Origin of the sequence: Nocardioides sp. AE5, from assembly GCF_031844485.1 — a bacterium.
Classification (GTDB): domain Bacteria; phylum Actinomycetota; class Actinomycetes; order Propionibacteriales; family Nocardioidaceae; genus Nocardioides.
This window is the reverse complement of the sequence record NZ_JAUZVI010000012.1, coordinates 1-113301: the sequence shown is the minus strand read 5'-3', so window position 1 is coordinate 113301 and position 113301 is coordinate 1. Positions and strand designations below refer to the sequence as shown.

Here is a 113301-nt window from a genome sequence, read left to right as displayed (position 1 = left end):
GTCGTTCACCACCTTCCTGGTCGGCTGGGCGCTCCAGGGTGCGTACGTCGTGTGGTTGCCGCTGGAGGTGGCGATCATCCACCGCCGCACCGCCAACACCGGGCAGCAGGCGCTGCTGACCCGCCGTGCTGCGGCGATCCTGGTGGCCGGGCTCGAACTCGGCGTGATCGCCGGGGCGCTGACCAGTGGCGCACTGGTGGAGAAGACGTCGATGTCGTTCCTGCTGGCCCTGCCGGCGATCGTGGTCACGCTCTGCTTCTTCGTGATCTGGTTCGGCATCGAGGACGTGCGCGGCGAATCCACCGGCGGCGTGGACCTGCCCGGGCTGGCCGCGATCACCGGCGTGCTCGCCCTGGTGATGGGTGGCCTGATCACCATCCGCCTGCAGGGCGTCGACAGCCTGCTCGCCTGGGCCCTGATCGTGGGTGGCGCGGTGGCGCTGGTGCCGTTCGCAAAGCTGGAGAACAGCAAGGACGAACCCCTGGTCGACGTACGCCTGCTCGGCAAGCCGGGCCAGTGGCCGGTGCAGTTGACCGCGTTCCTCTTCGGGATGTCCGTGCTCGGCGCCCAGATCCCGCTCTCCACCTTTGCCCGCACCGACCCGGCGGTGGGCTACGGCCTGGGCGCCAGCGCCGGTTTCGTCTCCACCCTGATCGGCCTGTACGTCGTCTCGCTGGTGGTCGGCGCGCTCTCGTTGCCGCTGCTGTCGCGGGCGGCCGGCCCCCGCGGCGCGCTGATCATCGGCTGCCTGCTGGTAGCCGTCGGCTATGCGATGTGGTTGCCGATGCACGACACCACCACCCAGGCGCTGGCGAACATGGCCGTGGCCGGGATCGGTTCTGGCGTCCTGGTGGCCGCCCTGCCCGCGGCCGCAGCGGCCGCGGCGCCGCCGGACCGGACCGGCTTCGCCACCGGGATGACCAATGCCACCAAGACCGTCGGTGGCGCCATCGCCTCGGCGGTCTTCGCGATCGCCCTGGCTGCGACGGGCTCGATCAGCGGCCCCGAGGAGGGGCACGCCCCGCTGAGCGGCTACCTGACGGTGTGGGGAGTCTGTGCCGGTGCCGCCCTGGTCGCGGCGCTGGCCCTGTTGCTGCTGCCGCGGGACCAGCTCGACGACGCGACCCGTGCCCCGGAGGAGCAACTCGCCTCCTGACGGCCTCGGGGGACACGGCGTAGGCTGATGGGAACGGCACGTCGATCGTCGGGAGGCGCGATGCCCGAGAAGCCGGAGCGGCCCGGGAGCGAGGCCGGCAAGGCCGTCGCCGCAGCCCGGATGCAACAGCAGCACCTGTGGGTGGACCTGCAGGTGCGCCAGGCCATGGAGCGCGGCGAGTTCGACAACCTGCCCGGTGCCGGCAAGCCGATCGAGGGCCTGGGCGGCGACGACGACCCCGACTGGTGGCTCAAGCGGCTCGTGGAACGGGAGAAGGTCAGCGTCCTGCCGCCAGCCCTGGCGCTGCGTACCGAAGACCGCGAACTCGATGCGCGCCTGGACGAGGAGAACACCGAGACAGCCGTGGTGAAGATCCTCGAGGACTTCAACCGCCGCATCGTCGAGGCACGGCGCCAACTGCAGGGCGGGCCGCCGGTGATCACGCCCCTGCGCGAGATCGACGAGGAGCTGGCCGCCTGGCGGGAACGGCGTACGGCGAGGCGGGAGGCCCAGGCAGCCGCGGTCCGGGCTGACGCAGGCTCTCGGCAGGAACGACGCCGCTGGTGGCCGCGTCGTCGGAAGTGAACCTCCCCGGTGACGCCCGAGAGGCCACCGGGGCAACGGCTCCGGGCATCCGTCTACCCAGCGGCGCGGCGGTCAAACCTGCAGGAATCCACCAATTCTTCGCGTGCGGAACCGAACAGTCGCGGAGTCGTTGTGCCTTGCGTGGCACCTAGACTCGCCCCCATGCGTCGAACCCGCCGTGCCGTGACCAGCCTGGCCGCCGGCGCGCTGCTGCTGACGCTCGCGTCCTGCGGCCAGGACAGTTCGACGGAGCCGGAGATGGCGGTCTCTTCACCGGCGGGCGAGCCGACGGCGCGCTCGACCGAGCGCGATCCGCTGGCCGACGCCGTCGAGGACCTGGCGAAGAACCTGCCGGTGCCCACCGTGGACGAGTCGCAACTGGGTGCGCCGACCGACGCCCCGACGATCGACTACGAGGTCGACTACGGCCTGACCGACCCGACATACGGCGCGGACATCAGCTGGCCGCAGTGCGGCAAGGGGGTCGGGCCGATCAAGGAGCGCCAGGGCCTGGGCATGCCGATGCCGCTGCCGGAGTGGAAGTTCGTGGTGATCGGGCTGACCAACGGCCCGGCGATGACGCGCAACCCGTGCCTGGCCGAGCAGCTGGCCTGGGCGAAGCAGACCGACGTGCTGGTCTCGACGTACGCCGTGGCGACCTATCCGTCCGCCGAACAGCTGGCGAAGTACGGCGACCAGGGCCCCTACGACTCCTCCACCCAGGAGGGGAAGCTGTCGAACTGGGGCTATGCCCAGGGCATCTTCAACCTGACCACGCTCTATGAGTTGCAGATCCCGGTGCCCGGGGTGTGGATCGACGTCGAGCCGGTCCCGTCACCCCCGTTGGTGGCGTGGAGCAAGGACACCGACGCCAACGCGGCCGTGGTCCGCGGGATCGCCCGCGCCTATCGGGAGAACGACTACCGGGTCGGGGTCTATTCGACGCCCAACCTGTGGCGCACCGTGGTCGGCAACCTGCGCCTGGGCGTGCCCGAGTGGCGCGCGGCCGGGCAGACCTCGGAGCAAGAGGCGGTGAAGCGGTGCCGCGGCGAGTCCATCCAGGGCGGCGAGGCGGTGCTCGGGCAATGGGTCGAGGACCGGCGCGACCGCAACGTCACCTGCCCGTTCCAGGTGGGCCAGCTGTCGCACTGGTTCGTCCAGTTGTGAGCCTTCAGCGTCGCCCGTCCTGTGCCAGCCGGGCGACGTCATCGTCGCCGACCGGGGTCTCACCCGCGGCCACGAGTTCGCCGTCCTCCTCCACCAACCGTGCAACAGCCATCGGAATGCGTACCCCGCGTTCGGCGGCGACCTCCTCGGCGCGCGCGTAGCCCGCGTCCACGTGCCGGATCACCCCCATGCCGGGGTCGTTGGTGAGCACGCGCTCGATCTTCTCTGCGGCCAGCGCGGTGCCGTCGGCGACACAGACCTGGCCGGCGTGCAGCGAGCGGCCCATCCCGACGCCACCGCCGTGGTGGAGGGAGACCCAGGTGGCACCGGAGGCAGTGTTGACCAGGGCATTGAGCAGCGCCCAGTCGGCGATCGCATCGGATCCGTCGAGCATCGCCTCGGTCTCCCGATAGGGCGAGGCCACCGAGCCGCAGTCGAGGTGGTCGCGGCCGATCACGATCGGCGCCTTGAGTTCACCGGAGGCGACCATCTCGTTGAACCGGAGCCCGGCGCGGTGGCGTTCGCCGTACCCGAGCCAGCAGATCCGCGCCGGCAGCCCCTGGAAGGCGACCCGCTCGGCGGCCATGTCCAGCCAGGTGTGCAAGCGGGCGTACTCGGGCTTCTCCTCGGCCGGGAAGAGTTCCTTGATCGCCCGGTCGGTGGCGGCGATGTCGGCCGGGTCGCCCGAGAGCGCCGCCCAGCGGAACGGTCCCTTGCCCTCGCAGAAGAGCGGACGAATGTATGCCGGGACGAAGCCGGGGAACTCGAAGGCGCGGTCGAATCCGCCCTTGCGGGCCTCGTCACGGATCGAGTTGCCATAGTCGAAGACCTCGGCGCCCGCGTCCTGGAAGCCGACCATGGCAGCCACGTGCGCGGCCATCGAGGCGCGGGCCTCGCGGGTGAATCCGTCGGGGTCGGCCGCGCTGCGCTCCTGCCACTGCTCGAACGGGACCCCGGCCGGGAGGTAGGCCAGCGGGTCGTGCGCGGAGGTCTGGTCGGTGACGATGTCGACCAGTCCGCGCCCGTCGGTGGCCCGGGCGGCCAGGTGGCGCTCGAGCAGGGCCGGCACCACTTCGGCGGCGTTGCCGAGCAGGCCGATCGAGAGGCCGCGCCGTTCGTCGCGGGCTGCCAGCGCCAGGGCCAGGGCGTGGTCGAGGTCGTCGGCCTGCACGTCGAGGTAGCGGGTCTCCAGGCGCCGGTCGATGCGGTGCTGGTCGACCTCGACGCAGATCGCGACCCCGTCGTTCATGGTCACCGCGAGCGGCTGCGCCCCGCCCATCCCGCCCAGGCCCGCGGTCAGGGTGATGGTGCCGGCCAGGGTGCCGCCGCTGTGCTCGAACTGCCCGGAGGCCGCGAACTTGTCGGCAATGGCGGCGAACGTCTCGAAGGTGCCCTGCAGGATCCCCTGGGTGCCGATGTAGATCCACGAGCCCGCGGTCATCTGGCCATACATGGTCAGGCCGAGCTCCTCCAGGCGCCGGAACTCCTCCCAGTTGGCCCAGTCACCGACCAGGTTGGAGTTGGCGATCAGCACCCGCGGCGCCCAGGGGTGGGTGCGCATCACGCCGACCGGCTTGCCGGACTGGACCAGCAGGGTCTCGTCGTCGGCGAGGTCGCGCAGGGTGGCGACCAGGGCGTCGTACGCCGCCCAGTTGCGGGCTGCCTTGCCGGTGCCGCCGTAGACGACCAGGTCGGCAGGCGCCTCGGCGACATCAGGGTCAAGGTTGTTCATCAGCATCCGCAGTGGCGCCTCGGTCTGCCACGACCGCGCGGTCAGGTCGGTGCCGGTGGCGGCGTGGATGGGCAGGCGGGGGTTGGTCATCCGAGTTCTCCGATCACTTCTTCTGCTGCGGCCAGGACCGCGCCGCTGCGGACGAGTTCGACACAGGCCTCGATCTCCGGGGACAGGTGGCGGTCCGGGCCCGGGCCGGCGATCCCGGCATCGCGCAGGCGACGTACGACGGCGCTGGTGGCCGGTGAGGGCTCCAGCGGTGCCCGCATCTCCAGGGCGCGGGCGGCGGTGAGCACCTCGATGGCGACCACCCGGGTGAGCCCGTCCACGCTGCGGCGCAGCTTGCGGGCCGCGGACCAGCCCATCGAGACGTGGTCCTCCTGCATCGCGCTGGACGGGATCGAGTCGACGCTCGCGGGGGTGGCCAGCCGCTTCAGCTCGGAGACCAGGGCAGCCTGGGTGTATTGCGCGATCATGTGCCCGGAGTCGACGCCCGGGTCGTCGGCCAGGAACGGGTTCAGCCCGTGGTTGCGTGCCTTGTCGAGGAAGCGGTCGGTGCGCCGTTCGCTGATCGAGGCCACGTCGGCGGCGACGATGGCCAGGAAGTCCAGGACGTGGGCGATCGGGGCGCCGTGGAAGTTGCCGTTGGACTCCACCCGGTGCTCGGCGACCAGCACGACGGGGTTGTCGATGGCGCTGGCCAGTTCGCGGGAGGCGACCAGCGCGGCATGCTCCACGGTGTCGCGGGCGGCGCCGTGGACCTGCGGCGAGCAGCGCAGCGAATAGGCGTCCTGGACCCGGGTGCAGTCGTCGGTGCGGTGCGAGGCGACGATGCCGGAGTCGGCCATCAGCGCCACCAGGTTGGCTGCGGAGAGCGCCTGGCCGGGGTGCGGCCGGATGGCTTGCAGTTCGGGGGCGAAGACCCGGTCGGTGCCGAGTTGTCCCTCCACCGACATGGCGGCGGCGATGTCCGCGGTGCGCAGCAGCATCCGCAGGTCGGTGATGGCCAGCACCAGCATCGCCAGCATGCCGTCGGTCCCGTTGATCAGGGCCAGGCCTTCCTTGGCCTCGAACTCGATGGGGGCCAGCCCGGCGGCGGCGAGCGCTTCGGCGGCCGGCACCAGGTTGCCGTCGCGGTCGCGGACGGTTCCCTCCCCCATCAACGCCAGGGCGCAGTGGCTCAGCGGGGCCAGGTCGCCGGAGCAGCCGAGCGATCCGTATTCGTGGACCACGGGGGTGATCCGGTGGGTGAGCAGGTCGGCCATCAGTTGCGCGGTCTCCCGGCGTACGCCGGTGTGCCCCGTCGCCAGGGTGGCCAGACGAAGCAGCATCAGGCCGCGGGTGACCTCGACCTCGACCTCGGGGCCGGAGCCGGCGGCGTGGGAGCGGACCAGGGAGCGTTGCAACTGGGCGCGCATCTCGACTGGGATGTGCCGGGTGGCCAGGGCGCCGAATCCGGTGGAGATCCCGTACGCCGGCGTGGGCGCTGCGGCGAGTTCCTCGACGACGGCCCGCGCGCGGTCGATCGCCTCGACGGCGTCGTCCGCCAGGTGTACGCCGGCCCCGTCGCGGGCGACCGCGACCACCTGGTCGAACGAGACGGGTCCGGTGCCGAGCGCGATGGAGTCCATGGCGCCCATCCAACTCCGGAGCCGGACGGGTCCGCCAGAGTCGTCCACGCATTGTTGTCTTGGATCCGAGACAACCGGGAGTGGGTCAGGCCTGGGCCAGCACCCGGTCCTCCTCGCCCGCTGTGGCGGCCGCTGCCGCCTCGAGGGCCCGTGCCCTGCGCTCCTCCTTGACCGCCCAGGCGATCGCGGTGCCCCAGGCGATCGCGAGGCCGCCGACGATGGTCCATGCCTGCGCCTCGGACGCGCCGACGGAGAGCAGGATGGTGCGGGCGTTGGTGACCACGATCAGGCCGCCAGCCGCGACGCCGATCACCCGCGCCGGCAGGATCCGGACCAGCCAGGCCGCGATGGGCGCCGCGATCACGCCGCCGGCGAGCAGGGCGATCACGATCTCCCATTCGATGCCTGCCGACCCGAGGGCGAGCAGGAAGCCGAGCGAGCCGCCCACGGCGACGACGAACTCGGAGGTGTCGATCGAGCCGATCACCTTGCGCGGTTCGAGGCGGCCCGAGGAGAGCAGGGAGGTGGTGCCGACCGGCCCCCAGCCGCCGCCACCGATTGAGTCGAGGGCGCCACCGACCAGGCCCATCGGGGCGAGGAAGCCGACCGAGGGGCGCGGCTTGAACGTGGGGCGGGCCCCGCCGAGTGCGATGAAGCGATAGATCACATAGGCACCCAGGCCCAGCAGCAGGCCCGCCACCCACGGCTTGGCCGCGTCGCCGTCGAGGCTGACCAGGAAGGTGGCCCCGGCGAAGGCGCCGACGAAGCCGGGGAGCGCCAAGATGCCCACGGTGCGCCAGTCGACGTTGCCGAACTTCGCGTGCGAGATGCCGGAGACCAGCGAGGTGCCGATCTCGGAGAAGTGGACGGCGGCCGATGCCGCTGCCGGGGCCACTCCGGCCGCGAGCAGCAGGGTCGAGGAGGTCACGCCATAGGCCATGCCCAGGGAGCCGTCGATGAGTTGGGCGAGGAGACCGACGAACCCCAGCACCAGCAGCTTCCGCATCACGGACCACCCTTAGGCAAGTTGTTTACTCAACATTGAAAGATTAGTAAACAACTTGGCTTTGATGATCGGCAACTCCGTCCACGGAGTGGACCCGGTCAGACCCGGAGTGTCCCCGACACCAGCGTGCGGCACTCACCGCCGACCCAGAGGGCGCCCTGCTCGTCGCTGGAGATCCGGACATCACCACGACGCCCCAGGGCCGTCCCCTGGCGCACGGCGTACGACGTGGGCGCCAGGCCGGCGTCGACCAGCCAGCGCGCCAGGCTCGCATTCAGGCTGCCGGTGACCGGATCCTCGGGCACCGCGAGCGACGGCACGAAGGCACGCACCTCGAAGTCCGCAGGCCGATCCCCGGAGTCGGCGTACGGGCCAATCACGCCGACCTTGAGATCACCCATCACGGCGAAGTCCGGCTCGAGGGCGAGCACGTCCTCGGCCGAGGTCAGCAGCACGCCGAGCCAGCCGGGCCCGTTGTCCGCCCAGCTCGACGCGAGCACGGCATCCGGCGTGATCCGCAGCGAGGCAACCACCTGGTCGAGCACGTCGGCGGCGAGCGGCCCGCTGCGCAGCAACTCCGGCGCCCGGAAGGCCAGCCGATCACCGTCACGGCGCACCTCCACCAACCCGATCCCGCACTCCTGGACCACCACGTCCCCGGCGGCAGGGAGGCCACCGCGCTCCAGCCAGGCATGGGCACTGCCCAGGGTCGGATGCCCGGCGAACGGCAACTCCCGCGCCGGGGTGAAGATCCGCAGCCGATAGTCGGCACCCGGATCGCGTGGCGGCAACAGGAACGTGGTCTCCGAGAGGTTGGTCCACCGCGCGAAGGCCGCCATCTGCTCGTCATCCATGCCGCTGGCGTCGTGGACCACCGCCACCGGGTTGCCGGTCATCGGCTCCGGCGCGAACACGTCCACCTGGGAGAAGGATCGGGTCGTCATGCCTCCACCGTAGGCAGCATCTGGCACCATCACCGCCATGAGCCAGGTCCCGGCCGCAGCGCGCGCACTGCAGGTGCTGCGCTTCCTGGCTGCCCAGCCCGGGCCCGTGCCGCTGGACCGGATCGCGACCGCGCTCGACCTGCCGCGCAGCACGGCGTACCACCTGGTCAACACGATGATCGCCGAGGGGTTCGTGACCCACCTGGCCGAGGAGAAGCGCTACGGGCTCGGCGTCGCCGCCTTCGAGGTGGGCAGCGGCTACACCCGCCAGGCGCCGCTGCAGCGCATCTCGCGCCGGCCACTGGCCGACCTGGTCGACCAGACCTCGCAGAGCGCCCACCTGGCCGTGCTGCACGGGCGCGACGTCCTCTACGTGATCGAGGAGCGTGCCCCCGGCAGGCCACCGCTGGTCACCGACGTCGGCGTACGGTTGCCGGCCCACCTCACCGCGTCCGGCCGCGCCATCCTGGCCGCGCTGCCCGCCGCCCAGGTGCGCGCCGCCTATCCGGACCGGACCGCCTTCGTGGACCGGCACGGCACCGGACCGACCGGCCCGCGCCAACTCGCCGAACTGCTCCGCGAGACCCGCCGCCGTGGCCACGCGATCGAGGACGGCGAGGTGACCCCGGGCCTGGCCAGCGTCGCCGCTGCGGTGCTGGACCACAACGACTATCCGGTGGCCGGTGTCGCACTCACCCATCCCAGCGGCGAGGACGACCCGGGCCTGGCCGACGCCGTACGCCGTACCGCGGCCGAACTGACCCGGCGCCTGGGCGGGCACCCCGCGGCGGGACGATAACGCCCGCCATGGGCAGGCGCCACAGGCTGCCGGACCCCACCTCCGTCGCGCTCACGGAGTGACCCAGGACACAGTCGTTCGTTGGTCCCTACATGGGGATGACCTTCACCCGCGCCCACGCCCGTCTCGTCCTTGCCTCCGTGCTGGCCACCGGGCTGGTCGCGGCCGTGCTCACGGTGCCGGAATACAAGCTGACCAACACGGTCTCGCTGGCCGAGTCCTATGAGGCGAGCCGGCCGGTGCAGGCCGCTGACGGGCACTGGCACACCCACGATCCGGAGCGCAAGAACGACATCAGCCAGTCCGGGGAGATGGATGCCCAGGGTGCCGTCGCCGCCAACTCCCTGGACCCGACCTCTGCCGCCGAGGCGCGGGAGAACACGGCGTACGTCGCCACCCAGCGTGACCTGGTCGAACCGGAGCTGGTGCCGGCCTCCTTCACCACGCCGCGCGCCGCCGTCCCCGAGGACCGCTATGCCGTGGCCGGGGGCTGCTACGAGCTCAACGGGCAGCCGATCACGTTCCGTGCCACCGACCTCGGCGTCCACCTGCTCTACACCAACAAGGGCACGTTCATCACCGGTCACCTCGGCAGTTGGGTCCATCTGACCAATCACCCCTCGGCCCTCTCCGAATGGACCACGGAGAAGACCGCGGACGGCTTCACCTTCCAGCTCCACAACGGTCGTTACCTGACCGTCAAGGGCGGCGCCCTGGTCACCAGCAAGACTCCCGGCCACTTCGACCTGCACACCACCACCGGGTGCAAGGAATATCCCGAGGTCGAGGTCAACGTCACCGGCGACCCACACGCCGGCCTCACGCCGTACCAGGAAGTCCGCGGCTACGTCGACGCCCACGTCCACGGGATGGCCTTCGAGTTCCTCGGCGGCGAGATCCACTGCGGCCGGCCGTGGCACAAGTACGGCGCGGCGTACGCACTGCCGGACTGCTCCAACCTGCTGCAGCCCGGCACCAAGGGAGCACCGCTCGACGTGGTGCTCAGCGGCCAGGCCGTGCGCGACCCGGTCGGGTGGCCGACGTTCAAGGGGTGGCCGGCGCCGGATGCGCTGACCCACGAAGGCACCTATTACAAGTGGATGGAGCGCTCCTGGCGCGGCGGACAGCGCGTCTTCGTCAACCTGCTGGTGGAGAACGGCAAGCTCTGCGAGATCTATCCGCTCAAGCGCAACTCGTGCGACGACATGGAGTCGGCCAAGCTGCAGGCCCAGGACATGCGCGCCCTGGAGCGCTACATCGACGCGCAGTACGGCGGCCCCGGCAAGGGGTGGTACCGCATCGTCACCGACCCCTTCGAGGCGCGGCAGGTGATCAACGAGGGCAAGCTCGCGGTGGTGATGGGGGTCGAGGTCTCCATCCCGTTCGGCTGCACGATGTTCCTCGGCACGCCCGCCTGCGACACCGCCTCGATCGAGGCGCAGCTCGACGAGCTCTACGACCTCGGCGTACGGCAGATGGAGATCGTCAACAAGTTCGACAACGCACTGGCTGGCGTCGCCGGGGACGAGGGTGTCATCGGCCCGGCGGTCAACCTGGCCAACTTCCTGGAGACCGGCAGCTTCTGGAAGATGGAGACCTGCGACCCGGCCGACGGCGAGTCCGCCGACAAGACCCAGCTGGCGCTGCCGAACGTCGGCGGCGATGCCCAGGACGCCCTCTTCGGCGCGATCATGGAGGTGGCCGGCATCGGGGTGCCCCTGCCGGCGCCGCTCTATGGCCGGCCGATGCACTGCAACCAGCTCGGGCTGACCGACCTGGGCGCGTTCACCATCGACGCACTGATGGAGCGCAACATGCTCATCGACCCCGACCACATGAGCGTCAAGGCCCGCCAGGCCACTCTGGACCAGCTCGAGGCGGCCGGCTATTCCGGCGTCATCTCGAGCCACTCGTGGTCCACCCCGGACGCCTATCCGCGGATCTATGCCCTCGGCGGCTTCGTCGCCCCGATGGCCGGGGACAGCACCGGGTTCTACGAGAAGTGGCAGCGCCACATCGGCTGGGCCGACGAACGCTTCTACTTCGGATTCGGCTGGGGCGCCGACATCAACGGCCTCGCCAACCAGGGCGACCCCCGCGGTGCGGACGCGGCGAACCCGGTGAGTTATCCGTTCACCGGGCTCGGCGGCGTACGGGTGGAGCAGCAGGTCAGCGGTGAGCGTGTCTATGACCTCAACGTGGACGGCGTCGCCCACTACGGCCTCTACCCGGACTGGGTCGAGGACCTGAGGATGGTCGGCGGCGAGGACGGCGACGCCATCGTGGCCGACCTGGCCCGCGGCGCCGAGGCGTTCCTGCAGACCTGGGAGCGCGCCCACGGCATCGCGCCGGACTCGTGCCGCAACCCGGAACTGCGGGCCACGCGTGCGGCCTGGGACGAACGCGTCCACCCGGGCATGACCACCGTCGAGTTGATGGCGGCCGTCGGCCAGCCGTTCGCCCGGTTGGGATCGACGTACAGCTATTGCGGCCGGGGGTCCGGTGCCTCGGACGTCGAGGTGACGGTGCGCATCGATGCGGACGGCCGGGTCACCGGTGTGACGTGGCCCTGATCCACGGCTGACCGCTTGAGGTGAGGCTTGGCTAAGAAGCCGGAACGGCGTACCCGGAAGTAGGATCCCTCACACACCAGAGTCCCTGACAACGCTCGCTCGCGGGAATAGGCTCGGGTGTTGCGCCCGGCACTCCCTGGGTGCTCCGGACGACGAGGGAGCAGTTCTTCCATGCAGATCTTCGCCATTGTGGTGTCGCTGGCCGTCTCGGTGGTCGCGATCGCCATGACCGCGCGCGCCGTGCGGCAGATGCTCGGAGTGATCCGGATCGGCCAGCCGGCCGTGGGTCGCACCGACAAGCCGGTCGCCCGCACGCTGACCATGCTCAAGGAAACCTTCGTCCACACCCGGATGCTGCAGTGGACCTGGGTCGGCATCCTGCACTGGTTCGCCTTCGCCGCGTTCCTGATCCTCTCCACCGCCGTCGCGCAGGCCTTCTTCCAGCTCTTCAAGGCCGACTTCGCCTGGCCGCTGATCGGCCACTGGATCGTCTATGAGTGGGTCAGTGAACTGATCGGCCTGCTCGGCGCCCTGGCCATCCTGCCGCTGATCGTCTACCGGATCATGAAGCGGCCCGCGTCCAACGGTCGCCGCAGCCGCTTCTTCGGCTCCACCATGTGGCAGGCCTACTTCGTCGAGGCGATGGTCTTCTTCGAGAGCTCGGCGATCATCTTCATCCGCGCCGCGGAGTACAAGTACATCGAGGGTGCCGAGGCCTCGCACTTCCCGGTCAGCCACCTGCTGAGCGGCCTCTACCCCGACTCGCCCAGCTCGCTCGAGAGCATCATCTACTTCATCGCGATGCTGAAGATCGTCTCCGCGATGGCGTGGCTGATCGTGATCTCCTCCAACCTGACCATGGGTGTGGCCTGGCACCGGTTCACCGCCTGGTTCAACATCTGGTTCAAGCGCGAGTCGTCCGGCCGTACGGCGCTGGGCAACCTGAAGCCGCTGGTCTCGGGTGGCAAGCCGATCACCCTGGACGACATCGACGACCTGGACGAGGACTCCAAGCTCGGCGTCGGCGCGATCGAGGACTTCTCCTGGAAGGGCATCCTCGACTTCACCACCTGCACCGAGTGTGGTCGTTGCCAGTCGCAGTGCCCTGCCTGGAACACCGAGAAGCCGCTGTCGCCGAAGCTGCTGATGATGGGGCTGCGCGAGCACGCCTATGCGACCGCCGGCGCCGCCGGTGAGCGGGCCGAGGGCGAGCCGCTCTCGGAGAAGTCGCTGATCGGCAAGACCGACCACGACAGCGACGGCGGTGGCCCCGAGGTCCTGGACTGGTTCTACAACCCCGAGGGCGGCGACTTCGTCATCGACGAGGACGTGCTCTGGAGCTGCACCTCGTGTGGCGCCTGTGTCCAGCAGTGCCCGGTCGACATCGAGCACGTGGACCACATCGTCGACATGCGCCGCTACCAGGTGCTGGTCGAGTCCAACTTCCCCGCCGAGCTGAACGGTCTCTTCAAGGGCCTGGAGAACAAGGGCAACCCGTGGAACATGTCCGCCTCTGCGCGGATGGACTGGGCCAAGGACCTGCCGTTCGATGTGAAGGAGGTCGGCAAGGACCTGGAAGACCTGGAGTCGGTCGACTGGCTCTTCTGGGTCGGCTGCGCCGGCGCCTACGAGGACCGCGCCAAGAAGACCACCCGCGCCGTGGCCGAACTGCTCGACATGGCCGGTGTCAGCTTCGGTGTGCTCGGCAATGGCGAGACCTGCACCGGCGACCCGGCCCGGCGTGCCGGCAACGAGTTCGTCTTCCAGGGCCTGGCCCAGCAGAACGTCGAGACCTTCAAGGAGTTCAAGGTCAAGAAGGTCGTCTCAACCTGTGCGCACTGCTTCAACACCCTGAAGAACGAATACAAGGAGTTCGGCATCGAGCTGGAGGTCGTGCACCACACCCAGCTGCTGAACCGCCTGGTCCGCGAGGGCAAGCTCACGCCGATCAAGGAAGGCGCGGGCGCTGCGAAGCGGTCCATCACCTACCACGACCCGTGCTACCTGGGTCGGCACAACCAGGTCTACTCGCCGCCGCGTGAACTGCTGCAGATCCTGCCCGGCGCCGAGGTCAAGGAGATGCCGCGCAACTCCGAGAAGTCCTTCTGCTGTGGTGCCGGTGGCGCCCGGATGTGGATGGAGGAGACGATCGGTGAGCGGATCAACATCAACCGAACCAAGGAGGCCGTGGCCACCGGTGCTGACCAGATCGCCGTGGGCTGCCCCTTCTGCCGGGTGATGCTCGCCGACGGCCTCACCGCGGAGCAGGCCAACGGCGGTGCCCGAGAAGAGGTCGAGGTCCTCGACGTGGCCCAGATGCTGCTGGCCTCGGTGAAGGGCGAGTCCGCCACCAAGGCCCCCAAGCCGGCGGCGAAGAAGGCGGCTGCCAAGGCTGAGCCGGCTGCCAAGGCCGCACCGGAGGCGGACGAAGCCGCCGAGGCACCCAGCGCCAAGCCCGCGGCGGGAGGATCGTCGCTCTTCGACGTGGAGGAGTCCGCACCCGCCGAGGAGAAGCCCGCATCGTCGGGCGGCTCGCTCTTCGACGTGGAGGAATCGGCTCCTGCCGAGGAGAAGCCTGCGGCTGCCTCCGGTGGCTCGCTCTTCGACCTCGGCGACGCCCCTGCCGAGGAGAAGGCGGCTCCCGCCAAGGAGGAGCCGGCTGCTGCGTCGGGCGGTTCGCTCTTCGATATCCCCGCGAGCGAAGAGCCCGCGCCGGCCGCCAAGGCCGAGCCGAAGCCCGCAGACGAGCCGAAGGCCGACCTGGGCGGGAGCGGTTCGCTCTTCGACATCCCGGCAAGCGAGCCGGAAGCACCCGCGGCCAAGGCCGAAGCGGCTGCACCTGCTGTCGAGGAGGCACCTGCTACTGAGGCACCGAAGGCGAGCGGCAGCGCGACCACCCCGCAGACCGACGTCGACCTGAACAGCGGCGGCTCGCTCTTCGACATCGCGGCACCCGAGCCGGAAGCACCCGCAGCCAAGGCCGAAGCGCCGGCGCCTGCTGCCGGGGAGGCACCCGCTGCTGAGGAGCCCGCTGAGGAGCCCCAGACCGAGGAAGCACCTGCTGAAGAGCCGGCGCCTGCCGAGGAAGCACCCGCTGCCGAGGCGCCGAAGGCGAGCGGCAGCGCCACCGCGCCGCGCACCGACGTGGACCTGAGCAGCGGCGGCTCGCTCTTCGACATCGCGGCGCCCGAGCCCACGACGGTCGCCAAGGCTGCCGAGGCGCCTGCTGCCGAGGAGGCACCTGCTGAGGAGCCCAAGGCCGAGGAAGCACCTGCCGAGGAGGCGGCCGCCGAGGAGCCTGCCGAGGCCGCGAGCGCACCGCTCTCGGGCGCAGAGCTCTCCCAGGCCGCGACCGAAGCGTCCCCCGACGCCGAGGTGAGCGCGTCCACGACCCAGGAGGAGTCGACCAACGCGCCGGCCGCCGAAGCGGAGCCTGCGGCGACGGTGGAAGCGGCCGAGCCGGAGGCACCCGCCGAAGAGCCCGCGCCGAAGCCGTCGGGCGAGGCGAACACTCCCAAGCAGGCGAACATCAACGAGGCGAGCTCGCTCTTCGACCTCTGATAACCCGCCCGCGCAGCGCAATCGCGCAGATGCACCCATTCGGCCCCGGATCACCGCGATCCGGGGCCGAAACGGTTCATATGCGCTGTTACGTCTGGTGCGTGACGTTGTCGGCCGCAGGTCGTTGACACCTTCGAACGAGCATCCCGCGCAGCCACTGCGTGACCGCCAGGAAGGGCCAGACATGGAACTGATCGCCATCGAGTTGAGCGAATTCACCCGTCGCTCCCGGTCGGTCCTGCTCCACGCGGCCGACCTCGCCCTGGACGCACCCCTTGCCGAGGGTGAGCGCGTGGTGCTGTGGGACTCGATCTCCGGCGACTACCACTCCGGCACCGTCCTGGACGCCGACCAGAACGACGGCACCTACCGCTTCGACGTCGGCATCCGTCTCCCGGACGACCTGGCCCTGGCCCGCCTCACCGGCGTGGCACCGGTCGGCGACCAGCTCAGCACCAACCAGGTCCTCGACCTCCTGGGCAGCCTCCGGGAACAGGTGCAACTGCCCGGGGCCCTCAGCTTCGAGGCCACCGACCGCCGCGCCGGCCTCTGACCGGCCGCGGCGAGGGACCATCCATGCGCATCCGTCGTACGACGTCCACCCTCGCCTCCGCACTGGCAGGCCTCGCCCTGGTAGCCACCGCGACTCTGGTCCCGGCCGTGGGTGCCAGCGCCAGCGCGGCGCCCGCCGGCAGCGCCACCACCGGCGTTCAGATCACGGCCAAGGACTCCGGCTGGACCGCACGCGGTGAGGACTACCCGAAGACCACCCTGGTCACCGATGTCCCCATCGAGATGTCGGACGGCACCGTGCTCCGCGGCGACGTGAACTTCCCGGCCGACAGCAACGGCAAGCGGATCGAGAAGAAGTTCCCGGTCGTCGTCACGATCACCGCCTACAACAAGTCGTTCCAGGCGTACGCCGGTGGGCTCGCCGGCGGCAACCCCGGCTACCTGGTCAAGCGTGGCTACATCCACGTGACGGTCGACGCCCGCGGCACAGGCAGCTCGGAAGGCACCTGGGAGGCGTTCGCGGCCCGGGAGAACCAGGACGCCGGCGAGATCATGACGTGGGCCCATGAGCAGCCCTGGTCCACCGGCAGCACGGCGATGACCGGCCCCTCCTACATGGGGATCAGCCAACTCTGGGCAGCCTCCGCCCAGCCGCCCGGGCTGAAGGCACTCTTCCCGCAGGTCCCGGGTGCCGACGTCTACCGGGACGTGGTCGCCTCCGGTGGCCAGATCGATGTCGGCTTCATCCCGCTGTGGATGGGCCTGGTCACCGCCACCGGCATCATTCCGCCGGCCGTCACCGCCAGCGATCCCCGCGCCGGGATCAGCGTCCTGCTCTCCCACGTCGGCGGCGCCCTCAACTTCACCGTCCCGCTGATGCTCCAGGCCCTGTTGGGCGGGGACCCGTCCGTGGACGGCGACTTCTACGACGAGCGCAGCGTGATCAACGTGATCGACCGGGTCACGGTGCCCACCTTCTTCATCGGCGGCGAACACGACCTGTTCCAGCGCGGTACGCCGCTGCTCTTCGAGAACCTGCAACAGCGCGGCGTACCGACGAAGATGATCTTCGGGCCGTGGGACCACCTGCAGGGCTCCGCTGGTGACCTCGTCGCCGACGCAGGTGAGGGCACCCTGGCCGAGCTGCAGTTGCGCTGGTTCGACCACTACGTCAAGGGAATGCCCGACCCGGCACTGGACACCGACATCGCCCCCCTGACCTATTACGAGCAGGGCAGCGGCGCGTGGCGCACCAGCGACCAGTGGATCGGCGACCACCTGAGCGCGACGTCGTACCGGCTCGCAGGCACCTCCAGCATGGGCGGCAAGGCTGGCGGCCTGACCACCGGTGCCGTGCAGGCCGGCACCTCGTCCCTGCTCCCGCTGCCCGTCTCGGGCCTGTGCACCAGGTCGATGAACCAGTGGACCGCAGGGCTGCCGCAGCAGACCGGGCTCCTCACCGCATGCCTGGAGAACAACGCCCTCAACGACCTCAGCGGCCTCGCCTTCGAGACCGCCCCGATGACCGAGGCGCTGGCATTCCAGGGGCCGATCAACGTCCGCCTCCACGTCTCCAGCACCAGCGGCGACGGGATGCTTTCGGTCGCCGTGGAGGACGTCGCCCCCGACGGCACGGTGAGTCGCCTGACCGGAGGGTGGCAGGTGATCTCCTTCCGCGAACTCGATGAGTCGAGGTCGCGCTACCTCGACGGGCATCTGATCCAGCCGTTCCACCCCTTCACCCGCGAGTCGAAGCGGCCGCTGGGCAAGGGCGAGATCGCACCGGTGGACGTCGAGGTCTTCCCGACCGGCGCCCGGATCCAGCCCGGGCACAAGTTGCGGATCGCGGTCCAGGGCTTCGACATCCCGCACCTTCTCAGCCCGCTCGGCGACCTGCTCGCCACCACCGCGACGGTGATGACGATCCACAACACTGCCGAGCACCCGTCACTGGTGACCCTGCCGACGCTGCCGGCGGCCAAGGCCAACCCGAAGCGGGCCCCGGCCACCCAGCAACCGAAGCCGGCCAAGCAGCCCGATGCCCTGCAGGAGATGCTGAACCAACTCCTAGCCTCACTCGGCAGCAAGCGGTAGTCCACCCGCGTTCGAACCCAGCGCCTCGCTGTAGCGATTTGCTACGTTGCATACATGAGCACGATGCCCACCCGGATCGACGGTGATCTCTTCGCCGCCGCGAAGTCCAGCGGCTCGGTGAACTCTCGCAGCGCGGCGCAGCAGATCGATCACTGGGCGCGCATCGGTCGCGAATTCGAAGCATCAGCCAACGTCAGCCACCGTGATGTCGAGGCCGTCCTGTCTGGCCAGGGAAGGTACGACGCCCTCCAGGAGCGGGAACAGGCCATCGTTCGCGCCACCTGGGACGAGCGCATCGCAGAACGCATCGACACGCTCGACCTCGCTGAGAGGTTCCGCGAAGAGGGCGTTTCCTATGCGGAGGCGGACGAAGACGGCGCGCTGGTCGTCCTCGAGACCTCCACCGACTGAGCCGCACAGAGTCACGCGACGATGGGGACACCCGTCCTGCACCTGCTCGCAGGGCCGGACGGCGCGGGCAGGTCAACCTTTGTGCTGGAGGTGCTCCAGCCGAGCACCAGCCTGCCGTTCGTGAACGCAGCCCTCATCGCCACGCAACGGTGGCCCGGGCAAGAACTGGAACACGCCTACGACGCCTCCCGGGCCGCCGCCGAAGAGCGCCAGGACTTGATGCTGAAGCGCCGCTCCTTCATCACCGAGACCGTGTTCAGCCACCCCAGCAAGGTGGACCTCGTCGCCTCCGCGACTGCCCTGGGCTATCTCGTGCACCTGCACGTCATCCTGGTGCCGCCGGTCCTACCGGTACGCCGGGTGGCCTTCCGCGTCGATCAGGGCGGCCACGATGTCCCGGAGGAGAAGATCCGCAAGCGATACGCCCGTCTCTGGGGCCTGGTTGCCCAGGCCCGCACCATGGCCGATCGAACGACGGTCTACGACAACTCCAGCGCCTCGGCGCCCTTCCGACGGGTCGCCGCCTATGAGCGCGGTCGGTTGATCGGTGCGCCAACCTGGCCGGCGTGGACCCCGGAGCCCCTGCTGCGCCACGACTGAGCACTCAGGAGCGCATCGCGACACCCTCGCGCCAGTAACCCATGAAGCAGACCTGGCGGCGGTCCACCTCGAGCTCCTTGACCAGGGCGCGGCGCAGGGTGGTGACCACGCGCGACTCTCCGGCGATCCAGGCATAGAGGCCGGCCAGGTCGTGGCCCACCACCGTGGTCTCGCTGATCTCCTCGCCGGACGACGAATAGGTCGGCGTCTCCCACAGGTCCGGGTCGATGGCCTCCTCGGGTGCCAGTTCCACGGTCGGGGCCAGGCCGAAGTGCTCGCGCACCTTGACGATCGTGGGTACGCCGTGGGCCTGGCCGTTGCGCGGCAACCAGACCACCTCGACACCATCCGGGCCTTCCAGTTCCTGGACGTCGGCCGAGACGGGCACCTCCAGGAACGCCGTACCCACGGCGCCCTTCGGCAGGTCGGTCAGGATCGAGGCAACTGCCGGCACGGCGGTCTCGTCACCGACCAGGAGCAGGTTGCGGGCGGCGCCGGGGGCGAACTCGATGCCCCCGAAGAAGACGCCGCGCCGCGGCGCCAGGGTGACCACGCGGTCGCCCGGCTGGGCTGCGGCCGCCCAGTCCGACCCTGGACCGGTGGCGCCCTCGGCGACGTGCAGCACGAAGTCGACGACGATCTTCGTCTCGACACCCTCGCCGATCACCTCGCGGATCGTATAGGTGCGCATGTGGCCCCGCTCGGAGGCCGGGATGTCCATCCAGGTCGCGAACCACGACTCGTCGGCACCTTCGAAGGAGGGCAATTCGCCGGCATCATTGGGGAAGACCAGCTTGATCCGCTGGTCATAGAACTTACCGTCTACGCCCAGGTCGGCAAGGTCAGGACTGGCGAAGGTGACCCGCACGAAGGACGGGCTCACCCGTTCGACGGCAACCGCCTCGAGCGCGGTGAGGATCATCGGCAGGTCATGCGTGGTGGTCATGGGGTGGCTCCGTTCTCGGGGATTGGCGCGGTGGTGGGGGCGGCCCGGTGGCGACCGACGGGCACCACGAGGGGGGTGTGCGAGACCGGGTCGTCGACAACCCGGCTCTCCAGGCCGAAGATGGCGCGGACGTTCTCCTCGGTGACCACCTCGGAGGGTGTCCCTTCGGCCAGCACCTGTCCTTCGCGCATGGCGACCAGGTGATCGGCGTACCGGGCAGAGAGATTGAGGTCGTGCAGCACCATCACGATGGTGGTGCCCCGCTTGGTGTTCAGGTCGGCGAGCAGGTCCAGCATCTCCACCTGGTGCGCGACGTCGAGGTACGTCGTCGGCTCGTCCAGCAGGAGCAGGTCAGTGCCCTGGGCCAGGGCCATCGCGATCCAGACCCGCTGCCGCTGGCCACCGGAGAGTTCGTCAACGATCCGGTCCGCGAGCGCCGTGGTGTTGGTCGCCTCGAGAGCCTCGGCCACTGCGGTCTCGTCCTCTGCGCTCCAGCGGCGGAACATGCCCTGGTGCGGGTGGCGGCCGCGGCCGACCAGGTCGACGACGCTGACCCCCTCGGGGCAGATCGGCGCCTGCGGCAGCAGGCCCAGGGTGCGCGCCACCTCACGGGTGGAGGTGCGGTGGATTGCGGTGCCGTCCAGGGTGACCGCGCCCGAGGTGGGGCGCAGCAGGCGCGCCATCCCCCGCAGCAGCGTGGACTTGCCGCAACCGTTGGCCCCGACGATGACGCTCACCTTGTGGTCCGGGATCCGCACCGACAGGTCACGGACGATGGTCTCCTCGCCATAGCCGAGGCTGACCTCCTCGGCGACGAGTCGGGCAGAGCCCAAAGCGGGCGCGATCAGGGGCTCCATGGCAGGTGCAGCCATCAGGCCCTCCTTCCGGTGCGACCAGTGGCCAGCAGCCACAGCAGGAACGGTGCCCCGAAGGCACCGGTGACGACACCGACGGGGAAGTTGATGTCGAGGATCAGGTAGTCGGCGACGTAGTCGGCAGCCAGCACAATCACCGCGCCGACCAGGGCGGCACCGAGCAACGTCGTACGTCCGCGGTTCAGCGCCCGGGCGATCGGGCCGGCCAGGAACGAGACGAACGCGACCGGGCCGGCGCCGGCAACGCCGACGGCGACCAGCACCACGGCGAGCAGGAGCAGCAGGTCGCCGCGGATCGCCGGCACCCCGAGGCCAGCAGCAGTGTCGCTGCCGAGTTCGGTTATTCGCAGCGAACTGGCGAGCCAGGCGGTGAGCGGCACCAGGACCACCAGCACCAGCGCGATGACCCGGATCATCTCCCAGTTGGCGCGGCTGACGCTGCCGACCAGCCAGAGCAGCACCTTCTGCATGTCGTATTCGTCGGCGCGGGTGAAGACGTACTGCACCACCGACTGCAGCGCCGCAGCCAGGCCGATTCCGACCAGGACCAGGCGATAGCCGTTGTCCTGGCCAGCGACGAGGCGGACGATGACCGAGACCACGATCGCGCCGCCGACGGCACTGAGCGCGACCCAGCTGTCGGACAGGCCGACGACGACGATCGCGATGACGGCGCATGCGCTGGCGCCGAAGGAGACGCCGATGATGTCCGGGCTGGCCAGGGGGTTGCGCAGCGTGGTCTGGAAGATCGCACCGCCGAGGCCGAAGGAGACCCCGACCAGGACGGCGAGCACCGCGCGCGGGAGCTTCTCCTCCATCAGGATGTAGCGCGCACCGGGCACGGAGGCGAGTTCGTCGCCGAAGAGGATCCGGAAGAAGTCGCTGACGGTGTAGGTGAAGTCGCCGAGCAGCACCCGCGCCGCGAAGGCGAACAGGAGCAGCGCCGACAGGCCGACGACGACGTACGTCGTACGCCGTGCCGGTCCGCGCCGGGCAGCACGGACGGGCCGGGTGTCGACCTCCGGGGGGCTGGCCGGGTGCTCGAGGATCGTCGCCATCACAGACCCGCCATCCGGCCGCGGCGGATCAGGTGGAGGAAGAACGGCACCCCGACCACGGCCGTCATGATGCCGACCTGGATCTCGGTCGGCGGCAGCACGATCCGGCCCAGGGTGTCGGCCACCACGAGCAGGACTGCACCGACGACCGCGCTGAACGGCAGCACCCGGGTGTAGTCCGAGCCGACCAGGGCGCGGACCGCGTGCGGCACGATCAGGCCGGCGAACGCGATCGGCCCGGCCAGCGCGGTGGCGCTGCCGCAGAGCAGCACGATCGCAACACCGAGCACGGCCCGGTCCACCCCGGTACGGCGCCCCAGCCCGCGGGCCAGGTCGTCGCCGAGGGCGAGCGTGTTGAGCAGCCGGGCACTGGCCAGGGCGAGGATCGCGCCGACGGCCAGGAACGGCAGGCCGATCATCAGCACCTCGAAGCCGCGTCCACCGACCGTGCCGACCTGCCAGAGCCGGAAGCTCGCCACGGTGCTGCGGTCGATGAGCAGGACGCCGGAAGTCCAGCTGGTCACCGCGGCGGTCAGCGCAGCGCCGGCGATGGCGAGCTTCATCGGGGTGGCGCCATCGCGGCCGAGGGCGGCAATCGCGTGGACGAGGACGGCGGCCACGGCGGCGCCGGCGAAGGCGAACCAGAGGTACGACGAGAGGCTGGAGACGCCGAACCAGGAGATCGCGATGACCATCGCGAAGGAGGCCCCGGCATTGAGGCCGAGGATGCCCGGATCGGCGAGCGGGTTGCGGGTCAGGCCCTGCATGCATGCGCCGACCAGGCCGAGTGCCGCGCCGACCACGAGGGCAAGGACGGTCCGCTCGATGCGCGCCTCGAGTACGCCGTGCATCGGGTGGCCGGCCTTGAGCGCCGCCCACGGCATCAGGCCCCCCGAGCCGATCAGCACCGACGCAACGCAGGCTGTCGCCGCCACCGCGACCAGGGTCACGGCGACGGCGACAGTGCGGCGGCCCGGCCCCGTGGTCCGGGTCGCGCCGGTTGCGTCAGCGAGCAGCGTCACGAGCCGTCGATGGCCTTGGCGATCTCGGGCACGAAGTGCTCGATGATGTAGGGGATCGAGACCGGGCTCGGGTTGGTCACGGCGAGCGAGACGTGCTTGTCGGCCTCGGCATAGAAGTGACCCGCCTTGATCGCGGGGATCTGCCCGAGCAGGTTGTGCCCGGCGAAGGTCTCCTGGTCGTCCGCGTTCTCGGCCCAGGTGAGGAAGACGTCGGAGTCGACCTCGGTGGCCCGCTCGGCGGAGAGCTGGCCATAGAACTCGCCCTCCTTGATCGTCTGGGCGACGATCGGCGCGTCCACCAGGCCGAAGTCGTGCATCAGCGAGACCCGCGGATCCTGTGGGGCATAGATCCCGATCGTGGACATGTCGGTGGTGGTCAGGTAGCCGAAGATCACGGACTTGCCCTCGAGCTGCGGATGGGCGGCCGACGCCTCCTGGATCGCCTTCTCGGTCTCGGCAATGACCTGCTTGCCGAGCTCGGGGCGGCCGAGGGCGGCCGAGACCATCTCCATCTGCTTCTGCCACGGCGTCACCCACGGAGCCTCGGGGAAGGCGACGACGGGGGCGATCTTGACCAGGTCGTCGTAGTCCTCCTGGGTCAGCCCGGAGTTGGTGGCCAGGATCAGGTCCGGCGCCAGCTTGGAGATCTCCGTGGTCGGCACCCCGTCGGTGTCGTCGAAGCGGACCGGGGCCTCGGACCCCTTGTCGAGATACTGCGCGATCTCGGCGTCGAACCAGTCGGACGAGCCGGCGTCGTTGCCGCCCCAGGTGAGCTTGGTCGAGCCGACCGGGATGACACCGAGGGAGAGGGCGTTGTCCTGGTCCGTCCAGCCGATGGTGACGACCCGCTTGGGCTCCTCGGTGACGGTGGTCTCGCCGAAAGCGTGCTCGATGGTGACCGGATAGGCGCCTTCCTCAACCTCGGTGAAGGCACGGGGCACGTCCTTCGCCTCTTCGGACGAGCCAGTGCCACAGCCGGCAAGGGCGAGGGTGACGGCGACGGCGCCAGCGGCGATGATCGCGAGGGGACGCTTCATGGAGAGCCTTTCCTTCGGGTTGAGAAGGCTAGGCTAACCTCACTCGGCCGCTATCGCGCAACTGCGGACATGTGCGACGTACGACACATGTCGACGCGACTCAGATCCGGGTGCGGTGGAAGTTCGCGTAGGACTTGGACGGCGTCGGACCACGCTGGCCCTGGTAGCGGGAGCCGTACTTCTCCGAGCCGTAGGGGTGCTGCGCCGGCGAGGTGAGCCGGAAGAAGCAGAGCTGCCCGATCTTCATCCCCGGGTAGAGCTTGATCGGCAGGGTGGCCACGTTGGCCAGCTCCAAGGTGACGTGGCCGCTGAATCCGGGGTCGACGAAGCCGGCAGTGGCGTGGGTGAGCAGGCCGAGGCGCCCCAGGGAGGACTTGCCCTCCACCCGGGCCGCGATGTCGTCGGGGAGGCTGACCACTTCGTACGTCGATCCCAGCACGAACTCGCCCGGGTGCAGGATGAACGGCTCGTCGCCGTCGGTCTCCACCATCCGGGTCAGGTCGGACTGGTCCTGCGCCGGGTCGATGTGCGGATAGCGGTGGTTCTCGAAGACCCGGAAGAAGCGGTCGAGGCGGAAGTCGATGCTGGAGGGCTGGACCATCTCGGGCGCGAACGGCTCCAGCGCGATCCGCTTCGCGTCGATCTCGGCCAGGATGTCTCGGTCTGAAAGCAGCACGGCCACAACCTACCGCCTCGGTGCCTGTGGATGGGCGGCTCCACCGCCCTTTGCGATGGTGACAGTTGGACAGGCTCTAGATTGGAGCGCATGGTCTTCCAGCGCTACGTGGCCCTCGGCGACTCCTTCACCGAGGGCGTGGGTGACCCCGACCCGAGCCGGCCGAACGGGCTGCGCGGGTGGGCCGACCTGGTCGCCGAGCAACTCGCCCGGCACAGCGACGACTTCGGCTATGCGAACCTGGCCATCCGGGGCCGCAAGCTCGACCCGATCCTGGCCGAGCAACTCGAGCCGGCGCTCGCGATGCACCCCGACCTGGTCACCATCTATGCCGGCGGCAACGACATGCTCCGACCCACGGTGGACCTGGATGCCCTGATGGCACGGTACGACGCCGCGCTGGGTGCGCTGGCAGCGGCCGGGGCTCACCTGGTGATCTGGACTGCGCACGACCCGAGCGCCTCGAGGATGTACGCGCCGCTGCGCGGCCGGTTCGCGATCTACAACGAGCTGGCCCGTGAGCTCGCCGAGAAGCATGGGGCGACGCTGATCGACTTCTGGCGACTGCGCGAATACCAGGGCTGGGCGCTGTGGGCCGACGACCGGCTGCACATGAACAGCCTCGGCCACCAGCGGATGGCGATCGAGGTGCTCGAACGGCTCGGCGTCGAGCACACCCTGGCCCGGCCCGTGGTCACCGAGAAGCCGCCGGCGCCCCGCAAGCAGGCGGTGCGCGACAACCTGCTCTGGGCGCGCACCGAGGCCCTTCCCTGGGTGCACCGGAGGCTGACCGGGACCTCGTCGGGCGACACGATCAGCCCTCGCCGTCCGGAACTGGCCCCGGTCGAGTAACATCTCCCTCGTCCCGTTGCGGCGCACGCGGCGGCAGGACATGCGGACGTAGCTCAGTTGGTAGAGCGCGACCTTCCCAAGGTCGATGTCGCGAGTTCGAGTCTCGTCGTCCGCTCCACTCTCCCCCACCGCTGACCCCCGAACAGGGGTCAATTCGGTGAACATCGTGGTCCGCCGGGTGAACACGTGGCAGATTCTGCGGCTGATGCCCACCGAGCCTCCTGCACCCCCACGCCGCATCGTGGGCTGGGCCCAGCCGGCGGTGGCTCTCCTGATCGCGGTGAAGTCCCTGATCGTTGCCGGGGCGACCGTGGGGACGTCCACGTGGTGGAGCGCACTCCCCGCCGCCGTGTCGGCGGGCGTGCTGCTGACGGCCATCGCGCTGGCGGCGGGCGGCCGAGCCCGGCTGGTGGTCCTGATGGTCGCCGACCTGATCGCCTCGCTCATCCTGGTGGGCGACGTGCTGTTCTTCCGGTGGTTCTCCACGATCCCGCCCCTCCCGATGCTCTCCCAGACCGGTCAACTCGGCGGCGTACGCGACACCGTGACCAGTCTGGTCAGCCCACAGGTGGTCCTCCTCTTCGTGGACGTCGTGGTGCTGGCCGTCCTGGCCGCACACCGCCCGGGCCGGCGTACCTCCGAGCCGGTCCCAGTGGTGGGCAGTACTCGCGCGGCCGCGCTGGCCGCCGTCGGCGCCGCCGTGGCGCTGGCGTTGATCGGCGCCCTGTTGCCGGGCCACGCACTCGCGGACCGGCACGCCGACCAAGTGCTGGCCCGCTCGACGTCGCCGTTGCCCTATCACCTGTACGACGTCGCGCTCACCCTGGCCGGCGTCGAGCAGGAGTCGCTGGAGCCCCGCACGCTTCGCAGTTGGCACGACGACCGGCAGGCGACGGCGAAGCCCACCGGCCTGACCGGGGTTGCCTCCGGGAGCAACGTGCTCACCATCCAGCTCGAGGCGATGCAGTCGTTCGTGATCGGACGGGAGATCGACGGGCAGCCCGTCACCCCGAACCTGAACCGCTTGGTCGCTGAGTCGATCCATGCGAACAATGCCTACTCCCCGATCGGGCCGGGGAACACCAGTGACTCCGAGTTGATGGCACTGACGTCCCTGCACCCCGATCAGGCCCGCTCCGCGTTCATCGGGCGCGCGGAGAACCACTACCCCGGGACGCTCCCGCGGACTCTCGCCGCTGAGGGATATCGGACCGAGGCGTTCCACGGCTACGACCCGACCTACTACAACCGCGCCGAGGCCTACCCGGCATTGGGGTTCCACGCGTTCCGCTCCGAGGACGACTACGACCTCTCGGAGAGCTTCGGCATGGGGCTCTCCGACGGGTCGTTCCTGACCCAGACGGCCGAGAAGATCGCGGCCATGCCTGCCCCGTGGTTCGCGCACGTCGTCACGTTGTCCGGGCACCACCCCTACCAGGTCCCCGAACACCTGAAGCAGTTGGAGATCACCTCGGCGGGGTGGAGCGAGACCTTCGTGGACTATCTCCAGGCCCAGGCCTATGTGGACCATTCGTTGGGTCTCTTCCTCGACGACCTCGATGAGCGTGGCCTCCTGGAAGACACGCTAGTCGTGATCTGGGGGGACCACTGGGGGACCGGCTGGGACGATGCCGACGTGGCGCGGTTCGTGGGACGGCAGGGCACCGACTATGTCGACCAGATGGAGGACCGCCGCGTGCCGTTGCTGGTCCGGCTGCCCGGCGCCGCGCAGCCGCGCCTGGTGGAGGACGTCGCCTCGGTGATCGGCGTGGCGCCCACCGTGTTGGACCTTCTGGGCCTCGACGGCGGTTTCTTCTTCGGCCGGAGCATCGTGGCGGGGCCGGAGTTGGTCGTCAAGCGCTTCTACCAGCCGCAGGGAAGCTTCACCAGTGAGGAACGGGTGTTCCAGGCCGGGCCCGACCGAGGGCTCGAGGACGGCGCCTGCTTCGACCGACGCAGCCACGAGCGACTGGACACGTCTGCGTGCAGTCTGGAATACCAGGACGCGCTGTGGCGGCTCCAGGCCAGTGACTCCGTCCACCGCGACGACCTGCTGCCGGAACTCACCGCGGATGGTGCCGCGGATTCGGGACCGACGAACTGATTGCGCGGCGCTCAGGCCGCGTCGTCGCCCCCGCCATTGACGTCCACCATCCAGGTCACGCCGTACTTGTCGCGCAGTTGCCCGAACCAGTCACCCCACGGCGCCTGCTCGAAGGGCATGTACACCTCGCCGCCGGCGGCCAGGCGGTCGAACGCCTCCCGCATCCGCGGTTGGTCCGCCGCGTCCCAGCCCGCCAGGGCGACCTGGCCGTTGTGGATCTCCTCCTCCACCGGACGGGCATCATCGGAAGCCATCAGGTAGACGCCCTCGGAGACGTCGAGGCTGCCGTGCATCACCCAGCCGGCACGATCAGCGGGGATGCCCATCTCCTCCATGCCGCCCATGTCGGCGTAGGTCATCACCTCGACGGTTCCGCCCAGGATGGACTGGTAGTGGTCGAGCGCCTCGCGGGCCTCGCCGCGGAAGGTCAGGTAGGGAGTGAGTCGGGTGGTCATGTCGGTTCCTCCAGATCGGTTGTCGGCTCCTCCATGATTCGACCACCCGGAACCGACAAAGTCATCGAACAGCAGAGGAAATCTGGTCCGGAACCGCTCCGGTGACCAAGGGCACGTGCGACCGGAACGCCACGGGGAGCAACGAGACCCCGACCAGGGCGACGAAGCCACTGATCACCTTGTCCACCCCCGAAGTGAGCAGGTTGCTGCCCATCACACCCGACCAGAGCGGGAGCCCCAGGTCGACCAGCGCCCTGGTCACCGCATCCTGGCCCTGGCCGACCGACCCCCCGAAGACCAGCAGCAGCACTGGGATGGCCAGCGCCGAGCAGGCCACGGCGGCAGCGAGGCAGAGGGCGAAGAAGCGGGCCAGCGACCTGCCCAGGCCGAAACGGCGTACGCCGTACCCCCAGACCAGGGCCCCGGCGATGTTGACCACGGCGAACGGCAGCGAGACCAGGCCACTGGTGACCACGGCGATGACATTGGTCGATCCGCCGACCAGTGCGCCTCGCCAGGGGCCCAGCGCGATCGCTCCCAGGCAGGTGCCGACCATGTCCAGATAGATCGGCAGCGACGTCGCGTCCACGACGATCCGGCCCAGGAAGTTGAGGGCGATGCAGCCCGCGATCACACCGGCAACCGCCGCGCGCCCCGGAGCCTCGACCGGCGCGGGCTCGGGCGCTGCGTCCACGGCCAGGTCGCGCGGCGTGTCGCACTCCTCGATCCAGGCCTGCACCTGCACCTCATCGATCCCCATCGCCTGCGCGATCTCCCCGATCAACTCGAGGTTCACCCGGGCGCGGCCGAGCCGGAAGGCGTCATAGACGGTCGACCGGGCAATCCGCGCGGCATGCTCGGGGACTCCCCGGTCGATCCGGGCCCGGCGGATCCGCTCGGCGATCTCGCCATAGGAGGGCCCCGCCATCGTGTCGCGGTGTGCCTGCATCTGCATGATGAGCGGATCCCACCGAGGACGAGGACTCACCCCCACCACATCGCACTCCGATCGTCCTCGCCCACACCCTGCTGCGCCGACTCTATTGACTGAGCACGGCCTGCGGTGGCGATTCCGGGATTTGTCCGGGCTGTTTCCGGACGCGCGCATCCGCCGCGAGGAGTGTCCACGTTTGTCCGGGAAACGCGAACCCGACGCATCCACCATCACTCCCGGCAATCATCGGGCACGGGCGCCGGACGGATCGGCCGCCGACCGATGGAGGAAACATGAAGCATCGCCGACTCGTGGCCATGGCACTCACGCCGCTGATCGCACTTGCGCTGGCAGCGTGCGGCGACGAGCCGGCCCACCAGGCCAGTGACTCGCCGTCCGACCCCGGAAGTTCGTCCGTCCGCGACGCAGATCCGTCGACCGCGGCCCCCGTGACCACTCCGTCGGACGATGCCGTGGTGCTCCTGTGCCAGGACTACGGACAGGTGATCGCCGAGATCACGGATGGGACGGCGGCCGTCACTGCCCCGGAAGCACCCATGCCGATCCAGGAGGTGACGTTCACGCAACCGGACCCCGATTACGACCGGCTCTTCACCAGTGAGGACCTCTACCTCGAACTGATCGCGATGGAGGACGGCACGTGGCGGTTCGGCCACCAAGGCGAGTCCTCCACCTGCACCCAGACCGCCGGCGCTTCCCGGGCTGACACCCGGGTCCGTGCCACACCACCCCGCTATGTGGAGTTCGACGTTCCTGGTTGCGATCTCTTTGCGGCGCTGTCGCTCGCGTCTCTGGGCGTCGAACAGCCTCTGGGCGACTGGACGGACCTGGGACTCAATACGGTCGAGTGCAGGTGGCAGAGCCCTGGATATGACCGGCCCGACGGCAGCCTCAGCACCGAGTCCGTGTCACTGACAGTGGGCGAGGCACCTGTCCACTACGAGGAGGATCTCGCCGAGCACCCGCAGTCGGCCGCGGCGGACCTGGCCCCGTGGTCATGGGGTGGCGGCGGTGGCAGTGAAACCTTCGGCTCCTCGTTCTACTTCATCGCCGAGTCGAAGGACGGCACCGCCTTCACCTGCATGACCACTCATGACGGCCCGGGCGCCACCTCTGCCGAGACCTTTGCAACTCCCGCGCGAGAGTTCTGCGACGCAGCCCTGGCGCTCGCCACCGGCAACTGATCGGCCGCGCGCAAGCGCTGCTGCGACCTCTGGGACGATGGCCCCATGCAGTTCGCCGGATTCCCCGAGGCAGCACTCGACTTCTATGACGACCTCGAGGTCGACAACACCAAGTCGTTCTGGGAAGCCAACAAGCACATCCATGCCGCTTCGGTGAAGACGCCGATGGTGGCATTGACCGACGCGCTGGCCGACGAGTTCGGTGCGGCGAAGGTGTTCCGGCCCTATCGCGACGTGCGGTTCGCGAAGGACAAGACGCCGTACAAGACCCACCAGGGCGCCTTCGTCGGCGTCGCCCCGGCCACCGGGTGGTACGTCGAGATCTCCGCCCGCGGCGTACGGACCGGGGGTGGCTTCTACGAGGCCACCGCACAGCGACTGGCCGCGGTCCGTGCCGCGATGGACGACGAGCGCACCGGGCGCGAACTGGAGAAGATCCTGGCCCGGCTCCGCAAGGCTGGCTGGGAGGTGGGCGGCAACCGGCTCAAGACCAAGCCGCGCGGGTATGACGTGGACCATCCCCGAATCGAGTTGCTCCGGCACCGTTCGCTGGTGCTGCGCCGCGACCACGGGTTCGCGCCGGTGATCCACACGCCGGAGTTCCTCGACGTCGTACGCCGTGACTGGCGCGAGTTGCGCCCGGTCGTGGAATGGGTCGCCCAGCGCACCGACACGCTGGAGTGAGCGTCGGCCATCACTCCTTGCGGAGGGTGGCCATCGTGCGCTCGACCTCCCAGTGCGCGTTCATCGCGGTGATCAGGCCCTCGTCGTTGATCCGGTAGACCGCGATCAGGTCCGTGTCGGCCAGGGTGCCATCGGCCATCCGGGTGGAGAAGGTGCCGATGTTGGCGCAGGCGTTCCCGTTCGCGAACGAGTCGCGGATCGTGAACTGGAAGCGCTCGACCGGCGCGATGGCCATCTCCCAGAACCCCGCGATCGCCGCCTTGCCCTTGTGGCCCTCACCGGTCTCGTCGAAGAACGACGGCCCGACCGGGTCGGCCAGGACGGCATCATCGGCGAAGAGCGCCAGCCATTCGTCCTTCGCCTTCCGTGACACCGCGTCGTACGAGCGCTGTGAGGCGCGGCGTGCCGGATGGTCGCCGTCGGGCGCTTCCCAGGTGATGAACTCGGACTCGATCATGTCCGTCACGATAACCCAGAACTGAAACGTGTTCTAGTGTCCTGTCAGTGGGACTTCCAGGCGTCCTCGTCGGCGGTCCGCGAGGTCACCACGTCCGGCAGGTCACTGGCGGCCAGCTGCGCGATGGTGACCTGCTCGAAGACGTCGCGCAGCGAGTGCCGGGCCGCGATCCACACGTGCTGCAGCACCTCCGCCCGGTCGTTGTAGCTGACCGACTCCGGGCGCAGCCCATAGACCGAGACCAGGGGACCGTCGACGGCCCGGATCACGTCGGCGATGCTGATCTCCTCGGCCTTGCCGGCCAGTCGCCACCCCCCGGACTGGCCCCGCTGGGAGACAACCACGCCGGCGCGACGCAGGTCGGCGAGGATCGCCTGGAGGAAGCCGTGCGGGATCTCCTGGAGCCGACCCAGCTCCTCGGCACTCACCGGAGTGCTGTCCTCGCGGACAGCCATCTCGATGAGGGCCCGCAAGGCATAGTCGGACTTGGCGGAGACACGCATGGAGTCATCTTGGCAGATGCCTGCTCCCGCCCCGCGGCACCCGTGGTGACCAACCTCGCCATCGCGCGGTCTTGCATCCGCCGACGATGCAATTCATACTTATATTACTAGCGAGTAGCAACCTCGCCCCGTTTCCCCTCACATGGAAAAGGTGGATCTGTGAGCCACTACAAGAGCAACCTGCGCGACATCGAGTTCAACCTCTTCGAGGTCTTGGGCCGCGACGAGATCCTGGGCCAGGGACCCTTCGCCGACGTGGACGTCGACACCGCGAAATCCGTCCTGGCGGAGGTCGACCGGCTCGCCCGCGAGGACCTGGCGGCATCGTTCGTGGACAGCGACCGCAACCCACCGGTCTTCGACCCCGCCACGCACTCGGCACCCCTGCCCGAGTCGTTCAAGAAGTCCTACCGCGCCTGGATGGACGCTGAATACTGGCGGCTCCAGATCCGCGAGGAGCTCGGCGGCACCCCCGCCCCGGCCACCCTGAACTGGGCGATCGGCGAGCTGGTGCTCGGTTCCAACGCGCCGATCCACATGTACGCCGCGGGCGCCCCGTTCGCCGGTGTCATCTACAACAACGGCAACGAGCGCGACCAGAAGGTCGCCCGGCTCATGGTCGAGCGCGAGTGGGGCTGCACCATGGTGCTGACCGAGCCCGACGCCGGCTCCGACGTGGGCGCCGGCCGGGCCAAGGCCGTCCCCAACGAGGACGGCTCCTGGAACATCACCGGCGTGAAGCGGTTCATCACCTCGGCCACCAACGACATGACCGAGAACGTGATGCACCTGGTCCTCGCTCGTCCGGAGGGTGTCGAGGGCGCCGGCGGCCCGGGCACCAAGGGCCTCTCCCTCTTCTGGATGCCCGAGCACCACTTCGACCACGAGACCGGCGAGTTGACCGGCGAGCGCAACGGCGTCTACGTGACGAACGTCGAGCACAAGATGGGGATCAAGGTCTCCAACACCTGCGAGCTGACCTTCGGCGACCCGCAGGTCGGCGGCGGAGAGCCCGCCAAGGGCTGGCTGCTGGGCGAGGTGCACAACGGCATCGCGCAGATGTTCGACGTCATCGAGAACGCCCGGATGATGGTCGGCACCAAGGCCATCGCGACCTTGTCGACCGGCTATCTCAACGCCCTGGAATATGCCAAGGAGCGGGTCCAGGGCTCCGACCTCACGCAGGCCGCCGACAAGACCGCCCCGCGGGTCACCATCACCCACCACCCCGACGTACGCCGCTCGCTGATGACCCAGAAGGCGTTCGCCGAGGGCATGCGCGCGCTGGTGCTCTACACCGCCGCGTGGCAGGACCAGGTGATGATCGCCGAGGCCGAAGGCACCACAGACACCGACGAGGCGAAGCTGGCCGTCGCGGTCAACGACCTGCTGCTGCCGATCGTCAAGGGCTACGGCTCGGAGCGCTCCTGGGTGCTGCTGGGCACCGAGTCGCTGCAGACCTTCGGCGGCTCCGGCTTCCTGCAGGAATACCCGATCGAGCAGTATGTCCGCGACGCCAAGATCGACACCCTCTACGAGGGCACCACCGCGATCCAGGGCCAGGACTTCTTCTTCCGCAAGATCGTCAAGGACCAGGGCCGCGCCCTGGGCCATCTGGCTGCCGAGATCGAGGGCTTCATCAAGAACGCCGAGGGTGACGCAGATGGTCGGCTCAAGGTCGAGCGCGAGCTGCTCGCCAAGGCCCTCGAGGACGCCAACGCGATGGTCGGCGTGATGATCAACGACCTGATGTCCGCCGACGCCTCCGCGGAGGGCGGGGACATCCGCAACATCTACAAGGTCGGCCTGAACACCAGCCGCCTGCTGATGGCGCTGGGCGACGTGGTCTGCGGCTGGCTGCTGCTCAAGGGCGCGGAGGTCGCCCTGGGCAAGCTGGCCGGGGACGTCTCCGGGAAGGACCGTGCGTTCTACGAGGGCAAGGTCGCTGCGGCCCAGTTCTTCGCGCAGAACAACCTGCCGAAGCTGAGCGCCGAGCGCTTCCTGACCGAGAACGTCGACCTGTCCCTGATGGACCTCGACGAGGACGCCTTCTGATCCGGACCTGCGCGGGCGGCTTCCTCAACGGGGTCGTCCGCGCAGGTAGGTCGGGTTCCGGAACGGCTTGACCTTGTCGAGCCCTTTGGCCCGTGCATCCTTGTTCTTCGCGGAGATCTGCACCGACCAGACCACCGACCCCTGATAGATCCGGGCGGTGAACTGAAGTTTGCCGGCAGCCTGGTTCTTGGTCATCTTCCAGCCATAGACGATGTTGCCCGGCGACCACGGGTTGCTGGTGGTGCCCAGGTGCTTCTCCAGCTGGTTGCGGGCCACCTTCACCGAGCCCCACCGCGCGATGTAGGCGTGGTTTCCGTTGCCGAGGTCGCAGACGAAGGCTTCCTTCTCCTTGTCCGTCCAGGCCAGATTGCGCTTGCTGCACTTCAGGTTGCTCATCCCACCGAAGACCCACTGGGCCCCCTTCAGCCCGGTCGGGTTGCTGCACTCGGAGAGCGCATTGGCACTGGCCCCGTTCCAGCAGACGAACCGGGACTGCCTTGGCGCCGGCACCGTGGTGGTCGCCGGAGGAAGCCCAGGGGCCGTGACCACGGCCGGCGGCGGCGCGGACGAGGTCCGGGGGTTCGCCGGCGTACTCGCATCGGCACCCTGCCCGAGGCCATCGGAAGCAGCCTCGAGCGGCGCCCGGGCACCTGCCTCCTGATCGCCGGGCCGGGTCGGGCGAGCACTGGCGTCCCGGCCGAGCACGTCACCGCCGTCGGACGATTCCTGGGCAGGGCTCGTCGGCGCGGTTCCGCCCAACGCTGTGGGCTCCGGACCGCGATCCGAGGTGGTCCACACCGTGCCGAGCAACACCGCGGCGACGGCAGCGGAAGCGAGCACCGCCTGCCGCCATGCCGCGCGGCGTGGGGGCTGCTTGGCAAGGCCATGACGAATGCTGGTCATCCCCGGCAAGGTGACGGCATCCGGCGCCGATGCCGCCAGCGCCACCAGTTCTGCATGCAGCAGTGCGGCCGAGGCGGGTCGCTTCGCCGGGTCCTTGGCCATGGTCCGCTTCAGCAGGTCATTGACCGCGGCAGTGAACGCTCCCCGCCCCGGCAGTTGCGGGATCGGCCCCTGGACGTGGCCCATCGCGACTTCGACGTCGGTTCCCGTGTACGGCGCCGACCCGGTCAGCGCATGCCAGAGCATGCACCCCACCGCATAGATGTCACCCGAGACGCCCGCGGGCGCACCGCTGTGCCGTTCGGGTGCCATGTAGGGCAGGCTCCCGGCCACGGTCCCGGTCCGGGACAGGTCCACGTCCGGCAGTACGGCGATCCCGAAGTCGCACAGGAACGCCTCCACCAGGTCACCGCGGTGGCGCAACAGCACATTGGCCGGCTTGACGTCGCGGTGCACCACCTGGACCGCGTGCGCGTCCTGCAGCCCCTCGGCGACCTGGGCCAGGACTGCCAGCGCCTGGCCGGGCGGCATCGGTCCGTCGGTCCGGACCAGCCGGGCCAGGTCCGGACCGTCGATGAGCTGGGTGACGATGTAGAGGACGCCGTCCACCTCGCCGTGGTCATAGATGCTGACGATCCGGGCCGAGTCCAGACGCGCCAGTGTTGCCGCCTCGACGGCGAACCGGGTCCTGAAGTCGGGGTCGTCGGCGTGCAGCGGGTTGACCAGCTTGATCGCGACCTCGCGGTCCAGGGTGGTGTCCTGTGCGGCGTACACGACGCCCATGCCGCCCTGCCCGAGCTTGCGGGCCAGCCGGTAGCGCCCGAAGGACTCGCCGCTGATGGGGAGCCGTTTCATGGGCGGTCCACCCCATTTCACATCCGAGAAGCCTGAATCTGCTGAGACCGAGTCTAGATCGGCACGGGGATTCACTAGAATCAACTCATCCCGGACCCCCCGCATTGAGGCCCACGCGCTTGCTCGCTCTCGTCATCGCTCACTTCGCGATTGCCGGGCTGTCCCCTGCCCTGACCCGACTGCTCGGGCGGCGCGTCTTCCTGGCCCTGGCAACCGTGCCGCTGGCCACCCTGGTCTGGGCCCTGGCGCAGACCGCCACGATCCGCGACGGCGGCTCCGTGGTCCGCACCATCTCCTGGCTGCCCAGCCTGGACTTCGACATCGCCCTGCGGATGGACGTCCTGCAATGGCTGATGGTGCTGATCGTCAGCGGCATCGGGGTCCTGGTGATGGCCTACTGTGCGTGGTACTTCGACAATGACGATCCCTCGCTGGCCCGGTTCGCGGGCGTCTTCGTCTCGTTCGCCGGGGCGATGCTCGGCCTGGTCCTCTCCGACGACCTCCTGCTGCTCTATGTCTTCTGGGAGTTGACCACGGTCTTCTCCTACCTGCTGATCGGCAACGACCCCGCCAAGCGGGCCAGCCGCCTGGCCGCCACCCAGGCGCTCGTGGTCACCACGCTGGGCGGCCTGGCCATGCTGGTCGGGATCCTGATGCTCGGCCAGCTCTCGGGCACCCACCGCGCCAGCGAACTCATCGCCGACCCGCCCAGTGGGGCGATGGCCACGGCGGCACTGGTCCTGGTCCTGGTCGGCGCGCTGAGCAAGTCCGCACTGATCCCGTTCCACTTCTGGCTCCCGGGCGCGATGGCCGCCCCGACCCCGGTCAGCGCCTACCTGCACGCCGCCTCGATGGTGAAGGCCGGCGTCTTCCTGGTCGCCCTGCTGGCGCCCGGCTTCGCCCTGGCCGCCGGATGGCACGGCATCATCCTGACCCTCGGCGTACTCACCATGCTGCTCGGCGGCTGGCGAGCCCTGCGCCAATACGACATCAAGCTGCTGCTCGCCTACGGCACGGTCAGCCAGCTCGGCTTCCTGCTCACCATCTTCGCCATCGGCACCCGCGCCGCGGCCCTGGCCGGACTGGCCATGCTGCTGGCCCACGCGCTCTTCAAGGCCACCCTCTTCCTGGTGGTCGGCATCATCGACAAGTCCACCGGCACCCGTGACCTGCGCGAACTGTCCGGCCTGGCCCGGCGGATGCCCGTGGTCTTCGCCACCGCCGTGGTCGCCGCGGCGTCGATGGCCGGGCTCCCCCCGATGCTCGGCTTCGTCGGCAAGGAGAGCGTCTTCGCGGCACTCCTGGACGTGGCCAGCACCACCGGCGGCGACGGCACCGGGATCGCGTCGTACGCCGGATGGCTGGTCGTGGTGGGCATCGTGCTCGGCTCGGTCCTGACCATGGCCTACACACTGCGCTTTCTGTGGGCCGCGTTCGCCACCAAGGAGGGCGTCGCCCCGGCCCCGGCCAAGCCGGTGCCGGCGGGCTTCGCGGCGGCACCCGTGGTGCTTGCCGCACTCACCCTGGGACTGGGCTTCGCCGGCTCGGGGTTGACCCGCCTGTTCGAGCCGCACCTGGCGCTCTATCCCGAAGGGGCGCACCACGCCGAACTGGCCCTGTGGCACGGGCTGGGACTGCCTCTGGCGCTCTCCGGGATCGTGGTGCTGATCGGAGTCTTCCTCTTCGTCAAGCGGAAGGTGTTCGCCCAGTTCCAGGCACTGACCTCCTGGACGTGGAGCACCGAGCGGATCTACCGCAACGGGATGCGCTCCCTGGACCGGGCGGCGGTCGAGGTCACCGGAACCACTCAGGTCGGCTCGGTGGCGGCGTACCTGACCTTCATCCTGCTCGTGGTCCTGGCCCTGCCCGGAGCGGTGATGGTCGCCAACTTCAGTGGCTCCGTCGACGTGATCGCCTGGGACCACCCCGCCCAGGCAGTGGTCGGCGCGATCGTGATCCTGGCCGCGCTCTTCACCACCCGGTCGCGGCGGCGCCTGCGCGCCGTTCTCCTGGTCGGCGTCACCGGTTATGGCACGGCGATGCTCTTCCTGCTCCACGGGGCACCCGACCTGGCCCTGACCCAGGTGCTGGTGGAGACGACCAGCCTGGTGGTCTTCGTCCTCGTGCTGCGCCGGTTGCCCGACTACTTCACCGACCGCCCGCTGAGCAACCGGCGCTGGTTCCGGATGGCGCTCGGCGCCGCCGTCGGGTTGGGCGTCGCCGGCTTCATGATCCTGGCCACCAACGCCCGCAGCCAGCCGCCAGTCTCCGACGGCTTCCCCGGCCCGGCGCTCGAGTTCGGTGGCGGGCACAGCATGATCAGCGTGATCCTTCTCGACATGCGCGCCTGGGACACGATGGGCGAGATCTCGGTGCTCGTCGCGGCCGCCACCGGTGTTGCCAGCCTGATCTTCCTCGACACCCGGATGTCCGGGATCCGTCGGGTCTTCGAGATCCCCTACCCCGAGACCGTGGAGAAGATCCCGACCGCGCCCGGGCGCCGGGTCTGGCTGCCGGGACCACGGACGCTGACCCCGGACCGTCGCTCGATCATCTTCGAGGTGATCACCCGGCTGATGTTCCACACCATGATCGTGCTCTCGATCTACCTCCTCTTCGCCGGCCACAACCACGTCGGCGGTGGGTTCGCGGCGGGCATGGTCACCGGCCTGGCCCTGGTGGTTCGCTACCTGGCCGGTGGTCGCTATGAGCTCGACGAGGCGGCACCGGTGGACGCCGGCATGCTGATGGGGACCGGCCTCTTCGTGGCCACCGCCTCCGCCCTGGCCCCGATGGCCTTCGGTGGGGCGGTGCTGCAGAGCGCCGAGCTGACCTTCCACCTGGGCCCGCTGGGCGATCCGCACCTGGTCACCTCGACCTTCTTCGACGTCGGTGTCTACCTGGTCGTGGTCGGCCTGTTGCTGGACCTGCTGCGCACCTTCGGAAGCCGGCTGGACCGCCAGATCCTGCGCGAGGAGCGCGAGGCCGAGACTCCCGCCGCAGGAGGTGCCCGACTGTGAGTTCCCTCGTCGTGCCCGTCGTCCCGGATCGCAACGGTGCAGGTGCACCCGAACGGCCCCGGCAGACCCGGACCCAGGGCCGCTTCGGTGCATGTGCACCGGTCCGGTCGGCGATCCTGATCGGGGGGACCGCGTGAGCGCGAACCTGACCCTGATCATCACCGCGTCCTTCATGATCGGCTGCGGGGTCTACCTGATCCTGGAGCGGAGCCTGACCCGGGTGCTGGTCGGCCTGATCATGCTCGGCAACGGCGCGAACCTGCTCTTCATGGTCGCCGGAGGACCGGCCGGCAAGCCGCCGATCATCGGCACCGCTCCCACCGAGGAGATGGCCGACCCGTTGCCGCAGGCGCTCGTGCTGACCGCGATCGTGATCGCCCTGGGCACCACCGCCTTCCTGCTGGCGATGGCGCACCGCAGTTGGCAACTCAACGGCAATGACGACGTGCAGGACGACCTCGAGGACGCAGCGATCCGCCAACTGGCCGCCACCGACGACGTGTCCGACAGCCACGAGCTCTCCCAGGAGGCCTCCGCCGAGGAGGACGCCGAGGAAGAGGTCTACGAGGAAGAGGGGGCCGAACAGTGACGATGACCGCACTCGTTCCCCTGCCGGTCGTGCTGGCGCTCTTCGGGGCCGGCACGACCTTGATGCTGTCGCGCCGCCCCCGCGCGCAACGCTTCGTAACGATCTCCATCCTGACCGCGATCGCGGCCATCGCGGCGATCCTCCTGGTCGAGGCCGACCGCAACGGCCCGCAGGTGCTCTGGGTCGGCGGCTGGGCCTCGCCGCTGGGGATCGCCCTGGTCGCAGACCGGCTGGCGGCACTGATGCTCCTGGTCTCCGCCGTGGTCACCCTGCTGGTCCTGCTCTACTCACTCGGTCAGGGCATGACCGGCGACTCGCGCAAGGCGCCGATGTCCGTCTACCACCCGACCTTCCTGGTCCTGGTCGCCGGCGTCTCCAACGCATTCCTGGCCGGCGACCTGTTCAACCTGTTCGTCAGCTTCGAGATGCTGCTCTTCGCCAGCTATGTGCTGCTGACCCTCGGCGGCACCGAGGCCCGGATCCGCGCCGGGACGATCTACGTCGTGGTGAACATGCTCTCCTCGGCGCTCTTCCTGGTCTCCCTGGCCGCCGTCTATGCCGCCACCGGAAGCCTCAACCTGGCCCAGCTCTCACAGCGGCTCGGCGAGGTCTCCGACGGCACCTCGCTGATGCTGCAGCTCCTGCTGCTCACCACGTTCGCGATCAAGGCGGCCGTCTTCCCGCTCTCCTTCTGGCTGCCGGACAGCTATCCGACCGCCCCGGCACCGGTCACCGCGGTCTTCGCCGGCTTGCTGACCAAGGTCGGCGTCTACGCGATCCTGAGGGTGCAGGTGCTGCTCTTCCCCGACTCGCACCTGTCCGACCTGCTGTTGTGGGCGGCTCTGTTGACCATGGTGATCGGGATCCTGGGCGCGATCGCGCAGAGCGACATCAAGCGTATGTTGTCGTTCACCCTGGTCAGCCACATCGGCTACATGATCTTCGGGATCGGGCTGGCCTCCGCCGCAGGCATCTCCGGGGCGATCTTCTACGTCGCGCACCACATCACCATCCAGACCGCACTCTTCCTGGTGGTGGGCCTGATCGAACGCCGGGCCGGGAGCACCGGCCTGATCCGGATCGGCGGCCTGGCCGCCCTGTCGCCGGTGCTGGCGATCCTCTTCTTCGTGCCGGCGATGAACCTGGCCGGGATCCCGCCGATGTCCGGCTTCATCGGCAAGGTCGGCCTGCTCCAGGCCGGCATCGACGACGGCAGCTGGCTCGCCCTCGTCCTGGTCGCCGGGGGCACCATCACCAGCCTGCTCACCCTGTACGCCGTGGCGAAGACCTGGAGCCTTGCCTTCTGGCGCACCCCGGAGCAAGCGCACGAGATGATGCTCGCCCTGCCCGGTCTCGAGGAAGGCCAGGAGGCCAGCGACGACAAGCACGAGATCACCCGGCACGGCCAGCACATCCACATGGCCGGCACAGCATTCGGCACCCGTGAGTTGGAGGAGGCCCGGCGGGTGATCGACTCCGACGCCCCCGACCGTGACCTCTACCAGCGACTGGCGGACAACAGCCTGCCGAAGCGGCTGCCGCTGTCGATGGTGCTGCCCACGACCGCCCTGATCGCCTTCAGCCTGGTGCTGACCGTCGTCGCCGGCCCCCTCTTCGGCTTCACCGACCGCGCGGCGGATGACCTGCTGGAGCGGACGCCGTACGTCCATGCCGTGCTCGGGGAGGACGGATGAGCCCCAGGACCCCACGCCACAAGCTGGTGCAGTGGCCCGTGCTGCTGTGGCTGACGCTGGTCTGGATGATGCTGTGGCGCGACTTCAGCCTCGGACAGGCTGCGTTCGGCTTCGTGGTTGCGCTCGCCACCTGCCTCTTCTTCCCACTGCCCCGCCTCGGGATGCGGCTGCACGTGCGCGTGATCCCGCTGCTGTGGCTGCTCGTGAGGTTCCTGGTGGACGTCATCGTGTCCAGCACCCAGGTGGCGTGGGCAACATTGCGATCGACGAAGAACCTGCGCAATGCGGTGGTCGAGGTCGACCTGCGCACCGACTCCGACTTCGTGTTGACCGTGGTCGCCGAGATGATCTGCCTGATCCCCGGCTCCCTGGCCATCGAGGCGCGGCGCTCCACGCACACCCTCTTCTTCCACGCCTTCGACGTGAAGGACGAGGCGGGCGTGGAGAAGTTCCGCCAACGCGTGCTCGACCAAGAGGCCCGGGTGGTCCGCGCCTTCGGCGTGGACACCACTCCCGTCGACACGCCCGCTCCAGCCCCCAGCCCGGACCCGGAGGGAGTCACCTGATGGAGGTCGTGATCCATGTCTGCGCCGGAATGCTCGCCCTGGCCACCCTGTTCCTCCTGATCCGGGTGACCATCGGCCCAACCGTGCTCGACCGGACCGTCGCGCTCGACGTGATGGTCGCGGTCGGGATCAGTGCGCTCGCCCTGGAGGCAGCGATCAACCAGCACACGTCCACGCTGCCGCTGCTGCTGGTGCTGACCCTGCTCGGTTTCGTCGGCTCGGTGACCATCGCCCGCTTCACCAAGGGCAACGACCACATCGACTCCGGTCGATCCGAGCACGGACGGGGGCACTGAGATGGAATGGACCACCATCGCCGACACCATCGCGGCCGTCTGCTTCGTGCTCGGGGCATCCCTGGCGCTGATCGCCGGGATCGGCGTGCTGCGCCTGCCCGACCTGCTCAGCCGGATGCACGCCGCCACCAAGCCGCAGGTGCTCGGGCTGATCCTGGTCCTGGTGGGTCTGGGCTTCCGGCTCCGCGAACCCGAGGCGATCGGGCTGCTCGCCCTGGTGGCCCTCTTCCAGTTGGTCACCTCGCCGGTGGCCAACCACATGGTCGGGCGGGCCTCCTTCCGCGCCGGCCAGGTCGATCCGGATCGGCTGATCGTGGACGAGCTCTCCGACGTCCTCCCGGAAATGAAGGAGCCCCGCGGCGCCCCGTGAGCACCTCAGGCGTCGGCGAGCGGGAGGACCAGTTCGACCTCGCCTCCGGCCACCACGCGCACTGGCACGCCCCAGTCCTGCTGGTGCATCCGGCAGGCGGCACCCTCGCCTGCGGCCACGTCGCACGACGCCGCACGTGCCGCCACATGGAGTACGCCGTCCCCGACGGCCGGATCCAGCTCCAGACTCCGGTGCAGGTCGGTGCCGCGGCCGTCCCCGGAGCGGATCAGCGCCGGCGGCGTCGCGGTGACGACGAGCTGGGCGCTCGGCCCGAACCGGTCGTCGACCTTCTGCCCGGGCGGCGGGGTGAACGGCGTACGCAGCTCGAGCCGAGCGCCGACCTCGGCCACCGGGCGCTGGGTGCGGGTCTGCTCCCCGGAGTGTTCGGCCGCGCCGGCGAGGTCGACCTCGGTGAGCACATGGCCCGTCGACTCCACGACGTACGCCGCCTGCTCACCCTCCGCGTCAATCAGCACGAGGCCACTCGGTTCGGCCAGTCCGGTCGCGATCGTGGAGAGCAGGCCGGTGTCCGGGTCGAAGCGGCGCAACGCTCCGTTGTAGGTGTCGGCGACCGCGATGGTGCCGTCACCCAGCACCGCCACCCCGAGCGGGTGCTGCATCCGGGCCGTGGCACGGTCGCCGTCGACGAATCCGAAGTCGAAGAGCCCCTCGCCGATCACGGTCTCCACGGCGCCGTCACGGATCACGCGCAGCGCACTTGTCTCCGCGTCCACCAGCCACAGGCAGTCGCGTGCCGGATCGGCGGCAAGTCCGCTGGTCTGCGCGAACCAAACCTGCTCCAGTGCTCCGTCCACCAAGCCCTCGTTGGTGGTGCCCGCGGTCACCTCGACGGCGCCGGTGCGCGGATCGAAGGTCCACAACTGGTGGATCCCGGCCATCGCGATCCAGACCCGGCCCTGCCACCACGCCACGTCCCACGGGCTGGAGAGGCGGTCGGTGCCGTCGCCCTGCATCCACTGGGTCCCGTCCCCGGCGAGCACCTGCGTGCGTCCGGTCGCGGAGTCCAGCCCGATCAACCGGTGCGCGGTGGTGTCGGCGGCCACCACGTCGTACCCGACTTCGGCCGCGACCCCGACCGGCAGCAGGCAGAGTCCGTTCGGCTCGCGGAACCCACCGTGCCGGGCACGGACTTCCATCGCCGCGGAGAGCCGGACGACCTCGCCGTGGCCGGCGTCGGCGACCAGGAGATCACCATCGGCGAGCGCGACCGCCTTGGCCGGGAAGCGCAGGTCGGTGCCTTCCGGCACGGGCGGCAGGTACGGCGAATCCCCGGGTTGCAGCGTGCCCTGCTCCCGGTGGCGGGGGACCAGGTCGCCGAGTAGCGCACTGATCGCGTGGGCGTGGCCCTCACCGGCATAGTGCGCGACGACGTATCCCTCCGGGTCGATCAGCACCAGCGTCGGCCAGGCCCGGGCGGCGTACGCCTGCCAGGTGACCAGCTCCGGGTCATCCAGGACCGGGTGCGCCACGGCGTACCGCTCGACCGCGGCCCGCAGCGCGGCCGGGTCGGCCTCGTGGACGAACTTCGGGGAGTGCACCCCGATCACCACCAGTTCGTCGGCGAACTCCTCCTCCACGGCGCGCAGCTCGTCGAGGACGTGGAGGCAGTTGATGCAGCAGAACGTCCAGAAGTCGAGCAGGACGAACCTGCCGCGCAGATCCCGCAACCCCAGCGGCGCCGCGGTGTTGAGCCAACCGCGGCCGCGGAGTTCGGGGGCCCGGACCCGGGGGATCCGCGAGTCAGAGGTGGTCACGAAAACCATTCTCCCCCGTGGGGCCAGGGCGCGTACCCTTCCCGGGTGGAGCCATTGAGCGAGTACCAGATCCGGGCGTCGTTCGTGAACTGCTCGAAGGGCGAGGCCCAGCGTGCCGGCCTGCCCGACCTGGCCGAGGTGGCGTGGGAGCACCTGGACTTCCTCGGCTGGCCGGACCCATCGGGTTCGTCGCGCGCCTACCTGGTGGTGCCACACGAGGGAGGATTGGTCGGCCTGCTGCTGCGCCAGTCCGCCCCCGGCAACCCCTCGGTACGCCGCGCCAAGATGTGCCAGCTCTGCATCACCCCGCACGCCGGGGACGGGGTCTGCCTGGCGGTGGCCCCGAAGACCGGTGCGTCCGGCCGGAAGGGCGACTCGACGGGCATCCACATCTGTCGCGACCTGGCCTGTTCCCTCTATGCGCGCGGACGGAAGGTGCCGAGCGCAGCGGCGGTACGAGAGACACTTCCGCCCGAGGCCAGGGTGGCCAGACTGCAACAGAACCTGGCCGATTTCGTGGCCAGGGTGATGGGCAGGCCGCGCGCTGCCGGATAGCCTGCCTCCATGAGCGACGCAGAGCGGCTGGCCGGCTGGATCGAGACGTGGTGGGACGCCATCGACGACTTCACCCAACTGCTGGAGGAGATCCCGGAGGCGGACTGGACCAACCCGACCGACCTGCCGGGGTGGAGCGTGCACGACATCGCCGCGCACACCGCGCACCTGGAGGCGGTGTTGGCCGGGGCCCCGGAGGAGACGGTCGACGTCGGCGAGCCCGGCCATGTGACGAACCCGATGGGCATCTACACCGAACAGGGCGTGGTGGCTCGGCGCGGGGCCACTCCTGATGAGTTGATCAATGAGATCCGCGAGTCCACGACCAAGCGGCGTACCGAACTGCTGGACGACCCACCCACCGATGGCTCCGCGAAGCCGTCGCGCGTCTTCGGCGGCGTGGACTGGGACTGGAACACGCTGCTGCGCAACCGGCCCCTCGACGTGTGGATGCACGAACAGGACATCCGTCGCGCCGTCGGGCGGCCCGGCAACCTGGACACCGCCGGCGCCAAGCACACCATCGACTACCTGCTCGACGCCCTGCCGGTGATCGTCGGCAAGCGGGTCGCGCCGCCGCCCGGGACCACGGTCAGCCTGGTGGTGCTCGGGTTCGGCGAGCGGAGCGTGGAGATCGGCGAGGATGGCCGGGCCCGACCGGTGACCGGACTGGTCGAGCCGAGTGCGGCGATCGAGATGGCACCAGAGGAGTTCATCGTGATGGCCGGGGGGCGTCGTACTCCCGCCGACGTGACCTACCACGGCGACACCACGCTTGCCGAGTCGGTCGTCGAGAGTTATCGGACCACCCCGTGACCTGGACCCTGGCCGATCTGGGTGACCAGTCGGGCAAGACCTTCCTGGTCACCGGGGCGACCAGTGGGCTGGGCCAGGTCACCGCCACCGAATTGGCGCGCGCCGGCGCCCGGGTGGTGCTGGCCGCCCGGTCGCCGGGGAAGCTGGCGACCACCCAGCGGGCGATCGCCAGTGTGGTCCCGGGGGCGGACCTGGCCGACCTTCTCGTGGACCTGGCCGACCTCTCCTCGGTCCGGGCCGCCGCGAAGGAGGCCGCGACGCTGGGGCCGATCGACGTCCTGGTCAACAACGCCGGCGTGATGGCAACACCGCAGCGGCGTACCGTCGATGGGCTGGACCTGCAGTTGGGCACCAACCACTTCGGGCCGTTCCTGTTCACCGGCCTGTTGCTCGACCAGTTGGTCGCCTCGGGCGCTGGCCGGGTGGTCACCGTCTCCTCGAACGCGCACCTGCGGGCCCGCAAGGCTCCGCTGCACGACCCGCACCAGCCGGTGCCGGGCTACAACCGCTGGTCGGTCTACTGCGGTTCCAAGCTGGCAAACCTGCTCTTCACCTACGAACTGGACCGGCGGGCACGGGCCGCGGGACTTCCGGTCCAGGCGCTGGCCGCGCACCCGGGCTATGCGGCGACCCACCTGCTTGCTCACGGCCAGACGCTCAAGGGATCCGGTGCGGCGTCCAGCATCCTCGATGCGGTGATGAAGGTGGGTGCCCAGAGCGCCGAGATGGGGGCGCTGCCAACGCTGATGGCGGCCACCGCGGACCTGCCCGGGGGTACGTACGTCGGGCCGCGCGGCTTCGGCGGGTTCCGGGGCCTGCCCGAGGTGGTCAAACCGTCGCGGCTGGCCCGCGATGAGGCCGCTCAGCGGGCGATGTGGGAGCTCAGCGAGACCACGGTCGGGTGGGCCTGGCCGCACCCGGCCTGAGGGGCCTCAGCCGGTCGGCTTGTGTGCGGTGACCGCCACGGCGAGCAGGTGCTTGCGGTGGGTGCGGAAGGTCTTGCGCATCGCCAGCACCCGGCGGCGGGCGTCGGGGTGGGTGAGCAGGTTGCGTGCGAACCGCAGGGCACCGACGATCCCCTCGTCGCTGACCAGCCGGCGCGGCTGCAACAGCGCCATCGGGGCGGTGTCGACGTGGTCGACGACGAGCCCGTGCCCGGTGAGCAGGTCGCTCCACTCGGCCACGGTGAGCGGTCGAGCGTTGACCTTGATGGAGCGGGCCAAGGCCCGGCGTACGTCGGTCTTGACGTCGTCGGGCAGGTCGTCGGGGGCCAGCCCGAGCTCGTGGATGGCGTAGCGGCCACCGGGGCGCAGCAGGCGCACGGCTTCGGTGATGATCGCGTCCTTGGTCTTATCCCCCTGCATGGTGAGCATCGCCTCGCCCACCACCACGTCGGCGCTGGCGTCGTCCAGTCCGGTCTCGGCGGCATCGGCGACCCGGACTTCGCCGTACGCCGCGACCACCGGACCGGTGGCCCTGACCGCGGCCGGATCCGCGTCGACGCCACGGTAGGAGCGTGGCCGGGCAGCCACGATCTCCGCCGCGGTCCGCCCCAGGCCCGGGGCCAGCTCGACGACATCGGCGCCCGGCAACTCCGCCCGACCGAGCAGGGTGCGGGTGAGCTCGATGCCGCCCGGGCGGAGCACCCGCTTGCCCAGCCGGGCCAGCAGCCAGTGCCCAGCCGCTGCCTGGTCGCCACGCCCCGCGTCAGGCAGGTCCGGATCCACGGGTTCGCTCGCCTTCGCCACTGTCATCGCCTCCAGCTATTTATTACAACAGGAAGTTGTATAAACTCTAGGGCATGACCTACGTGATTGCCCAGCCCTGTGTCGACGTGATGGATCGGGCCTGTGTGGACGAGTGCCCGGTGGACTGCATCTACGAAGGCGGCCGTTCGCTCTACATCCATCCGGACGAGTGCGTCGACTGCGGGGCGTGCGAACCGGTCTGCCCGATGGAGGCGATCTTCTACGAGGACGATCTGCCCGCACAGTGGGCACCCTTCGAAGAGGACAACGCGGCCTTCTTCGCCGAGGCCCTGCCCGGTCGCGACGGCGCACTCGGCTCCCCCGGCGGCGCAGCAAAGATGGGGGCACTCGACGTCGATGCCCCACTGGTGCGGGCGCTGCCGCCGCAGAGCCAGGCGTGACAGACTCCTCGACCATGGCCGCGGACATCGGGAACGAGCGAGGACGTCGTGGCGAGGTCATCACGCACCTGCGCAGTCTGGACCTACCCGCCACCATCACCGAGGTGGCCGACGCCTTGGGCATCCATGCCAACACGGCCCGGTTCCACCTGGAGCGACTGGTCGCGTCCGGGCAGGCACAGCGGAGCATCGCCGAGGACCACGGCCCTGGCAGACCGCCGTTGCTCTTCAGCGCGACCCCGGGCATGGACCCGACCGGTCCGCGGCAGTACCGGCTCCTGGCGGAGATCCTGGCCCGGGCCCTGGTCGCGGAGCAGGCATCTGTGGCGCCGGAACGCCGCGCCCTCGACGCGGGCCGAGGCTGGGCCCGGGAGCGCATGGCCGAACTCGAGGATGAGGCGAAGCCCGCCGACAAGGACCCGGTGGTCCGCCTGGCCGGCCTGCTCGACCGGCTCGGCTTCGCGCCCGACGTACGACGGAAACGTGGCCGGTCGCTGCCCGTGATCGGCTTGCGTCACTGCCCGTTCCTGGAACTCGCGGGCAATCGCTCCGAGGTGGTGTGCGCGGTGCACTGGGGCCTGATGAGCGGGGCGCTGGAGAGTTGGCGAGCCCCGCTCGACGTGGTCGGACTCGAGCCGTTCGTCGAGCCCGATCTCTGCCTGACCCACCTGGGGACGGTCGACTGAGCCAGCTCAGCGCTGCCGAGCGGGAAGCGTGACGCGCAGGGTGGTGTGCTCGCCGATGGGCAGCTGGCACGACAGCCGGGATCCCGCGAGGCGTTCCGAGGCGGTGCCCTCCAGCATCATGTCCTCGTCCTCGCTCATGGGCGGCAAGCCGGCCCGGTCCGCCTCGTCGACGTACACATGGCACGTGGCGCACTGCATGAATCCGCCGCAGTCCGCCAGGACACCGGGGATGCGATGGCGTCGGGCCACCTGCATCACCGACTCCCCGACCCGGGCATCGACCACGAGCGTGTCGCCAGCGGGATCGGTGAAGCTCACCCACGGTGCAGTCACGTCTGCCATCAGTCCCCCTTGTCCTTCGCGAACCCGCTTGCTGACGATAGGACATGCGCGAGGCGCCTGGGTCACCTGCTGGGACGCCAGCCGCCGCTCGGCCCGCCGGCAACCCTCGTTCACACGTCTGGCGGCGCCGTCTCGAACGCAATACGCGCCGTCCGGTTCCGGTGTAGGGAGGTTGTGTCGGTGGTCTCTGGTTGAGTGCTGGCATGGAAGATCTGCAGCGGTGGGAGATGGACGCGGGCGCATTGTTGGCGCTCGCGGAATCCACCCTGCAACGGCGTCGTGGGCTGGACGTGGAGGACCTGCAGACCTGCGCCCACTGGGGAACGCTGCACGGCGAACCACCGGTCCACGAGACCGGCGGTGGGCCGCGTCTGGTGCGGGTGGGTGGGGCGGGTACGCCACCGGTCCAGGACCTCAGCCTGGCCGAGTTGGCGTTGGCGCGGCGCACGCATGTGTTGGCGACCCGGTCGACGATGGCCGACGTGCTCGACCTGATCCACCGCCTCCCACGCTGCTGGCAGGTCGTCGAAGCACTTGAATGCGAGGTGTGGGTGGCACGCCGGGTGGCACGGATGACCCGCCACCTCACCCACGCCGAAGCGGGCTACGTGGACGCTGCCGTCGCTGATGCGTTGGCGGGTGAGCAGCCGGGTCGGTTGTTCACGTTGGTGGAGGCGAAGGTCATCGAGGCGAACCCTGAGGAGCACGCGCGGCGCATCGCCACCGAGAGGGCCCGCCGGTATGTGTCGGTGGGGCGGGTGGATGAGGCAGGGTTACGTCATGTGATCGCGCGTGTGGAGCACGGGGACGCGGTCTGGGTTGATGCGCTGATCGGGCGCATCGCCGACATCCTCGCCGAACGCGACACCGCCACCGGTGCCCCCGAACGAGACGTCGACCTGCGCCGCTCCGAAGCCTTCGGATGGCTCGCCCGCCCCGCAGAACTCCTGGCACTGCTCCTCGAACACGCCGACGACGCTGCGGACCCCGCCGAGAACGCCGAGTCGGCATCAGTTGACGCAGATACGGGCGCTGACCCCGGGGAGGACGCAGAGCCCGACGATGAGGCCAGTGATGAGCCGGGGGCTGGTTGGGTGCGTGGCTTCCCTGCACGCCTGCTCGAGGTGCTCCGCGGGATCGACCCGGCCAAGCTCCGCCCCCAAGCCGTCGTCTACCTCCACCTCCACCAAGCAGCCCTCGACGGGACCGGTACGGGGGTGGTGCGGGTCGAAGACGGCGGCGGTCCCCGCCTCTACGAGCACGTCAAGGACATCACCGGTGCCGCCCACGTCACCATCAAGCCAGTGATCGACCTCAACGACCACCTCAACATCAACGCCTACGAACACCCGCAGTGGCTACGCGAACGCATCCACCTGATCAACCCCGTCGAACCGTTCCCCCACTCCACCCGCGGCGACCGCAGGGCCGGCACCGACATCGACCACGTGAACCCCTACCAACACGCTCAGTCAGGCAAGGCACCGCCGGGGCAGACCGGCACCCACAACGCAGCACCCCTGAGCAGATACGCCCACAGGGTCAAGACCCACGCCGGCCACACCGTGCGACAACTCAAGCCAGGCACCTACGTCTGGCGCACCCCACACGACAGGTACCGCCTCGTCGACGAGACCGGCACCCATCTCCTCCACCCCCTCCTGGGCAGAGCACTCACCGGCGAGGACGAACTCACACGCGCCATCGCAGAAATCTGGATCACCTCCAACCCCCACGACATCGGCTACGACAGCACCTACCCCGGCCTCCCACCCGACCCCGAACACCTCGCCGAACTCGAAGAACAACTCCTCGGAGCGTGAACCGCCCGGCGCGGGCGCGGGTCACCCACGATTGGTGGCGGTCACCAACCACGTCCTGCCGATGAATCGCACGCCACTGTCAGCCTTACCTCGTCTTCCGCGGAAGTCCTGTCCGGACAGGTAACCTCCCTCCATGCCTCCGGAGCCCTCCGACCGCCGCGCCACTGGCCCGTTCGTTCCTGCCCTTGGGGCCCTCGTGGGCCTGGTGGTGCTCGCCGTGGCCGCGGTGTTCGTCATCGGCGCCGTCCGTGCCGACGACACCACGCACGCCCCGGGAGCGATCGTCGGGGAGCCGGGCACGGCGCCACACCGGCCTTCGATCGACCCCAACGACCCGGCGTACGACGCGGCCCTGAGCACACCGCGCGAGGACAGCAACTATCCCGACGTCGGCGACCCGGGCGTGGACGCACTCCATTACCACCTGGACCTCGCCTGGGACGGTGAGGACCGGATCCTCACCGGCGTGGCCGAGATCGCACTGCGCTCCACCACCGATGCCGACCACTTGCAACTCGACCTCGATGAGCACCTGGAGGTCGGCTCCGTGGAACTGGACGGTCAGGCCGTGGAGTTCGAGCACACCGGCAAGGACCTCGTGATCAACGTCGACGCCGCCGAGGATGCCCGCCACCTGCTCCGCATCGAGTACGCCGGCACCCCCGAGCCCTACCCGGCGCCGACCACCCGCAGCGACTTCGACGGGGTCGGCTTCACCATCACCGACGGCGGGGACGCGTGGACGATGCAGGAGCCGTACGGCGCCTTCACCTGGTATCCGGTCAACGACCACCCCTCCGACAAGGCGTTCTATGACTTCACCATCACCACGCCCGCGCCCCGCGTCGGCGTCGCCAACGGTGAACTGGTCTCCCGCGAGGAGGTCGACGGCAACAACGTCACCGAGTTCCACCTCGACTCGGCCGCCTCCTCCTACCTGATCACGATCGCGATCGCGGAATACGAGATGACCGAGGAGACCAGCGGTTCCGGGGTGCCGTTGGTCTACTGGACCTCCCCGGACCATCCCGAGCACCTGGAGGCGATGCGCTACACCGCACAGGCGCTCGACTTCCTGGAGGGCTATCTGGGGCCGTTCCCGTTCAGTTCGCTCGGCTCCGTGGTGGTGGACTCGGAGAGCGCCATGGAGACCCAGCAAATGATCACCTACGGCAACACGGCGTACACCCTGTCGCCGGACGTGGTGGTGCATGAGATCGCCCACCAGTGGTACGGCAACATCGTCTCGCCCAGCGACTGGCGCGACATGTGGATGAACGAGGGCATGGCGATGTACCTGCAGGGCGTCTACGAGGCCGAGGCCACCGGCATCACCATCGACGCAGTGATGGACAACTGGGCGACGTACGAGGTCGGCTTCCGCGCCGACGCCGGGCCGCCGGGCAACTACGACGCGAGCAGGTTCGCGGAGAGCAATGTCTACTACGGGCCCGCGCTGATGTGGCACGAGCTGCGCGGCATGCTCGGCGACGACCGCTTCTGGGACATGGTCCGGACCTGGCCGACCGTCAACCCGATGGGCAACCCGACCCGCGAGGAATACCTGGCCTGGATCCAGGAATACACCGGCGAGGACCTGACCGCCTTCTTCGACGCCTGGCTGCTCGGCGAGGAGACCCCGCCCCGGTCCTGAGCGCAACGATCTCCCGATCTGGCATAGCCTCATCCGGTGAGCACTGAGCGCTTGAACTCCCGGCAATTGATCGACCTCGTCCTCGACGACGACTCCTGGACCTCGTGGGACACCGCACCGGCCCGGGTCGGCGTCGACGACGAGTACGCCGCCCAGTTGGCGCGGGCGGCCGCGAAGTCCGGCGTCGACGAATCCGTGATCACCGGCGAGGGCCGGATCCGGGGCCGGCGGGTCGGCATCCTGCTCGGTGAGTTCGGCTTCCTGGCCGGCTCGATCGGCCGCGATGCCGCGGACCGGCTCGTTGCCGGCATCGAGCGCGCCACCGCGGAGCAGATCCCGTTGCTGGCCGCGCCGATCAGTGGCGGCACCCGGATGCAGGAGGGCACCCCTGCCTTCGTGCAGATGGTGCGGATCAGTGCCGCCGTGGCCCAGCACAAGGCGGTCGGGCTCCCCTATCTGGTCTATCTGCGCCACCCCACCACCGGCGGGGTGATGGCCTCGTGGGGATCACTGGGCCACGTCACCGTCGCCGAGCCGAACGCGCTGACCGGCTTCCTCGGACCCCGGGTCTATGAGGCGCTCTACGGCAAGCCGTTCCCCGAAGGCGTGCAGACCTCGGAGAACCTCTACGAGCACGGCATCATCGACGCCGTCGTGCCGCCCGAGGAGATCGCTGACATCGTCGACCGGGCCCTGGCCATCCTGCTCGCGCCCCGCACCGGGATCGCCGCAGTGGCACCACCGGCCGACGACGAGATCCCCGACGTCGACACGTGGGATGCGGTGACCCGCTCACGGCGCCCGGACCGTCCCGGCGTACGTCGCCTGCTCAAGTACGCCGCCAGCGACGTGGTCCCCCTCAACGGCACCGGCCAGGGCGAGGCCGACCCGGGCCTGCTGATCGCACTGGCCCGCTTCGGCGACGCGCCGTGCGTCTTCCTCGGCCAGGACCGCCGCGGCCAGACCACCGACCACCCGATGGGGCCGGAAGCGCTGCGCGAAGCGCGGCGCGGGATGCGGCTCGCCTCCGAACTGGGCCTGCCCCTGGTCACCGTGATCGACACCCAGGGCGCGGCGCTCTCGGTGGAGGCCGAGGAGGGTGGCCTGGCCGGCGAGATCGCCCGGTGCCTGGCCGATCTGGTCACCCTGGACGCGCCGACGCTCTGCCTGATGCTGGGTGAGGGCAACGGCGGTGGCGCGCTGGCATTCCTGCCCGCGGACCGGGTCATCGCCGCGCAACACGCCTGGCTCTCCCCGCTGCCGCCGGAGGGTGCCAGCGCGATTGTGCACCGCGACCTCGACCACGCCCCCGAGATGGCCCGGGCCCAGCAGGTGCGCGCGCTCGACCTGCATGCCCGCGGCATCGTGGACCGGATCGTGGCCGAACGACCCGACGCCGCCGACGAGCCCGGGGAATTCTGCCGCCGGGTCGGCGCCGTGCTCGAGTTCGAACTGGCCGAACTGCTGTCCAACGGAGCGGGACCTGTGGCGAAGCGGAGCGCCCGTTACCTCTAGTTTGGGCGCATGAAGACCTACGCCGTCACCGGCGCCGCCTCCGGGATCGGGGCCGCCACCGCCACCCTGCTGCGCAACCAGGGCCATGCCGTGGTCACCGTGGACCGCCACGATGCCGACGTGGTCGCCGACCTCTCCACCCCGCAGGGGCGGGACCAGGCGATCGCCGGGATCCAGGAGTTTGCACCGGTGCTGCACGGCCTGGTCCCGTGCGCCGGGGTTGCCGGACTGACCGGAGTGGACCCGCAACTGGTCGCCTCGGTGAACTACTTCGGTGCCGTGGAACTGGTCCGCGCCCTGCGGCCGCAACTGGTGGCCGCCGGCTCGTCCGCGGTGGTGGTGATCTCCTCCAACTCGGTCACCTGCCAGCCGGCCTGGGACCACGGACTGGCCGACCTGCTCCTGGCCGACGACGAGGAGGCCGCCCGCGCCGCGGTGGCAGAACTCGACGCCGTCGCCGTCTATCCGGCGACCAAGGCGGCACTCGCCTGGTGGGCACGGCGCGAGGGGATCACCGCGGAGTGGCTCGGTGCCGGGATCCGGCTCAATGCGGTCGCCCCGGGGGTGACCAAGACGGCGATGACGGACGCGCTGCGGGAGGATCCCACGTTCGGGGTCTACGCCGATGCCTATCCGACGGCGCTGGACCGTCCGGGACGCCCCGAGGAGGTGGCCGAGGTGATCGCGTTCCTGCTCTCCGATGCCGCTTCCCTCGTGATCGGCACCACGATCTTCGTGGACGGCGGCACCGACGCGTTGATGCGCCCCAAGGGCCTGCCGGTCAGCGACCAGGACCTGATGGGGAAGATGCGCTTCTGACCGGTCGGCTCACTCGGCGTACGCCTTGATCACTGCCGCGGACTCGGCGGTGGCTGAGGTGACCGGGCGTACGCCGTGCTCTTCGGCCGTGAACGAGTAGTTGCCCTCGACCGCGATCACCCGGCCCCCGGAACTCATGAGCACCGTGGCGCCGTTCCCCCCGGTGTCGATCAGGACCCCGTCGCCCGTGCCGGGCGCCGCCATGGAGGGGTAGTCATACAGCTCGGCCGCAGAAGCCACATCCCGGTAGAGGGAAGGAAGCAGCTTCACGACCAAGCCCGCCCCCAGGGGGCCGCTCTCGGACTCGACCGTCAGCTTGATGGCGCACATCGACGCCATCGGCGAGGAGACACTGTCGATGGTGACCGAGAGATCCTCCCCGAAACGGGCGGCCACTTCCTCCAGGGCCGGCTCGATGACGTCACAGACCCGACCCGCGGCGAAGTTTGCCCCATCGCCGTTGGTGCCTGCGCCGCCTCCGTCGGGATTCGTGCCTGCCTGCTGACCAGTTGTGCCCTGGTCCTGTTCGCCGTCGGCGTTGCCCCCGGCTTCCTCCCCTGAGGAACATCCGGTCAGCACAAGCGCCAGACAAAAGCCAGCTGCCGCGGCGCGCAGGACGAGAACCCGGGTCGTGGAGGATCGCCTCAGTGCATGCATGGCACCAGTTCAGTCCACCCCCGGGCTTGGCGCATCCCTGACGCGACTCATCTCATGTCGTGAGGATGCTCATTTGACTCGGTCGAGTTCCCGGGCATCGGGGAGACCCGCGCGGAGGCTGGCCTGCTCTCAGAAGAGCAGCGCGCTCGCCGGATCCTCCAGGATGCTGGCGACGTCGGCCAGGAAGCGCGACCCCTTCTCGCCGTCCACGTGGCGGTGGTCGAAGGAGAGCGCCAGTGTGGTGACGTCGCGGACGCATAGTTCGCCGTCGGCGTCCACCCACGGCCGCTTGTTGACCGCGCCGAAGCAGAGGATCGCGGACTCACCCGGGTTGATGATCGGCGTCCCGGCATCGACGCCGAAGACGCCGACGTTGGTGATGGTGAAGGTGCCGCCGCTCATCTCGGCCGGCTGGGTCTTGCCCTCACGGGCAGTGGCAGCCAGGGCCCCGAGCGCTTCGGCCATCTCGAGCAGCGAGAGCGCGTCGGCGTCCTTGATGTTCGGCACGACCAGTCCCCGCGGGGTGGCCGCGGCGATGCCGAGGTTCACATACGACTTGAAGACCACCTCGCCGGCGGCGTCGTCCCAGAACGAGTTGATCTCCGGCGTACGCCGCATCGCGAGCACCACGGCCCGGGCCAGCACCAGCAGCGGGGACACCTTGACGTCACCGAACTCCCGCCGCTCCTTGAGCCGGGCCACGAACTCCATGGTGCGGGTGACGTCGACGGTGATCCATTCGGTCACATGCGGGGCGCTGAAGGCCGAGTCGACCATCGCCTGGCCCATCATCTTGCGCACGCCCTTGATCGGCTCGCGCCATTCACGCAGCCGGCCGGGCTCCGCAGCGGCCACGACGTCGCCCTGCCCCCTTTCATGCTCGGCGCCGGCGTACTGCTCGGGCATCGCAGTCTGAGCAGCAGCCTGTACGTCGTCACGGGTCACCGTGCCCTGCGGGCCGGTCGGCGTGAGGCTCGCCAGGTCGATGCCGAGGTCCCGTGCGAGCTTGCGCACCGGTGGCTTGGCCAGCGCCCGCGGCGAGGTCGACCGCTCGGGCGGACCGGACTCCCGTGTGGCATGGGCCGGAACCGGGCTGATCGGATCGGCACCGCTCGGGGTGATCGCCTCGACGATGCGCTCGACCTTCTCCCGCTGCGGCGGGGCGCCGGCGTTGAAGACGTCGTGCACCTCGGCACGGGCGGTGTGCTCCGCAGCGGCATCGGCGAGCTTGCGTCGTGGTCGACGGGCACTGCTGCGCTCGGCCTTCATCCGGCCGACCAGGCTCTCGCCCTCACCGCCACCGGAGGCGGCCGGGTTGGAGAGGTCGATCTCCGCCTCCGCCGAGTCGGCGTCACCCACGGAGATGATCGGGGTGCCCACCTCGACCGTCTCCCCCTCGACGACGAGGAGGGCGAGCACCGTGCCGGCGTACGGCGAGGGAAGTTCGACCAGGGATTTCGCGGTCTCGATCTCGACGATCACGTCGTTGATCTCGATGGTGTCGCCGACCGTGACCTTCCAGGAGACGATCTCTGCCTCGGTGAGGCCTTCACCGACGTCGGGCAGCTTGAATTCAGCCATCTCTGACTCCCCTCCTCAGAACGCGAACGAACGGTCGACAGCGTCGAGCACCCGGTCCAAGTCGGGGAGGAAGTCCTCCTCGATCCGCGATGGCGGATAGGGAGTGTCGAACCCACCCACCCGCAGCACCGGAGCCTCCAGGGCATAGAAGCACTCCTCGGTGATCCGGGCAGCGAGCTCGGCACCCATGCCCAGGTTCACGTGTGCCTCGTGCACCACCACCACCCGTCCGGTCCGGCGTACCGACTCCAACACCGGACCCAGGTCCAGCGGAGAGAGGGTACGCAGGTCGATCACCTCCAGCGAACGTCCCTCGGCCCCGGCGGCGTCGGCGGCCCTGAGGCAGGTCTTCACCGTCGGGCCATAGCAGAGCAACGTGGCGTCGGTCCCGGTCCGCACCACCCGTGAGGTGAAGAGGGGCTCGGGGAGCTCGGACTCGTCCAGCTCGGCCTTGTCCGCGTGGTATTGCCGCTTCGGCTCGAGGAAGATCACCGGGTCGTCGTGGGCGATGGCCTGCTGGATCATCCAATAGCCGTCGACCGGGTTGGAGCAGGCGACCACCTTGAGCCCGGGTGTGTGCGCGAACTGCGCCTCCGGCGACTCCGAGTGGTGCTCCACGGCGCCGATCCCGCCGCCGAACGGGATCCGGATCACCATCGGCATCTTGACCTTGCCGCGGGAGCGGAAGTGGATCTTGGCGACCTGGCAGACGATCTGGTCATAGGCCGGGTAGACGAACCCGTCGAACTGGATCTCGACCACCGGGCGATAGCCGCGCATCGCCATGCCGACCGCGGTGCCGACGATGCCGGACTCGGCCAGCGGGGAGTCGATCACCCGGTCCTCACCGAAGTCCTTCTGCAGCCCGTCGGTGATCCGGAAGACGCCGCCGAGCTTGCCGACGTCCTCGCCCATGACGAGGACCTTCGGGTCGTCCTCCATCGCCTTGCGCAGTCCTGCGTTGAGGCCCTTGGCCAAGGTGATCTTCATGCCGACACCTCCTCGACAAAGCTGTCGTGATAGGCGGCGAACTCATCGCGCTGGCGGACCAACTCCTCGGGGATCTCGTCGAAGACGAGGTCGAAGATGCCGCGTGGGTCGGGATCCGGCAGTGCCTTGCAACCCTCCCGCAGTCGGTGGCCGAGTTCGTCCGCCTCGGCCTGCACGGACTCCAGGAAGCCGCCCCCGACCAAACCGTTCCGCTTCAGGTAGGCCTCCAGCCGGGCGATCGGGTCTTTCAGCTTCCAGTGCTCGACGTCTGCCGAGAGCCGATAGCGGGTCGGGTCGTCAGTGGTGGTGTGCGCCCCCATCCGATAGGTGTAGGCCTCGATCAACGTCGGCCCCTGGCCATCGCGAGCGCGCTGCAGTGCGGCCTGGGTGACGGCGTACGTCGCGAGCACGTCGTTGCCGTCAACCCGGACGCCGGGGAAACCGAAACCGAGTGCCCGCTGATAGAGCGGGATCCTCGACTGGCGTTCGATCGGCTCGGAGATCGCCCACTGGTTGTTCTGGCAGAAGAAGACGACCGGCGCGTTGTAGGAGGCAGCGAAGATGAAGCCCTCGTTGACGTCGCCCTGGGAGGAGGCCCCGTCGCCGAAGTGGGCGATCACGGCGGCGTCGCGGTCGGGCTCGCCGGTGCCGACCACGCCGTCACGCTGCATGCCCATCGCATAGCCGGTGGCATGGAGCACCTGGGCACCGATGACGATCGTGTATTGGCCGAAGTTGTGCTCGTGGGGATCCCAACGGCCGTGGTCGACGCCCCGGAAGAGGCCGAGCAGGTCGAGCGGGTCGACGCCGCGGCACCAGGCGACGCCGTGCTCGCGGTAGGTCGGGAAGACGAAGTCCTGTGGACGCAGGGCGCGGCCGGCGCCGATCTGAGCAGCCTCTTGGCCGAGCAACTGGGCCCAGATGCCGAGTTCGCCGTGGCGCTGCAGGGCGGTGGCCTCGACGTCGATGCGTCGGGTCAGCACCATGTCGCGGTAGAAGCCGCGGATCTCCTCGGCGCTGAAGTCCCGGTCGAACTCCGGGTGATGGACGCGCTCCCCCTCGGGGGTGAGCAACTGGACCAGCTCGGGTCCGCCGTCCTTCTGCGCGGGCCCGAAGACCTCGACGAGATCTGGTCCGAACTGGCCCGTTGTTGTTGCCTCCGGGGACATGGCGTCCACTCCTTCTCTCCACCGGTTGCGGGGTCTCCGCGCTCCGGGCTTGGGCTGTGCCTGACCGTGGCGCGATGGGTGGTGCACCGTGGGTCGGGCTGGTGTCGGCGTGCCGCGTGAGGACCGTCTGTGACGGCCGCCACATCGTGTCTCCACGGTACCGGTCGGGCTGGCAGGCCGCCAATCTGGCGGGTTCGGGGGTTCGTTTCACAGCTGGAGACCCCGGGCAGTTTCACAGGCGAGCCTGTGGTTCTGACAGATCAGGTCCTACGGCTTAGCGAATCCGCTATCTTGGAATCATGACAGCAGCGGCCACCCGTGGCACCCAACTTCGCGGACTCCGCATCCGAGCCGGTCTCTCCCAGACTGAGGCGGCCGAACGGATTGGCATCCCAGCGCCCGTGCTCAGCGCCTACGAGCGCGGCCGACGCGAACCCCGGGTGGACATCTTCTTCCGAGCCACCGAGGCGTTGGGGTTCCGGATCGACATCACGCCGGTTCCCGCCACCTTGGACCTACGAGTCCCGGACGCAGCCGAGAAGGCAACACTCCTCGCGCGGGTCTGCGCCATCGGAATGGCCCTGCCTCGTCGCGATCGTGGGCCACTGCTCTTCCCGCCACCCCATACGTGGAGGAAACCATGAACCAAGCTCACCTGGTGCTGCAACGTGCCGTGGAGACCCACCACGCGTTGACCCGGGCCGGCGTCCGCAATGCGATCGGCGGCGCTCTGGCATTGGGTTACCACGTGGACGATGCACGCTCCACGCAAGACATCGACCTGAACATCACCTTGCCCAAGGAATCAGCCGCTCAAGCACTCGAAGCGCTACCAGCGGACGTCCCTTGGGACCAGCCGCATCTCCAAGCCATCCTGCGGGACGGTCAGGTCCGGATCATGTGGCCCGTCCCCGATGAGCCCCCCATGCCTCTCGACCTCTTCTTCGCCGAGCACGCCTTTCACCACGTGGTGGCCGACCGGACGATCACCGTCCCGATGCTCGACGCGCAGATCCAGGTCCTCTCCGCGACCGACCTGGTGGTCTTCAAGTCGCTCTTCGACAGGCGCAAGGACTGGGCCGACATCGAGGAAGTCGTCCGCCATGCGCCCCCCTCCTTCGACCTCGCCGAGGCGGTCCGCTGGCTGATCGAGATCCTCGGCCCCGAGGACTCTCGGATCGCGACGTTGCGTTCTCTGGCCGCCGAGTTCGCCTGAACCGCAGTCCACGCACAGATGGGGACGCTGATGTTCCGATCTGCCGGAGGACGGGAACTCGGGTCAGTCCCAGCGGAAGGTGACCGCGGCGACCACGCCCCCGACCACAGTGGTGATCGCCATCGCGAGCAGGTGAGAGGCCTCGACGCCCGCGCCGGCCCACGAGGCGGAGAGCGCCTCGACAGTGGCACCGAACGGCAGCCACGCACCTACGGTGGCCACGGCATCGGGCAGCGCATCGGTCCCACCGAACATGCCGCCCAACGCCCCGAGGGCGAAGAAGACCACCAGTCCGATCGCCACGGCCGAGTTCGGCGTGGGCGCCAGGGCGGCGACCATCATCCCCACGGCGTACATCGCCAGCATGGAGAGGACCAGGACCCCGAGTGCCACGCCAAGGTTCACCGGCAGATTCGCACCGAACCCGAGGACGGCCACGGCCAGGGCCATCGCGAGACCGGTGGTGACCTGGATGACGCTCACCACCGCCTGGGCGCCCAGCACCATCGCGGGTGAGGCCGGCGTCGTGCTGAGCCGACGCAAGATCCCGGTCCGTCGGTAGTAGGCGAGGAAGCTCGGCATGTTGATGATGCCGACCATCGCCACCACCATCGCCAGGATCAAGGGCAGGACGTGGATGTCGAGCGCCGTGCGGCCCCGGGTGATCACCTCGTCGTTGGCGCCTGCCGCGTTCATCACCAAGATCAGCAGCGGCAGGGCCACCGGGACCACGATGCCCGCGGTGTCGCGGGCGACCATCTTGGACTCACACTTCACCAGCTCACCCCAGGCCCGCAGGCCGGGGCGGGCCGGGGCGCTCTGCACAACGGAACTCATGCCGCCTCCTCCTCGTCATCGTCGGGCGTGCCGATCGGCCGGCCGGTCAACGCCAGGAAGGCGTCGTCAAGGGTGGCCTGCTCGGCTCGGGTCTCGGTGGCCACCACGCCGGCCAAGACCAGGGCGGTGCTCACCCGGGCGAGCAGGTCACCGCTCCCCTCGACGACGGCCCGGTCGCCCTCGACCACCACCCGGTCCACCTCGTCCAGAGACTCCAGCAGCCCGGCCGGCAGCGGGTCGACAACCCGGAAGGTCACCCGCTGCGCAAAGCCCGCCTCGCGCACCAGACCGGCCGGGGAGTCCAGCGCCACCAGACGTCCAGCATCGAGCAGCGCCACCCGGTCGCAGAGCCGCTTCACCTCCTCCATGAAGTGGCTGACCAGGATCACCGTGACGTCGCTGTTGCGGAGCTCTTCGATCATCGACCACATCTGGCGCCGCGCCTCCGGGTCCAGCCCGGTGGTGAGCTCGTCGAGGATCACCATCCGTTGGCGGCCGACCAGGGCCAGCGCGATGGAGAGCCGTTGCTGCTGCCCACCGGACAGGCGCTCGAAACGGGTCCCGGCCTTCTCTGTGAGACCGACGGACTCGATCAGTTCGTCCGCATCGCGCGGCTCCGGATAGAAACTGCGATAGAGACCGACCATCTCGGTCACGGTGAGGGCGGAGTGGAGGTGACTCTCCTGCAGTTGTACGCCGAGCAGCTGACGCACCCGGCTCCGGTCGCGCACCGGGTCGAGACCGAGCACACTGACCGTGCCACGATCGGCCTTGCGCAGCCCCGCGATCAGCTCCACGGTGGTGGTCTTGCCGGCGCCGTTGCGGCCCAGGATCCCGAAGACCTCTCCTCTCTCGACCCTCAGGTCGAGTCCGTCGACGGCGACCTTGTCGCCGTACCTCTTGCTCAGTCCCTCCGCGATGACCGCGGGCATGTCCAGTGATCTGCTCATGCCCCGAACGCTAGGCCCACCACCCCCGCCGCACCTGTGCCAACGGTCAGGACCTGCACCCATGACTTTCGGCACCTGCACCGCCGCGGGCACCGCCACTACGCTGTCGACATGCGTCGACTCGGACCGGAGGAGTGGGCGGGCTTCACGATGCTCGCACTCTGCGCAGCGATCGGTACGCCGGTCCTCCTCGGCCATGGCGAGACCCGGATCCCGCTCGCGCTGTGGGGGTTCCTCTTCGTGGGCATGATCGCGACCCTTCTGGTCGCCGCCTCGACCGAGGTCACCCGTCCACGGACGGCGCGCATCACCTATGCCGCCAGCGTGATCCTCGGGTGGGCCGTGGTCTTCACCGCCGCCAGGTCGGGGATGCTCCTGATCCTGCTGGTGCTCACCGCGGCCATGGGCAGCTACATCGTCTCCTTCCGAGTCACGATGGCGGTGGTGCTGCTCAACACCGTGGTGATCTGTGCGACCACCGCGCAACTCCAGGTGGCGGACAGCGAGGTCGTCCTGCTCACGGTGCTCTACTTGCTGATCCAGGTCGCCTCCGTGCTCAGCAGCGCGGCGATCCTCCGCGAGCAACGGATGCGACGGGAGCTCGCCGAAGCACATGTCGAGCTCCGTGCGGCGAGCGTGATGCTGGCCGAGTCCACCCGCTCCGAGGAGCGACTGCGCATCGCCCGCGAGCTCCACGACCTGATCGGACACCAGTTGACGGTGCTCACCCTGGAACTGGAGACCGCCCGGCACCACAAGGACCCCGGCGAGCACGTGGAGCGCGCCGACCGGGTGGCCCGCGACCTGCTGGCCGACGTGCGACGGACGGTCGATGGACTGCGGACCGAGCCGATCGAGCTGCGTACGGCGCTGGAGGCGGTGGTCCGCGACGTACCGTCCCTGCGGATCAGCCTGCACATCGACGACGACGTCCGGGCTTATGAGGAGCAGGCGATGGCCCTGGTGCGCAGCGTGCAGGAGATCGTCACGAACACCATCCGGCACGCGGCCGCATCCTCGCTGCGGATCGACGTACGCTCCACCGCAGAGGGAGTCGAGCTGACCGCCGTGGACGATGGCCGGGGCACCCCCGACCTGCAGCTCGGCAATGGTCTGCGCGGCCTCCGCGAACGAGTGGTGGCGCTCGGTGGCCACGCCCGGTTCGACGGACGCCATGGATTCCGGGTCAGCGCCTTGGTGCCGCCGCAGTGAGCGGCCCGGCAGGGGGTACGCCGATCCGGGTGCTGGTGGTCGATGACCAGACCCTGGTCCGTCAGGGCATCCGCAGCCTGCTGGGCGTCGCCGACGACGTCGAGGTCGTCGGCGAGGCCGAGGACGGGATGAGCGGTCTGGTCGCCATCGACGAGACCGCGCCGGACGTCGTCCTCCTCGACCTGCGGATGCCCCGCCACGACGGTGTGTGGCTGTTGGAGGCATTGCAGGAGCGGGAGGCCGAGGGACCGCCGGTGCTGGTGCTGACCACCTTCGACGACGACCAGCTGGTGCTCGACGCGCTCCGTGCCGGCGCTCGGGGCTACCTGCTCAAGGACGTGACCCTGGAACGGTTGACCGGTGGGATCAGGGCTCTGGCCGACGGTGGGACGCTGATCTCACCGTCGATCACCGATCGACTGTTGCGGGCGATCCGCTCAGGGCCCTCCCCGGTCGGCGCCGACGCCCCGACCGCGCAGGTATTGACCGACCGCGAACTGGAAGTGCTGCGACTGGTCGCGGCCGGTTGCACCAATCGGGAGGTCGCCGGCATCCTGCACCTCGCGGAGGGCACGGTGAAGAACCACGTCTCGACCGTGCTGCTCAAGCTCTCCGCCCGGGATCGGACCCATGCCGTGCTGCGGGCGCTCCACGAGGGGATCCTGGGCTGATCTCAGGTGGCGGTCAGTTCCTTCGTTCGGCACCGCGGCGACACCGATCCTGCCCTCCGGCACACTGCTCTCCGGCCCAGGGACCGAGGTGACCCGCGTCCGTATGATTGGCCCCATGAACCTGCTCGACCGCATCACCATCGACCCGGAGGTCGTCCACGGGCGTCCTGCGGTTCATGGCACCCGGATGCGCGTCAGCGACGTGCTCGCGTTGCTTGCTTCCGGCGCCCATGAGGCGGAGATCCTCGCGGACTATCCCTATCTTGAGTCCGACGACATCAAGGCTTGCCTGCAGTACGCCGCAACCCAAGCGGATCACACGGTCCTCACGGCCTGATGCGCTTCTTGGTCGATGCCCAGTTGCCCCCGGCGTTGGCTCGGCTTCCGGAAACCCACGGCCATCAGGCAGAGCACGTCGTGGACATCGCACCGCATACACCCGCAAGGCGGAGCTATTGACCTGGTTCACTCCGCTGATCGCCCAGATCGTCGAGGCTGGCGAAGCTGGCGACAAACTGATCGAGCTCCGCTGAACCCAACGACGTCCGCCTGCCCAGAAGCGTCGTCAATAACGGCGGGACGCAGCCGTCCCGATCTGCGTGGGTCGAGGTCAGTCGCAGCCGGCCTCACCGAGGTGCTCGTGCGCCCGGTGCGAGGCGGGTTCCACTTGGAAGGTCGCGTGGTGCAACTCGAAATGGTCGGCTGCGCACTCCTGGAGCCGGTCGAGAATTCCGCCGACACCCACCTGCGTCAGGGCCTCGTCGGTGACGGTGATGTGCGCCGAGAGGCTGGGCAGACCGCTGGTGATCGTCCAGGCATGCAGATCGTGGACGTCGGTCACCCCCTCGACCCCCATCAGGTGCGCGCGGACCTCGGCCAGGTCGAGGTCCTTGGGCGCGATCTCGAGCAGGACCCGCAGCGCGTCACGCAACAGGACGAAGGAACGCGGCAGGATCATCACCGCGATCAGCAGCGAGGCGATCGGGTCGGCGCGCTGGAACCCCGTGGCGAGGATGACGATCCCGGCCATCACGGCCAGGACCGAGCCGAGCAGGTCGGCAAAGACCTCGTTGATGGCGCCCCGCATGTTCAATGACCCGGTGTCCGAGCGGTTGAGGATCGCCATCGACACCGCGTTGGCACCCAGCCCGACCAGGGCGAAGCCGATCATCGGGCCGGCGGCGACCTCGGTGGGATCCGCCAGCCGGGAAATGCCCGCCCACGCGAGGTAGCCACAGACCCCGAGCAACACCAGTGCATTGAGCAGCGCGGCCAGGATCTCGGCGCGGTGATAGCCGAACGTGGACCGCGGTCCGGGGCGGAGCGTCGCGACGTACGACGCGCCGAGTGCGAGGGTGACGGCCGCGGCGTCGGTGGCCATGTGGCCGGCATCGGCCAGCAGGGCGAGCGAGCCGGTGAGCAGTGCGCCGACGATCTCGACCACCATCACCGAGGCGGTGACGGCCAGGACGATCTTCAGGCGTCGGCGGTCCGCCGCTCGTCCGGCACCGTGACCGGTCCCGTGTGCGTGTCCCATCATCGATCCCGGTGCCTCAGTGCGCCCTCGACGGCGTGCTCTGCCTGGTTGAAGGCGACCTCGACCAACTCGAGCGCGTGCTGGTTGGCCAAGCGGTAGAAGACCCGGTTGCCCTCCTGCCGGGTTGCCACCACCCGGCTCATCCGGAGCTTGGCCAGGTGCTGGGAGACCGTGGCCTGAGACTTGCCGACCTCATCGGCCAGGACGCCGACCGACTGCTCCCCCTCGCGCAGCGCGAGCACGATCCGCACCCGGGTGGCGTCGGCGAGCAGGGAGAAGACCTCGACCGCCACCGGGAGGTGAGCATCCAACTCTTCATCGGTATATGCGTGCATGCGCATATAGTGGCACGCGCGCGACACCGCAGCAACCCGCGGACTCAGGGTGCCAGCGTCATCCCACTGCGGTCATCGCGCCGACTCGGTCGGCCTCCTCGATGAGGACAGTGATGACGTCCTGCTCCCCGATCGTGGTCACCTCCAGGCTCAGGTTCGGCGCGCGGAGCGCATTCCTCTTCGCGGCCTCGCGCACCTGCGACGGTCCGACGACCATCAACTGCAGCCCGCCGGAGGTGCGGAAAAGGGACACAGTCACGGGACTGCCGGCCGGCATCGCCTCGACCACCCCCAGCACGAGCCTCCCCAAGCTGGCGGCCGTCTCCCGATCCGGGACGTCAACGCCGCCACTACGCAGCACCACCTGGACATCTCGGTCGTAACCGACCTTAAGGGCTTGCGCGAACCACTCGCCCATCAAGACGAGCTCAGGCTCCAGCATCACCAGTTGGCGCAGATAGGCCTCCTCGCTCGCGCAACGGTTCTGCACCTGCACCGAGCGGGGGTCGCTGGTCCCGGCGGCGATCTGGCGCAAGAGCACTTCCGAGGTGTGCAGACCTGCCTCACGCCATCGGCGTTTCGCGTGCTCGGCGAAGAGACGCGCGGCCGAGTCGAGCCGCGAGGCGAAGATCTTGCGCTGCTCCTGCGCGGTACGCCTACCGATCTTGGTGATGCTGCGTTGGAACCCGGCCCAACCGAGTGCGATCCAAGGCGCCACTACACCACTGACCTGGACCGTGGCCGCCGCATTCGGATCCGAGCGCCAGACCAGGACGGTGACGACAGCGACGACGGCGAGATAAAGGATCACCGCGAAAGCCCAGTCGTGGCGCCTCCGCCGCGCCGCGACCAGGACGATCAAGGCCACCGAGGGGCCCAGCGCCTGGCCGTAGACCACCTCGGACCGCCCGAAATCGATCGCCATCATGGAGAAGAGGAACGCTGCACAGGCGCCGGCGACCAGTATGACCAGGGCATCGACTGGCAGGACCCGGCCGTCCCGGGTGCGCCACCATGCGTACGCCGCCGCGACCGCGGCGACCCCGGTCATCAGATAGTGCTCGGTCCACATGCCGAAGCGGTTGAGGATCGACAGAACCAGACCCACGAGCGTCAGGCCCACGGCCCACAACCACCCCGCACGAGCCCGGAGGCGAGGAAGGGTCTTCTCGACGTCCAAGGTCGGATCCACCGTTTCGCCCAGGTCTTCGGTCATCACCAGTGGCACCCGCAGCGTGACGGCGGTCCCGTCGCCGGGCGCCGTTTCGAGTTCGACCTGACCACCAACACCTCGGGCACGGGCCAGCACCGACCGTTCCAGCCCACGCCCGGCAGGGATGACTCCGTCGAAGCCGATGCCATCGTCACGCACGCTGATCAGGACGTCATTGCCGATGCGAGCGACATCGACTCCGATCGACGTCGCGCGCGCATGCTTGACCGCGTTCTGCACCAACTCCTGCACGATCCCGGCGATCATGCTCCAGGGCATCTCCGGGTGCGCAGCCGCCATCTGCTCCACTGCAAGGTGATCCATGCCGGTGCAGATGATCGGGTGGCCCGTCCGATCGGCAATGGCCGCGATGCTGTCGGCCAGGCTGACCTCGCCGCGTTCGCCCGTGCCGATCTCTGCGATGACGTCGGCATCGTGGTCACATCGGCTCCGCACCGCGGCCGAATCAGCGGTCGCTGCGCCACCACGGGCGATTGCTCCCAAGGTGTTGATCACGGTGTCGTGCAGCCTGCGCGCATCTTCAGCCGCCTCGGCACTCGCAACGCGCACTGCCACCGCACGCTCCGCCTCATACGCCGCCTTCACGGCAGTTTCGTCGGCCCGCCCCGCAAAGTCGATGAGCACCTGCAGGCCGAACCGGGTCGCCACGATGATCGAGAACGTCGCCACGCCCAGCGCAAGCGGCATCTGCACTCCCCATTCGGGATGCAACACCACGATGCTGAGCGGACCCACGAGAGCCATCGCCAACGACTCGTAGAACGCTCCACGGCTCCGCATGAAGAAGGACGCGGTGAGCGCAGCGACATGGGAGTTCCAGCACGCCGAGAAGGCCAGGACGCTCTCGATCGAGTCAGCCACGGCAACTTGGACCACCGTCATGCCCCAGACGAAGACGTGCAGGATCCCCGGTGCCAAGCGGCCCGCGTTGGCGACGAGGAGCAGTGCGGCCAGCGAGAGGTGCGCCGCAACCAGCAGAAGGCGTGAGCCAGGTGCCGCAGCGCTGTTCACCGCCGCCCAGGCCATGATCAACTGCCAGACGGCGAGCGCGTTGAAGACCACGCTCCGCATCGAACGCTGCAGGCTGTGAGTGGCCCAGCCGTGGGGGAGCCCGTTGTCATAGAGGTCGGTGGCCGCGCGGCGGAGAGAAGCCCGGAAGTCCACGGTGCCCACCTTTCGAAACAGCGACCGCAGCCACCCAGCAGTCACCATGCGCCCCTCATCCTAGGAGTCACGGCTGAAGCTGGACTTCCCGGATCATCACGTGCGTCCACGGGCCGTCGACGAGGGCCGCCCTCAGCGCCAGCGCTCGAGGGTGAGTACCCACTCATCGACGCTGAGTTCCAAGGTGTCCTCGTCGACCATCTCGAGGTCGACCGGCCCACCGGCGAGCAGTTCGGTGGTGACCTCTGCGGCCAGGGCGGCGGCCTCCGGTTCACTCGCGTCGAGTGGCACCGTCGCGCGGTTGGTCACCTCGAAGGTGATCGACTCCTCGTCGCTCTGGTAGGTGGCCTGCCATGGCCGTCCGTCCTGGCCCTGAGCGTTGCCACCGGCATTCAGCACGAGCCAAGCGTTGGTGGGAGCCAGATCCACCTCGTCGCCGTCGGGGGTGAGCACCGCGGCATAACGCCACTGGTCCATCAACTCCGTGCGCGGCTCGGCTCCGACGCTAGGCGGTCCCGGCTCCGGTGCCGGGTCGTCGCCACCACAGGCCGTCAGCGTCAGGCCGAGCACGAGAGCCGCGGCCAGGCCGAGCAGGCGCCGCAGGGGAAGGGAGACGTGGGACATGGGACCTCCGGTCATGAGTCGTGGCTGGTCGGTTCGATTGCCGGGACCGCCTCCACCACGACGTTCTCCGCGTAGTGGCGGGCCGAGCCGACCCGCCTCACCTCGCCGCCGCAGGTGATCAGCACCAGGCGCCGCGGGCCGTCGACGGCGAAGAGTTCGTCGGGCAGCACGGTGCGCGGGTAGGTCACCACGCGCTGCACCACCCATTCCTGCGGCGCTCCGGCGCCGTCCCGGGTCCATATCCTCATGCCCGACTCGGCACCGGCCAACGGATAGAACGCGCCGAGCTCGGCTCCGTTGGTGACGTGGCCGACGAGTGTCGTCGTGCCCTGCGCTGCGGTGAGCGGCGCCGCGCCCTTGTAGACCCCCACCTTCTGGGCGTCGAAGGGGACCACCACATCGGACTGGCGGACCCCGACCTGCATCAGCGGCGCCTGGACCCGCAACTGAGGCACCAGGACCGTGTCCGGCCCCATCTCCTCGGGCAGCGGGCCGCCTGGGCTGGCAGCCACATGGCGTTGTACGTCGGAGAGGTCACCTCCGGGCAGCGGTGCGGCAGGAGGTGGCAGGTCGGGTGCCGTGGCGCTCCGGAAGGCCACGAATCCGGCGAACACGGCGCCGCCCAGGAGCAATGCCGCGAGCATCGCCCACATCCAGTGACCGCGCCTTGGGACTGGTGCGTCCTCAACGGGCACGGGCACCCACGCAGAAATCAATCTCTGCCGTGTCCAGCATGCGCAGCACCGCCGCGACGATCGCTGCGCTCGCCGTGCCGTCGCCGTACGGCGAGGACACCGTCGCCAGACCGTCACCCCAATCCTGGTCAGCCACGGCAGCGGCGAGCAGCTCGGGCAGGTCCGGTCCTGGGATCCAGCGGCGGGCGAAGCCGGCGTCGATCGCCTCGGGGCGCTCGGTGCTGTTGCGCAACACCACCAGCGGCCGCTTGAGGACGGTGCACTCCTCCTGCACGCCCCCGGAATCGGAGACCAGCAGACGCGCCCGGCTGGCCAAGGCCAGGAAGGTCGGGTGGTCCAGTGGCGCGACCACCCGCATGCCGGTGAGCAGGGACTCCAGCCCAGCACGCTCGATGGCAGCGCGGGTCCGCGGGTGCAGCGGGAGCAGCACCGGGCACGGCAGGTTCGCCAGGGCAGTCATGATCACGGAAAGTCGGTCGGCGTCGTCGGTGTTCTCCGGACGGTGGATGGTGGCCAGCACGTAGTCACCCGCGGTGACCTGGTGCGCGGCAAGGGCGGCGTCGCGCGCCGCATCGTCCGGGAGCATCATTCGGGTCGCCTCGACCACCGTGTTGCCAGTCAGCAGGATCCGCTCCGACGGGACACCCTCGGCCACCAGTTGGGCCCCGCTGAGCGGGGTCGGGGCGCAGTGCAACTCGGCCACCACGCCGATCAACTGCCGATTGATCTCCTCGGGCATGGCGCGATCATAGGAACGCAACCCCGCCTCGACATGGACGGTCGGGATGTCCAGGAAGGAGGCAGCCATCGCCCCGGCGGCGGCGGTGTTGGTGTCACCCTGCACGATCACCGCTCCCGGTCGGTCCGCGGTGAAGGCGGCGGTCAACTGGCGCAGGATCTCGGCGAACTGCCCGGCGCGGTCGACCCCGCCGACCCCAGCCAGCCGCACCTCGGGCGGCGGCAGGTCATAATCGGCGAAGAACTGTGCGGAGAGTTCGTCGTCGAAGTGCTGTCCGCTGTGTACGACGTACCCTCGCTCACCCAGTCCGTCGATGACACCGGCCAGCTTGATGATCTCGGGCCGGGTGCCGAGCACGATCGCTGCCCGGGCCGGGTTGATCCGTGCGTTCACAGGTCTGCCCTCACGCCCGATGGGCCTTGCGGCGGGCCGGGGCACCGGAAGGCTCCCGCATCAGCAGGAAGAGGTAGGCCCCGGCGGCCACGAAGAGGCCGACCACGGTGACGATGGTGCCGAGGTACATGTGGGTCCAGTCGAAGCCGGCCCGGCCCCAGACCCGGGTCGCGCCGATCACGACGCTCAACCGGACGAGATTGGTCAGCAGGATCAGCGTCAGGGCGATCGCCGCCCCGAACAGGATCGCCTTGGTCCGGCTGCGCCAGGCCACCAGCAGGATGGCGGTGACGACGCAGAAGCCACCCATCAGCGCGGCCGAACTGCAAGCAGAGGTGATGTTGAAGCCCATGATGTCCGAGGTGCCCATGCCCGTCCACACCACGGCCGTGCCGTCCTGGGCGACGGCCTTCACCGGCGAGAGCAGGTTGACCACGCCCGCCTCGAGCCGGGCCTCGTGCATCCGGTAGGTCTCCCCGAAGCTCCACGCGGCGATGCCGGCGATGAACAGGACGATCCCGGTGGTCCACCTGGACACGAACAGGGGGATGTCAGACACGGTGCTTTCCTCCGTTGACGATTCAGCTGGCGGTGGCCGGAGCGGCGGGGACTTCGGTGACCCGGCTGGTCTTCACCCAGCCGTTGCGCCGCAGGATGATGCGGAACAGCGCCCGCCAGGCGCAGATGTAGGAGATGTAGTTGGTGATCAGGAACGAGTGGCCGATGGCCAGCGTCCGCAAGCGGCCCATCTCCGGGTCACGGCGATAGGCGAGGACTGCGGTGATCAAGGCCGGCCAGAAGCCGAGCACATAGATCACCACCGCCATCGACCCCCAGGCGATGACGGGATCCGCAGTCGCGGTGACACCGGCGAAGGTGATCGCGATCTGGATCAGGATCAGGTGGTAGAGGATCGACCAGGGCAGGTCGAAGAGCCACGGGACGGCGAGATAGAGCAGCATCTCGATGGAGGCCCCGTGGCTCACGTTGGGCGAGCCGAGCACCTCGGGTGCCCGCTTCATCGCCATCATGTGGCCCTGGTACCACCGCGTCCGTTGCCGGATCAGTGGCCGCAGGCTCTCGATGCCCTGCTGGTCGACCGAGGCGAGTGGCGTGGTGGTCAGGTTCCAGCCACGCACGGCCAGGCTGATCGCGAGGTCCAGATCCTCGGTGAGGGCCTCGGTCCACGGCGCATCCCCCAACTCCATCAGGGCGCTGAGCCGGGCGAACTGGCCGTTGCCGCCGAGGCTGACCGAACTGGTCTTCATCCGGCCCAACTGGGTCAGGGAGGACTGGGTCCAGAACTGGTAGTCCTGGAAACGGAGCAGGAAATTGGTGGAGCGGTTCCGGATCCGGACCGAGAGCTGGGCGCCACCGACGGTGTCGTCCTCGAAGAGCGCCGTGACCGCACCGACCGCACCGTCGGAGAGCCGGCCGTCCGCGTCCATCACGCAGACCAGCACCTTGCTGGGGTCCAACCCGCGGGCCGCGACGTCCGCGCGGACGTGCGCATAGCCCTCGTTGAGTGCCGCGCCCTTGCCGAGGCGCGCCATCGGCAGTTCCCGGCGTACGACGGTGACCTGGGCGCCACCGGCAGCCGAGGCGATCGCGCCGGTGTCGTCGTCAGACGCGTCGTCGATGACGAAGATCCGGAAGTCGAGTTCGGCGCTGGCCAGGCTGGAGACCGTCGCGCCGATCACGGCTTCCTCGTTCAGACACGGGATCAGGTAGTAGATCTCGAACCCGCTGCCACGGGGGTCGCCGTGCTTGGGGTCATAGGGTCGGCCATAGCTGACCTTGCTCTGGGCGCCCAACCGGACCCCGGCCCGGCGCAGTTGCACCAGGCCGGAGCCGACACAGATGAAGAAATAGGCGGCCGCGAAGCCCATCACCAGGGCTGCCGCCGTGTTGACGATCGCCCATCCCGTGTCCACCGCGACCGCTCCCCGTCAGGAGAGGCCGGGGCGCAGCCCCGACTCGTGGCCGGAGCGCTTGAGCAGGAAGATCCGCAGGGCGACCAGGCCGAGGATGAGCAGGACGAGCGCGGCCAGCACCCACCCGAAGGTCTGGGCGCCGTTGGCGACCGCGGCCCCCGAGCTGGCCAGACCGCCACCGACCGTCAAGCCGCCGGCGCCGGGCTGCACTCCTGTTCCGCCATATGCCATGACGAACGAACTCCTTCTGGATCAGAAAACTGTGGGTGTGGCCGTGCGGAGTGGGCCGGGAACCCACCCCGCACGGAACCTGATGCCTGAGGTGATCAGGCGGTCTGCCGGCGACGGCGCATCAGCAGCAGGCCACCGATGGAGCCCAGGCCGAGCACTGCCGAAGCAGCCAGGGCGACCTCGGGCGAGGCGAACAACGGCGTACCGTCCGAGGTGAAGTTCACCTGGTTCGACTCCGGCGAGGTGTTGGTGCCGTCGCTCTGCGTGGCGACCAGGGCGTGGACGCCCTGGGTCAGCAGCGTGTCGGGCGTGCAGCTCCAGGTGCCGTCGGCGGCCACGGTGGTGGTGCAGACCGTGGAACCGTCATTCTTGTCGGTCACCGTGATGGTGTTGCCGGGACCGCCGGTGCCGGCGATCTCGGTGGCACCGTCACCGGACGAACCACCGGTCGGACCGGTGATCACCGGGGCGGCCAGCGTGGTGGTGACCTGGGCCAGGCCCGAGTACTGCGAGGTGGTGCCATCGGCCTGGATGGTCTGGACCCGGATGAAGCCACCGGTCGCGGTGGTCGGGATCGAGACCGAACCGGGGCTGACGTTGTCGATCTGGCCCAGGTAGACCTCGGCGTTGTCGTCAGCGGTCCAGAAGACACCCAGCGAGACCGGGGCGGTCGGCTGGTTGTGGGCGTTGCCACCCACCGCCGGGTCGACCGGGGCCACGTCGAACGTCACGTTGCTGCCGTCGAAGACGGCGTTGGCGGGACGCCAGGTCTGGATGTTGTTGTTGGTGCCGCTGTCCTCGTTGGAGACGAACCAGAACGAACCACCCTCCGACTGGACGGGGTCGATGGTGCCACGGGTGTTCGGCCCGAAGGTGTTGCCGACGACCGTGGTGATGCCGCGGTTGCGGATCCAGATCGGGGCGTAGGCGTTCGCAGCGTGGCCGTAGTCCTCGATGTGGTTGTACTGGATCGTCCAGCCGGTGCTGTCGGTGGCCGACGGGGCGCTCACCCAGTCACGGATCGCGTTCTGGTAACCGTCATCGCCAGCCTGGGTGCGGGACCAGGTGTTGTTCGCGATGACGTTGTTGGCGCCCACCTGCTGGTAGTAGATGTCGCCCGAACCGCGCCAGTTGTTGTCCTTGAACGTGTTGTTCGAGATGACCGTGTTGGTGTAGGTCGCCTGGTCCATGTTCAGCGCGCCCCGCAGGTAGGGACCGTTCTCGGTGCCGTTCGTCACGAGGTTGTTCGTGAACGTGAGGTTGTTCACCGGCCCGGGCCCGTCATCCCAGATCTGACCCACCTTGTTGAAGGTCGAGTTGGTGATCGTGATGTCGTTCCACTCCTGAGCGCCGGGTTCTGGGATGAACGCGCCGCGCATGCCGGTGAATGTCGAGTCGGTCACCGTGAACGAGTTCATGTTTGCCCGAGCACGCGGGTAGATCGCGTAGCCGGCCACGGACTTGCCGTCGGGAACCGTGACGGAGATCCCCGACAGGACGGCGTTCTCGGTCAGCGAGTCCCGGCCCAGCTGCAGGAAGTTGGGGGCGTTGCGGTCATTGACCATCGAGGAGTTGGTGACGGTCAGGCCATCCACCAGCCCGTCGAAGTCGACACCGATCGCGGTGGTCCACGGATCCTCGAACGCCATGTTGGTGATCGTGGTGTTGGTGGTGACCCCGCCGGACGTGCCCGGGTCGATCACGATGCAGGCCTCGAGCCAGATCGTGTTGTTGCCTCCGCTGTCCTTGATCTGGTTGCAGGCACCGTTGCTGATGGTCGTGCCGTCGACATCGCGGATCACGATCGCCGTCTCCGGCGAGGCGATGTTGGTGAAGTTCGTCAGCGTCACGTTGTCGGACTGGATGTCGAAACCGTTGGAACCCCAGTCGGTCAGCTCGCTGGCGAACCCGATGTCGCCACCGAAGTCGATCGTCACCGGGTTCGAGGCATTGATGACGTACGACGTGGCCGAATAGCCACCGGTGAGGTTGTTGCTGCCGTTGGCAGTCGACATCTTGCCCGCGCTGCCGCCCGGGTCGACGATCGTGCCGGACAGGCTGTCGTCGAAGACGATCGCGATCTCACCGGAGCCCGCCGGGATGGCGTTGGCGTACGCGATGGCTGCCGACAGGGAACACGTGGCAGGCGACTGCTTGTCGCGACACTCCGACGGGTTCGCGCTGTAGGACAACGCATTGGCGCCGTAGGCCAGCGAGTCGACAGTGATGGTGACGGACGGGGCCGCAGCGGCCGAGCCCGCGGCAACGATGCCCAGGCCGGCAGCGGTCAGGCCCACCGATGCGGTGATTGCGAGTGGTTTGCGCCACGCTCGTGGGCGCCGGATGGACTTTTTAGACATGAAGCATTCCTCTGCACTTCCTCATTGTCGAATACGTCCCCAAGCCATTCGGGCGGGCCTGAGCACGGCGAAGTTAGCACCGGTCAAACGACCTCAGGAATGAAATGAAACGGCAGATCGAGAAATGCCCCCCGCATGGGGGTCAAGACCGGACCCCCATGCCCTCGGGTGCCCTCTTGGCGAGGCGTCACGTGCTCAGGGTCCAGCAAAAGTGCGGGTGCTGAGGTGTCAGGGGTTGCGCCGCCTGATGCCGGACATCCCCGTGTCGGAAACCAATCCATGCAGGAGGAAATGGGAAATACAAGCACCCACAGGGGTGCGCGCGTCGTTTATCGATCTGTCTTGTCCCCTGAATAGGGGTCAGATTCCCGCTGTGCACCCAAGAAGATCCGAAAGCCATTAAAGTCCGGGCCTCGTGGGCCCCCGGCGGGTCCCCGAGCGGAAGGAACAGGGGTTGACGACCAGCGGAGAGAGACCGCTCCCTGTGCTCTCGGAACGGGAGGCCAAGCACTTCACGCGCAGGGTCGCCGTGGTCACGGACCATCTCCTGCACCGCGAGCGCACCCAGGAGTTGCTGGCCGCCCAGCCCGGGCTCAAGGTGATCTGGAGTGGTGCCTCCCTCCACGAGTTCGTGCTCTGGGCCCGGACCGGACGACGTGCCCCCGACCTGCTCCTGGCCGATGTGCCCGTCGACCAGGGACCGGCCGGGGCGGCCGAACGCGTGGGCGCCCTGATCCGCTCCGGCATACCGGTGCTCGTCCGGATCGCCCGGGCTTCTCCCTCCATGGCCCAGCCCTTCCTCCGCGCCGGCGCCTCCGGGGTCGTCGACAAGCACGAGTCCGAGGAGGGTGTCGTGGCCGCGGTGTGGACGGCGCTGGCTCGGCATCACCGGCGGTTGCACGCCTTGGCCGAGGACGACGAGCCGGTCATCCCGCGCCCGCGACTCAGCGACCAAGAGGGGCGGGCGCTGGTGCTCTACGCCTCGGGGATGACCCTCGCTGCCGTGGCCGACGCGCTCGGCGTACAACGCGACACCGCCAAGAAGTACCTCGGCCGAGTGAAGTCGAAGTACGGCGCGGTCGGTCGCCCGGTGCACAGCAAGCTCGACCTGCACCGGGTCGCCCGGGCCGACGGCTATCTCGACCAAGACCTCCCACCCTCCTGACCCCCATTCAGGGGTCAAGGTTCGCCTGTGGTCCACGCGCCGGTCCATGCTGTGTCCCGAGCGCCCATGGCGCGTTCGACCTGGAGAATGCATGGAGTCCGAACCCACCCCTACGCCGCGGCAACCCACATCTGGTCCGTGCGCCACCGTGGCGCACGATGTCGACGCGCAGGCGTGCATCGACACCACCGTGGTCAGGACTCTCCTCTGCTGCGTCTTCGGGTGGCAAGCGGTGATGGTCATCGCGATCCTCGACGCCACAACCCGCATCCCGGCTCCGCTGCTCCTCACCGCCCATGCCCTGCTCGCCCTGGTCACCCTGGCCACGGCGCAGCGCCGAGCGCCGGTCCTGGCGGTGGCGCTGGCAGCGCCCGCCGTGGTCCTGCTCGACGTCGGCGCCCTGACCGAAGTCGAGGGACCACTGGCGCTGGCCACAGCTTGGTGGTGGCTCCTGTGCTGCGCGGTCCCGCTCGTCCTCGCCCGGGCCACCACGGCTTTGGTGGCGGGCGCCTGCGGCCTCATTGCCGTTCCGGTCGGCACCGCACTGCTCCACCCGGCGTGGGAGACGTGGATCCCGATCGCCATGGTCGTGGTCGGCCTGATCACTGCCACAGTGGCCCGGGTGGGCGTGAGGATCGTCCGTCACGCTGTTGAACACCGTCAGTTGCCGGCCGCGCTGGGCCTGGCTTGGGGCGGGGCCGTGATCCTGCTCGGTCTCGTCGTGGAGTCCGTGCACCGACCGGGCGCGCTCACCGCTGTGCACGCGGCCTTGGCGACCCTTGCGGGACTCTGCCTGCTCGCCTGGGCAGGGAATAGGCGCGGGGCACCACTCCATCCGGTGATCCCGCTGGTGACGATGGCCTGCACCCCGGTCGTCTTCGTGCTCGGATTCATCGCCGTGGAACTCGGCAGGGGTGACCTCTTGGCCTGGCAGGTCTTGCTGGCGACGGTCCCCCCGGCACTCCTCCTGCCCAATGCAACCAGTCCGGCGCCCTTCCGGGTCGCGCTGGTGGCGCTGGGATGCATCGCCGTGCTGATGGCCGGGGCCATGGCGGTCGACGACACCGGTCCCTCGGCTATCCTGCCTTTCATCGGCGTAGCCTCGCCCCTCGCGCTCTTGGCCAGTTGGGCCCATGTCGACCGAGCACTGGGAACGCTGGCCACCGTGCGGCCCGCGGGGACGTGGAGCGGCGCCGCGCCCCGACCCCGCGCACCGGCTCCCGTGCGGCCGCGCTGCACCACCTCCCCGACCGAGTCAACCTCCGGAAGAGCAGGCTGAACCCGATGAACCACCCGCGACCGCCCGCCCCCCGCGCCCGTGGCGGCGCACACCGGCGACGCGTGGCCATCGTGGAGGATCACGTGCTCCAGCGCTCGCGGACCGAACAGTTGGTGCGCCAACAGCCGGATCTGGCGATCACCTGGTCCGGGGAGGACCTGCCCTCGCTGATCCGGTGGCTCGGCAGCGCACCCCAGCCAGCCTGGCCGCACTTGGTGGTCCTCGACCTGATGGTCGAGCGCGGACCACAAGTGGCCCCCGAACAGGTGCGCACCCTGATCCGCAACGACATCAGGGTGTTGGTCCTCTCCGCCATGGCCTCGCCTGAGCAGGTCCGCAAGGTGATCCAGGCGGGCATCGGGGGCATCGTCGGCAAGCGCGACTCCGAACAGGATTTCCTCCGGGCGCTGCGTACGGTGCTCGACGGCGGCCACTGGATGACACCGGAGTTGGCCAGCGTGATCGCCACCGACGCCGACCGGCCGGCGCTGAGCGACCAGGAGGAGCGGGCCCTGATCCTCTATGCCTCTGGGCTCACCCTCAACTCCGTGGCCCAAGCGCTCGGCGTACAACCGGCGACCGCGAAGAAATACCTGGACCGGGTCAAGGTCAAGTACGCCGCGGTGGGCCGCCCGGTCCACTCCAAGGTCGACCTGAACCGCGCCGCACGCCTGGATGGGCTGCTCGGCGCCGATGAGCAGCCCGGCTGACCGATCCCGCAGTGTCCACGGCGCGACCCGTCTCCGCGCGTCGCGGCGCCGGCACCGTCACCTCGGTCGCGGTGTCCCCCGCGCCGACCGTCACCAGTTCCTGGCCTCCGAGCCGCAGCCGTTCGACCCTCCACTCCAGCCCGTCGCGGCAGGGCTGGTCGAGCTTGTCGCTCACGTGGTCTCCAGCGCTGCCGAGCAGCGACATCCGCACTCCGCCGCCCGCGTCGAAAAGACCGACCCGCAGCTCACTGCCCGCCGGGGCCGACTCGACCACGTCGACGAGCAGACTGCCCAGTTGCTCGGCAGCGGCGGGGTCGCGCACGATCGCCGCCCCGGGGGCAAACGTCAGTCGGACACCTGCACCACGGGCCGTGGCCAGGGCCTGGGCCAACCACCCTCCCAAGTGCACCTGGGAGGCGCTGATCATGACGAGTTGGCGCAGGTGGCGCTCCTCCTCGTCGCAGCGGCGGCGTACCTGGGCGTCGGCCGGGTCGAGCTCACCTGCGGCCACCCCGTCCAGGACCTCGATCACCGAGGAGATGCCGGCGTCCAACCAGCGGCCCCGGGCGGCAGCGATCGCCTCGCTCGCGGCGGCTTCGCGGCGATGCGCCTCGATTCGCTGCTGCTGGCTCCCCAAGCGCTTCCCGATCTCGCCGATCAGGTCGTGGATGACGGACCAGGTGATCATCAGGGCAAGGTGGGTCAACAGGAACGTGGCACAGAGGAATCCCACCGACCAGCCGCTCTGTCGCACCGCGATCACCCCGGCCGCGGCGAGGAACATGCCGACCATGCCGAGGACCATCGGCAATCGGGTCCGGCCCAGGACCAACAACGCCAGCAGCAAGGGGGTCAAGCCCAGCGGGTGCCACACATGGGGCTGGTCGTGGCCGTATCCCACCCCGGCGAAGCCGAGCAGGAATCCCACCGGCACCGCCGTCACGAGCAAGACCAGGACCCACATCGGGGCTGTGGCACGGTTCCGAGTTGCTGCCCAGGCGACCACGCAGGTCCCGGCGACGAAACCCAGCGCCGCCCACGAGGCGGTGAAGTTGGTGGGTCGGCTCCCCGCCTCCAGGACCGCACCGGCCAGGCAGATCGCCACTGCCCAGGACCAGCAGGCGAAGTCCCGCAACTTGTGCACCATCGCCGCGGGGTCGCGGGGGGTTCGGCGCACGACGGGTTCCCGGGTCAACGGCATCTCCACGTGCACCGTGGTGCCACGGCCCGGCGCCGTATCGATCTCGACCCAGCCGTCCACCGCTTCCACCCGGGAGATGACGGACTCGGCCAGTCCCCGGCCGGGCACCGGCGCCGGGACGAACCCGACGCCGTCGTCGCGGACGGTCAGGCGCACCTGATTGCCGTGGCGGCGTACGTCGACCGTGACGGCCGTGGCACGCGCGTGTTTGACCACGTTGCGCGTGAGTTCGTCCAACGCGCCCAGAAATGCGCGGAGCCGCTTGGGGGCGAGTTGGTCGGCGAGGCGCCGGAACTCCTCGTCGTCGAGTCCCGTGCGGGCCACGGCCAGCCCCGAGCCGGCCACCGTGTCGAGGGGCCGGTATTCCACACTGCGGCCGGCCATCAGTGCCCTGGCCGTGCGCGCATCCCGAGCACACCGGGCCCTGACCTCTGCCCCGGCCTGCACCACCGATCCACCGGCGGCCAGGGCAGCAAGCGTGTTGACCACCGAGTCGTGCAAGACACGCGAGTCCTCGGCGAGCTCCGCCGCGGTGACCCGCCACACCGCGGCCCGTTCGCGCTCGCGGGCCGCAACCTCCTCTCGATGATCCACGCGGGAAGCCATCGCATCCCAAGAGAGCCGCATGGTGAGGGCCGCGACCAAGGTGCCAGCCGTGCCGAGCAGCAAGGCCACCGGCACGTCGTTGCCCCAGTCCGGGCGCAACCACCACACGCCGAGCACCATCGTGGACACCGAGCCGAGGAACAAGAGGAAGGCGCGCCCCAGATCCATCACGAGGATCGGCGTCGGAATGGTGATGAAACCGAACCACACCGCTCCCACGGCCAAGGGACCGATAGGGCCGTCGGCGGCGAGCAGGTCGAAAAGGAGCAGCGCGTAGAAGGCCACGAAGGTGGCCGTCACGTCCCCGTCACGGATCTCGGCGAGCAACGCGATGCCCGCGACCAGGCAATGTGCCGCCACGATCAGCACGAGGGAAGCCTTCGGGTCGGCGAAGAGCGCGATGCAGCACAGGATGAGCGGCGAGACGACCATGCCCTGGCGGCAGCCCCGGAGCTGAGCGGATCGAAGACTGCGCGATGGCCAACTTGAGTCGGAGGAATCCACGGTCACGCTGACCGCCAACCGCCACGCGCGAGCAAGACCAGTCATGGCGCCTTCGAGACTGCTCCTGACCCTGGCAACCACTCCCGAAGAATATCGCAATGCCGCCGCATCGTGTCCGAGCTGTGCGCGCTCGTCCAGGTTTGCCTGATGCGCTTCTTGACTCACGGCTCGGGGAGCGTCACCTCGCTCCGGTAGGCACCGGGCCGCAGGCCGAGCACGGTGCGGAAGTCGCGGGCCAGGTGCGCCTGGTCGGCATAGCCCAACTCGGCAGCCACCCTGGCCAAGCCGAGGCCGGGCTCCTCCCGGAGCCGGTGCGCGGCCTCCTGCAGGCGATGGCGCCGGATCATCGCCAGCGGCGGCAGGCCGACGTGGCGTCGGGCGAGGCGCTGCAGCGTCCTGGTCGAGACACCCAGCGCTGCGGCCACCTGCTCGACCCGGACCACGGCGCGGTCTCCGGCGACCACGTCCTCCATCGCGTTCGCGAGCTCGCCATCATCGTCCACCGGGGGCAGGTGATCGAGCAGCCACGCGACGTACGCCGCGACCGCGGTGGCGCGCCGCTCGGCCGGGGTGGCCCCACGGTCTGCCATGGCCCCCACGACCGCTCGGTGCAGGTCGGGAGCCGGCCAGGCGATCTCCTGATCCCGCACCAAGCCCGGATCGGGGAGCACCGTCGGCACCGCCGCAGGCCGGAGGAGGGCACCGACGGCCCAGCCCGAGCCGATCAGGTCCCGGTGTGAGCGGCGGGTGCAGGGGCCGGCGACGGTGACCCCGTCCGATTGCACCACCAGGTTGCTGGCGGGGAACGGCAGGATCTCCTGGCGCGAGGTGCGCCCCGGGGCCAGGTCCCACTCCGGGATCCAGAACCACCGGACCCGGTCGGACAGCACAGGTGGCGCAGGCACCCGGTGGAAGGTCGGCAACCGCGCCGGATAGAGGATCCCCCGGGAGTCGACGTCCTCAGCGCTCACGCGCCCATTCTGTCGCAAATCTCCAAGCCGGCCCAGCGCCGCCTCTCCTAGCCTCGAACCATGACAACCCAGCAGGGCGTCACCGGCGCCCACACCACCGGCGGCATCCCGCATGGCTCGACCAGCCTGACCCCGTTCCTGGCGGTTCCGAACGCCCGCGCCGCGATCGACTTCTATGCCGCGACCCTCGGGGCGCGCATCGTCGACGTGACGGAGATGGGCGGCGTCGTGGTCCACGCCGACCTCGACTTCGGCAACGGCCATCTCCAGATCGGCGAGCCCCATCCCGACTTCGGTCTGGTCCCGGCCCCCGACGGCGACCAGGACTGCTATTCGATCGGGCTCTACTGTGCCGACGTCGACACCGTGGTGGAACGCGCCGTGGCCGCCGGGGCGGTGGTCCGGGAGCCGGTCAGCACCTTCGTCTCCGGGGACCGATTCGCCTCGATCCGGGATCCGTTCGGGATCCGCTGGTCGATCATGACCCGGGTCGAGGATCTCTCCGAGGAGGAGAGTGCTCGCCGCGTGACCGCGTGGGCCGCAGAGCAACACGCCGGCTAGGGCCTCCGCGCGGCTTCCCCGGGCCCGGTGCTGAACGGTGTCGGTTGCAGTCACCGGATGCCAGCAACCGACACGTCAACTGCCGCGGGCGGGCCTCAGATTCGTCCGCGCAGGATCCGATGCGCCGCGATCGCCACCGCGAAGGAGAGCGCCCCGGCGATCGCCGCGGTCACGGTCACCCCGGAGTCGAAGGCGTGCGCAGCCGAGGCCAAGAGCGCGTCGGCGGCGGCGCTCGGCAACGACTCCGCGACCTCGTGGGCAGCCCCCAGGGTGGCCCGCGCCTGCTCGGCCAACTCCGGATCCACGGTCACCGGCACCTGCACGCCCTGACGATAGGCCAGGTTGAGCAAGCTGCCCAGGACGGCGGTGCCGAGCACGGCGCCCACCTCGTACGCCGTCTCCGACACCGCCGAGGCCGCCCCGGCCTTGGCCGGTGGGACCGCGCCGAGTGCGAGGTCGTTGGAGACGGTCTCCGACATCCCGACCCCGGCACAGACCAGGACGAAGCCGACCAGCAGGGCGATGCCCGAGCCGGTGTGTCCCAGCGCGGAGACGACGACGTACCCGAACGCGTTCAGCAGCACACCGCCCACCATCACCGGCACGGCTCCGAAGCGGTGCACCATCGGCACCGCACCGAGGCCGAGCGCGACGGTGACCACCAGGCCGGGGATCATCATCACGGCAGCATCGAGCGGGGAGTGACCGGCAATCAGTTGCAGGTGCTGGGTGAGGAAGTAGATGAAGCCCACCAGCGCGAAGACGCTGACCAGGTTGACCACGAGCGAGACGGAGAAGACCGGGTTGGCGAAGAGGCGCACGTCGAGCATCGGGTTGCGGCGCGTCAGCATCCGGCGTACGAACAGCACTCCGGCACCGACCCCGGCGATCGCGGCCGCGACGGTCACCTGGTCGAGGCCGTGGGTGGCGAATGCCTTGATCCCGTAGACCACGGCAGCCAGGGCGAGCGAGACCAGGGCGATGCCGAGGATGTCGACCGGACCGGGATCGGGATCGCGCGACTCGGGCAGCAGCCGTGGGGCCAGGACCAGCAGCGGCACCAGGACCGGGACCGCGATCAGGAAGATGGAACCCCACCAGAAGTGCTGCAACAGCCAACCGCCGACCATCGGGCCGAGTGCGGCGCCACCGGAGAAGCCGGCCATCCAGATGGCGATCGCAGTACGCCGTTCGGCGGCGTCGGTGAAGATGTTGCGGATCAACGAGATCGTGGCCGGCATCAGCATCGCCCCGAAGACCCCGAGCAGGGCCCGGGCGGCAACCAGCCACCCGGCGCTGGGCGCAAAGGCGGCGAGCACCGAGACCGCCGCGAAGCCGACCCCGCCGAGCAGCAGGATCCGGCGCCGCCCGATCCGGTCCCCGAGGCTGCCCATGGTGACCAGCAGGGCGGCGAGCACCAGCGGATAGACATCGATGATCCACAGCAGTTGGTTGCCACTCGGGGCCAGCGACCGGGACAGCGCCGGAACGGCGAAGCTGAGCGCGGTGTTGTCGATCGAGACCAGCAACACCGGCAGCATCAGCACGGCCAGCGCCGCCCAGCGACCGCGCGAGGTCAACTGGTCGGGGGTGCGGCTGGAGACAGGGAGGTGGTAAGTGGTCACCGAGTAACTGTACCGGCCAGACGGTGCAGTAATCAATCCGGCTCCGGGGTGATCTGCGCCTCCACGGGCACGCCGCGCCCGATTGCGTAGGGTTCATCCATGGCCCGCCCACCGAAGGCACGCGAGAAGGCGCTCACGGCGTACTGCGAACTGCTCCGCAGCGAGGGCGAGCGCGGCACCACCGTCGACGCCGTCGCTGCCCGCGCCGAGATCAGCAAGGGCGGGGTGCTCTACCACTTCCCCAGCAAGGAGGCCTTGGCCGAGGCCGCGTTGGACGCCTTCCGGGCCGCGTGCGAACGCGACCTGGTGATCATGGCCGAGGCCCCCGAGGGCCCGTCACGTCACTACGTGCGCACGTCGTGGACCAGCGGCTCCGACCTGGACACCTACTACGTGGCGATGCTGCGCCTGGCCCAGTCGTCCTGGCAGCCCGCCATCGACGCCCTCGCCTGGGTGCACCAGGCCTGGCTCGATCTGATCCGCGGCGAGGTCGGCAACCGGCACGCTGCCGAGGCGATCATGCTGATCGGCGAGGGTCTCTACCACCACTCCGCCGTGCCGGGCGAATGGTCCCGCGGCACCTTCGCCCGCTCCCTGCCCAAACTGCTCGACCAGGTCGACCGACTCAAGGCCTGAACCGCCCGAATTCAGTGGTCAACAGCTCCGCGGCGCCCCCTGTTCAGAGGTCATTTCCATCGATCTGACAGTGAAGCCCTGCCGAATTCGGACCGGGTGACCGATCATGGATGCGCGGCCATCGGGGGGTGAGCTCCTGCGCAGATGCAGTGGCGGCGGCCGCGGCATCGCATGGGAGTAGAAGGAGGAGGCCCCACATGTCCCGAGCGTCCGCGTGGAACCGGTTCTCGCCCAGGAAGTTCGCGGTGGTGCTGCTCGGTCTTGCCGTGACCCTCGCCACCGTGCTGTGGTCCGTGCCGCGGGCCGAGGCGGTCGCCACCCCCGAACCCGGTGACACCGTGCACATCGGCGAAGCCCACTACATCAGCGGTTCCGCCTTCCTGCTTCCGATCTATCTCACCGCACCCTCCGATCCGAACGATCCGGGGGAGCCCGACTTCTGGGCCTATTGCATCGAGCAGGCGGTCAGCATGAGGGACGACACGACCGCGACCGTTGGTGAATTGGACAGCTTCATCGGCACCAACTACTTCACCGATCCGGCTGTGCAGGCCAAGGTGCTCTGGGTGCTCGCTCACGGCTATCCGGCCCTCGACCTGGCCGAGTTCGCCGCCGAGGTCAACATCCCGGGGCTGACCCGGGACGAGGCGATCAGCGGAATGACAACCGCGATCTGGCGCTACACGGACGTCAACTACGACGCGTCCTATCACTGGATCAGCGACAACGCAGAGGACGTCTACTGGCACCTGGTCAACGGGGCCAACGCAAGCACCGGCCTGAGCGCCGACCACTTCGACACCACGGTGACAATCACCCCACCCGCTGACGCCCCGGTCGCCGGAACGCTTGCCGGCCCGTGGGTGGTGCACACCAACAAGTCCTCCGCCCAGGTTTCGGTGGATCCGGCGCTGACCTTGGTCGACGCGACGGGAGCACCCGTGGACGCGAGCGCGGTGGTTGACGGCCAAGAGCTCTACCTCGACCTGAGCGGGACCGCCGACGGCGGATCGGCGACGCTCACCGCCACCGTCCGGGGTTCGGGGGCCACGGGCATGGTGACCGTCGCCCCCAGCAGCACCGGCGGCACGCCGACCTCACAGGACCACGCCCAGTCACTGATCCTGGTGGCGGCGGCCGACGCCACGACGGACGCTCGCGCAGACATCCGATGGGCCGCCGCGCCCCAGCCTCGGATTGGCACCTCGCTGGTCGATGCGTTCGACGGCGACAAGTACGTCGCACAGACCGGTGGCAGGGTCATCGACACCGTCGCCTATACGGACTTGACGCCGAACACCGAGTACACCGTCACTGGTGAGCTGATGGATCGGGCCACCGGTGCCGCAACCGGGCTGGTCGGCACCACGACGTTCACTGCCTCGGCGACCGGCCAGGGCACTGTGGAGGTCGAGTTCACCATCGACGACCAGTGGGCGGGCCACACCCTGACTGCCTTCGAGGTCCTGCGGCACGGCACCGCTGTGGTTGCCACCCACGAGGACATCGACGACGTCGACCAGACCGTTCATCTCGCAGACGTGCGGACCACCTTGGTTGATGAGCAGGACGGTGACAAGGAGATCGCCCCTGGCGGCGGCACCGTGATCGACACCGTGAGCTACACCAACCTCCTCCCGGGTGCCGAGTTCACTGTGAGTGGGGAACTGCACGACGCCAAGACCGGCGAGGCCACCGGCATCACCGGCTCCACGGTGTTCACGGCCTCTGCGTCCGGAACTGGCACGGTGGATGTCGCGATGGAGATCGGCGCCGGCTGGGCTGGACACACCCTGGTCGCCTTCGAGACCGTCACCCGCAACGGTCAGGTGGTTGCCGTCCACCACGACCTGACCGACGGGGCGCAGACGATCGTGGTGGCGGAGCGCTCCGGCCAGATCGTGGACGCCCCTGAAACACCACGACAGAGCGACACCACACTCCCGGCGACGGGCCTGTCCGGATGGACCCTGCCCGCGGCCCTGGGCGGTGTGGTCCTGCTGTTGATCGGCACGGTTCTCCTGGGCCGGCTCAGGTTCACCACCACAGCCAGGGCCTGACCACCGGCTCCACATCCCTGCTACGCCGGACGTGGCCGGCCTGGTCAGACGTCAGCGTTGCCTGTGGATGACGAGCTTCACAGGCGTTCACGCCCGTGCGGGCTGTGCCACCCCTCCAGCGCGGGCCCCTTCGGGACGATCCCGGACGGGTTCACGTCGGTGTGCACCACGTAGTAGTGCGCCTTGATCTGGTCGAAGTCGATCGTCTCCCCGAACCCGGGGGTCTGGAACAGGTCGCGGGCATAGCTCCACAGCGCCGGCATCTCGGTGAGTTTGTTGCGGTTGCACTTGAAGTGGCCGTGATAGACGGGGTCGAAGCGGGCCAGTGTGGTGAAGAGTCGCACGTCGGCCTCGGTGATCCGCTCCCCCATCAGGTAGCGACGGTCGGTGAGCCGTTCCTCGAGCCAGTCCAGCGCGGTCCAGAGTCGGTCGTACGCCGCGTCGTACGCCGCCTGGGAACCGGCGAAGCCGCACCGGTAGACACCGTTGTTGACCTCGGTGAAGACGCGCTTCATCACGGCCTCCATCTCGTCGCGGAGGTCGTCAGGCCACAGGTCCGGGGCGTCCGGACGATGGTGGTCGCGCCACTCGAAGAAGAGGTCGTGGGTGATCTGTGGGAAGTCGTTGGTGACGACGGACTTCGTGGGTACGTCGACCATTGCCGGCACGGTGATCCCGCGCGGATAGTCGGGGTAGCGGGCGAAGTAGGCCTGCTGCAGTCGCTCATGGCCGAGCACCGGATCGACGCCCTCGGGGTCCAGGTCGAAGGTCCAGCTCCGCTTGTCGTGGGTCGGGCCGGGCATGCCGAGCGAGATCACGTCACCGAGGCCGAGCAGGTTGCGCACGATGATGGAGCGGTTGGCCCATGGGCAGGCCTTCGCCGCGATCAGCCGATAGCGGCCCGGTTGGACCGGCCACACCTGCACCTCGCTGCGGCCACCGAACTCGGAGTCGCGTGGGTCCAGCGAGGTGGTGCCGGCCAGGATGCGGTCAGGGATGTAGTTCATGTCCCGGTTGAACTCCTGGCCCTTCTCCACATAGGTGGGGGTCTGGTCGTCGCTCGCGTCCGCCATCACAGGTCCTGACAGGTGACGTTCTCGATCAGCCAGGACCCGTCCTCGTCGACCAGGGAATAGGTGCAGTTGGCCTCTTCCATCTCCTCACCCGCCAAGGCATAGGCCTCCCAGGTGTCCACGGTGGCGCTGCTCCCGTTGACCTCGCTGCCCTCGATCCGATAGTCGGCCTCGAACTCGAAGTCCTCGGGCGCCTGGGCACCGTCGCAGTTGAGTTGGTTCTTCAGCGCACCGGTCAGGTGGGCCTGCATGCCGGGACAGTCGATCGCCATCGCGGCGTCGATGTATCCGCTGACCGTGTCCTCGGGATCGCCTGCCAGGGTGACCGGCTCATCGCTCGGGTCCTCCGACGGATCATCGGACGGCTCGTCCGAGACATCCTCACTGGCTTCGTTGCTCGGATCGTCCTTCACCTGCGACGAGTTCTTGTCATCCTTGTCGTCGTCGCCCGAGACCAGGATCGCGGTGGTGATGCCGCCACCGATCAGGAGCACCGCCGCGACCACGCCCGCGATGATCAGCGGCGTCTTGGACTTCGGCTGCTCGGACGCCTGCCCGTAGGGCCCGGGCTGTCCATACTGCTGCTGCCCATATTGCTGTTGGCCGTATTGCTGTTGGCCGTACGCCGGCCCCGCTGCGGTGTCCCCCCACTGCTGCTGGGCGCCTGACTGGGGCTGCTGCTGGGCGGGCGGCTGCCCCGGCGGCGCAGAACTCGGCTGGACCTGCTCGGTCCACTGGTTCCCGTCCCACCACCGGATCTGGCCGTTGGCATCCGGGTACCACCCGGCAGGCGTGTTGCTCATGTGCCCCATCGTCCCACGCCACCGCCGCGGCGAAACACCGAATCACACAAACGGGTCGAAGCGGTGGGCCAGCGCGATCACCCGGTCGTTCGCCTCGGGCTCGCCGATGCTGACCCGGGCACCCTCGCCGGCGAAGGGCCGGACCACGATCCCGGCCTCGTCCGCGGCCGCCGCGAAGTCAGCGGTCCGCTCGCCCAAGGCGAACCAAACGAAGTTGCCCTGGGCCTCGGGGAGGTCCCAGCCGGCCTCCCGGATCCCCGCGACCACCCGGGCCCGTTCGGCGACCAGGGCCTCCACCCGCTCCAGCAGCGCGTCCTCGGCGGCCAGCGACGCGATCGCGGCCTGGTGCGCCACGTGGGAGATGCCGAACGGCAACGAGACGGCTCGCAGCGCCTCGGCCACCGACGCCTCGGCCACGGCGTACCCGACCCGGAACCCGGCCAGCCCGTAGGCCTTGGAGAAGGTGCGGGTCACCACCACGTTGGCGAAGCGGCGGTGCAGCGCGATCGCGTCGGAGGCATCCTCCATCCGGACGAACTCGACGTACGCCTCGTCCACCACGACCACCACGTGCGGCGGCACCTGGGCGATGAACTCGGCGAGGGCGGACTGGGTGAGCGCCGGCCCGGTCGGGTTGTTCGGCGTGCACAGCATCACCACCTTGGTCCGGTCGGTGATCGCGGCCAACATCGCCGGCAGGTCATGCTCACCGGCCCCTGTGACGGGAACCTGGACGGAGGTGGCTGCCGCGGCCGCCACCGCGATCGGGTAGGCCTCGAAGGAGCGCCACGCATAGACGACCTCGTCGCCCGGGTCACAGAAGGCCTGCAGGAGCTGATAGATCAGCGCCACGGACCCGGTCGCCAGGGACAGGTTCTCCACTCCGACACCGAAGCGACGGGCCAGCGCGTCGTACAACCCCGCATTGCCCATGTCGGGATAGCGGTTCATCTGCTCCGCCGCGGCCTGCGCCACCTCGAGCACGCCGGGCAGCGGCGGGTAGGGGTTCTCGTTGGAGCTGAGCTTGAAGGTGGTGAGTCCGTCGCGGGGCACCGGGGGCTTGCCGGGCACGTACGCCGGGATCGCGGCGACGTTGGCACGGGCGCGGGGAGCAGGGGTCGCGGTCATGGGCTCAGGTTAGTAGGCGCCGCGCTGGGTTCATGCCCGGTTGAGCCAATAGCCGGGGCCTCGCCTTGACCTCCATCCACGGGACGGGCTCGACCTGTCCGGCGTGCAACTCGGCCGAACGGCGCTTCAATTCGGCCAGCCCGTCACCGAGCATCCAGTTTGCGGTGCTTGTGGCGCCAGGGCTGGAAGACGACGATCAGCACCAGCCCTGCACCCGCCCCGAAGACGGCACCGGTCACGTTGTCGATCACGTCGGTGACGTCGCAGGCCCGGTTGATCCTCGCCAGTTCCAGTTGGGTCCGCTCGATCAGCGCCGAGTACGCCGCCAACCCCAGCAGGCCGAGCGGCACGAGCACCCAAGCGGTACGCCACCGGGCGAGGGTGAGCACGAGCAGGACACCGGCCGGCACGAAAAGCACCGTGTTCAGGGTCCGTTGCCCGGACTCGAAGATCCAGAACCCGTCCGGCGCCGGGCCGCCAATGTCCCAGGAGCAGGTGGCTGAGCGGGTCTCGGCCGCGATGTAGCCGGTCTGCGCCGAGGTCGGGACCAGGGTGACCAGCGCGATCACGGCCAGGGCGCCGCACAGGCCGGCAATGGAGAAGGCGCTGACCCAGCCGAGCGGCCTGAGCAGGATCAGGGCCAGGACCAGGCAGGCCACCGCCGCGACTGCTGTCCCACCGAGCATCACGCCGATGCCACCGAACTCGACCACGGAGGCGGAGCCTACCCATCAGCCGATGGAGAATCCTCGATTGCGGGCAGGAATTCGCTGCGCTGAGTACATTGAGGGCGTGAAGTTCATCATCTGGGTCATCTCGAACGCTGCCGCACTCGCTGTCGCCGTCTGGCTCCTGGACGGCCTCACCCTTGAGGGTGACACCTGGCAGGAGCAGGCCGTCCCGCTGATCCTGGTCACCTTGATCATGTGCGTGGTCTCCACATTCGTCGAGCCCGTGGTAAAGCTCCTGTCGCTGCCGGTGATCATCCTGACCATCGGCCTCTTCCTGCTGGTGATCAACGCCCTGATGTTGATGCTCACCGGTTGGGTCGCCGGCGAGCTCGACCTCGGGTTCGCGGTCGACGGGTTCTGGTGGGCACTGGCCGGCTCGATCATCATCTCCTTGGTGGGCGGCGCCGTGCGGGTCGTCCTGGACAACGACTGACGGACGACTGATGGACGACACCATGCAGCACACCGGGCCCGGACCACGGGTTGCCGTGGTCTGCCTGGGCAACATCTGCCGCTCCCCGATGGCCGACGTGGTGCTCAACGCCCGCCTCGCCGAGGCCGGGGCCGACGTGGTGGTGCACTCCTTCGGCACTGCCTCCTGGCACGTCGGCAAGCCGATGGACGAGCGGTCGGCAGCCACCCTGTCCGCCCGTGGGTACGACGCCACCCAACATCGGGCGAGCCACTTCACCGCTGCCCACGCAGGAGCGTACGACCTGGTCCTGGCGATGGACGAGGCGAACCATGCCGACCTGCTGGCGATCGGCGTACCCGCCGACCGGCTCCGCCGGTTCCGTGACTTCGACCCTGAGCCCGGGGACGGCAACGTGCCGGACCCCTACTACGGCGGCGAGGAGGGCTTCCACGACGTGTTGGCCATGATCGAGCGGAGCGCCGACGCGATCCTGGCGCATGTGACGGGGGTCAGGCGATGACCCGCAACACCACCGTTGCCCGCAAGGCTGAGGAGTTGCTCAGCATCCCCGTCGTGGCCACCTCCCCGGTTGCCGGCGGCGACATCAGCACCGCCACTCGGCTCAAGCTCTCCGATGGCCGCTCGGTGCTGATGAAGACGCACACCAACCCGCCCGCGGACTTCTTCGCCGCCGAGGCGCGCGGCCTGCGCTGGCTCGCCGAGGTCGGGGACGACGGCGTACGGGTTCCCGAGGTGCTCGGCGTCGATGCGGAATGCCTGGTGATCCCGTGGATCGAGCCGGGCAAGCAGACCCCGGACGCGGCGCTGGACTTCGGGCGCCGACTGGCCGCCACCCACGCCTCCGCTCCGGATGGCTTCGGCGGCGCCAGCGACGGCTTCATCGGCCGGTTGCCGATGCGCAACACCCCCAAGGCGAGCTGGCCGGAGTTCTATGCCACCCAGCGGGTGCTGCCCTACCTGAAGCTGGCTCGCGACCGCGACGCGATCAGCGCCGAGGACACCAGTGTGGTCGAAGGGATCATCGGCAAGCTCACCACCCTGCTCCCCGAGGAACCGGCCGCCCGGCTGCACGGCGACCTGTGGAACGGCAATGTGCTGTGGGGCAGCGACGGCGCCTGCCACGTCATCGACCCCGCGGCGTACGGCGGCCACCGCGAGGTCGACATCGCGATGCTGGCGCTCTTCGGGATGCCCCACCTGCAACGTGCACTCGAGGCGTACGACGAAGCCGCACCGCTGGCCGACGGCTGGGAGGACCGGCTCGGCATCCACCAACTCTTCCCGCTGCTGGTGCACGCCTGCATGTTCGGCGGCGGGTACGGCGCCAGGGCCGCGGCAGTGGCCGGACGCTATTGACGACGGCAGCGTCGCACCGTCTGGGATAGGCTCCCCATCGTGTTCAGCGGGGCGAACGTAGGCGCCGGGCCGCGCATTCCGCGGGCCGCCACCGGCCGGAGCATCGCATTGGCGATCGACTGGCCCACCGTCGCCCGACGTTTCGCGGGCACGGCCGATCATCGTTCGACTGGCCGCGGATGGGCATCGAGGACGTTCGCCCTCTCCGTGCGCAATGCGTTTCTGATCGGTGCCATGGCGATGCAACTGCTGATCATCGCGGCGGGGGCCGTCGACATCAAGACGACCACCACGCTCATCGCCTTGAGCGTTGCGGCATCGGCAACCGGGATCGTCGCCGGCCTGACCCTCATGCACCGTTGTCCACCGGTGTTGCCAGTCCTCGGCGTCTTCACCGTGGCCATCGTCGCGGCGACCATCTCAGACTCGTCGGCCAACGTGTTGACCTTCAACAGCATCTGGCTGATGCATCTGGCCAATGCCATGGCCGCGGCCCTGATCCGCAGCTGGTGGGCGTTCGTCGTGCACGCAGTGGGGGCCGTGGGCTACTCGCTCGCTGTTGCACTGGCACACCCGTCCTGGGGGCCCTCCATCCCACAGGGACAACTCGTCGCGGGCGTCATGATCGTCCTCGCGGTGCGAACGAGCCTGGCCCTGCTCGGCGAAGTCACCGACCGTGCCGATGCCCAGGCTGACGCTGCCGCGGAGCAGGCGGAACACCTGGCCTGGATCCGCGAGATGGGTCGTGAGACCGCACACCGGGCACGGATCCTGCACGACACCGTGATCAACACACTCGCGGCCATCGCGACCGGCGCCAGTGCAGATCGACAACTGGTCCGCGAGCGCTGCACGAGCGATCAGCGAACGATCGACGAGATTCTGCATTCCCAGGCAGGCATCGTCGGTGCGGATCGTCCCTTCGGTTCGCTGGACCGCACCGGGATCGCCGTTCATCTCGACGGGCTGGCCGAGGCAGGGCTGCGGGCGCACCTCGCCCAGTGCCCGGACCTGGTCGTGGACAGCCTGGAGCGGGCCGTCTTCGAGGTGCTCCAGAACGTCGCCAAGCATGCCGGCGTCACCACGGCCACCCTCCACTCGGCGCTGGTCGACGGGCGCCTGGCCGTCACGGTCAGCGACTCGGGTGCCGGGTTCGACCCGGCAGCGGTCGAGTTCCGCGGCCTGGCCAGTTCCGTCTTCGCCCGGGCTGCCGAGGCGGGCATCGAGGTCGACCTCTCCTCGCGTCCGGGCCACGGCACCTCCGTCCAGTTCCTCCTTCCCCCACCGGGGAAGTTCCAGCAGTCGACACCCGTCGACGGGCCCACGCCGGGCTACCAGCTCGAATCGGTGGTCGCGACCATCCGGCACGGGGCGACCTGGCTGTGGGCAATCGGCGTCCTGGTCGTCACGGCCGGCCTGGAGGGCCTGGTGGACAACCCGGGCGAGTGGCGGCTCACCTACCTGGCGATCGGGCTCGGTGTCCTCGGCGTCCTCCTTGCCTGGCTCACCCGCGGTGCCAGCACGTCCGTACGCCGCGTGATCAGCGGTGTGCTCATTGCGTTGATCCCGATCGCGTTCGTGCTCTGCGCCCTGGACACCGACTTCGGCCGCGACAAGCCCACCGAGTGGAAGGTCCTGACCATGACCGGCGTCGTGGTCATCGTCTGGGCCACGTCACGCACGGCCGGACTCGTCGCGGTCGCGGTACAGGTGGCGACCGGTGTCGCGGTGAGCAGCTTCCTCTGGGCGAGTTCGCCCAATGCGGCCCTCATCGTGGTCTCCGCCGCACTGATGTCGGCGCTGTTCAACCTGGCCTGGGCACAGTTCGAGGAGGCGCTGCGTCGCATCGGGCAGGGCCTCGTCGAGCAGGAGCGGCACCTGCTCGCGATCCGCGTCGAGCAACGCCAGGTCGAGGCTACTGCCGCGAGCCGGCAGCGTTGGCAGGACGCCGGGCTGGTCCGCGCCCGGGCCATCCTGCAAGGGCTCGCCGAGGGGTCGCTCGAACCGTCTGACGCCGCGGTACGCCGTGCCTGTGGCGAGGAGGAGTCGCACCTGCGCCAACTGGTCCAGTTGAGCCCGGAAATGGTCCGCCTCGGCCCCTGGCTGGCGCGGGCGCTCGACGTCGCCCGCGAGCGCGGCGTCGACCTACGACTCCGTTGCGGGGACGTGGAACCGTCGGCCCAGGAGGTGGTGGACCGGATCGGGCAGATGCTCGACGATGCCGTGCGGACGACGCCCGCGGGACAGGGGCTGACCATCACGATCATCGGCACGCCCGAGGGTGACCTGACCGTCACCCTGGTCGGACCACGTGGCCTGCTGGCCGACTCGGTCCGGCGCGATGCCGACCTGGCCGACCTGGAGCACCGGCTGACCTCCACTGCGTCCCAGGACCTGCTCGAGGCCACAGTGCCGCTGTGACCGGTGGCGCACTGGCCAGCGTCGTCCTGGAGCGGCACGACGGCCAACTCTCAGCGCACGTTCAGCACCCTTTGGCAGAGTAGGGACCGTGCAACCGACCAATCCCGGCACCGCAGCCAAGCCGCACGTGCTCATCGTCGATGACGACCGGGCCGTGCGGGAGTCCCTGCGCCGCTCGCTGGAGTTCAACGACTTCCAGGTCTCGCTGGCCTCCGACGGCGCCGAGGCGCTCGCCGTGATCGGCACACTGCGCCCGGACGCCGTGGTGATGGACGTGATGATGCCCCGGCTGGACGGCATCGAGACCACCAAGGCCCTGCGCACCGCAGGCAACGACGTACCGATCCTGGTGCTCACCGCGCGTGACGCCGTCGGTGACCGGGTCGACGGCCTGGACGCCGGCGCCGACGACTACCTGACCAAGCCGTTCGCGCTGCAGGAGTTGCTGGCCCGACTGCGCGCCCTGCTGCGCCGGGTGATCCCGCGCGAGGAGCATGCCGACGACGAGGTGCTCGCCTTCTCCGACCTGTCCATGGACCTGGCCAGTCGCGAGGTGCTGCGCGGCAAGCGCTCGATCGAGTTCACCCGCACCGAGTTCGCCCTGCTGGAGATGTTCCTGCGCCGCCCCCGCCGGGTGCTGGAGCGCTCGTTCATCCTCGAGGAGGTGTGGGGCTACGACTTCCCGACCACCGCCAACTCGCTCGAGGTGTACGTCGGCTACCTGCGTCGCAAGACCGAGGCCGAGGGCGAGCCCCGGCTGATCCACACGGTGCGCGGGGTGGGCTACGTGCTCAAGGACTCCGCCTCATGACCGGCCATCGCAGGTGAAGGCCGCGACCCCTGCCGGCTGGCACTATCGCCGGAGCCTGGCCAGCCGGGTCACCTGGCTGACCACCATTGCGGTGGCACTCACCGTCGGCATGGTCGCCATCGGCGCCTACATCACCGTGCGGGTGCAGATGCAGGACACCCTGGACAGCGCACTCCTGGAGCGTGCCGAGCGGGCGGCCGAGGGGCGGGCCCTGGCCGAACTGACTGCCGAACTGCGGATCCCGTCGTGGGCGTTCGGCGCGGCCGACGTGCGGATCGCCTTCCTGAACAAGGACGGCCTGGTCCGCACCATGGACGACGGCCCGACGCTGCGCCTGGGCTCACCCGAACTGGAGGTCGCCAACGGGAGCCGGGAGCACTCGATCCGCACCATCGAGGCCGGCGATGTCCGCTATCGGGTGGTCACCGTGCCGACCAGCGACCCCGGCGTCGCGCTGCTCATCGCCCAGTCACTCGACGGCCAGGAACGGGTGCTCGGCCGGCTCGGCCTGGTCATCCTGCTCTTCGGCGCCGCCGGGGTGATCCTGGCCGCCCTCTTCGGCTGGGGCGTGGCCCGCAACGGCCTGCGCCCAGTACGCCGGCTGACCAGTCGGGTCGAGGAGATCGCCCGCACCGAGGACCTGCGCCCGATCGAGGTGGAGGGCACCGACGAGATCGCCCGCCTCGGCTCGTCGTTCAACACGATGCTGGCTGCCCTGGAGGCCTCCCGGGCCCGGCAACGCCAACTGGTCGGGGATGCGGGCCATGAACTGCGTACGCCGTTGACCTCGCTGCGCACCAACCTGGACCTGCTGTTGCAGGCGGATGCCGCCGGTGGGATGCCGGCCGACGCCCGGGCAGAACTGCTCAGTGACGTGGATGCCCAGATCACCGAGATGACCCAGCTCATCGGCGACCTGGTCGAACTCGGCCGCGAGGAGAACGCGCCGCACCTGGTCGAACTGGTCGACATGCGCGAGGTGCTCTCCCGGGCCGTCTCGCGGGCCCGGCGACGCGCCCCCGCGGTCACCTTCGACATCGACGCCGAGGACTGGTGGGTGACCGGTGAGTCCGCTGCCCTGGAGCGGGCCGTGATGAACCTGCTCGACAACGCGGCCAAGTGGAGCCCGGCGGGGGCGACCGTGCGGGTCGGTCTGCACCAGGGTGTGCTCACCGTGCGTGACGAGGGTCCCGGGATCGCCGAAGAGGACCTGCCCAAGGTGTTCGACAGGTTCTACCGCTCCAAGGAGTCGCGGGCGATGCCCGGCTCCGGGCTGGGGCTGGCGATCGTGTGGCAGACCGCGCAGCGCCACTCCGGCACGGTCTCGGCGGCGAACGCCCCCGACGGCGGCGCGGTGATGACGCTGGCCCTGCCTGGGCGCACGATCCAACAGGCATGAGGAGCAAGGCACAGCATGAGGGCTGAACTGGCCCAGCACTGGCCGGCAGGGGTCGCGCTGCTCCTCGTCGTACTCCCGCTCACCTGGCACTGGACGCGCCACCTGGTCACCGTGGTGCACGAGGGGGGGCATGCCTTCGTCGCGCTGCTGGTCGGGCGTCGGCTGAGCGGGATTCGGCTCCACTCCGACACCTCCGGGCTCACCGTCTCGCGTGGTCGGCCCCGCGGGCCGGGCATGGTTGCGATGCTCCTCGCCGGCTATCTCGCGCCGTCGGCGGCAGGTGTCGCTGCGGCGGCGGTCCTGGCCGCCGGGCGCCCGGTGACCCTGCTCTGGGCGATGGTGGTGGTCCTGGTGCTGATGCTGGTCCAGATCCGCAACTGGTACGGCGCCCTGGTGCTCCTGGTGATCGGTGGCGGCGCCGGCGCCGCTGCGTGGTACCTGCCCGATGCCGTCGTGGCGGACGTCGCTGCGGTGCTCACCTGGACCCTGCTGCTCGCGGCGCCGCGCCCGGTCCTGGAACTGGCCCGCGGTCCACGCCGGGAGCGCCGGGGTTCGGATGCCGACCAACTGGCCCGGCTCACTCCCCTGCCCGCCTGGGCCTGGATCGGCTTCTTTGCGGTGGCCACCCTGACCGCGCTCGGGTTCGGCGTACGCCTGTTGGTGCCGGAAGCGTTCTGACCCGCCGACCGCGGTCCCTGCAAGGCGTGTCGCGCCCCGCGACGAGTGGTCACTCGGAGAGGTGATTGCGGCCATTTCGGGTCTCCCCGTGACCACTCGATCCAGATATTCTCCGCACCGAACGGATCCGTGGGGTTTCCTTTGGCCGGGTTCGCGGGATGATGGCGCGCATGAGCGACCAGCAGCCCGGACAGCACCCTGCGATCAACGGGGATGCCGACGACCAGAACCCCCGGACCAACGTGCGGCCGAAGTCAGCTCCCGAGCAGGCTTCACCGGACCAGGCCTCCCCGGAGCAGCCCGCTCCCGCTCAACCGGCTCCGGGACAGTGGGGGCCGCCCGCTGGCCAGCAGCCCGCCGGCCAGCCGTCGCCACAGTGGGGTCCCCCGCAGCAGGAACAACCAGCCTCGGCGCAGTGGCAGGCACCGGAGCAGTCCTGGGCGGCTCCAGCCGCAGCGGCTCCCGCCCACCAGCAGGCCAAGCAGCCGCAAGGCGTCCAGCAGACCCAGCAGTACGGCGCGCAGACCCAGCAGCATGCCTACGGCTACCCGCCGGCCCACGGTGACCGGGGCAAGCCCGGGAAGACCAGCTCGGGTTCCGGCAGGAAGTCGCCGATCCTCGGCATCGGACTCCTCGTCGCTGCGCTGGTCCTCGGGCTGCTCGGCGGCCTGTTGGGCGGCAAGCTCTCCGGCGGCGGTGGCGGCAAGGTGGACGCCAACCAGCTCGACATCACCGGGGTGAACCTGCAGGACCTGGTCTCGGTGCAGACCGTGGCCGAGCGGGTGCTGCCGGCCGTGGTGAAGATCGAGGCGATCAACTCCCGCAGTGGATCCACCGGCTCCGGCGTGGTGCTCACCGACGACGGCGAGATCCTGACGAACTATCACGTGGTGCATGCCGGGATGCAGCCCGGCGGCAAGATGCGGGTCTTCTTCAATGACGGCACGGCCCTGACCGCGAGCGTGATCGGCGCGGACCCCGCCACCGACATCGCGTTGATCAAGGCCGACGACGCATCCGGGCTGGCGACGCTGAAGTTCGGGTCCGCCGATGACATCAAGGTCGGCCAGGCCGTGGTTGCGGTGGGCTCGCCCTATGGGCTGGACTCCACCGTCACCGCCGGCATCATCTCCACGCTGAACCGCCCGGTCGCAGTGCCCGGGATGGATCAGCCGAACAAGCCGATGCTCTATCCGGCGGTGCAGACCGACGCCGCGATCAACCCCGGCAACTCCGGCGGCGCCCTGGTCAACATCAAGGGTGAACTGGTCGGGATGAACTCGGCCAACCGGCTGGCCGAGAGCAGCGACCCCTACGGCAGCGCCGACCTCGGTTCGATCGGCATCGGCTGGGCGATCCCGGTGAACGTGATCGAGCCGATCGTCGAGCAGTTGCGCAACGGCGACAAGGCCACCCACGCCTGGCTCGGCATCCAGCCCGGCGACGCGCAGAACTCCGGCGTCGCCCAGGGCGCCCTGGTCGAGGGCTTCACCAGCAACAGCCCTGCTGAGGACGCCGGCGTCAAGCGTGGTGACATCGTCACCGCCATCGACGACCAGCCTGTCGCCGAGGGCCTGGCCCTGATCACCACTGCGCTGCACTACCGCCCGGGCGACGAGGTCACCCTGACACTGACCCGCGACGGCAAGACGGAGGAGGTCACGGTCACCCTGGGTGAGCAGGAGGACCTGATCGCCGGTCTGGAGGACTGAGCCCTTCAGTCGTCCAGGGCCAGCAGCCGTTCCGCCTTCCAGCGCGACTCGGCGTACTCCTCGGCGACGTCGGAGGCGACCGTGATGCCGCCGCCGGTGCCGAGCCGCCAGGCCCGCCGCCCTTCGGGGCCGGTGCCACCGACCAGGCTCCGGATCACCACGCCCAGGTCGGCGCGGCCGTCACCGCAGATCCATCCGAACGCACCCGCATAGACACCGCGAGCGCTGGACTCCACCTCGGCGATGATCTCCATGGTGCGGCGCTTGGGAGCTCCGGTCATCGAGCCGGCCGGGAAGAGCTCACGCAGCGCGGCGACGGTGCCGACGTCGTCGCGCAGGCGGCCGCGGACGGTGGAGACGAGTTGGTGCACGCTGGGATAGGACTCGACGTCCATCAGCACCGGCACCTCCACCGTGCCCGGCACGCAGACCATTGCCAGGTCGTTGCGGAGCAGGTCGACGATCATCAGGTTCTCGGCGCGGAACTTGGCATCGGTGGCCAGGTGGCGCCGTTGTTCCTCGTCGTCAACTGGTGTGGCTCCCCGGGGCGTGGTGCCCTTGATCGGCTTGGTCTCGATCGTGCGGCGCCGGTCGATGGTGGCGTAACGCTCGGGTGAGGAACTGAGCAACCAGGTGCCGTGGTGCTGCAGGAACCCGGCGTACGGCGCGGGGTTCAGTTGGCGCAGCCGCAGGTACGCCGTGACCGGGTCCAGGTCGGCGTCGCGGGCGAGCCGGTAGGTCAGGTTCACCTCGTAGGAGTTGCCAGCGTGCAGGTGCTCGGTGACGCGGGCGAACGCGGCGGCGTACTCGCCGGGCACGGCCGTATCGGCGTCACCGTGCAGCGCCGGTGCGGGGGGCCCGGATCGTGCTGTGGCGTCGGCGTGCGGGTGGTCGAAGACCTCGACGTGGCGGGTCCGCATCCAGACCGCCGTCGGTGCAGGGTCCGCGGCATCCACCAGTGCCGGCAGGTCGGGCCGCGAGGCATACCCGAAGTAGCCGACCCAGTGCACACCCTCGTCATCGCCGGCCATCGCCGCCTCGAGGACGGCGAAGATGTCATCCCCGACCACCGCGCTCGTCCCTCCCCGGTGCCGGATCACCTGGCGGGTGGCGGCGTCGTAGGTGAGGGAGACGTCGTCCTCGTCGAGCCAGCCGATCAGCGAGCGCTGCCCCGACCACGGCCGCGAACCCCCGCCGTCGAGCCAGAAGCACCGCTCGTGGGCGGCAGCCACCTCGGCGAATCGCGCGGCCGGGTCCTGCCCGCTCATGGCCGCTCCAGGAAGTTGGCGACCAGGTCGGCGCCGTGGCGCGACAGGATCGACTCCGGATGGAACTGGACGCCGTGCAGCGGCAGTTCCCGGTGGCGCACCCCCATCACCACCGGCTCGCCCCCCGCGCCGGCGCAGGTCGCGGTGACCTCGAGGACGTCAGGCACCTCGGTGGCGGCCAGGGAGTGGTAGCGGACTGCCTCGAATGGGGTCGGGATCCCTGCGAAGACGGAGGCCTGCCCGTGCTCGACCAGGGCCACCTCGCCGTGTGCGGGGGCGATCCGGTCCACCGTGCCGCCGTACGCGACGACCAGGCCCTGCATGCCCAGGCAGACGCCGAGCACCGGCGTCGTACCGGCGCGCAGCACCTCGGTGCCGACGGCGAAGTCCGACGGGTTCGCCGGGTGTCCCGGGCCGGGCGAAAGAATCACCCGGTCGAAGCCCAGCGCGTACGCCGCGGTGACCTCGTCGTGCTGGACGACCTGCGGGATTTCCCCCTCGACGGCGGCGACCAGGTGGACCAGGTTCCAGGTGTAGGAGTCGTGGTGGTCCACGACGATGGTGCGCAGCGGTCGCTCCGCCCGGACCGCTGCCATCAGACCAGCAGGTCGCGGACCAGGTCGTGGATCAGGTCGAAGCCGTTCTCGGTGAGGATCGACTCGGCGTGGAACTGGATGCCACGGAAGTGTGGGCCGGCGACCAGGTGCACGTCACCACTGGCTGCGTCGGCCTGGACCGAGACTCCCTCGGGCAGGGCGGCGGCACCGTCCACGCGGGCGACGAACGTGTTGTAGAAGCCCACCCGCTCGGTGCGGCCGTCGATCTCCACCGGGGACTGGGTGCCCTGGAAGACGATGTCCTTGTAGCCGAGATCGAGGCCGAGCCGCTGGCACAGCGTCTGGTGGCCCAGGCAGACGGCGAGGAACGGCGTACTGGTGGCGAGCAGTTCGTCGACCGCGGCGCGGAAGGTGGCGATCTTGGGGTGGTCGCCGTCGCGGGGGTCGCCCGGGCCGGGGCCGACGATGACCAGGTCGTGCCCGTCGAGCGCGCCGGGGGTCCACTCCTCGTGGCGGACGACGGTCGAGGTCATCCCGATCACCCGCAGCACGTGCTGCAGCATGTTCACGAAGTCGTCCTCGCCGTCGAGGATGACCACGGACTTGCCCTTGAGCCCCGGGTCGGGCGTGGTGCCGGCCTGGTCGGTGAGCCAGAACGTGGAGAGTCGCTGGTTGCGGGCGTTGAGGGCGATCAGCACGTCCTCGTCGCGGGTCAGTTCGCCGATGCTGCCTGGGGGTGCCGCGGCCGGCGGGACCAGGCCGAAGGCGGAGAGGATGCCGCCGGCCTTGGCGTGGGTCTCGCGGACCTCGGTGGCCGGGTCCGAGTCGCGGACCAAGGTGGCCCCGGCGACGACCCGCAGTTCGCCTGCTGTGCTGACGTCGGCGGTGCGGATCACGATTGGGCTGTCCAGGGTGGGCTGGCCCTGCCGGTCGCGCCCGAAGAGGGCCAGCGCGCCGCCGTAGTAGGCGCGCCCCTCGTTCTCGTGGCGGGCGATCAGCCGGCAGGCGTTCTCCACCGGCGACCCGGTGAGGGTGGCGGCGTACATGGTGTCGCGCAGCACCTCGCGTACGTCGCGGTTGGTCCGGCCGGCGAGGAGGTATTCGGTGTGCACCAGGTGGGTCATCGGCTTGAGGAACGGCCCGAGCACCTGGCCACCCTCGGTGCAGATGTCGCAGATCATCTTCAGCTCTTCGTCGACGACCATGAAGAGCTCGTAGATCTCCTTCTCGTCGGCGAGGAAGTCGAGCAGTTGCGCCTTGGTGGTCTCGGCCGGCTGCGGCTGCTTCGGCAGGTGATAGGTCCCCGAGATCGGGTTCATCCGAACGTCGCCACCGTGCACGCTGACGTGGCGCTCGGGGCTGGCGCCGACCAGGAACCGCTCGCCGGTGAAGAACGCATAGGTCCAGTAGGCGCCGCGCTCGCGCTCCAGCAGGCGGCGCAGCACGGTCAGGGCCTGCTCAGCGCCCCACTGGTCCAGCCGGGCGCGGTAGTTGCGGCCGACCACCAGGTTCGCGCCCTCGCCGTTGCCGATCTCGGTGGCGATGACCTCCTCGACGACCGCGGTGTATTCCTCGTCGCTCAGCTCGAACGCGCCCCGGTCGGCGAACTCCAGCGGTACGTCGGGCAGTGCCGCGATCACCTCGTCGACCGGCAGGTGCACCTCGGTGTCGATCTCCACGACGACCAACGGCGTACCGTCGTCGATGGCCTCGAACCCGCGCTCGCGGACCTGGCGGAACGGCACCGCGACCAACCGGTCGAACTGGCGCCCGATCTCAGGTACGCCGTCCTCGAGGGGGATGTCGAGCAGGCTCTCCACTGTCTCCGGGGTGCCGCCGACCAGGACCACGCTCGGGGAGTCCTTCTGCCGGATGACGGCCCACGCCGGGTGCTCCTGCAACTGGTGCAGTGCGGTGGTGGCGTCGGGGCTGCTGGTCATGGGCCGCAGCCTATCCCCGCCGAGACGGCACGTGGTGACGCCCTGAGACGCCGAGACGGCACGTGTTCACGACAGGTTGTCGTGAACACGTGCCGTCTCGCGGACTTCGTCGCTGGGTCAGAGCGCGCGGAGGATGTCCTCCACCCGGTCCTTGGCGTCGCCGAAGAGCATCTGGCTGTTCTCGCGGAAGAAGAGCGGGTTCTGCACGCCGGCATAGCCCGAGGCCATGGAGCGCTTGAAGACCACCACGTTCTTCGCCTCCCACACGGTCAGCACCGGCATGCCGGCGATCGGGCTGCCCGGGTCCTCCGAGGCAGCCGGGTTGACCGTGTCGTTGGCACCGATGACCAAGACGACGTCGGTGTCGGCGAAGTCATCGTTGATCTCGTCCATCTCCAGCACCACGTCGTAGGGCACCTTGGCCTCGGCCAGGAGCACGTTCATGTGGCCCGGGAGGCGCCCGGCGACGGGGTGGATGCCGAAGCGGACCTCGACGCCCTTCTCCCGCAGCTTGGCGGTCAGCTGCGCGACGCCGTACTGCGCCTGGGCGACGGCCATGCCGTAACCGGGGGTGATGATCACCGAGCTGGCCTCGGAGAGCATCTCGGCCACTGCCTCGGCGTTGGTCTCGCGGTGCTCGCCGTAGTCCTTGTCCTCGCCCGGACCGGCCTCGATCCCGAAGCCACCGGCGATGACGGAGATGAACGAGCGGTTCATCGCCTTGCACATGACGTAGGAGAGGAAGGCACCCGAGGAACCGACCAGTGCACCGGTGATGATCAGCAGCGGGTTGTTGAGCAGGAAGCCCGAGGCCGCTGCGGCCCAGCCGGAGTAGGAGTTCAGCATCGAGACCACGACCGGCATGTCGCCGCCGCCGATGGAGGCGACCAGGTGCCAACCCAGGGCCAGCGCGAGGATGGTGACCAGGATCAGCAGCCACAACTGCGGGTCGATGACGAACCAGACGGTCAGCGCCACGAAGAGGACCAGCGTGCCGAGGTTGATGTAGTTCTTGCCCGGCAGCATCAGCGGGGCGGACTTCATCTTCGCCGAGAGCTTGAGGTAGGCGACCACGGAGCCGGTCAGCGTGACGCCACCGACGAAGACGCCGATGAAGACCTCGGCCGAGTGGATGCCGAGCATGTCCTGGAACTTCAGCGCCTGGACCGCAGCGCTGTCCTCGCCCTTGTGTTCGGCGTGCAGGTAGGCGTTCCAGCCGACCAGGACGGCGGCAGCACCCACGAAGGAGTGCAGCAGGGCGATCAGTTCGGGCATGCCCGTCATCTCGACGACGCTGGCCTTCTGCAGCCCGATCAGGGCACCGATGACGACGGCACCGATCATCAGGCCGATGCCGAGGCCCGAGGGCTCGTTGTCGAAGGCCAGCGCGATGGTGGCCACCAGCGCGACCGCCATGCCGGCGATACCGAAGGTGTTGCCCAGCTTGGCGGACTCGTGCTTGGCGAGACCGGCCAGGGCCAGGATGAAGAAGAGGCCCGCAACGAGGTAGGCCGCAGTGGATACGGAAAGCATTTCCATGGGTCAGCCTCGATTCAGGAACGGGTGAACATCGACAGCATGCGGCGCGTCACCGCAAAGCCACCGAAGATGTTGATGGAGGCCAGCAGGATCGCTGCGGCCGCAATGATGGTGATCACGGTGCCGTCGTGGCCGATCTGGAGCAGCGCCCCGACCACGATGATCCCGGAGATCGCGTTCGTCACCGACATCAGCGGCGTGTGCAGCGCGTGGTGCACGCCGGTGATCACGTAGTAGCCGATCACGACGGCCAGGGCGAAGATGATCAGCTGGCCCTGGAGCACGGCCGGGGAGGCAGCGACCAGCAGGCCAAGCAGGGCACCGGCACCGAGCACGCCGCCCAGCTTTGCGCCGGGGCTCAGCGGCTTCTTCTCCTCCTTGGCCGGAGCAGCCTCAGCCGCGGGCGCAGCAGCGGGTGCCGCGGAGACCTGCACCGGCGGCGGCGGCCAGGTCGACTCGCCGTCGCGGACCACGGTGATGGAGCGCTGCACGACGTCGTCGAAGTCGAGGACGAGCTGGCCGTCCTTCTCGGGCGTCATCAACTTGAACAGGTTGACCAGGTTGGTGCCGTAGAGCTGCGATGCCTGGGCAGGGAGCCGACCGGCAAGGTCGGTGTAACCGATGATCGTGACGCCGTTGTCGGTCTCGATGGCCTCGCCGGGGACGGAGCCCTCGACGTTGCCGCCGGAGCCGGCAGCCATGTCGACGATGACCGAACCGGGCTTCATCGAGGCGACCATCTCGGCGGTGATCAGGCGCGGCGCGGGGCGTCCCGGGATCAGCGCGGTGGTGATCACGATGTCCGTGCTGGGCACGGTCTCGGCGTAGAGCGCCGCGGCGCGGGCGTTGTAGTCGTCGCCCATCTCCTTGGCATAGCCGGTCGCGGACACCTCGGCCTCGGGGTCCTCGACCGCGAGGTATTCACCACCGAGGGAGGCGACCTGGTCAGCAACCTCCGGACGCGGGTCGGTGGCCTTGACCACGGCACCCATCGAACCGGCTGCGCCGATCGCGGCCAGGCCGGCGACACCGGCACCGGCGACCAGGACCTGGGCCGGGGGGACCTTGCCCGCAGCGGTGACCTGGCCGGTGAAGAAGCGCCCGAAGACGTGGGCTGCCTCGACGACCGCGCGGTAACCCGCGATGTTGGCCATCGAGGAGAGCACGTCCAGTGACTGCGCGCGCGAGATGCGCGGCACCGCGTCCATCGACAGGGCGGTGATCGGACGCGCAGTGAGGTCAGTGACCACTGCTTCGTCCAGGCGCGCGTTCAGGATGCCGATCAGGGTCGCGTTCTGACGCAACTGGTCGAGCTGGGCAGCGGCGGGGTTGTTCACCGACAACACGATGTCGGCGTCGAACGGGTCGCCGATCGTCGCTCCGGCCTCGACATAGGCCTCGTCGGCGAAGCTGGAAAGCTCCCCCGCGCCGGACTCGATCACCACTTCATAGCCCAGCTTCAACAGCTGGGTCACGGTGGCAGGAGTCGCGGCAACACGGGTCTCGCCCGCCTGCGCCTCCTTGATGACGCCGATGATCATGTGATCACTCCGATTCAAGATGCTTGTGTCCGGGTGCAATCTAGGACCCGGTTGCCCAATATCCGGGCATTCGTCCCAGCATGCGGATGGTGACACACGTCGCGTTGCGCAGGACGCGGGCGTTTGTTTGGCCCACGCACAGGTGGGTAGACATCGGCTGCACCGCCAAGACCACCATCGAGAGAGAGAGATCCATGCGCCGCACCACTGTTGTCGCCGCCGTCCTGATCCCGCTCCTCGGCCTCGCTGCATGCGGGTCCGACGACGAGCCCGACGAGAACAACAACTCCTCCCAGACCACCGACGAGGCGCCCACCCCCGAGGACGAGCCCACCGAGGAGGAGTCGGAGCCTGCCGAGGACGAGTCCAGCGAACCCGCCGGCACCGCCAGTGGCGAGAACCCCGAGTGGGCGCACCCGGTGACCACCCCGGGTGAGTTGCTGACCACCATCGAGGCCGGCGACCTGACCGTGGAGGTCTACCAGGTCGGCCTCGCCGAGGCCACCAAGGACGGCATGCTCGTCGACTCCGAGACCAAGGAGTCGATCATGAAGAAGGGCGACGAGATCGTCTTCGTCAACTACGTGGTCACCAACAACGGCGACCCGATCGACTTCGGCTCCAGCCTGGTCCAGGTCAACGCGAAGTACGCCGACTGGAACTACCTCGGCGGCATGCCCAGCGACAGCAGCAGCGACCTCTTCGAGGAGCAGGGCGTGAACAAGTCCGGCGTCGTCCCGGGCACCCGGACCGACCCGCCGATCTACACCTTGGGCTCCGGCCAGACCCTGTCGTTCGGCGACAACTTCCTCTATCAGAAGGGCTCGGAGGTCACCTTCGAGGTCCGCTACACCCCGGTGGACGCCGAAGGTGAACTGATCCACGACGAGCGCGTCGAGGCTGAGGGAACCACCACGATCAAGTGATTCGTCCGGGCACCTGCCCGACGGAGCCCCCGAGGGCCCGGTTGTCGCACTGCGGCGACCGGGCCTTCGTGCGTGTCATGCGTGGGAGTCGTGTGTGTGGAGGCCGTCGCCGGCTCCCGTCTCAGAGTTCGGCGAGGACCTCGTCGACCCAGGCCGGCACCAGTTCCCCGGCAGGACCCTGGCGAGCCTCGTGGAACTGCTCGGACCCCTCACTCGGGACCAGGTTGAGTTCGAGGGTTCGGGCACCGCAGGCGCGGGCCAACTGGACGAACCCGGCGGCCGGGTAGACCGCGCCCGAGGTGCCGATAGAGACGAAGAGATCGGCCCGCATCAACATGCCCTGGATCCGGTCCATCTGATAGGGCACCTCACCGAACCAGACCACGTCGGGGCGCAGTTCCGGGATGCCGCACCCCGGGCACGACGGGAAGTCGCTGAGTTCGCCGTGCCACGGCGTACGTCGGTCGCAGGCGCGGCACAGCGCGGAGAGCAGTTCGCCGTGCATGTGGATCACGTCGTGGGAGCCGCCGCGCTCGTGGAGGTCGTCGATGTTCTGGGTGACCAGGCCCAGGTCGCTGCCGAGCACCTCGCCCAGCCGCCCCAGGGCCACGTGGGCCGGGTTCGGCTCCACCCCGGCCAGGGCCGCGCGGCGGGCGTCGTAGAACTTCTGCACCATCGACGGCTTCGCGTCGTACGCCTCCGGTGTGGCCACGTCCTCGACGCGATGCCCCTCCCACAGCCCGTCCGCGTCGCGGAACGTGGGTACGCCGCTCTCTGCCGAGATGCCGGCACCGGTCAGCACAACGATCTTCACGCCCCACACCCTAGGCGGAACCCCGTCGCCGGGGACGCGCCCGGCATCGAGTGGTCACTCGGAGAGACAAACGGTGGGCAGATTCCTCTCCCGTGACCACTCGATGGGGAGGTCCGTTCAGTCGGTGCCCTTGCCGACCGAGACTGCGGGGCTCGGCTCCACCGGACCTCCTCCGTCGGCCCGCATCCGCCTCACTCCTCCCTCAGTCGGGGCGACCCAGGTGGGTGCAGACGCACGCCTTGTTGCCCTGCGAGTCGGCGAGCACCGTGAACGCCGGCGCCTGGGACTCATCCGCCAGGACCCCACCGGCAGCCAGGGCAGCCGCGATCCGCGGGCCGGCGACCTCGGGCGGCACCCGGATGTCGAGGTGGAAGCGTTGCCGCGGCTCCTCGTGCCGATCGGTGTGCTGGAACCAGATCGTAGGGAGGTTCCCCGACGGGTCCACCAGTTCGTCATCGAGGCGCGGCGAGTCTGCCAGGGCGAGCACGGCCGCCCAGAACGGGCGGATCTCGGCGATGTCCCACGTGTCGATCGCGAGTTCCAGTTCCTGCACCACTCCCGGGTCGGCGGCGACACCGAGGCCCGCGGCGATGCCACTGATCCGCCGGGCCAGGTCCACGTCGCGCTGCGTCTTCGCGTGTACATCGTGGCTCGTCAAGGTGACGTCGACGTGCCCATAGCGCAGGTCGACGTCGGGGTGGTGGTTGGCTGCCTCGGCCGCCTCCCCGATCGCATTGACCAGCCGCAGGCCGGTCGCGAAGTCGCCGGTGCGGAAACGAGTGCGCAGCGTCAGGTAGATCGAGCGCCAGTCATCGAGACCCATGGCCCCGATCTGGTCACCACTGAGCCGTTCTGTTGGGGGCTTTCCTGGCACGGTCCCTCACTCGGGCTGGATCGGCTGCTTGGGCAACTTCTTCACCCGTGCCCGGCGCTTCTTGCGGGTCGGGATCATCGAGCGCATCTCCTCGAGCTTGCCGAAGCAGAGCAGTCGGTCGTCCGCCTCGAGCACGTGCTTGCCGAAGGGGTTGGGGATCACCGTGGTGCCCCGGTGCAGGGTCAGCACGGTGATGTCGCGTTCACGCAGCCCCGATTCGGAGAGCGTCTTGCCGACCAGGTCCGCGTCACCGTGCACCACGAGTTCGGCGACGCCGTACCCGGTGGAGATGCTCAACCGTTCGCGGACGTCGATTTGCGGGAAGGCGACCTGGTTGGCGATGTAGTCGATGATCGCACCGGCGACGTCGAGCTTGGTGGCGGTCTCGATGCCCTCCAGGCCCGGCGAGGAGTTGACCTCCATCACCAGCGGCCCGTCGTTCCCCTCGAGCATGTCGACGCCAGCGACCTTCAGGCCCATGATCTGGGAGGCGCGGACGGCAACCCGTTCGTATTCGGGGTCCAGCTCCACGGCCTCCACCGAGCCGCCGCGGTGCACGTTGGAGCGGAACTCGTCACCGTGCGCCACCCGGCGCATGGCGGCGACCACACGGTCGCCGACCACCAGGGCCCGGATGTCACGGCCCTTGGACTCGGAGACGAAGCGCTGGATCAGCACCTGCTGCCGGGTGCTCTGCAGGGTCTCGATGATGGCCTCGGCGACCTTGATGTCAGGCGCCAGGATGACCCCGATGCCCTGGGTGCCCTCCAGCAGCTTGATCACCACGGGGGCGCCGCCGACCCGCTCGATCGCGGGAATCACGTCGGCGCGGTCACGGACGAAGGTGGTGGCCGGCATGTGGATCTGGTGCCGGGAAAGGATCTGCGAGGCACGCAGCTTGTCGCGCGAGTTGTTGATGCCGGTGGCGGTGGCGGGCGTGTAGACGTCCATCTGCTCGAACTGGCGCACCACCGCAGTGCCGAAGTAGGTGATCGAGTTGCCGATCCGGGGCAGCACCGCGTCGTAGTCAGAGAGTTGCTTGCCGCGGAACTGCAGGTCCGGATCGTCCCCGGAGAGGTCGATCGCGAAGCGGAGTGTGTTCAGCACCTTGACCTGGTGGCCGCGGTCGAGCGCCGCCGTACGGAGGCGTTGGGTGCTGTAGGAGCGCGGTGCGCGGGACAGGATGGCGAGCTTCATTCCTACCTGGTTGCCTTGGCTGGTTGGATGTCTGTCGTGACGGAATCCCATTCAAGCACCCCGACGGTGATCGCCGGTTGGCGTGAGTGGGTGCGCCTGCCCGCCATGGGCGTTGGCCCGGTGAAGGCAAAACTGGACACCGGGGCACGCACCTCCTCGCTCCACGCCTTCGAACTGGAGGAGTTCGAGTGCGACGGCGCCGAGTGGGTCCGGTTCTCCGTGCATCCGTGGCAGCGTTCCGACGAGGACGCGGTCCTGGTGGAGTGCCCGGTGCTGGACCGCCGGATGGTGCGCAGTTCGACGGGCCACGAGCAGGAGCGGTACGCCGTGACCACCGAGATCGAGATCCTCGGCCGCACCATCACCACCGAACTGACGCTGAGCCGCCGCGACGAGATGGGCTTCCGGATGCTGATCGGCCGGCAGGCACTGGAGCAGGGGTTCCTGGTCGACTCCAGTCGTTCCTATCTGGGCGGGCGTCCGTCACGGCGTACCAGGCGGCTCAACCGCGGCCGGGAGGCATGAGGAGTGGCACGGGAATCATTCGCGATCGGCAACGTCCGGGTCCGCGCAGGCTCGGCCAAGGAGGTGGAGCTGCCGATCACTCGGCTGGTGACCGGCGGTGACGTCAACCTGCCGGTGCGCGTGGTGCACGGGCGCGAACCGGGCCCGGTGGCCTGGGTGAACGCCGCCATCCACGGCGACGAGGTGAACGGCGTCGAGGTGATCCGGCAGGCGCTGGCGACGCTGAGCCCGAAGACCTTCCGCGGCACCCTGCTCGCGGTGCCGGTGGTGAACGTCCTCGGCTTCCTGGCCGGTGACCGCTACCTGCCGGACCGGCGCGACCTCAACCGGTCCTTCCCCGGGTCGTCGCGCGGTTCGCTGGCCAGCCGGATCGCGCACCTGTTCATGACCGAGGTGGTCAGCAAGTGCGAGGTCGGCATCGACCTGCACACCGCGGCCGATCGGCGTACGAACCTGCCCCAGATCCGGGCCGACCTCGACGACCCGGCCACCCGGGAACTCGCCGAGGCGTTCGGCGCGCCGGTGATGCTGCACGCCAAGCTGCGCGACGGGTCACTGCGCCAGGCCGCTCGCGATGCCGGGGCGCGGGTGCTGCTCTATGAGGCCGGCGAGGCGCTCCGCTTCGAGGAGGACCCGATCGCGGTCGGTGTCGCCGGGGTACGCCGCGTGCTCGCCACCATGGGGATGATCGACGACGAGGACGCCGGTGGCGAACGCGTGATGCCGGTCGAGTGTCGCGCCAGCGGTTGGGTCCGCGCCCGCGGCACCGGCATCCTGCACATGGAGGCCCACCTGGGCGACCGCGTCGAGGAGGGCCAGCGACTCGGCGGCCTCTCCGACACCTTCGGACGCCGCGTCCGGCTGGTGCACGCCGACCGGCCCGGCATCGTGGTCGGGCTGACCCGCGCCCCGATCGTCAACGCCGGGGATGCGCTGGTGCACATCGCCACGCCGTACGACGGGGAGTGAGGCCGGGCCAGGGAGCGCGCAACCTCGAACCGGTCACCTAGACCAACCTCGCATCGTCGTGCCAGCGGATGCCAGCACAGAACTCGGTCTGCGCCTCCGAATGCCAGCTGAGGATCACCGTCACGCTTGCTGGCGAGCTGCGCGATCCTCCGCCAACTGGGCCATGACCTCAGCGTGCGGAATGGTCTGCACCTTTCCGCTGAGGATGTCGCCGATCCGGGAGTCAATCTCGACCGTCCAGGCATCCTGGACTGAGTCATCGTCGGCGACCTCAAGGGATTCGAGCAGACGAAGGGCGACGTCCTTGCGCACCGAAGGAGGCAGGTTCATCCCCGCCTCAAAGAACTCCGACTCGCTCAGCGGCATGACCTCAGCGTACGCGCGACCCACCGGGATGCGGCCGCTCTCCAAGGCGAGTGCTTCTCGAAAGGACCGAAGTCGCCAGACTCATCGATGAAGATGCTCAGTTCGCGCACTGTCACGTCCTGACAAAACGACTTGAGGCGGGCATCGCCCGCCTCAAGAGGGTGGCGGGGGGTATCCCCACCTAAAGGGTGGACCATGACCTTTCGGTCAGCCCAGATCACCAACTCTAGCAGCGCGAGCCGACGCCTGAGACTCAGTAGTACCAGGGGAACTCTGACCAGTCCGGGTCCCGCTTCTCGAGGAACTGGTCACGCCCTTCGACGGCCTCATCGGTCATGTAGGCAAGCCGGGTGGTCTCGCCGGCGAAGAGCTGCTGCCCGACGAGCCCGTCGTCGATCAGGTTGAACGAGTACTTCAGCATCCGTTGCGCGGTGGGCGACTTGCCGTTGATCTTGCGTCCCCACTCCAGCGCCTCCTTCTCCAGGTCGGCGTGGTCGACCACCTTGTTGACCGCGCCCATCGCGTGCATCTCCTCTGCGGAATACACGTCACCCAGGAAGAAGATCTCGCGGGCGAACTTCTGCCCCACCTGCCGCGCCAGGTACGCCGACCCGAACCCGCCGTCAAACGAACCGACGTCGGCATCGGTCTGCTTGAACCGGGCGTGCTCGCGCGAGGCCAGCGTCAGGTCACAGACCACGTGCAGCGAATGGCCACCACCCGCGGCCCAACCGTTGACCAGGCAGATCACCACCTTGGGCATGAAGCGGATCAGCCGCTGCACTTCAAGGATGTGCAGCCGCCCCAGCCGGGCCTTGTCGATCGGGCTCGGCTCCTCGCCCCCGGTGTCCGTGCTGCCAGCGGCACCGGCCTCGTACTCATAGCCGGCGCGGCCACGGATCCGCTGGTCACCACCTGTGCAGAACGCCCACTTGCCGTTCTTCTCGCTCGGCCCATTCCCGGTGAGCAGAACGCAGCCGACATCGGCCGACGTACGTGCGTGCTCCAGCACCCGCAGCAACTCGTCCACCGTGTGCGGGCGGAACGCGTTCAACACGTCGGGCCGGTCGAAGGCGACACGGACGGTGCCGTGCTCCCGGGCCCGGTGATAGGTCAGGTCGGTCAGGTCCTCGAAGCCCGGCACCACGTCCCAGGCTTCGGCGTCGAAGATTTCGGAGACTCCGTTGATCGCGCTCATGCGCGAAGGCTATCGGGCGCTGGAATCAAGCAGCGCGTCGTGTTGTTCTGCAGGCATGACACTTCAGGGCGAGTACGAACCGAGCAGCGCCGAGTGGGTCCGCAACCAGGTCGCGGCGTACGAGGCCTCCGGCGGCGCCGAGGCGAACACCGTGATGGACCGCCCGATCGTGGTGATCACCTCGCGCGGCCACAAGTCCGGCAAGCTGCGCAAGAACCCGGTGATGCGCGTCGAGCACGACGGCGTGTACGCCGCGGTCGCCTCCAAGGGCGGTGCCCCCGAGCACCCCGAGTGGTTCCACAACTTCGTTGCCGACCCGCACGTGGACCTGCAGGACGGGCCCGATCCCCACACGTACGCCGCCCGGTTGGCCACCCCGGCCGAGCGCACCGAGTGGTGGCCGCGTGCGGTCGAGGCGTTCCCGCCGTACGCCGAATACCAGGAGAAGACCGACCGCGAGATCCCGCTCTTCCTCCTCGAGCGCGTCTGAACCTCCGTCAGGAGGAAGCGCGGGCGATCGAGACCGCCAGCCCGACCAGATGGCGCAACCGGGCGAGTTCGGAGTCCAGGATCGCCGGCCCGCCGCGCCGCCCGAGCAGCACGAGTTCGTCGCTGCCCAGCGGTGCGGCGGCACAGATGTTGTCGTTGCCGATCTCAAGGACCGTTGCTTCCTTCAGGTCGTGCCAGGCGAATTCCTCCGGCGCGGCCGAGGTCCGGTGCAGCACCTCGGCGCCCCCGTCGCCACGGCGTACCCACGCGCCCCAGTCGGCGCGGAAGGTCAGCGGCAACAATTCGACCAGCCGGGTCATCGCCTGGCCCGGGTGCGCGGTGAGTTCCTCGACCGCCTCCAGGTCATAGAAGAGGTTGCCGCCTGCGGCATAGCGGGAGATCCACACCACCTGTACGCCGTCGAGCGCCGTGCAGGCGGAGACGATCGAGTCGGGCATCACGCCCGGGGCCAGCTCGAGGAGTACGTCGTCCACGGCGGTCCCGTCGTGGCGGTGCTCGATGATCTCGATCGCCTCGATGTCACCGCCGGCCTCACCGATGGCCGTGGCCAGGCGACCCAGGGATCCGGGGACGTCGGGAAGTTCGACTCGCAGCAGGAACGCCATGCCCACCACCCTAGT

The 113301-nt window shown here is 69.3% G+C and carries 106 protein-coding genes, 1 tRNA gene and 1 pseudogene (1 of these 108 only partly in view); 55 read left to right on the top strand and 53 right to left on the bottom strand.

The window, feature by feature from the left end:
- The 3 genes from Q9R27_RS16195 to Q9R27_RS16185 form a co-directional block, all read left to right on the top strand.
- A protein-coding gene (locus Q9R27_RS16195) for an MFS transporter (protein ID WP_311253439.1) crosses the window boundary here: on the top strand, nt 1–1156 show its 3' portion. 299 nt of this gene lie to the left of the window's left edge; the window shows 1156 of its 1455 coding nt (coding positions 300–1455); its start codon lies off the left edge, out of view; the stop codon is at nt 1154–1156.
- Nucleotides 1157–1216: 60 nt separating this feature from the next.
- Nucleotides 1217–1741 carry a DUF1992 domain-containing protein gene (locus Q9R27_RS16190; protein WP_311253438.1) on the top strand — a complete coding sequence of 175 codons (525 nt, stop codon included), beginning with the start codon at nt 1217–1219 and terminating at the stop codon, nt 1739–1741.
- A gap of 162 nt (nt 1742–1903) precedes the next feature.
- Nucleotides 1904–2908, top strand: a complete 1005-nt coding sequence (locus Q9R27_RS16185; protein ID WP_311253437.1) for a hypothetical protein — start codon at nt 1904–1906, stop codon at nt 2906–2908.
- A gap of 4 nt (nt 2909–2912) precedes the next feature.
- Here the strand turns inward: Q9R27_RS16185 and hutU are convergent, their stop codons facing one another.
- The 4 genes from hutU to Q9R27_RS16165 all read right to left on the bottom strand — a co-directional run bounded on the left by hutU (nt 2913) and on the right by Q9R27_RS16165 (nt 8221).
- Nucleotides 2913–4730 (bottom strand): urocanate hydratase, encoded by a 1818-nt coding sequence (gene hutU / locus Q9R27_RS16180; RefSeq protein WP_311253436.1) that lies wholly within the window; start codon nt 4728–4730, stop codon nt 2913–2915.
- Complete coding sequence (gene hutH / locus Q9R27_RS16175; RefSeq protein WP_311253435.1) at nt 4727–6271, bottom strand: histidine ammonia-lyase; 1545 nt, start codon at nt 6269–6271, stop codon at nt 4727–4729. The genes hutU and hutH overlap by 4 nt, the downstream gene beginning before the upstream one ends.
- A gap of 85 nt (nt 6272–6356) precedes the next feature.
- Entirely contained in the window at nt 6357–7277 is a 921-nt protein-coding gene (locus Q9R27_RS16170) for a sulfite exporter TauE/SafE family protein (RefSeq protein ID WP_311253434.1), read from the bottom strand.
- 98 nt (nt 7278–7375) lie between these two features.
- On the bottom strand, nt 7376–8221 hold the full coding sequence (locus Q9R27_RS16165; protein ID WP_311253433.1) for a PhzF family phenazine biosynthesis protein: 846 nt from the start codon (nt 8219–8221) through the stop codon (nt 7376–7378).
- 37 nt (nt 8222–8258) lie between these two features.
- Here Q9R27_RS16165 and Q9R27_RS16160 point away from each other — a divergent pair, with 37 nt between their 5' ends.
- From Q9R27_RS16160 to Q9R27_RS16130, 7 genes are all read left to right on the top strand, one after another.
- Entirely contained in the window at nt 8259–9020 is a 762-nt protein-coding gene (locus Q9R27_RS16160) for an IclR family transcriptional regulator (RefSeq protein WP_311253432.1), read from the top strand.
- Nucleotides 9021–9112: 92 nt separating this feature from the next.
- Nucleotides 9113–11593, top strand: coding sequence for a hypothetical protein (locus tag Q9R27_RS16155; protein ID WP_311253431.1), 2481 nt, complete (start codon nt 9113–9115; stop codon nt 11591–11593).
- A gap of 171 nt (nt 11594–11764) precedes the next feature.
- The gene (locus tag Q9R27_RS16150; protein WP_311253430.1) at nt 11765–15154 is read left to right on the top strand and encodes a (Fe-S)-binding protein; all 3390 of its coding nucleotides are present in this window, start codon (nt 11765–11767) and stop codon (nt 15152–15154) included.
- 184 nt (nt 15155–15338) lie between these two features.
- Nucleotides 15339–15707: a hypothetical protein gene (locus tag Q9R27_RS16145; RefSeq protein ID WP_311253429.1), complete on the top strand. Its 369-nt coding sequence runs from the start codon at nt 15339–15341 to the stop codon at nt 15705–15707.
- A 23-nt stretch (nt 15708–15730) separates the two neighbouring features.
- Nucleotides 15731–17761 (top strand): CocE/NonD family hydrolase, encoded by a 2031-nt coding sequence (locus Q9R27_RS16140; protein ID WP_311253428.1) that lies wholly within the window; start codon nt 15731–15733, stop codon nt 17759–17761.
- 54 nt (nt 17762–17815) lie between these two features.
- A complete protein-coding gene (locus tag Q9R27_RS16135) occupies nt 17816–18172 on the top strand; it encodes a TA system antitoxin ParD family protein (RefSeq protein ID WP_311253427.1) in 357 nt (118 codons plus the stop codon).
- Between the two features lie 120 nt (nt 18173–18292).
- The gene (locus tag Q9R27_RS16130; protein ID WP_311253426.1) at nt 18293–18772 is read left to right on the top strand and encodes a zeta toxin family protein; all 480 of its coding nucleotides are present in this window, start codon (nt 18293–18295) and stop codon (nt 18770–18772) included.
- A gap of 4 nt (nt 18773–18776) precedes the next feature.
- Here Q9R27_RS16130 and Q9R27_RS16125 read toward each other — a convergent pair whose 3' ends face one another.
- The 6 genes from Q9R27_RS16125 to dcd form a co-directional block, all read right to left on the bottom strand.
- Entirely contained in the window at nt 18777–19718 is a 942-nt protein-coding gene (locus tag Q9R27_RS16125; protein WP_311253425.1) for a siderophore-interacting protein, read from the bottom strand.
- Entirely contained in the window at nt 19715–20590 is an 876-nt protein-coding gene (locus Q9R27_RS16120; RefSeq protein ID WP_311253424.1) for an ABC transporter ATP-binding protein, read from the bottom strand. Before Q9R27_RS16120 ends, Q9R27_RS16125 begins: the two co-directional genes overlap by 4 nt.
- Complete coding sequence (locus tag Q9R27_RS16115) at nt 20590–21651, bottom strand: iron ABC transporter permease (RefSeq protein WP_311253423.1); 1062 nt, start codon at nt 21649–21651, stop codon at nt 20590–20592. The genes Q9R27_RS16120 and Q9R27_RS16115 overlap by 1 nt, the downstream gene beginning before the upstream one ends.
- A complete protein-coding gene (locus Q9R27_RS16110) occupies nt 21651–22673 on the bottom strand; it encodes an iron ABC transporter permease (protein ID WP_311253422.1) in 1023 nt (340 codons plus the stop codon). The genes Q9R27_RS16115 and Q9R27_RS16110 overlap by 1 nt, the downstream gene beginning before the upstream one ends.
- Nucleotides 22670–23710, bottom strand: a complete 1041-nt coding sequence (locus Q9R27_RS16105; RefSeq protein WP_311253421.1) for an iron-siderophore ABC transporter substrate-binding protein — start codon at nt 23708–23710, stop codon at nt 22670–22672. Before Q9R27_RS16105 ends, Q9R27_RS16110 begins: the two co-directional genes overlap by 4 nt.
- Before the next feature lie 100 nt (nt 23711–23810).
- Nucleotides 23811–24386, bottom strand: coding sequence for a dCTP deaminase (gene dcd, locus Q9R27_RS16100; protein WP_311253420.1), 576 nt, complete (start codon nt 24384–24386; stop codon nt 23811–23813).
- A gap of 90 nt (nt 24387–24476) precedes the next feature.
- Here dcd and Q9R27_RS16095 point away from each other — a divergent pair, with 90 nt between their 5' ends.
- From Q9R27_RS16095 to Q9R27_RS16085, 3 genes are all read left to right on the top strand, one after another.
- Complete coding sequence (locus Q9R27_RS16095) at nt 24477–25238, top strand: SGNH/GDSL hydrolase family protein (RefSeq protein WP_311253419.1); 762 nt, start codon at nt 24477–24479, stop codon at nt 25236–25238.
- Between the two features lie 42 nt (nt 25239–25280).
- A tRNA-Gly gene (locus Q9R27_RS16090) sits at nt 25281–25356 on the top strand.
- 87 nt (nt 25357–25443) lie between these two features.
- Entirely contained in the window at nt 25444–27342 is a 1899-nt protein-coding gene (locus Q9R27_RS16085; RefSeq protein WP_311253418.1) for an LTA synthase family protein, read from the top strand.
- Nucleotides 27343–27353: 11 nt separating this feature from the next.
- Here Q9R27_RS16085 and Q9R27_RS16080 read toward each other — a convergent pair whose 3' ends face one another.
- Both Q9R27_RS16080 and Q9R27_RS16075 read right to left on the bottom strand, forming a co-directional pair.
- Nucleotides 27354–27797 (bottom strand): VOC family protein, encoded by a 444-nt coding sequence (locus tag Q9R27_RS16080; RefSeq protein ID WP_311253417.1) that lies wholly within the window; start codon nt 27795–27797, stop codon nt 27354–27356.
- Between the two features lie 61 nt (nt 27798–27858).
- Entirely contained in the window at nt 27859–28752 is an 894-nt protein-coding gene (locus Q9R27_RS16075; RefSeq protein WP_311253416.1) for a hypothetical protein, read from the bottom strand.
- 272 nt (nt 28753–29024) lie between these two features.
- Between Q9R27_RS16075 and Q9R27_RS16070 the strand changes: the two genes are divergently transcribed.
- Both Q9R27_RS16070 and Q9R27_RS16065 read left to right on the top strand, forming a co-directional pair.
- Nucleotides 29025–29936, top strand: coding sequence for a hypothetical protein (locus Q9R27_RS16070; RefSeq protein ID WP_311253415.1), 912 nt, complete (start codon nt 29025–29027; stop codon nt 29934–29936).
- A 45-nt stretch (nt 29937–29981) separates the two neighbouring features.
- Nucleotides 29982–30620 (top strand): DUF2461 domain-containing protein, encoded by a 639-nt coding sequence (locus tag Q9R27_RS16065; protein ID WP_311253414.1) that lies wholly within the window; start codon nt 29982–29984, stop codon nt 30618–30620.
- Nucleotides 30621–30630: 10 nt separating this feature from the next.
- On the opposite strand, the gene Q9R27_RS16060 is transcribed toward Q9R27_RS16065, so the two are convergent.
- Nucleotides 30631–31077, bottom strand: a complete 447-nt coding sequence (locus Q9R27_RS16060) for a nuclear transport factor 2 family protein (RefSeq protein WP_311253413.1) — start codon at nt 31075–31077, stop codon at nt 30631–30633.
- A 44-nt stretch (nt 31078–31121) separates the two neighbouring features.
- Nucleotides 31122–31580: an Rrf2 family transcriptional regulator gene (locus Q9R27_RS16055; RefSeq protein ID WP_311253412.1), complete on the bottom strand. Its 459-nt coding sequence runs from the start codon at nt 31578–31580 to the stop codon at nt 31122–31124.
- Between the two features lie 159 nt (nt 31581–31739).
- Between Q9R27_RS16055 and Q9R27_RS16050 the strand changes: the two genes are divergently transcribed.
- Nucleotides 31740–33635, top strand: coding sequence for an acyl-CoA dehydrogenase (locus Q9R27_RS16050; protein ID WP_311253411.1), 1896 nt, complete (start codon nt 31740–31742; stop codon nt 33633–33635).
- A 24-nt stretch (nt 33636–33659) separates the two neighbouring features.
- On the opposite strand, the gene Q9R27_RS16045 is transcribed toward Q9R27_RS16050, so the two are convergent.
- A complete protein-coding gene (locus tag Q9R27_RS16045; RefSeq protein ID WP_311253410.1) occupies nt 33660–35393 on the bottom strand; it encodes a protein kinase domain-containing protein in 1734 nt (577 codons plus the stop codon).
- A 119-nt stretch (nt 35394–35512) separates the two neighbouring features.
- On the opposite strand from Q9R27_RS16045, the gene Q9R27_RS16040 reads away from it, so the two are divergent.
- The 6 genes from Q9R27_RS16040 to mnhG all read left to right on the top strand — a co-directional run bounded on the left by Q9R27_RS16040 (nt 35513) and on the right by mnhG (nt 41928).
- Nucleotides 35513–38413, top strand: coding sequence for a Na+/H+ antiporter subunit A (locus Q9R27_RS16040; protein ID WP_311253409.1), 2901 nt, complete (start codon nt 35513–35515; stop codon nt 38411–38413).
- Nucleotides 38414–38546: 133 nt separating this feature from the next.
- Nucleotides 38547–39002: a Na(+)/H(+) antiporter subunit C gene (locus Q9R27_RS16035; protein ID WP_311253408.1), complete on the top strand. Its 456-nt coding sequence runs from the start codon at nt 38547–38549 to the stop codon at nt 39000–39002.
- 2 nt (nt 39003–39004) lie between these two features.
- Nucleotides 39005–40696, top strand: coding sequence for a Na+/H+ antiporter subunit D (locus tag Q9R27_RS16030; RefSeq protein ID WP_311253407.1), 1692 nt, complete (start codon nt 39005–39007; stop codon nt 40694–40696).
- Entirely contained in the window at nt 40693–41262 is a 570-nt protein-coding gene (locus Q9R27_RS16025) for a Na+/H+ antiporter subunit E (RefSeq protein WP_311253406.1), read from the top strand. The genes Q9R27_RS16030 and Q9R27_RS16025 overlap by 4 nt, the downstream gene beginning before the upstream one ends.
- On the top strand, nt 41262–41558 hold the full coding sequence (locus Q9R27_RS16020; protein WP_311253405.1) for a monovalent cation/H+ antiporter complex subunit F: 297 nt from the start codon (nt 41262–41264) through the stop codon (nt 41556–41558). The genes Q9R27_RS16025 and Q9R27_RS16020 overlap by 1 nt, the downstream gene beginning before the upstream one ends.
- Before the next feature lies 1 nt (nt 41559).
- The gene (gene mnhG / locus Q9R27_RS16015) at nt 41560–41928 is read left to right on the top strand and encodes a monovalent cation/H(+) antiporter subunit G (protein WP_311253404.1); all 369 of its coding nucleotides are present in this window, start codon (nt 41560–41562) and stop codon (nt 41926–41928) included.
- 5 nt (nt 41929–41933) lie between these two features.
- On the opposite strand, the gene Q9R27_RS16010 is transcribed toward mnhG, so the two are convergent.
- The gene (locus Q9R27_RS16010; protein WP_311253403.1) at nt 41934–43703 is read right to left on the bottom strand and encodes a thioredoxin-like domain-containing protein; all 1770 of its coding nucleotides are present in this window, start codon (nt 43701–43703) and stop codon (nt 41934–41936) included.
- A 45-nt stretch (nt 43704–43748) separates the two neighbouring features.
- Here Q9R27_RS16010 and Q9R27_RS16005 point away from each other — a divergent pair, with 45 nt between their 5' ends.
- Genes Q9R27_RS16005 through Q9R27_RS15995 form a run of 3 tightly spaced genes read left to right on the top strand, consistent with a single transcriptional unit; the run spans nt 43749 to nt 46000 of the window.
- A complete protein-coding gene (locus Q9R27_RS16005; protein ID WP_311253402.1) occupies nt 43749–44258 on the top strand; it encodes an FBP domain-containing protein in 510 nt (169 codons plus the stop codon).
- 9 nt (nt 44259–44267) lie between these two features.
- Nucleotides 44268–45074: a maleylpyruvate isomerase family mycothiol-dependent enzyme gene (locus Q9R27_RS16000; RefSeq protein WP_311253401.1), complete on the top strand. Its 807-nt coding sequence runs from the start codon at nt 44268–44270 to the stop codon at nt 45072–45074.
- A complete protein-coding gene (locus tag Q9R27_RS15995; RefSeq protein ID WP_311253400.1) occupies nt 45071–46000 on the top strand; it encodes an oxidoreductase in 930 nt (309 codons plus the stop codon). Before Q9R27_RS16000 ends, Q9R27_RS15995 begins: the two co-directional genes overlap by 4 nt.
- 6 nt (nt 46001–46006) lie before the next feature.
- Here the strand turns inward: Q9R27_RS15995 and Q9R27_RS15990 are convergent, their stop codons facing one another.
- Nucleotides 46007–46822, bottom strand: coding sequence for a methyltransferase domain-containing protein (locus Q9R27_RS15990; RefSeq protein ID WP_311253399.1), 816 nt, complete (start codon nt 46820–46822; stop codon nt 46007–46009).
- 53 nt (nt 46823–46875) lie between these two features.
- On the opposite strand from Q9R27_RS15990, the gene fdxA reads away from it, so the two are divergent.
- Both fdxA and Q9R27_RS15980 read left to right on the top strand, forming a co-directional pair.
- Nucleotides 46876–47223: a ferredoxin gene (gene fdxA / locus Q9R27_RS15985; protein WP_311253398.1), complete on the top strand. Its 348-nt coding sequence runs from the start codon at nt 46876–46878 to the stop codon at nt 47221–47223.
- A gap of 14 nt (nt 47224–47237) precedes the next feature.
- Nucleotides 47238–47909, top strand: coding sequence for a helix-turn-helix domain-containing protein (locus tag Q9R27_RS15980; RefSeq protein ID WP_311253397.1), 672 nt, complete (start codon nt 47238–47240; stop codon nt 47907–47909).
- Nucleotides 47910–47915: 6 nt separating this feature from the next.
- Here the strand turns inward: Q9R27_RS15980 and Q9R27_RS15975 are convergent, their stop codons facing one another.
- Nucleotides 47916–48251: a 2Fe-2S iron-sulfur cluster-binding protein gene (locus Q9R27_RS15975; RefSeq protein WP_311253396.1), complete on the bottom strand. Its 336-nt coding sequence runs from the start codon at nt 48249–48251 to the stop codon at nt 47916–47918.
- A 203-nt stretch (nt 48252–48454) separates the two neighbouring features.
- Between Q9R27_RS15975 and Q9R27_RS15970 the strand changes: the two genes are divergently transcribed.
- From Q9R27_RS15970 to Q9R27_RS15955, 4 genes are all read left to right on the top strand, one after another.
- Nucleotides 48455–50074: a hypothetical protein gene (locus tag Q9R27_RS15970; RefSeq protein ID WP_311253395.1), complete on the top strand. Its 1620-nt coding sequence runs from the start codon at nt 48455–48457 to the stop codon at nt 50072–50074.
- A 133-nt stretch (nt 50075–50207) separates the two neighbouring features.
- Nucleotides 50208–51728 carry a M1 family metallopeptidase gene (locus Q9R27_RS15965; protein ID WP_311253394.1) on the top strand — a complete coding sequence of 507 codons (1521 nt, stop codon included), beginning with the start codon at nt 50208–50210 and terminating at the stop codon, nt 51726–51728.
- A 36-nt stretch (nt 51729–51764) separates the two neighbouring features.
- Nucleotides 51765–53243, top strand: a complete 1479-nt coding sequence (locus Q9R27_RS15960; protein ID WP_311253393.1) for a carboxyl transferase domain-containing protein — start codon at nt 51765–51767, stop codon at nt 53241–53243.
- 9 nt (nt 53244–53252) lie between these two features.
- A complete protein-coding gene (locus tag Q9R27_RS15955; protein WP_311253392.1) occupies nt 53253–54062 on the top strand; it encodes an SDR family oxidoreductase in 810 nt (269 codons plus the stop codon).
- Between the two features lie 9 nt (nt 54063–54071).
- On the opposite strand, the gene Q9R27_RS15950 is transcribed toward Q9R27_RS15955, so the two are convergent.
- The 4 genes from Q9R27_RS15950 to pdhA form a co-directional block, all read right to left on the bottom strand.
- Nucleotides 54072–54719 (bottom strand): hypothetical protein, encoded by a 648-nt coding sequence (locus Q9R27_RS15950; protein ID WP_311253391.1) that lies wholly within the window; start codon nt 54717–54719, stop codon nt 54072–54074.
- A gap of 129 nt (nt 54720–54848) precedes the next feature.
- Nucleotides 54849–56300, bottom strand: coding sequence for a dihydrolipoamide acetyltransferase family protein (locus tag Q9R27_RS15945; RefSeq protein ID WP_311253390.1), 1452 nt, complete (start codon nt 56298–56300; stop codon nt 54849–54851).
- Between the two features lie 15 nt (nt 56301–56315).
- Nucleotides 56316–57290, bottom strand: coding sequence for an alpha-ketoacid dehydrogenase subunit beta (locus tag Q9R27_RS15940; protein ID WP_311253389.1), 975 nt, complete (start codon nt 57288–57290; stop codon nt 56316–56318).
- Complete coding sequence (gene pdhA, locus Q9R27_RS15935) at nt 57287–58459, bottom strand: pyruvate dehydrogenase (acetyl-transferring) E1 component subunit alpha (protein ID WP_311253388.1); 1173 nt, start codon at nt 58457–58459, stop codon at nt 57287–57289. The genes Q9R27_RS15940 and pdhA overlap by 4 nt, the downstream gene beginning before the upstream one ends.
- A 299-nt stretch (nt 58460–58758) precedes the next feature.
- Between pdhA and Q9R27_RS15930 the strand changes: the two genes are divergently transcribed.
- Complete coding sequence (locus Q9R27_RS15930; RefSeq protein WP_311253387.1) at nt 58759–59103, top strand: helix-turn-helix transcriptional regulator; 345 nt, start codon at nt 58759–58761, stop codon at nt 59101–59103.
- Nucleotides 59100–59675, top strand: coding sequence for a hypothetical protein (locus Q9R27_RS15925; RefSeq protein ID WP_311253386.1), 576 nt, complete (start codon nt 59100–59102; stop codon nt 59673–59675). Before Q9R27_RS15930 ends, Q9R27_RS15925 begins: the two co-directional genes overlap by 4 nt.
- 63 nt (nt 59676–59738) lie before the next feature.
- Here Q9R27_RS15925 and Q9R27_RS15920 read toward each other — a convergent pair whose 3' ends face one another.
- Both Q9R27_RS15920 and Q9R27_RS15915 read right to left on the bottom strand, forming a co-directional pair.
- On the bottom strand, nt 59739–60512 hold the full coding sequence (locus Q9R27_RS15920) for an ABC transporter permease (protein WP_311253385.1): 774 nt from the start codon (nt 60510–60512) through the stop codon (nt 59739–59741).
- Nucleotides 60509–61462 carry an ABC transporter ATP-binding protein gene (locus tag Q9R27_RS15915; RefSeq protein ID WP_311253384.1) on the bottom strand — a complete coding sequence of 318 codons (954 nt, stop codon included), beginning with the start codon at nt 61460–61462 and terminating at the stop codon, nt 60509–60511. Before Q9R27_RS15915 ends, Q9R27_RS15920 begins: the two co-directional genes overlap by 4 nt.
- A 111-nt stretch (nt 61463–61573) precedes the next feature.
- Here Q9R27_RS15915 and Q9R27_RS15910 point away from each other — a divergent pair, with 111 nt between their 5' ends.
- The 3 genes from Q9R27_RS15910 (at nt 61574) to Q9R27_RS15900 (ending at nt 63682) form a co-directional block, all read left to right on the top strand.
- The gene (locus Q9R27_RS15910) at nt 61574–62674 is read left to right on the top strand and encodes a histidine kinase (protein WP_311253383.1); all 1101 of its coding nucleotides are present in this window, start codon (nt 61574–61576) and stop codon (nt 62672–62674) included.
- Complete coding sequence (locus tag Q9R27_RS15905) at nt 62671–63345, top strand: response regulator transcription factor (protein WP_311253382.1); 675 nt, start codon at nt 62671–62673, stop codon at nt 63343–63345. Before Q9R27_RS15910 ends, Q9R27_RS15905 begins: the two co-directional genes overlap by 4 nt.
- Nucleotides 63346–63460: 115 nt before the next feature.
- Complete coding sequence (locus Q9R27_RS15900; RefSeq protein ID WP_311253381.1) at nt 63461–63682, top strand: DUF433 domain-containing protein; 222 nt, start codon at nt 63461–63463, stop codon at nt 63680–63682.
- A 273-nt stretch (nt 63683–63955) separates the two neighbouring features.
- Here Q9R27_RS15900 and Q9R27_RS15895 read toward each other — a convergent pair whose 3' ends face one another.
- From Q9R27_RS15895 to Q9R27_RS15885, 3 genes are read right to left on the bottom strand one after another with little or no spacing between them, the layout of a single operon-like run.
- Nucleotides 63956–64882 (bottom strand): cation diffusion facilitator family transporter, encoded by a 927-nt coding sequence (locus Q9R27_RS15895; protein ID WP_311253380.1) that lies wholly within the window; start codon nt 64880–64882, stop codon nt 63956–63958.
- Nucleotides 64882–65217, bottom strand: coding sequence for a metalloregulator ArsR/SmtB family transcription factor (locus Q9R27_RS15890; protein WP_311253379.1), 336 nt, complete (start codon nt 65215–65217; stop codon nt 64882–64884). Before Q9R27_RS15890 ends, Q9R27_RS15895 begins: the two co-directional genes overlap by 1 nt.
- A gap of 58 nt (nt 65218–65275) precedes the next feature.
- Nucleotides 65276–67186, bottom strand: coding sequence for an ATP-binding protein (locus Q9R27_RS15885; protein WP_311253378.1), 1911 nt, complete (start codon nt 67184–67186; stop codon nt 65276–65278).
- A 43-nt stretch (nt 67187–67229) separates the two neighbouring features.
- On the opposite strand from Q9R27_RS15885, the gene Q9R27_RS15880 reads away from it, so the two are divergent.
- Nucleotides 67230–67541 (top strand): hypothetical protein, encoded by a 312-nt coding sequence (locus Q9R27_RS15880; protein ID WP_311253377.1) that lies wholly within the window; start codon nt 67230–67232, stop codon nt 67539–67541.
- 206 nt (nt 67542–67747) lie between these two features.
- Here Q9R27_RS15880 and Q9R27_RS15875 read toward each other — a convergent pair whose 3' ends face one another.
- The 7 genes from Q9R27_RS15875 to Q9R27_RS15845 all read right to left on the bottom strand — a co-directional run bounded on the left by Q9R27_RS15875 (nt 67748) and on the right by Q9R27_RS15845 (nt 74591).
- Complete coding sequence (locus Q9R27_RS15875; RefSeq protein ID WP_311253376.1) at nt 67748–68239, bottom strand: hypothetical protein; 492 nt, start codon at nt 68237–68239, stop codon at nt 67748–67750.
- Nucleotides 68240–68250: 11 nt separating this feature from the next.
- Nucleotides 68251–68883, bottom strand: a complete 633-nt coding sequence (locus Q9R27_RS15870) for a class F sortase (RefSeq protein ID WP_311253375.1) — start codon at nt 68881–68883, stop codon at nt 68251–68253.
- A gap of 40 nt (nt 68884–68923) precedes the next feature.
- Entirely contained in the window at nt 68924–70066 is a 1143-nt protein-coding gene (gene wecB, locus Q9R27_RS15865) for a non-hydrolyzing UDP-N-acetylglucosamine 2-epimerase (RefSeq protein ID WP_311253374.1), read from the bottom strand.
- A 10-nt stretch (nt 70067–70076) separates the two neighbouring features.
- A complete protein-coding gene (locus Q9R27_RS15860; RefSeq protein ID WP_311253373.1) occupies nt 70077–70625 on the bottom strand; it encodes a hypothetical protein in 549 nt (182 codons plus the stop codon).
- A 22-nt stretch (nt 70626–70647) separates the two neighbouring features.
- The gene (locus Q9R27_RS15855; RefSeq protein WP_311253372.1) at nt 70648–72000 is read right to left on the bottom strand and encodes a glycosyltransferase family 2 protein; all 1353 of its coding nucleotides are present in this window, start codon (nt 71998–72000) and stop codon (nt 70648–70650) included.
- 15 nt (nt 72001–72015) lie between these two features.
- Nucleotides 72016–72231, bottom strand: coding sequence for a hypothetical protein (locus Q9R27_RS15850; RefSeq protein ID WP_311253371.1), 216 nt, complete (start codon nt 72229–72231; stop codon nt 72016–72018).
- Between the two features lie 95 nt (nt 72232–72326).
- Entirely contained in the window at nt 72327–74591 is a 2265-nt protein-coding gene (locus tag Q9R27_RS15845; protein ID WP_311253370.1) for an Ig-like domain-containing protein, read from the bottom strand.
- A 529-nt stretch (nt 74592–75120) separates the two neighbouring features.
- On the opposite strand from Q9R27_RS15845, the gene Q9R27_RS15840 reads away from it, so the two are divergent.
- The 3 genes from Q9R27_RS15840 to Q9R27_RS15830 all read left to right on the top strand — a co-directional run bounded on the left by Q9R27_RS15840 (nt 75121) and on the right by Q9R27_RS15830 (nt 77745).
- Nucleotides 75121–75756: a hypothetical protein gene (locus Q9R27_RS15840; RefSeq protein WP_311253369.1), complete on the top strand. Its 636-nt coding sequence runs from the start codon at nt 75121–75123 to the stop codon at nt 75754–75756.
- A gap of 91 nt (nt 75757–75847) precedes the next feature.
- Nucleotides 75848–77035: a hypothetical protein gene (locus Q9R27_RS15835; RefSeq protein WP_311253368.1), complete on the top strand. Its 1188-nt coding sequence runs from the start codon at nt 75848–75850 to the stop codon at nt 77033–77035.
- 5 nt (nt 77036–77040) lie between these two features.
- Entirely contained in the window at nt 77041–77745 is a 705-nt protein-coding gene (locus Q9R27_RS15830) for a response regulator transcription factor (RefSeq protein ID WP_311253367.1), read from the top strand.
- Here Q9R27_RS15830 and Q9R27_RS15825 read toward each other — a convergent pair.
- Both Q9R27_RS15825 and Q9R27_RS15820 read right to left on the bottom strand, forming a co-directional pair.
- Nucleotides 77645–79984, bottom strand: coding sequence for an ATP-binding protein (locus tag Q9R27_RS15825; protein WP_311253366.1), 2340 nt, complete (start codon nt 79982–79984; stop codon nt 77645–77647). The two genes, Q9R27_RS15830 and Q9R27_RS15825, sit on opposite strands and share 101 nt — an antisense overlap.
- Before the next feature lie 233 nt (nt 79985–80217).
- Nucleotides 80218–81027 carry a helix-turn-helix domain-containing protein gene (locus tag Q9R27_RS15820; protein WP_311253365.1) on the bottom strand — a complete coding sequence of 270 codons (810 nt, stop codon included), beginning with the start codon at nt 81025–81027 and terminating at the stop codon, nt 80218–80220.
- 60 nt (nt 81028–81087) lie between these two features.
- On the opposite strand from Q9R27_RS15820, the gene Q9R27_RS15815 reads away from it, so the two are divergent.
- Complete coding sequence (locus Q9R27_RS15815) at nt 81088–81588, top strand: VOC family protein (RefSeq protein WP_311253364.1); 501 nt, start codon at nt 81088–81090, stop codon at nt 81586–81588.
- Between the two features lie 95 nt (nt 81589–81683).
- On the opposite strand, the gene Q9R27_RS15810 is transcribed toward Q9R27_RS15815, so the two are convergent.
- A complete protein-coding gene (locus Q9R27_RS15810) occupies nt 81684–83213 on the bottom strand; it encodes an MFS transporter (protein ID WP_311253363.1) in 1530 nt (509 codons plus the stop codon).
- 99 nt (nt 83214–83312) lie between these two features.
- Between Q9R27_RS15810 and Q9R27_RS15805 the strand changes: the two genes are divergently transcribed.
- Both Q9R27_RS15805 and Q9R27_RS15800 read left to right on the top strand, forming a co-directional pair.
- The gene (locus Q9R27_RS15805) at nt 83313–83849 is read left to right on the top strand and encodes a TetR/AcrR family transcriptional regulator (protein WP_311253362.1); all 537 of its coding nucleotides are present in this window, start codon (nt 83313–83315) and stop codon (nt 83847–83849) included.
- Between the two features lie 197 nt (nt 83850–84046).
- Nucleotides 84047–85909: a VaFE repeat-containing surface-anchored protein gene (locus Q9R27_RS15800; protein ID WP_311253361.1), complete on the top strand. Its 1863-nt coding sequence runs from the start codon at nt 84047–84049 to the stop codon at nt 85907–85909.
- 77 nt (nt 85910–85986) lie between these two features.
- On the opposite strand, the gene Q9R27_RS15795 is transcribed toward Q9R27_RS15800, so the two are convergent.
- The 4 genes from Q9R27_RS15795 to Q9R27_RS15780 form a co-directional block, all read right to left on the bottom strand.
- The gene (locus tag Q9R27_RS15795; RefSeq protein ID WP_311253360.1) at nt 85987–86982 is read right to left on the bottom strand and encodes a glutathione S-transferase C-terminal domain-containing protein; all 996 of its coding nucleotides are present in this window, start codon (nt 86980–86982) and stop codon (nt 85987–85989) included.
- Complete coding sequence (locus Q9R27_RS15790) at nt 86982–87785, bottom strand: DUF2510 domain-containing protein (RefSeq protein ID WP_311253359.1); 804 nt, start codon at nt 87783–87785, stop codon at nt 86982–86984. The genes Q9R27_RS15795 and Q9R27_RS15790 overlap by 1 nt, the downstream gene beginning before the upstream one ends.
- 42 nt (nt 87786–87827) lie before the next feature.
- Nucleotides 87828–88913, bottom strand: a complete 1086-nt coding sequence (gene hisC, locus Q9R27_RS15785) for a histidinol-phosphate transaminase (RefSeq protein ID WP_311253358.1) — start codon at nt 88911–88913, stop codon at nt 87828–87830.
- Between the two features lie 143 nt (nt 88914–89056).
- Complete coding sequence (locus Q9R27_RS15780; protein WP_311253357.1) at nt 89057–89626, bottom strand: VanZ family protein; 570 nt, start codon at nt 89624–89626, stop codon at nt 89057–89059.
- Between the two features lie 79 nt (nt 89627–89705).
- Here Q9R27_RS15780 and Q9R27_RS15775 point away from each other — a divergent pair, with 79 nt between their 5' ends.
- The 8 genes from Q9R27_RS15775 (at nt 89706) to Q9R27_RS15740 (ending at nt 98457) form a co-directional block, all read left to right on the top strand.
- Complete coding sequence (locus tag Q9R27_RS15775; RefSeq protein WP_311253356.1) at nt 89706–90077, top strand: phage holin family protein; 372 nt, start codon at nt 89706–89708, stop codon at nt 90075–90077.
- 10 nt (nt 90078–90087) lie between these two features.
- Complete coding sequence (locus Q9R27_RS15770; RefSeq protein ID WP_311253355.1) at nt 90088–90579, top strand: low molecular weight protein-tyrosine-phosphatase; 492 nt, start codon at nt 90088–90090, stop codon at nt 90577–90579.
- Complete coding sequence (locus tag Q9R27_RS15765; RefSeq protein WP_311253354.1) at nt 90576–91436, top strand: fructosamine kinase family protein; 861 nt, start codon at nt 90576–90578, stop codon at nt 91434–91436. The genes Q9R27_RS15770 and Q9R27_RS15765 overlap by 4 nt, the downstream gene beginning before the upstream one ends.
- Nucleotides 91437–91670: 234 nt before the next feature.
- Complete coding sequence (locus tag Q9R27_RS15760; protein WP_311253353.1) at nt 91671–93857, top strand: ATP-binding protein; 2187 nt, start codon at nt 91671–91673, stop codon at nt 93855–93857.
- Between the two features lie 88 nt (nt 93858–93945).
- The gene (locus tag Q9R27_RS15755; protein ID WP_311253352.1) at nt 93946–94668 is read left to right on the top strand and encodes a response regulator transcription factor; all 723 of its coding nucleotides are present in this window, start codon (nt 93946–93948) and stop codon (nt 94666–94668) included.
- A 13-nt stretch (nt 94669–94681) separates the two neighbouring features.
- The gene (locus Q9R27_RS15750) at nt 94682–96067 is read left to right on the top strand and encodes a HAMP domain-containing sensor histidine kinase (RefSeq protein ID WP_311253351.1); all 1386 of its coding nucleotides are present in this window, start codon (nt 94682–94684) and stop codon (nt 96065–96067) included.
- A 15-nt stretch (nt 96068–96082) separates the two neighbouring features.
- Nucleotides 96083–96745: a M50 family metallopeptidase gene (locus tag Q9R27_RS15745; RefSeq protein WP_311253350.1), complete on the top strand. Its 663-nt coding sequence runs from the start codon at nt 96083–96085 to the stop codon at nt 96743–96745.
- A gap of 170 nt (nt 96746–96915) precedes the next feature.
- On the top strand, nt 96916–98457 hold the full coding sequence (locus Q9R27_RS15740) for a trypsin-like peptidase domain-containing protein (RefSeq protein ID WP_311253349.1): 1542 nt from the start codon (nt 96916–96918) through the stop codon (nt 98455–98457).
- A gap of 5 nt (nt 98458–98462) precedes the next feature.
- On the opposite strand, the gene Q9R27_RS15735 is transcribed toward Q9R27_RS15740, so the two are convergent.
- The 5 genes from Q9R27_RS15735 to Q9R27_RS15715 form a co-directional block, all read right to left on the bottom strand.
- Complete coding sequence (locus Q9R27_RS15735; protein ID WP_311253348.1) at nt 98463–99725, bottom strand: anthranilate synthase component I family protein; 1263 nt, start codon at nt 99723–99725, stop codon at nt 98463–98465.
- Nucleotides 99722–100321, bottom strand: a complete 600-nt coding sequence (locus Q9R27_RS15730; protein WP_311253347.1) for an aminodeoxychorismate/anthranilate synthase component II — start codon at nt 100319–100321, stop codon at nt 99722–99724. Before Q9R27_RS15730 ends, Q9R27_RS15735 begins: the two co-directional genes overlap by 4 nt.
- On the bottom strand, nt 100321–102222 hold the full coding sequence (locus Q9R27_RS15725) for an anthranilate synthase family protein (RefSeq protein ID WP_311253346.1): 1902 nt from the start codon (nt 102220–102222) through the stop codon (nt 100321–100323). Before Q9R27_RS15725 ends, Q9R27_RS15730 begins: the two co-directional genes overlap by 1 nt.
- 117 nt (nt 102223–102339) lie before the next feature.
- On the bottom strand, nt 102340–103761 hold the full coding sequence (gene pntB / locus Q9R27_RS15720; protein ID WP_311253345.1) for a Re/Si-specific NAD(P)(+) transhydrogenase subunit beta: 1422 nt from the start codon (nt 103759–103761) through the stop codon (nt 102340–102342).
- A gap of 14 nt (nt 103762–103775) precedes the next feature.
- A complete protein-coding gene (locus Q9R27_RS15715; RefSeq protein WP_311253344.1) occupies nt 103776–105302 on the bottom strand; it encodes a Re/Si-specific NAD(P)(+) transhydrogenase subunit alpha in 1527 nt (508 codons plus the stop codon).
- Nucleotides 105303–105496: 194 nt separating this feature from the next.
- On the opposite strand from Q9R27_RS15715, the gene Q9R27_RS15710 reads away from it, so the two are divergent.
- On the top strand, nt 105497–106228 hold the full coding sequence (locus Q9R27_RS15710; RefSeq protein WP_311253343.1) for a hypothetical protein: 732 nt from the start codon (nt 105497–105499) through the stop codon (nt 106226–106228).
- 121 nt (nt 106229–106349) lie between these two features.
- On the opposite strand, the gene Q9R27_RS15705 is transcribed toward Q9R27_RS15710, so the two are convergent.
- The 4 genes and pseudogenes from Q9R27_RS15705 to Q9R27_RS15695 form a co-directional block, all read right to left on the bottom strand.
- Nucleotides 106350–107042 carry an NAD-dependent deacylase gene (locus tag Q9R27_RS15705; protein ID WP_311253342.1) on the bottom strand — a complete coding sequence of 231 codons (693 nt, stop codon included), beginning with the start codon at nt 107040–107042 and terminating at the stop codon, nt 106350–106352.
- A gap of 202 nt (nt 107043–107244) precedes the next feature.
- Nucleotides 107245–107865 carry a 4a-hydroxytetrahydrobiopterin dehydratase gene (locus tag Q9R27_RS15700; protein WP_311253341.1) on the bottom strand — a complete coding sequence of 207 codons (621 nt, stop codon included), beginning with the start codon at nt 107863–107865 and terminating at the stop codon, nt 107245–107247.
- Nucleotides 107866–107922: 57 nt separating this feature from the next.
- A complete protein-coding gene (locus tag Q9R27_RS18785; RefSeq protein WP_397219948.1) occupies nt 107923–108177 on the bottom strand; it encodes a cation:proton antiporter regulatory subunit in 255 nt (84 codons plus the stop codon).
- Nucleotides 108178–108255: 78 nt separating this feature from the next.
- Nucleotides 108256–109113 (bottom strand): annotated as a pseudogene (locus Q9R27_RS15695) (RimK family alpha-L-glutamate ligase); the annotation flags it as partial.
- A gap of 36 nt (nt 109114–109149) precedes the next feature.
- Here Q9R27_RS15695 and Q9R27_RS15690 point away from each other — a divergent pair.
- A complete protein-coding gene (locus tag Q9R27_RS15690; protein WP_311253339.1) occupies nt 109150–109638 on the top strand; it encodes a RimK/LysX family protein in 489 nt (162 codons plus the stop codon).
- Between the two features lie 3 nt (nt 109639–109641).
- Complete coding sequence (locus tag Q9R27_RS15685) at nt 109642–110607, top strand: succinylglutamate desuccinylase/aspartoacylase family protein (RefSeq protein ID WP_311253338.1); 966 nt, start codon at nt 109642–109644, stop codon at nt 110605–110607.
- A 120-nt stretch (nt 110608–110727) separates the two neighbouring features.
- On the opposite strand, the gene Q9R27_RS15680 is transcribed toward Q9R27_RS15685, so the two are convergent.
- Both Q9R27_RS15680 and Q9R27_RS15675 read right to left on the bottom strand, forming a co-directional pair.
- Nucleotides 110728–110973 carry an addiction module protein gene (locus tag Q9R27_RS15680; RefSeq protein ID WP_311253337.1) on the bottom strand — a complete coding sequence of 82 codons (246 nt, stop codon included), beginning with the start codon at nt 110971–110973 and terminating at the stop codon, nt 110728–110730.
- Nucleotides 110974–111226: 253 nt separating this feature from the next.
- Nucleotides 111227–112171, bottom strand: coding sequence for a 1,4-dihydroxy-2-naphthoyl-CoA synthase (locus Q9R27_RS15675; RefSeq protein ID WP_311253336.1), 945 nt, complete (start codon nt 112169–112171; stop codon nt 111227–111229).
- A gap of 55 nt (nt 112172–112226) precedes the next feature.
- On the opposite strand from Q9R27_RS15675, the gene Q9R27_RS15670 reads away from it, so the two are divergent.
- Complete coding sequence (locus tag Q9R27_RS15670; protein WP_311253335.1) at nt 112227–112661, top strand: nitroreductase family deazaflavin-dependent oxidoreductase; 435 nt, start codon at nt 112227–112229, stop codon at nt 112659–112661.
- 7 nt (nt 112662–112668) lie between these two features.
- Here Q9R27_RS15670 and Q9R27_RS15665 read toward each other — a convergent pair.
- Nucleotides 112669–113301, bottom strand: a 633-nt coding sequence (locus Q9R27_RS15665; protein WP_311253334.1) for an ACT domain-containing protein, incomplete at its 5' end; no start/stop codon positions are given.

Coding starts and splice junctions, on each gene's coding strand:
- Q9R27_RS16190 (WP_311253438.1), top strand. CDS start 1,217: ATGCCCGAGAAGCCGGAGCGGCCCGGGAGCGAGGCCGGCAAGGCCGTC.
- Q9R27_RS16185 (WP_311253437.1), top strand. CDS start 1,904: ATGCGTCGAACCCGCCGTGCCGTGACCAGCCTGGCCGCCGGCGCGCTG.
- hutU (WP_311253436.1), bottom strand. CDS start 4,730: ATGACCAACCCCCGCCTGCCCATCCACGCCGCCACCGGCACCGACCTG.
- hutH (WP_311253435.1), bottom strand. CDS start 6,271: ATGGACTCCATCGCGCTCGGCACCGGACCCGTCTCGTTCGACCAGGTG.
- Q9R27_RS16170 (WP_311253434.1), bottom strand. CDS start 7,277: ATGCGGAAGCTGCTGGTGCTGGGGTTCGTCGGTCTCCTCGCCCAACTC.
- Q9R27_RS16165 (WP_311253433.1), bottom strand. CDS start 8,221: ATGACGACCCGATCCTTCTCCCAGGTGGACGTGTTCGCGCCGGAGCCG.
- Q9R27_RS16160 (WP_311253432.1), top strand. CDS start 8,259: ATGAGCCAGGTCCCGGCCGCAGCGCGCGCACTGCAGGTGCTGCGCTTC.
- Q9R27_RS16155 (WP_311253431.1), top strand. CDS start 9,113: ATGGGGATGACCTTCACCCGCGCCCACGCCCGTCTCGTCCTTGCCTCC.
- Q9R27_RS16150 (WP_311253430.1), top strand. CDS start 11,765: ATGCAGATCTTCGCCATTGTGGTGTCGCTGGCCGTCTCGGTGGTCGCG.
- Q9R27_RS16145 (WP_311253429.1), top strand. CDS start 15,339: ATGGAACTGATCGCCATCGAGTTGAGCGAATTCACCCGTCGCTCCCGG.
- Q9R27_RS16140 (WP_311253428.1), top strand. CDS start 15,731: ATGCGCATCCGTCGTACGACGTCCACCCTCGCCTCCGCACTGGCAGGC.
- Q9R27_RS16135 (WP_311253427.1), top strand. CDS start 17,816: ATGAGCACGATGCCCACCCGGATCGACGGTGATCTCTTCGCCGCCGCG.
- Q9R27_RS16125 (WP_311253425.1), bottom strand. CDS start 19,718: ATGACCACCACGCATGACCTGCCGATGATCCTCACCGCGCTCGAGGCG.
- Q9R27_RS16120 (WP_311253424.1), bottom strand. CDS start 20,590: ATGGCTGCACCTGCCATGGAGCCCCTGATCGCGCCCGCTTTGGGCTCT.
- Q9R27_RS16115 (WP_311253423.1), bottom strand. CDS start 21,651: ATGGCGACGATCCTCGAGCACCCGGCCAGCCCCCCGGAGGTCGACACC.
- Q9R27_RS16105 (WP_311253421.1), bottom strand. CDS start 23,710: ATGAAGCGTCCCCTCGCGATCATCGCCGCTGGCGCCGTCGCCGTCACC.
- Q9R27_RS16095 (WP_311253419.1), top strand. CDS start 24,477: ATGGTCTTCCAGCGCTACGTGGCCCTCGGCGACTCCTTCACCGAGGGC.
- Q9R27_RS16085 (WP_311253418.1), top strand. CDS start 25,444: ATGCCCACCGAGCCTCCTGCACCCCCACGCCGCATCGTGGGCTGGGCC.
- Q9R27_RS16080 (WP_311253417.1), bottom strand. CDS start 27,797: ATGACCACCCGACTCACTCCCTACCTGACCTTCCGCGGCGAGGCCCGC.
- Q9R27_RS16075 (WP_311253416.1), bottom strand. CDS start 28,752: ATGCAGATGCAGGCACACCGCGACACGATGGCGGGGCCCTCCTATGGC.
- Q9R27_RS16070 (WP_311253415.1), top strand. CDS start 29,025: ATGAAGCATCGCCGACTCGTGGCCATGGCACTCACGCCGCTGATCGCA.
- Q9R27_RS16065 (WP_311253414.1), top strand. CDS start 29,982: ATGCAGTTCGCCGGATTCCCCGAGGCAGCACTCGACTTCTATGACGAC.
- Q9R27_RS16060 (WP_311253413.1), bottom strand. CDS start 31,077: ATGATCGAGTCCGAGTTCATCACCTGGGAAGCGCCCGACGGCGACCAT.
- Q9R27_RS16055 (WP_311253412.1), bottom strand. CDS start 31,580: ATGCGTGTCTCCGCCAAGTCCGACTATGCCTTGCGGGCCCTCATCGAG.
- Q9R27_RS16045 (WP_311253410.1), bottom strand. CDS start 35,393: ATGAAACGGCTCCCCATCAGCGGCGAGTCCTTCGGGCGCTACCGGCTG.
- Q9R27_RS16030 (WP_311253407.1), top strand. CDS start 39,005: ATGACCGCACTCGTTCCCCTGCCGGTCGTGCTGGCGCTCTTCGGGGCC.
- Q9R27_RS16025 (WP_311253406.1), top strand. CDS start 40,693: ATGAGCCCCAGGACCCCACGCCACAAGCTGGTGCAGTGGCCCGTGCTG.
- Q9R27_RS16020 (WP_311253405.1), top strand. CDS start 41,262: ATGGAGGTCGTGATCCATGTCTGCGCCGGAATGCTCGCCCTGGCCACC.
- mnhG (WP_311253404.1), top strand. CDS start 41,560: ATGGAATGGACCACCATCGCCGACACCATCGCGGCCGTCTGCTTCGTG.
- Q9R27_RS16000 (WP_311253401.1), top strand. CDS start 44,268: ATGAGCGACGCAGAGCGGCTGGCCGGCTGGATCGAGACGTGGTGGGAC.
- fdxA (WP_311253398.1), top strand. CDS start 46,876: ATGACCTACGTGATTGCCCAGCCCTGTGTCGACGTGATGGATCGGGCC.
- Q9R27_RS15980 (WP_311253397.1), top strand. CDS start 47,238: ATGGCCGCGGACATCGGGAACGAGCGAGGACGTCGTGGCGAGGTCATC.
- Q9R27_RS15975 (WP_311253396.1), bottom strand. CDS start 48,251: ATGGCAGACGTGACTGCACCGTGGGTGAGCTTCACCGATCCCGCTGGC.
- Q9R27_RS15970 (WP_311253395.1), top strand. CDS start 48,455: ATGGAAGATCTGCAGCGGTGGGAGATGGACGCGGGCGCATTGTTGGCG.
- Q9R27_RS15965 (WP_311253394.1), top strand. CDS start 50,208: ATGCCTCCGGAGCCCTCCGACCGCCGCGCCACTGGCCCGTTCGTTCCT.
- Q9R27_RS15955 (WP_311253392.1), top strand. CDS start 53,253: ATGAAGACCTACGCCGTCACCGGCGCCGCCTCCGGGATCGGGGCCGCC.
- Q9R27_RS15950 (WP_311253391.1), bottom strand. CDS start 54,719: ATGCATGCACTGAGGCGATCCTCCACGACCCGGGTTCTCGTCCTGCGC.
- Q9R27_RS15945 (WP_311253390.1), bottom strand. CDS start 56,300: ATGGCTGAATTCAAGCTGCCCGACGTCGGTGAAGGCCTCACCGAGGCA.
- Q9R27_RS15940 (WP_311253389.1), bottom strand. CDS start 57,290: ATGAAGATCACCTTGGCCAAGGGCCTCAACGCAGGACTGCGCAAGGCG.
- pdhA (WP_311253388.1), bottom strand. CDS start 58,459: ATGTCCCCGGAGGCAACAACAACGGGCCAGTTCGGACCAGATCTCGTC.
- Q9R27_RS15930 (WP_311253387.1), top strand. CDS start 58,759: ATGACAGCAGCGGCCACCCGTGGCACCCAACTTCGCGGACTCCGCATC.
- Q9R27_RS15925 (WP_311253386.1), top strand. CDS start 59,100: ATGAACCAAGCTCACCTGGTGCTGCAACGTGCCGTGGAGACCCACCAC.
- Q9R27_RS15920 (WP_311253385.1), bottom strand. CDS start 60,512: ATGAGTTCCGTTGTGCAGAGCGCCCCGGCCCGCCCCGGCCTGCGGGCC.
- Q9R27_RS15915 (WP_311253384.1), bottom strand. CDS start 61,462: ATGAGCAGATCACTGGACATGCCCGCGGTCATCGCGGAGGGACTGAGC.
- Q9R27_RS15910 (WP_311253383.1), top strand. CDS start 61,574: ATGCGTCGACTCGGACCGGAGGAGTGGGCGGGCTTCACGATGCTCGCA.
- Q9R27_RS15900 (WP_311253381.1), top strand. CDS start 63,461: ATGAACCTGCTCGACCGCATCACCATCGACCCGGAGGTCGTCCACGGG.
- Q9R27_RS15895 (WP_311253380.1), bottom strand. CDS start 64,882: ATGGGACACGCACACGGGACCGGTCACGGTGCCGGACGAGCGGCGGAC.
- Q9R27_RS15890 (WP_311253379.1), bottom strand. CDS start 65,217: ATGCACGCATATACCGATGAAGAGTTGGATGCTCACCTCCCGGTGGCG.
- Q9R27_RS15880 (WP_311253377.1), top strand. CDS start 67,230: ATGAAGAAGGACGCGGTGAGCGCAGCGACATGGGAGTTCCAGCACGCC.
- Q9R27_RS15875 (WP_311253376.1), bottom strand. CDS start 68,239: ATGTCCCACGTCTCCCTTCCCCTGCGGCGCCTGCTCGGCCTGGCCGCG.
- Q9R27_RS15870 (WP_311253375.1), bottom strand. CDS start 68,883: ATGCTCGCGGCATTGCTCCTGGGCGGCGCCGTGTTCGCCGGATTCGTG.
- Q9R27_RS15850 (WP_311253371.1), bottom strand. CDS start 72,231: ATGGCATATGGCGGAACAGGAGTGCAGCCCGGCGCCGGCGGCTTGACG.
- Q9R27_RS15845 (WP_311253370.1), bottom strand. CDS start 74,591: ATGTCTAAAAAGTCCATCCGGCGCCCACGAGCGTGGCGCAAACCACTC.
- Q9R27_RS15835 (WP_311253368.1), top strand. CDS start 75,848: ATGGAGTCCGAACCCACCCCTACGCCGCGGCAACCCACATCTGGTCCG.
- Q9R27_RS15830 (WP_311253367.1), top strand. CDS start 77,041: ATGAACCACCCGCGACCGCCCGCCCCCCGCGCCCGTGGCGGCGCACAC.
- Q9R27_RS15825 (WP_311253366.1), bottom strand. CDS start 79,984: ATGGTCGTCTCGCCGCTCATCCTGTGCTGCATCGCGCTCTTCGCCGAC.
- Q9R27_RS15815 (WP_311253364.1), top strand. CDS start 81,088: ATGACAACCCAGCAGGGCGTCACCGGCGCCCACACCACCGGCGGCATC.
- Q9R27_RS15805 (WP_311253362.1), top strand. CDS start 83,313: ATGGCCCGCCCACCGAAGGCACGCGAGAAGGCGCTCACGGCGTACTGC.
- Q9R27_RS15800 (WP_311253361.1), top strand. CDS start 84,047: ATGTCCCGAGCGTCCGCGTGGAACCGGTTCTCGCCCAGGAAGTTCGCG.
- Q9R27_RS15795 (WP_311253360.1), bottom strand. CDS start 86,982: ATGGCGGACGCGAGCGACGACCAGACCCCCACCTATGTGGAGAAGGGC.
- Q9R27_RS15790 (WP_311253359.1), bottom strand. CDS start 87,785: ATGAGCAACACGCCTGCCGGGTGGTACCCGGATGCCAACGGCCAGATC.
- hisC (WP_311253358.1), bottom strand. CDS start 88,913: ATGACCGCGACCCCTGCTCCCCGCGCCCGTGCCAACGTCGCCGCGATC.
- Q9R27_RS15770 (WP_311253355.1), top strand. CDS start 90,088: ATGGACGACACCATGCAGCACACCGGGCCCGGACCACGGGTTGCCGTG.
- Q9R27_RS15765 (WP_311253354.1), top strand. CDS start 90,576: ATGACCCGCAACACCACCGTTGCCCGCAAGGCTGAGGAGTTGCTCAGC.
- Q9R27_RS15760 (WP_311253353.1), top strand. CDS start 91,671: ATGGCGATGCAACTGCTGATCATCGCGGCGGGGGCCGTCGACATCAAG.
- Q9R27_RS15745 (WP_311253350.1), top strand. CDS start 96,083: ATGAGGGCTGAACTGGCCCAGCACTGGCCGGCAGGGGTCGCGCTGCTC.
- Q9R27_RS15740 (WP_311253349.1), top strand. CDS start 96,916: ATGAGCGACCAGCAGCCCGGACAGCACCCTGCGATCAACGGGGATGCC.
- Q9R27_RS15735 (WP_311253348.1), bottom strand. CDS start 99,725: ATGAGCGGGCAGGACCCGGCCGCGCGATTCGCCGAGGTGGCTGCCGCC.
- Q9R27_RS15730 (WP_311253347.1), bottom strand. CDS start 100,321: ATGGCAGCGGTCCGGGCGGAGCGACCGCTGCGCACCATCGTCGTGGAC.
- Q9R27_RS15725 (WP_311253346.1), bottom strand. CDS start 102,222: ATGACCAGCAGCCCCGACGCCACCACCGCACTGCACCAGTTGCAGGAG.
- pntB (WP_311253345.1), bottom strand. CDS start 103,761: ATGGAAATGCTTTCCGTATCCACTGCGGCCTACCTCGTTGCGGGCCTC.
- Q9R27_RS15715 (WP_311253344.1), bottom strand. CDS start 105,302: ATGATCATCGGCGTCATCAAGGAGGCGCAGGCGGGCGAGACCCGTGTT.
- Q9R27_RS15710 (WP_311253343.1), top strand. CDS start 105,497: ATGCGCCGCACCACTGTTGTCGCCGCCGTCCTGATCCCGCTCCTCGGC.
- Q9R27_RS15700 (WP_311253341.1), bottom strand. CDS start 107,865: ATGGGTCTCGATGACTGGCGCTCGATCTACCTGACGCTGCGCACTCGT.
- Q9R27_RS15680 (WP_311253337.1), bottom strand. CDS start 110,973: ATGCCGCTGAGCGAGTCGGAGTTCTTTGAGGCGGGGATGAACCTGCCT.
- Q9R27_RS15675 (WP_311253336.1), bottom strand. CDS start 112,171: ATGAGCGCGATCAACGGAGTCTCCGAAATCTTCGACGCCGAAGCCTGG.
- Q9R27_RS15670 (WP_311253335.1), top strand. CDS start 112,227: ATGACACTTCAGGGCGAGTACGAACCGAGCAGCGCCGAGTGGGTCCGC.